General features: G+C 41.0%; 107 protein-coding genes and 1 other annotated feature. Of the genes, 98 read left to right on the forward strand and 9 right to left on the reverse strand.

What is annotated here, in order from left to right:
• Positions 1-3,377: hypothetical protein (locus tag T501_RS21805; RefSeq protein ID WP_044914658.1), on the forward strand; the 3,377-nt coding region annotated here is incomplete at its 5' end.
• A 258-nt stretch (positions 3,378-3,635) separates the two neighbouring features.
• Positions 3,636-5,180, forward strand: coding sequence for a CAP domain-containing protein (locus T501_RS10055; RefSeq protein ID WP_026511410.1), 1,545 nt, complete (start codon positions 3,636-3,638; stop codon positions 5,178-5,180).
• A gap of 125 nt (positions 5,181-5,305) precedes the next feature.
• Here the strand turns inward: T501_RS10055 and T501_RS10060 are convergent, their stop codons facing one another.
• Positions 5,306-7,186 (reverse strand): PilZ domain-containing protein, encoded by a 1,881-nt coding sequence (locus T501_RS10060; RefSeq protein ID WP_044914659.1) that lies wholly within the window; start codon positions 7,184-7,186, stop codon positions 5,306-5,308.
• A 291-nt stretch (positions 7,187-7,477) separates the two neighbouring features.
• On the opposite strand from T501_RS10060, the gene T501_RS20205 reads away from it, so the two are divergent.
• From T501_RS20205 to T501_RS10215, 32 genes are all read left to right on the forward strand, one after another.
• Positions 7,478-8,590, forward strand: coding sequence for a hypothetical protein (locus T501_RS20205; protein WP_049945898.1), 1,113 nt, complete (start codon positions 7,478-7,480; stop codon positions 8,588-8,590).
• 113 nt (positions 8,591-8,703) lie between these two features.
• Positions 8,704-11,469: a hypothetical protein gene (locus T501_RS10070; protein ID WP_044914660.1), complete on the forward strand. Its 2,766-nt coding sequence runs from the start codon at positions 8,704-8,706 to the stop codon at positions 11,467-11,469.
• 296 nt (positions 11,470-11,765) lie between these two features.
• Positions 11,766-13,118: a type I glutamate--ammonia ligase gene (glnA, locus tag T501_RS10075; protein WP_044914661.1), complete on the forward strand. Its 1,353-nt coding sequence runs from the start codon at positions 11,766-11,768 to the stop codon at positions 13,116-13,118.
• An 18-nt stretch (positions 13,119-13,136) separates the two neighbouring features.
• Positions 13,137-13,688: an ANTAR domain-containing response regulator gene (locus tag T501_RS10080; RefSeq protein ID WP_026511414.1), complete on the forward strand. Its 552-nt coding sequence runs from the start codon at positions 13,137-13,139 to the stop codon at positions 13,686-13,688.
• Between the two features lie 287 nt (positions 13,689-13,975).
• On the forward strand, positions 13,976-14,485 hold the full coding sequence (locus tag T501_RS10085) for an acyl-CoA thioesterase (RefSeq protein ID WP_044914662.1): 510 nt from the start codon (positions 13,976-13,978) through the stop codon (positions 14,483-14,485).
• 267 nt (positions 14,486-14,752) lie between these two features.
• Positions 14,753-15,412, forward strand: coding sequence for an HD-GYP domain-containing protein (locus T501_RS10090; protein WP_049945899.1), 660 nt, complete (start codon positions 14,753-14,755; stop codon positions 15,410-15,412).
• 289 nt (positions 15,413-15,701) lie between these two features.
• Positions 15,702-16,628 (forward strand): phosphate butyryltransferase, encoded by a 927-nt coding sequence (gene ptb / locus T501_RS10095; protein WP_026511416.1) that lies wholly within the window; start codon positions 15,702-15,704, stop codon positions 16,626-16,628.
• Positions 16,629-16,743: 115 nt separating this feature from the next.
• Complete coding sequence (gene buk / locus T501_RS10100; protein ID WP_026511417.1) at positions 16,744-17,811, forward strand: butyrate kinase; 1,068 nt, start codon at positions 16,744-16,746, stop codon at positions 17,809-17,811.
• 116 nt (positions 17,812-17,927) lie between these two features.
• Positions 17,928-19,532, forward strand: coding sequence for a response regulator (locus tag T501_RS10105; protein ID WP_044914663.1), 1,605 nt, complete (start codon positions 17,928-17,930; stop codon positions 19,530-19,532).
• Positions 19,532-20,872, forward strand: a complete 1,341-nt coding sequence (locus T501_RS10110) for a sensor histidine kinase (protein WP_242845513.1) — start codon at positions 19,532-19,534, stop codon at positions 20,870-20,872. Before T501_RS10105 ends, T501_RS10110 begins: the two co-directional genes overlap by 1 nt.
• Before the next feature lie 143 nt (positions 20,873-21,015).
• Positions 21,016-22,134, forward strand: coding sequence for an ABC transporter substrate-binding protein (locus T501_RS10115; protein ID WP_044914665.1), 1,119 nt, complete (start codon positions 21,016-21,018; stop codon positions 22,132-22,134).
• A 183-nt stretch (positions 22,135-22,317) separates the two neighbouring features.
• Complete coding sequence (locus T501_RS10120) at positions 22,318-23,826, forward strand: sugar ABC transporter ATP-binding protein (protein WP_330377039.1); 1,509 nt, start codon at positions 22,318-22,320, stop codon at positions 23,824-23,826.
• Positions 23,827-23,829: 3 nt separating this feature from the next.
• The gene (locus T501_RS10125) at positions 23,830-24,918 is read left to right on the forward strand and encodes an ABC transporter permease (RefSeq protein ID WP_044914666.1); all 1,089 of its coding nucleotides are present in this window, start codon (positions 23,830-23,832) and stop codon (positions 24,916-24,918) included.
• Complete coding sequence (locus tag T501_RS10130; RefSeq protein ID WP_026511422.1) at positions 24,919-25,959, forward strand: ABC transporter permease subunit; 1,041 nt, start codon at positions 24,919-24,921, stop codon at positions 25,957-25,959. It begins immediately after the preceding gene.
• 13 nt (positions 25,960-25,972) lie between these two features.
• Entirely contained in the window at positions 25,973-27,010 is a 1,038-nt protein-coding gene (locus tag T501_RS10135) for an ABC transporter substrate-binding protein (protein ID WP_026511423.1), read from the forward strand.
• A 134-nt stretch (positions 27,011-27,144) separates the two neighbouring features.
• Positions 27,145-29,712: a preprotein translocase subunit SecA gene (gene secA, locus T501_RS10140; protein WP_026511424.1), complete on the forward strand. Its 2,568-nt coding sequence runs from the start codon at positions 27,145-27,147 to the stop codon at positions 29,710-29,712.
• 114 nt (positions 29,713-29,826) lie between these two features.
• Positions 29,827-30,969 carry a peptide chain release factor 2 gene (gene prfB / locus T501_RS10145; RefSeq protein ID WP_044914667.1) on the forward strand — a complete coding sequence of 381 codons (1,143 nt, stop codon included), beginning with the start codon at positions 29,827-29,829 and terminating at the stop codon, positions 30,967-30,969.
• 117 nt (positions 30,970-31,086) lie between these two features.
• Positions 31,087-31,217: a sequence feature (ribosomal protein L10 leader region), on the forward strand.
• Between the two features lie 23 nt (positions 31,218-31,240).
• On the forward strand, positions 31,241-31,816 hold the full coding sequence (gene rplJ, locus T501_RS10150) for a 50S ribosomal protein L10 (RefSeq protein WP_026511426.1): 576 nt from the start codon (positions 31,241-31,243) through the stop codon (positions 31,814-31,816).
• A gap of 50 nt (positions 31,817-31,866) precedes the next feature.
• Positions 31,867-32,241, forward strand: coding sequence for a 50S ribosomal protein L7/L12 (rplL, locus tag T501_RS10155; RefSeq protein ID WP_026511427.1), 375 nt, complete (start codon positions 31,867-31,869; stop codon positions 32,239-32,241).
• Between the two features lie 327 nt (positions 32,242-32,568).
• Complete coding sequence (gene rpoB, locus T501_RS10160) at positions 32,569-36,429, forward strand: DNA-directed RNA polymerase subunit beta (protein ID WP_044914710.1); 3,861 nt, start codon at positions 32,569-32,571, stop codon at positions 36,427-36,429.
• A gap of 68 nt (positions 36,430-36,497) precedes the next feature.
• Positions 36,498-40,190, forward strand: coding sequence for a DNA-directed RNA polymerase subunit beta' (gene rpoC / locus T501_RS10165; RefSeq protein WP_044914712.1), 3,693 nt, complete (start codon positions 36,498-36,500; stop codon positions 40,188-40,190).
• Positions 40,191-40,445: 255 nt separating this feature from the next.
• Positions 40,446-40,865, forward strand: coding sequence for a 30S ribosomal protein S12 (gene rpsL / locus T501_RS10170; protein ID WP_026493590.1), 420 nt, complete (start codon positions 40,446-40,448; stop codon positions 40,863-40,865).
• Between the two features lie 172 nt (positions 40,866-41,037).
• Positions 41,038-41,508 carry a 30S ribosomal protein S7 gene (gene rpsG / locus T501_RS10175; RefSeq protein WP_022760818.1) on the forward strand — a complete coding sequence of 157 codons (471 nt, stop codon included), beginning with the start codon at positions 41,038-41,040 and terminating at the stop codon, positions 41,506-41,508.
• Between the two features lie 53 nt (positions 41,509-41,561).
• Positions 41,562-43,679: an elongation factor G gene (gene fusA / locus T501_RS10180; protein ID WP_026511430.1), complete on the forward strand. Its 2,118-nt coding sequence runs from the start codon at positions 41,562-41,564 to the stop codon at positions 43,677-43,679.
• A 173-nt stretch (positions 43,680-43,852) separates the two neighbouring features.
• On the forward strand, positions 43,853-45,043 hold the full coding sequence (gene tuf, locus T501_RS10185) for an elongation factor Tu (RefSeq protein WP_026511431.1): 1,191 nt from the start codon (positions 43,853-43,855) through the stop codon (positions 45,041-45,043).
• A 588-nt stretch (positions 45,044-45,631) separates the two neighbouring features.
• On the forward strand, positions 45,632-45,778 hold the full coding sequence (locus T501_RS21285) for a hypothetical protein (RefSeq protein WP_155831519.1): 147 nt from the start codon (positions 45,632-45,634) through the stop codon (positions 45,776-45,778).
• Between the two features lie 258 nt (positions 45,779-46,036).
• On the forward strand, positions 46,037-47,104 hold the full coding sequence (locus T501_RS10190; RefSeq protein ID WP_026511433.1) for a DUF6077 domain-containing protein: 1,068 nt from the start codon (positions 46,037-46,039) through the stop codon (positions 47,102-47,104).
• A 186-nt stretch (positions 47,105-47,290) separates the two neighbouring features.
• Positions 47,291-48,145: a hypothetical protein gene (locus T501_RS10195; protein ID WP_044914668.1), complete on the forward strand. Its 855-nt coding sequence runs from the start codon at positions 47,291-47,293 to the stop codon at positions 48,143-48,145.
• Positions 48,146-48,166: 21 nt separating this feature from the next.
• Complete coding sequence (locus T501_RS10200) at positions 48,167-48,391, forward strand: hypothetical protein (protein ID WP_044914669.1); 225 nt, start codon at positions 48,167-48,169, stop codon at positions 48,389-48,391.
• A gap of 471 nt (positions 48,392-48,862) precedes the next feature.
• Positions 48,863-50,128, forward strand: a complete 1,266-nt coding sequence (locus T501_RS10205; protein WP_026511436.1) for an MFS transporter — start codon at positions 48,863-48,865, stop codon at positions 50,126-50,128.
• A 125-nt stretch (positions 50,129-50,253) separates the two neighbouring features.
• Positions 50,254-50,613: an AbgT family transporter gene (locus T501_RS10210; protein ID WP_044914671.1), complete on the forward strand. Its 360-nt coding sequence runs from the start codon at positions 50,254-50,256 to the stop codon at positions 50,611-50,613.
• Positions 50,614-50,625: 12 nt separating this feature from the next.
• Entirely contained in the window at positions 50,626-51,138 is a 513-nt protein-coding gene (locus tag T501_RS10215) for a nitroreductase family protein (protein WP_026511438.1), read from the forward strand.
• Between the two features lie 174 nt (positions 51,139-51,312).
• On the opposite strand, the gene T501_RS10220 is transcribed toward T501_RS10215, so the two are convergent.
• A complete protein-coding gene (locus tag T501_RS10220; RefSeq protein WP_044914673.1) occupies positions 51,313-52,458 on the reverse strand; it encodes an aldo/keto reductase in 1,146 nt (381 codons plus the stop codon).
• Between the two features lie 381 nt (positions 52,459-52,839).
• Here T501_RS10220 and T501_RS10225 point away from each other — a divergent pair, with 381 nt between their 5' ends.
• Complete coding sequence (locus T501_RS10225; protein ID WP_050008248.1) at positions 52,840-54,060, forward strand: SGNH/GDSL hydrolase family protein; 1,221 nt, start codon at positions 52,840-52,842, stop codon at positions 54,058-54,060.
• 169 nt (positions 54,061-54,229) lie between these two features.
• On the opposite strand, the gene T501_RS22135 is transcribed toward T501_RS10225, so the two are convergent.
• The gene (locus T501_RS22135) at positions 54,230-55,087 is read right to left on the reverse strand and encodes a 3'-5' exonuclease family protein (protein WP_242845514.1); all 858 of its coding nucleotides are present in this window, start codon (positions 55,085-55,087) and stop codon (positions 54,230-54,232) included.
• Between the two features lie 137 nt (positions 55,088-55,224).
• Here T501_RS22135 and dtd point away from each other — a divergent pair, with 137 nt between their 5' ends.
• The gene (dtd, locus tag T501_RS10235; protein ID WP_026511442.1) at positions 55,225-55,680 is read left to right on the forward strand and encodes a D-aminoacyl-tRNA deacylase; all 456 of its coding nucleotides are present in this window, start codon (positions 55,225-55,227) and stop codon (positions 55,678-55,680) included.
• 170 nt (positions 55,681-55,850) lie between these two features.
• Here the strand turns inward: dtd and T501_RS10240 are convergent, their stop codons facing one another.
• Complete coding sequence (locus tag T501_RS10240) at positions 55,851-57,452, reverse strand: CTP synthase (protein ID WP_044914675.1); 1,602 nt, start codon at positions 57,450-57,452, stop codon at positions 55,851-55,853.
• A 263-nt stretch (positions 57,453-57,715) separates the two neighbouring features.
• Here T501_RS10240 and T501_RS10245 point away from each other — a divergent pair, with 263 nt between their 5' ends.
• The 6 genes from T501_RS10245 (at position 57,716) to ltrA (ending at position 65,490) form a co-directional block, all read left to right on the forward strand.
• Positions 57,716-58,930 carry an LL-diaminopimelate aminotransferase gene (locus tag T501_RS10245; protein ID WP_044914676.1) on the forward strand — a complete coding sequence of 405 codons (1,215 nt, stop codon included), beginning with the start codon at positions 57,716-57,718 and terminating at the stop codon, positions 58,928-58,930.
• Positions 58,931-58,948: 18 nt separating this feature from the next.
• Positions 58,949-59,749: a YlmH family RNA-binding protein gene (locus T501_RS10250; RefSeq protein WP_044914677.1), complete on the forward strand. Its 801-nt coding sequence runs from the start codon at positions 58,949-58,951 to the stop codon at positions 59,747-59,749.
• 119 nt (positions 59,750-59,868) lie between these two features.
• Positions 59,869-60,990 carry an aldo/keto reductase gene (locus tag T501_RS10255; RefSeq protein WP_044914678.1) on the forward strand — a complete coding sequence of 374 codons (1,122 nt, stop codon included), beginning with the start codon at positions 59,869-59,871 and terminating at the stop codon, positions 60,988-60,990.
• Between the two features lie 325 nt (positions 60,991-61,315).
• Positions 61,316-62,548, forward strand: coding sequence for a bacterial transcriptional activator domain-containing protein (locus T501_RS10260; RefSeq protein WP_044914679.1), 1,233 nt, complete (start codon positions 61,316-61,318; stop codon positions 62,546-62,548).
• 147 nt (positions 62,549-62,695) lie between these two features.
• Positions 62,696-63,550 (forward strand): GTP pyrophosphokinase, encoded by an 855-nt coding sequence (locus tag T501_RS10265; RefSeq protein WP_081675355.1) that lies wholly within the window; start codon positions 62,696-62,698, stop codon positions 63,548-63,550.
• Positions 63,551-64,098: 548 nt separating this feature from the next.
• Positions 64,099-65,490, forward strand: a complete 1,392-nt coding sequence (ltrA, locus tag T501_RS10275) for a group II intron reverse transcriptase/maturase (protein ID WP_044914680.1) — start codon at positions 64,099-64,101, stop codon at positions 65,488-65,490.
• A gap of 193 nt (positions 65,491-65,683) precedes the next feature.
• Here ltrA and T501_RS10280 read toward each other — a convergent pair whose 3' ends face one another.
• Positions 65,684-66,547 (reverse strand): class I SAM-dependent methyltransferase, encoded by an 864-nt coding sequence (locus T501_RS10280; RefSeq protein WP_026511448.1) that lies wholly within the window; start codon positions 66,545-66,547, stop codon positions 65,684-65,686.
• Positions 66,548-67,147: 600 nt separating this feature from the next.
• On the opposite strand from T501_RS10280, the gene rpsJ reads away from it, so the two are divergent.
• The 31 genes from rpsJ to T501_RS10430 all read left to right on the forward strand — a co-directional run bounded on the left by rpsJ (position 67,148) and on the right by T501_RS10430 (position 83,858).
• Positions 67,148-67,459: a 30S ribosomal protein S10 gene (gene rpsJ / locus T501_RS10285; protein ID WP_022761340.1), complete on the forward strand. Its 312-nt coding sequence runs from the start codon at positions 67,148-67,150 to the stop codon at positions 67,457-67,459.
• Positions 67,460-67,603: 144 nt separating this feature from the next.
• Complete coding sequence (gene rplC / locus T501_RS10290) at positions 67,604-68,287, forward strand: 50S ribosomal protein L3 (protein WP_026511449.1); 684 nt, start codon at positions 67,604-67,606, stop codon at positions 68,285-68,287.
• A gap of 26 nt (positions 68,288-68,313) precedes the next feature.
• Positions 68,314-68,937 carry a 50S ribosomal protein L4 gene (gene rplD, locus T501_RS10295; protein ID WP_026511450.1) on the forward strand — a complete coding sequence of 208 codons (624 nt, stop codon included), beginning with the start codon at positions 68,314-68,316 and terminating at the stop codon, positions 68,935-68,937.
• Positions 68,937-69,236 (forward strand): 50S ribosomal protein L23, encoded by a 300-nt coding sequence (rplW, locus tag T501_RS10300; RefSeq protein WP_022761337.1) that lies wholly within the window; start codon positions 68,937-68,939, stop codon positions 69,234-69,236. The genes rplD and rplW overlap by 1 nt, the downstream gene beginning before the upstream one ends.
• 87 nt (positions 69,237-69,323) lie before the next feature.
• Positions 69,324-70,166, forward strand: a complete 843-nt coding sequence (gene rplB, locus T501_RS10305; protein ID WP_026511451.1) for a 50S ribosomal protein L2 — start codon at positions 69,324-69,326, stop codon at positions 70,164-70,166.
• A gap of 109 nt (positions 70,167-70,275) precedes the next feature.
• On the forward strand, positions 70,276-70,563 hold the full coding sequence (rpsS, locus tag T501_RS10310) for a 30S ribosomal protein S19 (RefSeq protein ID WP_026511452.1): 288 nt from the start codon (positions 70,276-70,278) through the stop codon (positions 70,561-70,563).
• A 41-nt stretch (positions 70,564-70,604) separates the two neighbouring features.
• Positions 70,605-70,991, forward strand: a complete 387-nt coding sequence (gene rplV / locus T501_RS10315) for a 50S ribosomal protein L22 (protein ID WP_044914681.1) — start codon at positions 70,605-70,607, stop codon at positions 70,989-70,991.
• A gap of 20 nt (positions 70,992-71,011) precedes the next feature.
• Entirely contained in the window at positions 71,012-71,683 is a 672-nt protein-coding gene (rpsC, locus tag T501_RS10320) for a 30S ribosomal protein S3 (protein ID WP_026511454.1), read from the forward strand.
• Positions 71,683-72,120, forward strand: a complete 438-nt coding sequence (gene rplP, locus T501_RS10325; RefSeq protein ID WP_022761332.1) for a 50S ribosomal protein L16 — start codon at positions 71,683-71,685, stop codon at positions 72,118-72,120. The genes rpsC and rplP overlap by 1 nt, the downstream gene beginning before the upstream one ends.
• Positions 72,110-72,313 carry a 50S ribosomal protein L29 gene (rpmC, locus tag T501_RS10330; RefSeq protein ID WP_022761331.1) on the forward strand — a complete coding sequence of 68 codons (204 nt, stop codon included), beginning with the start codon at positions 72,110-72,112 and terminating at the stop codon, positions 72,311-72,313. The genes rplP and rpmC overlap by 11 nt, the downstream gene beginning before the upstream one ends.
• Before the next feature lie 23 nt (positions 72,314-72,336).
• Entirely contained in the window at positions 72,337-72,591 is a 255-nt protein-coding gene (rpsQ, locus tag T501_RS10335; RefSeq protein ID WP_022761330.1) for a 30S ribosomal protein S17, read from the forward strand.
• Between the two features lie 33 nt (positions 72,592-72,624).
• On the forward strand, positions 72,625-72,993 hold the full coding sequence (rplN, locus tag T501_RS10340; protein ID WP_026493610.1) for a 50S ribosomal protein L14: 369 nt from the start codon (positions 72,625-72,627) through the stop codon (positions 72,991-72,993).
• Positions 72,994-73,004: 11 nt separating this feature from the next.
• Complete coding sequence (gene rplX / locus T501_RS10345) at positions 73,005-73,316, forward strand: 50S ribosomal protein L24 (protein ID WP_026511455.1); 312 nt, start codon at positions 73,005-73,007, stop codon at positions 73,314-73,316.
• A gap of 21 nt (positions 73,317-73,337) precedes the next feature.
• On the forward strand, positions 73,338-73,877 hold the full coding sequence (rplE, locus tag T501_RS10350) for a 50S ribosomal protein L5 (protein WP_022761327.1): 540 nt from the start codon (positions 73,338-73,340) through the stop codon (positions 73,875-73,877).
• 106 nt (positions 73,878-73,983) lie between these two features.
• Positions 73,984-74,169 (forward strand): type Z 30S ribosomal protein S14, encoded by a 186-nt coding sequence (locus T501_RS10355; RefSeq protein WP_022761326.1) that lies wholly within the window; start codon positions 73,984-73,986, stop codon positions 74,167-74,169.
• Between the two features lie 170 nt (positions 74,170-74,339).
• Positions 74,340-74,741 carry a 30S ribosomal protein S8 gene (gene rpsH, locus T501_RS10360; protein ID WP_026511456.1) on the forward strand — a complete coding sequence of 134 codons (402 nt, stop codon included), beginning with the start codon at positions 74,340-74,342 and terminating at the stop codon, positions 74,739-74,741.
• A gap of 15 nt (positions 74,742-74,756) precedes the next feature.
• Positions 74,757-75,296 carry a 50S ribosomal protein L6 gene (gene rplF, locus T501_RS10365; protein ID WP_026511457.1) on the forward strand — a complete coding sequence of 180 codons (540 nt, stop codon included), beginning with the start codon at positions 74,757-74,759 and terminating at the stop codon, positions 75,294-75,296.
• Positions 75,297-75,315: 19 nt separating this feature from the next.
• On the forward strand, positions 75,316-75,684 hold the full coding sequence (gene rplR, locus T501_RS10370; protein WP_026511458.1) for a 50S ribosomal protein L18: 369 nt from the start codon (positions 75,316-75,318) through the stop codon (positions 75,682-75,684).
• Positions 75,685-75,700: 16 nt separating this feature from the next.
• Positions 75,701-76,210: a 30S ribosomal protein S5 gene (gene rpsE / locus T501_RS10375; RefSeq protein WP_026511459.1), complete on the forward strand. Its 510-nt coding sequence runs from the start codon at positions 75,701-75,703 to the stop codon at positions 76,208-76,210.
• Positions 76,211-76,241: 31 nt separating this feature from the next.
• A complete protein-coding gene (gene rpmD, locus T501_RS10380; protein WP_026511460.1) occupies positions 76,242-76,445 on the forward strand; it encodes a 50S ribosomal protein L30 in 204 nt (67 codons plus the stop codon).
• Between the two features lie 15 nt (positions 76,446-76,460).
• A complete protein-coding gene (gene rplO / locus T501_RS10385; protein WP_026511461.1) occupies positions 76,461-76,901 on the forward strand; it encodes a 50S ribosomal protein L15 in 441 nt (146 codons plus the stop codon).
• On the forward strand, positions 76,901-78,217 hold the full coding sequence (gene secY, locus T501_RS10390; protein WP_026511462.1) for a preprotein translocase subunit SecY: 1,317 nt from the start codon (positions 76,901-76,903) through the stop codon (positions 78,215-78,217). Before rplO ends, secY begins: the two co-directional genes overlap by 1 nt.
• A 144-nt stretch (positions 78,218-78,361) precedes the next feature.
• Positions 78,362-79,003, forward strand: a complete 642-nt coding sequence (locus T501_RS10395) for an adenylate kinase (protein WP_026511463.1) — start codon at positions 78,362-78,364, stop codon at positions 79,001-79,003.
• Between the two features lie 18 nt (positions 79,004-79,021).
• Complete coding sequence (gene map / locus T501_RS10400; RefSeq protein WP_044914683.1) at positions 79,022-79,783, forward strand: type I methionyl aminopeptidase; 762 nt, start codon at positions 79,022-79,024, stop codon at positions 79,781-79,783.
• A gap of 32 nt (positions 79,784-79,815) precedes the next feature.
• Positions 79,816-80,034, forward strand: a complete 219-nt coding sequence (infA, locus tag T501_RS10405) for a translation initiation factor IF-1 (protein ID WP_026511465.1) — start codon at positions 79,816-79,818, stop codon at positions 80,032-80,034.
• A 178-nt stretch (positions 80,035-80,212) separates the two neighbouring features.
• Complete coding sequence (rpmJ, locus tag T501_RS20795; protein WP_022754357.1) at positions 80,213-80,326, forward strand: 50S ribosomal protein L36; 114 nt, start codon at positions 80,213-80,215, stop codon at positions 80,324-80,326.
• 193 nt (positions 80,327-80,519) lie between these two features.
• Positions 80,520-80,888 carry a 30S ribosomal protein S13 gene (gene rpsM / locus T501_RS10410; RefSeq protein ID WP_022761315.1) on the forward strand — a complete coding sequence of 123 codons (369 nt, stop codon included), beginning with the start codon at positions 80,520-80,522 and terminating at the stop codon, positions 80,886-80,888.
• A gap of 61 nt (positions 80,889-80,949) precedes the next feature.
• Positions 80,950-81,348, forward strand: coding sequence for a 30S ribosomal protein S11 (gene rpsK / locus T501_RS10415; protein WP_026511466.1), 399 nt, complete (start codon positions 80,950-80,952; stop codon positions 81,346-81,348).
• Between the two features lie 152 nt (positions 81,349-81,500).
• A complete protein-coding gene (gene rpsD, locus T501_RS10420) occupies positions 81,501-82,094 on the forward strand; it encodes a 30S ribosomal protein S4 (protein ID WP_026511467.1) in 594 nt (197 codons plus the stop codon).
• Positions 82,095-82,204: 110 nt separating this feature from the next.
• Positions 82,205-83,167 carry a DNA-directed RNA polymerase subunit alpha gene (locus tag T501_RS10425; RefSeq protein WP_026511468.1) on the forward strand — a complete coding sequence of 321 codons (963 nt, stop codon included), beginning with the start codon at positions 82,205-82,207 and terminating at the stop codon, positions 83,165-83,167.
• A gap of 154 nt (positions 83,168-83,321) precedes the next feature.
• Positions 83,322-83,858, forward strand: coding sequence for a bL17 family ribosomal protein (locus tag T501_RS10430; RefSeq protein ID WP_026511469.1), 537 nt, complete (start codon positions 83,322-83,324; stop codon positions 83,856-83,858).
• A gap of 111 nt (positions 83,859-83,969) precedes the next feature.
• On the opposite strand, the gene T501_RS22880 is transcribed toward T501_RS10430, so the two are convergent.
• Positions 83,970-84,131: a hypothetical protein gene (locus T501_RS22880; RefSeq protein ID WP_155994835.1), complete on the reverse strand. Its 162-nt coding sequence runs from the start codon at positions 84,129-84,131 to the stop codon at positions 83,970-83,972.
• Positions 84,132-84,229: 98 nt separating this feature from the next.
• Between T501_RS22880 and T501_RS10435 the strand changes: the two genes are divergently transcribed.
• From T501_RS10435 to rpsI, 6 genes are all read left to right on the forward strand, one after another.
• Positions 84,230-85,093: an energy-coupling factor transporter ATPase gene (locus T501_RS10435; RefSeq protein ID WP_044914685.1), complete on the forward strand. Its 864-nt coding sequence runs from the start codon at positions 84,230-84,232 to the stop codon at positions 85,091-85,093.
• A 23-nt stretch (positions 85,094-85,116) separates the two neighbouring features.
• Positions 85,117-85,965, forward strand: coding sequence for an energy-coupling factor transporter ATPase (locus tag T501_RS10440; RefSeq protein ID WP_044914686.1), 849 nt, complete (start codon positions 85,117-85,119; stop codon positions 85,963-85,965).
• Positions 85,966-86,005: 40 nt separating this feature from the next.
• Positions 86,006-86,806, forward strand: a complete 801-nt coding sequence (locus tag T501_RS10445; RefSeq protein WP_044914687.1) for an energy-coupling factor transporter transmembrane component T family protein — start codon at positions 86,006-86,008, stop codon at positions 86,804-86,806.
• A gap of 131 nt (positions 86,807-86,937) precedes the next feature.
• Positions 86,938-87,687 (forward strand): tRNA pseudouridine(38-40) synthase TruA, encoded by a 750-nt coding sequence (gene truA, locus T501_RS10450; RefSeq protein ID WP_242845515.1) that lies wholly within the window; start codon positions 86,938-86,940, stop codon positions 87,685-87,687.
• 438 nt (positions 87,688-88,125) lie between these two features.
• The gene (gene rplM / locus T501_RS10455; RefSeq protein ID WP_026512007.1) at positions 88,126-88,554 is read left to right on the forward strand and encodes a 50S ribosomal protein L13; all 429 of its coding nucleotides are present in this window, start codon (positions 88,126-88,128) and stop codon (positions 88,552-88,554) included.
• Positions 88,555-88,574: 20 nt separating this feature from the next.
• Positions 88,575-88,973, forward strand: coding sequence for a 30S ribosomal protein S9 (rpsI, locus tag T501_RS10460; RefSeq protein ID WP_026512006.1), 399 nt, complete (start codon positions 88,575-88,577; stop codon positions 88,971-88,973).
• Positions 88,974-89,217: 244 nt separating this feature from the next.
• Here the strand turns inward: rpsI and T501_RS10465 are convergent, their stop codons facing one another.
• Positions 89,218-90,273, reverse strand: a complete 1,056-nt coding sequence (locus tag T501_RS10465) for a tyrosine-type recombinase/integrase (RefSeq protein WP_044914688.1) — start codon at positions 90,271-90,273, stop codon at positions 89,218-89,220.
• 54 nt (positions 90,274-90,327) lie between these two features.
• Complete coding sequence (locus T501_RS10470; RefSeq protein WP_044914690.1) at positions 90,328-90,852, reverse strand: helix-turn-helix domain-containing protein; 525 nt, start codon at positions 90,850-90,852, stop codon at positions 90,328-90,330.
• Between the two features lie 164 nt (positions 90,853-91,016).
• Between T501_RS10470 and T501_RS10475 the strand changes: the two genes are divergently transcribed.
• The 14 genes from T501_RS10475 to T501_RS10540 all read left to right on the forward strand — a co-directional run bounded on the left by T501_RS10475 (position 91,017) and on the right by T501_RS10540 (position 102,834).
• Positions 91,017-91,253, forward strand: coding sequence for a hypothetical protein (locus T501_RS10475; protein WP_013280038.1), 237 nt, complete (start codon positions 91,017-91,019; stop codon positions 91,251-91,253).
• Positions 91,254-91,382: 129 nt separating this feature from the next.
• On the forward strand, positions 91,383-92,357 hold the full coding sequence (locus T501_RS10480) for an AAA family ATPase (RefSeq protein ID WP_027204528.1): 975 nt from the start codon (positions 91,383-91,385) through the stop codon (positions 92,355-92,357).
• 107 nt (positions 92,358-92,464) lie between these two features.
• Positions 92,465-92,698: a hypothetical protein gene (locus tag T501_RS10485; RefSeq protein ID WP_027204527.1), complete on the forward strand. Its 234-nt coding sequence runs from the start codon at positions 92,465-92,467 to the stop codon at positions 92,696-92,698.
• Between the two features lie 207 nt (positions 92,699-92,905).
• Complete coding sequence (locus T501_RS10490; RefSeq protein ID WP_044914693.1) at positions 92,906-93,985, forward strand: plasmid recombination protein; 1,080 nt, start codon at positions 92,906-92,908, stop codon at positions 93,983-93,985.
• Between the two features lie 178 nt (positions 93,986-94,163).
• A complete protein-coding gene (locus tag T501_RS20800) occupies positions 94,164-95,165 on the forward strand; it encodes a GNAT family N-acetyltransferase (RefSeq protein ID WP_081843114.1) in 1,002 nt (333 codons plus the stop codon).
• 42 nt (positions 95,166-95,207) lie between these two features.
• Complete coding sequence (locus T501_RS10505) at positions 95,208-95,756, forward strand: GNAT family N-acetyltransferase (RefSeq protein WP_044914695.1); 549 nt, start codon at positions 95,208-95,210, stop codon at positions 95,754-95,756.
• 420 nt (positions 95,757-96,176) lie between these two features.
• Positions 96,177-97,952: a methyl-accepting chemotaxis protein gene (locus T501_RS10510; RefSeq protein ID WP_026512005.1), complete on the forward strand. Its 1,776-nt coding sequence runs from the start codon at positions 96,177-96,179 to the stop codon at positions 97,950-97,952.
• Positions 97,953-98,345: 393 nt separating this feature from the next.
• Entirely contained in the window at positions 98,346-98,942 is a 597-nt protein-coding gene (locus T501_RS10515) for an L-2-amino-thiazoline-4-carboxylic acid hydrolase (RefSeq protein ID WP_081675411.1), read from the forward strand.
• Between the two features lie 13 nt (positions 98,943-98,955).
• Positions 98,956-99,204, forward strand: a complete 249-nt coding sequence (locus tag T501_RS10520; protein WP_026512003.1) for a hypothetical protein — start codon at positions 98,956-98,958, stop codon at positions 99,202-99,204.
• Positions 99,205-99,370: 166 nt separating this feature from the next.
• Positions 99,371-99,691 (forward strand): DMT family transporter, encoded by a 321-nt coding sequence (locus T501_RS10525; protein WP_026512002.1) that lies wholly within the window; start codon positions 99,371-99,373, stop codon positions 99,689-99,691.
• Positions 99,692-99,699: 8 nt separating this feature from the next.
• The gene (locus T501_RS22455) at positions 99,700-100,002 is read left to right on the forward strand and encodes a pyridoxamine 5'-phosphate oxidase family protein (RefSeq protein ID WP_304412765.1); all 303 of its coding nucleotides are present in this window, start codon (positions 99,700-99,702) and stop codon (positions 100,000-100,002) included.
• 836 nt (positions 100,003-100,838) lie between these two features.
• Complete coding sequence (locus T501_RS20210) at positions 100,839-101,027, forward strand: hypothetical protein (protein WP_155994836.1); 189 nt, start codon at positions 100,839-100,841, stop codon at positions 101,025-101,027.
• Between the two features lie 20 nt (positions 101,028-101,047).
• The gene (locus T501_RS20215; protein WP_242845516.1) at positions 101,048-101,434 is read left to right on the forward strand and encodes an alpha/beta hydrolase-fold protein; all 387 of its coding nucleotides are present in this window, start codon (positions 101,048-101,050) and stop codon (positions 101,432-101,434) included.
• Positions 101,435-101,484: 50 nt separating this feature from the next.
• On the forward strand, positions 101,485-102,834 hold the full coding sequence (locus tag T501_RS10540) for an MATE family efflux transporter (RefSeq protein ID WP_024865258.1): 1,350 nt from the start codon (positions 101,485-101,487) through the stop codon (positions 102,832-102,834).
• Positions 102,835-102,873: 39 nt separating this feature from the next.
• Here T501_RS10540 and T501_RS10545 read toward each other — a convergent pair whose 3' ends face one another.
• Complete coding sequence (locus tag T501_RS10545) at positions 102,874-103,749, reverse strand: LysR family transcriptional regulator (protein ID WP_044914698.1); 876 nt, start codon at positions 103,747-103,749, stop codon at positions 102,874-102,876.
• A gap of 290 nt (positions 103,750-104,039) precedes the next feature.
• Here T501_RS10545 and T501_RS10550 point away from each other — a divergent pair, with 290 nt between their 5' ends.
• The 5 genes from T501_RS10550 to T501_RS10570 all read left to right on the forward strand — a co-directional run bounded on the left by T501_RS10550 (position 104,040) and on the right by T501_RS10570 (position 107,375).
• Positions 104,040-104,264 carry a hypothetical protein gene (locus T501_RS10550; protein ID WP_026511960.1) on the forward strand — a complete coding sequence of 75 codons (225 nt, stop codon included), beginning with the start codon at positions 104,040-104,042 and terminating at the stop codon, positions 104,262-104,264.
• 15 nt (positions 104,265-104,279) lie between these two features.
• The gene (locus T501_RS10555) at positions 104,280-105,281 is read left to right on the forward strand and encodes an alpha/beta hydrolase (protein WP_026511959.1); all 1,002 of its coding nucleotides are present in this window, start codon (positions 104,280-104,282) and stop codon (positions 105,279-105,281) included.
• Between the two features lie 12 nt (positions 105,282-105,293).
• Positions 105,294-105,836, forward strand: coding sequence for a flavodoxin family protein (locus tag T501_RS10560; RefSeq protein ID WP_044914699.1), 543 nt, complete (start codon positions 105,294-105,296; stop codon positions 105,834-105,836).
• Positions 105,811-106,428, forward strand: a complete 618-nt coding sequence (locus T501_RS10565) for a cyclophilin-like fold protein (protein ID WP_050008251.1) — start codon at positions 105,811-105,813, stop codon at positions 106,426-106,428. Before T501_RS10560 ends, T501_RS10565 begins: the two co-directional genes overlap by 26 nt.
• A gap of 470 nt (positions 106,429-106,898) precedes the next feature.
• Positions 106,899-107,375: a PrsW family glutamic-type intramembrane protease gene (locus tag T501_RS10570; protein WP_044914701.1), complete on the forward strand. Its 477-nt coding sequence runs from the start codon at positions 106,899-106,901 to the stop codon at positions 107,373-107,375.
• Positions 107,376-107,563 lie beyond the last annotated feature (188 nt).

The following is a 107,563-nucleotide window of genomic DNA, read 5'->3' on the forward strand; positions in this document are numbered from 1 at the left end:
CTCGAAAGACAGCAACATATATCGTTAAGTATTACAAGGATGAAATCGATTCTAATGATGAAACCAAGAACTATGTAGGTGAGGGTACTCCTCATACTGCTGAGGTTGGCACACCAATAAGATTAGTTTCTGGTGACCAGGATAGTCAGCTAAATTATAAGAAAAATGCATTAGATAATCCTGATTATTATCTGGATGGTGTACAGCAGGGTGATGTTCCTTACACAATGAAGGAAAGCACATATAAGGAAGACGGAACACCTATCCCGCAGGTTATCAAGGTACTGTATGCTCGAAAGACAGCAACATATATCGTTAAGTATTATAAGGATGAAATCGATCCTAATGATGAAACCAAGAATTATGTAGGTGAGAGTGATGTTTATCCCGCTTATGTCGGAGAAGAAATCAGATTAAGTGAAGGTGATCAAGATGCTCAGCTAAATAATAAGAAGACTCGAGATGCATTAAATGATAATCCTGATTATTATCTTGATGGTGTACAGCAGAATCCTGTTCCTTACGTAATGAAGGAAAGTACTTATAATCAAGATGGAACACCTGTTCCGCAGGTTATCAAGGTACTGTATGCACATAAAACTACTTCTTACAGAATCGAATACTACAAGGGCAAAGAGCTTGATGGTGCAGCACATATTGAAGATGTGCAGGTAACTGATGGTAATGCAGGTGATGTTATTGAAGAAAAGGATATTAATTTAAATGCTAAGAAACCTGCAGGACATAAGAATGGTGAATGGATAGTTCCTACAGTTGATGGGGCAAAGAAACTTGTTTTAGACGTTGATTCAGAAAATAACGTAATAAAAGTTCTTTACAGACCTATAAAGGTAACTGTAAAGATTGAAGGTAAGCAGGTTGTAACCCAGTATAATGGTAAGGAACAATCTACAGATGATGACGATTTTTATAATGAAGAATTTCCAAATGGATATAGGGTTACGGTTGTCCCCGAACAGGGTTATGAGAGTGAGTGTAGTGTCACAGATGGTCAGATCGGACTTGCTGAAGGAGCTAAAGCTGAGGCACATGGAACTGAAGTAAATGATAGCCGCAATAGTGAATATCCTGATTACTATCCTATGAATCTTCATGGAACACCTGTAAATCCAGGTGATCCTGCATGTAGCTTCGTATGTAATAATCCCAATGGAGAGGATGTAACGTTTGAGCTGGTTGAAGACGGATGGCTTAAGATTACACCTGTTGAGGATTGGGTAGTTGTTACTATTCAGGGTAAACAGGTTACAACAACCTATAATGGTGAAGAGCAGAACACCAACATGTTTAATGTGGATGGCTTCGAACCGGGTAAGGGTTACAGAGTGGTATCAATTAAGTATGAAGATGGCAGAGATGTTGTAGGACTTACAGCAGATGATATTGCTCTGGTTGAACCAGGAACTGATATTGCAAAGGGAACTGAAGCAAATACACCTGCGAACATTGAATATCCTGAGCACTATCCTATGAATCTTCGTGGAACACCTGGAACGTCTGATGGATCCGAAGTAAGTGATGGTAATGCAGAAGTTACAGATGGTAATGCAGAAGACCAGACGTGTAGCTTTAAGAATACTAATGACAGGTTCTTAGATGTTAAGTTTGTTGTCGAAGATGGATGGCTTAAGATTAATCCTTCCAACGAGAAGATTGTTGTAACAATTACAGGTAATAATAATACTGTTTACTACAATGGCAAGGAACAGTCAGTAAAGGGGTATACAGTAGATTCCATCACAAAAGACGGAAAGCCGTTTGATAAAATTACAAAAGAAAACATTGTTCTTGTTAAAGAAGGAACAGATGTAGCTAGCGGAACAAATGTTAAGCGTACTGCTACAAAGGCAATTGATAAGTACATGATGAACCTTCATGGAACACCTACAGAAACGGATACAGCCGAATGCAGCTTCAAGTGCATAAACAGTGACTTTAATGATGTAACTTTCATTGTTCATGATGGATATCTTGTGATCAATCCTCTTAAACTGACAGTAAATGTTGTTGGTAACAGAGGTGAAGAAGTCTATGATGGCACTGAGAAGAAGGTAACTGGATATACTCTGAATCTTGATTCAACTGTAAGTGATGGCAATGCAGAAGTCACAGATGGTAATGCAGATGTTTCCGGTGGAAATGCAGGTACAACTCCTGATGCTAGTAAGTTCTTCGATGAGGGCAAAGTAGTATTCACAGGAGAAGCTGTTGCTAAGGGTGTATTACCTGATACTTATCCTATGGGACTTACAAAGGATCAGTTTAGCTATAGCGATGAAAATATTGATGTAGACTTTGTTGTAGTAGATGGACAGCTCATTATCAAAGACAGACCTGAAACTGATAAACTCCATGTGGTAGCTAAGACACCTGACAGGACCGAGATGTTTAGCGGCAAGACATGGGTTGGAACAGACTTCGACTACACAGTTGAGGGATCAGTGATTGTGCTAAATCCTCTTACAAAAGCTCTTAATGCTATAGGAGATGTATTTGGTAAGTTATTTGGACTTAATGCAAATGCAGCGAATACAGGTAAAGAGATAGAGATTAAGGGTAATAAGTACACTGTATCTGGACTTAGAGTTGATGTTACTGCAAGAAATGTAGGTCAGTATGATCTTGTAATTGTAAATGAGGGATTCAAGGTAGTTGACGCTGCAGGAAACGATGTAACAGCTCAGTTTGATGATCCTGAACTTATAAATGGTAAGTTTACGATTACGCCTAAACCGATTGAGCTTAAGTCAGATTCAGCTTCAAAAGTTTATGACGGAACACCTCTTGTAAGCCATCATGCATCAGCAAGTGATTCATGGGGTATAGGAGATGCAGTTACATACAACTTTACAGGATCCCAGACAGATCCCGGGTCAAGTGAGAACAAATTCAATGCAGTTGAGGCAACTGCTCTTACAGACTTTAGAAACTATACAATTACTTATGTATTTGGTACGTTGACCGTTACAGCGTCTTCAGATAGCGAAAATCCTCCTAAGAAGGATGACACGCCGAATGTAACACCTCCTAAGGGTGATGATAATCCGCCGGTAGATAATCCTGAGAAGGAGAACAAGAAAAAGAACAAGAAGACAGATACTCCTCCTACACAGTATGATGACAGTAACAATGACAACAATGATAGTGCTGTAAACAATACTACTCCTGCAGACCAGAGACAGGTTCTCGGAGCAAAGAGAGAGCAGGGTGAACAGCCCGGAGTACTTGGAGCAAGACGCGGAGGTACTGAAGATAATACAAATACTTCAAGAATATTTGTTCTTCTTATCGCTGCAGGCGCAGCTGCTACACTTCTTGCATTAGGAAAAAAACGCAAGAAAAATGATGAGCAGTAAAATGAAACAATTTTATAGCTTTTAAATTCAGATACCCTCGCCGTTTTGCGGCGAGGGTATCTTTTTGCGAAAGCTTCAGAGAGTTTAGGGGAGCTTGCTTACGGAAAAGTGCTCGAAGGATGAAGGAAAATGCTGTAGAATGTAAACTGAGTTTTGATAAATCTTGCTAAATCTATTTTTGTGCAACAAAATAGCTGTAAAAGTTTAAGCTGGACAAAATATCAGCAGGATGTAAAGAAGTTTTATGGAGGATTTTGAATGAAGAAAAGGATTTTTGCAGTAATCTCAGCTGTCACTGCATTGGTTATCGGTTTGTCGCCAATTTCAGGATTAGCTACCAGAGCTGCCAACGATAGCAGGATTAAAATTGATGTCACAGGAACTTATGAACAGACTACGGCCAGGAAAATGCTTGAAGATATCAATGCATTTCGTACCGGAAATGATGCCTGGTATTGGAATGAGAGCAATACGGAAAAGGTACAGTGTAAAGATCTTAAGGCATTGGAATATGATTATGAACTTGAAAAAACTGCAATGCAAAGAGCTATGGAGATAGCAGTTTATTTCAGTCATGAAAGACCTAATGGTACAGACTGTTTTACTGCATTTTCGCCTACTAATGGATTTGTTGGGGAAAATTTAGCCTTTGGATATTTTTCGGCAGAGGAGGCCTTTAAAGGCTGGCAGGAAACGAATAACCCATTTGTGGGGCAGGGACATCGCAGGAGCATGCTTGACCCTTGTTTTACCTGTGTTGCAATAGGACATGTAGTACGTGATGGTGTTGACTATTGGGTTCAGGAATTTCGCTCTGTGAATTTACAAAAAACAGCAACTAATGTCACCAATGCAACCAAAAATGTGAATGTAGAATTTCTTTTATCAAAGCTTAAATACAAAGCGACTCCTTCATCTATTAGAATGAAGTACGGGGATAATTATGATCTGAGTAATGTGAAAGAGTCTTTATATTGTGAAAATGATATAGATTTTCGCAGTGAAAAGCCATCGATTATTACAAAGCCGATTGATAACTTTTCGGTATCGGATAGTAATGTGCTAAAGGTAGACGGAAGTACACTTAAGGGTGTAGCAGCAGGTTCTGCGAACCTGACAGGATTACTTTCAGATAGAACAACGTACAGCATTCCTGTTAATGTCAATGCAGTTTCGCTGTCTGGAGCCACTGTTTCTTCAATAGGATATCAGGAATACACAGGTTCTTCTATTACACCGGCATTTACTGTTACGTTAAACGGTAAGACGCTTGTAGAAAATACAGATTACACCGTCGAATATTCGAATAATGTAAACGAAGGCTATGGGAAAATTACAATTACAGGAAAAGGCAATTATTCCGGAACAAAAACCACAAGCTTTGTGATATTAAAAAAATGCACAACCGGTAATAATTCTCAGGTTATTTTCAGGAATCAGGGCTATAATGATGGATCACAAAGCGGATTTGTAGAAGATGGTAGTGATGAGTCAGATTTAAAAGAAAAGAAGTCTGTAACTGCCACAAAAGTAAAAAGCTTTTCTCTTACTAAAGGTAAGAAATGTCTTACTGTAAAATGGAGCAAGGTATCCGATGTCAGTGGATATGAGATTCAGTATGCTAACTCAAAAAGCATGGATGGAGCAAAGATAAAATCTGCGAAGGTATCAAAGAGTAGCCTTAAAATCAAAAAGCTTAAGTCCGGAAAGAAATACTATGTCAGAATCAGAAGTTATAAAAAGGACGGAGAAGTGAAAGTTTATTCAGCCTGGAGCAAAATTAAAAAGGTAAAGGTAAAATAACCGAGGTACTTATAATACGAGTTACAAGCAAGATTGCGAATGATATTTGAAACTATCATAGAAATATATTAAGGCTGCCGTTCAGTTTAATTCTGATCGACAGCCTTTTGCTTATTTGCTTTTGTTTATTCATTTTTACTGATTCTCTCAAGCTCGATGATATCTGCTATCTGTTCGGGAGAGAGGAAACCATCATTCTGTTTTGGTAAAAACAGGCCTTCATCTATGGCATTTCCACTTTGGTTAAAGTATCCGTCATAGTCATCAGGAAAAGCTCCGGGATTCTTGGATATTTTCTTATTTCCCAAAGATGGTGCCCTATCAGGAAGTGAAGCGTTGCTCTTTGAGAAATCATTGGGTATCGAAGCGCTGGTAGCATGTATGACGCCACTTGCCCTTGATATGCCTGTCTGAACGGGCTGCTCCTCTGAAGCTTTTGGTTTAGTGTTCTTTTGCGCAGCATTTGAAGGGCTGTTATAAGCATCCACAAATCTCATCTGATGACCGCTTGCAGAGGAAGTCATTGAGCTTGCCTGCGGAATGGTATTGGCATTTATGTTGTTATCAGTGAGCTTTGTCTTTTTGCGTGGCTTCGATGAGCTGCCGGATGAACCGATGAGACTCTTAAGCTCATTCACATCACCCACAATTGATGAGATGAAATCAAGTTTCTTCTTAGTCTGCTCGGACGGATTGAAGTCTCTGCCTTCCAGCTCTGCAAGATCTGCAACCTGTCTCTTTGAAGTCTGGGTTGCTTTACCCGGTTGTTTCTTTAAATCATCCAGAGGATTAGCAGGCTTTTTGGGATATAACTTTTTGGCCTTAACCGGGGTTCTGTCCTCGATGGCTGCCAGTTCCTCTTCGTATTGCTGGTCAGGATCCTGACTGTCAAGGGACTTTGTAAGCTCTTTGGGTTCAGGGACATTCATGCCGGGCGTTCTATCTTCGATGAAAGTAACTTCTTCGAGATCCTTCTCTGCAATATAGGAGGGCTGATTTGCCTCATCTTCAATAGGATTCATGTCTGCCACGCGGTTGGCTCTGGCAAGCATGATTTCAGCTTCACTTCGCTCAGGGATAAGATCAGCTGCTTCATCCGGTGACATAAGCTGTGGCTCAAGATTCTCAGGAGCATTTTCTTTTTCAGGAGGAAGCTCCTGGTAAGTCTGCTGTTCCTGATAAGCGAGAGCAGTCTTTTTGGAAGGAAGCTTTTCATATTTGGAAGTTTTCTCCGTATCTGCTTCATCCTTTGAGGAATCATTGAGTTCCCACTTCCCTGAGTATTTATTCTTTTCATAATCTCTGGAAGCAGCAAGCTGAGGCACATAGTTCACAGGAATCTTCTTGCCGGAAGCGATGCCTTCATCAGGAGATTTGGCAGTATCGAGGATGTCGTCGACCTTGATGCCGAGCTTTTCCTTCTTCCTGCTGCGGATGAGAGTTACGAGATCTGCCCCCATGGAATCCAGTGTGCAGCCGATAGCCGGTTGATCGTTCATGGTGAAAATGCGGACTACCGTAGCTTCGCAGGCATAGAAATGGAAATATGCAGGATCATATCTGAAGGAAGCTATGACGTGATCTCCCACCTTAACAGAAGCATCTTTGTCAAGAATGAATGCGATTCCCCTCATGGAAATATCATAAACAAGAGCATTTCTGATGTCCTTGCTCTCACCGATCCTGATAACTCCGAGTCTGTCTATGTCGTAGCGCTCGGCAGCTCTGCGGTTTATGATTTTCCCTTCATCGGTGCATCTTATGAGATGGAACTTCCCATACTTTGTCTCGACAGGACCAATGCGATTAGCTTCGAATTCGTAGGACCTGCCGTCTCTCTTATTTACCGCTATGATCTTAGACAGACCTGAGAAGGTCAGATCCTCGTCAAAGTAGGTAAGGGAGTCAACAAGAAGCCCATCACTGACGCCAACTTCCGCCTTTGTAATAAGGAGAATGCCGTGACCGTTGATGGATGCATGAATTTTTATTTTTGAATCTTTCATTATGTCCTTTAGTTTCATATAAATATTTTATAACAACAAAAATACCTTCGCAATTACTAAAGGAAAACAGTTTTTATCCGATATATAGGTTGAGAATGAGGATGGCGGAGCTATCTTCCTTCGAAGTATTTAGCTGGGCAGACCCGTGATGGGTGTGCTCATTTTTTTTGAGCATGCAAGTCGACTTGGCGAGGCCTTTTCGAGTCTGGTAGAGTTTGCTTGAGCAGAGTACCGGCGAGATATTCCACGAGCTTAGTGCGAGCTTGCTGCAACATTTGGAGGGAAGTGCTTATGAGAATTACAGGCAGTACGGTTAACCTTGTTTCAGAAAGGAAGTATCAGGAAAACTACAGTATCACTAAGGAAAACGGAATAATGGCATCATCTTTAATCGGAGATGGCATCGGGAGCTTTAGAAAGCTTTTGACATCTACAGGAAAAGAGAATGGAGCAATAGAAGAGAAGAACAAAGGGACTAATCCCGGAATAGAACAGGAGGGGGAGAAACCTCTTTTTACAAATTATAATGCTGACGGCGGGTATGCTGTGCAGAATGATTCACCGCTCATGTCCAGAATGTCTGAGATTGAAAACATCAGGATGCAGATTATGGAACGGCTTTTGAACATCATGCAGATTCTTTATGAAGGTATGCCCTCGGGAAGCGGGAAAAGCAGAATGCAGGAATATATGAGGGGCCTTAGCGAAAAAATGAGTGCAGGGTCTTTTCAGTGGATGTCAGTGTCTACCACTACTTATGTCCATACAGTCTCGGAACAGACAGCTTTTTCTGCTCAGGGCATTGCCAGGACGGAAGATGGCAGGGAACTGAATTTTGGTGTGAATGTAACCATGTCGAGGCAGTTTTCAGAGGCTATTGGTGTCATGCATATAAGGCCGGCTCAGCTTATTGATCCACTAGTAATAAATGTAGGAAACGGAATAACAGGAATCTCTGATCAGACCTTTACTTTTGACCTGGATGCTGATGGCACTGAGGATGAGATAAAAAGCCTCGCACCCGGAAGCGGATTCCTTGCTTATGACAAAAATGGTGACGGAATAATAAATGATGGGAATGAGCTTTTTGGAACAAGAAGCGGTGACGGATTTGCAGAGCTTTCAGGATACAATCTTGATGGTAATGACTGGATAGATGAGAATGATGAGATCTATGAAAAATTACGTGTCTGGTGCAGAGATGAAGAGGGGCGTGAGACTCTTATGACTTTGAAGGAAGCCGATGTTGGTGCAATCTATCTTGGGCAGGCAAAGACGGAATTTACTTCTCAGGGAAGTGATTTTATGGTCAATGCACAGTTTAGGGCAAGTGGTGTTTTTCTAAGGGAATCCACAGGACAGGCAGGTACAGTTCAACAGATTGATCTGGCTAAAATGGCGTGACTACGTTTTACTGTTGAACAGTAACCAGTAATGACTATGTTAAAGCAATGTACTAAAGTTGACGGTTTTATGTTAAAATAATTCTAACTATATTTGTTGGGGGAGTATTACTTATGGGGACCAATCATAGAATCCATTTCGGATTCCTTTTTCACGTAAACTTCTATCATGCACACCTTGGGGATACTAACGATGAACGGGGCTTTGGAAGAGATTTATCCAGAATTCGTGAGATCCTGGAGGTTTTAAAAAAGGCTAATAATGACGGTCAGCCGGTGCAGGCGACATGGGATTTTGAAAATGATTATACGCTTGGAAGAATACTTCCATCACTTGGACCTGATGTAATTGACAGCGTCAAGGCGAGAATCAGGGAGAGAGGTGACGAGCTCGTTCTTTCAGGAAGGCATGCGAATCTTTTTGCCGGGATGACAGGAAAAGAACTGGCTTTTTCACTGCATTATAAGTCAAACGAGCTTGGAGAAACTTCAGATGTCCTTCGTGCGGAGGGAGATATTTTCACTCCTGCCATGATTGGAAGATTGAGGAAAGCCGGGATAAACACGGTCCTTCTTGGCAACAGTAATGTCGGACCTAATGCACTTTCAGGTGTTGGGAAGGAGTTTAGAAAGTCTGAGTATGCAACCTATAATCCCGGAACCTACAGGCATGGGAATAATTCTATAAATGTGATTCCTGTCTATACTCCCGCAGACTGGATCGAAGAGGGATCAATGACAAGATTTCTCAATAATCTTCATGCAAAGCAGATTTCAGGTGAGATCGAAGGTGATTTGTTTGTTCTTGCAGGGGCAGATGTAACAAGCCCATGGTGGGAACCTATGGAGATAAGGAGTCTTTTCAGAAAAGCTGCCGGGACTGAGGGACTTGCAGGATTTTTGAGAGCATTAAGAAAGCTTGATTTTGTTTCCTACAACACTCCGAGTGGTTATTTATATGATCATGCTCCTGTGTGCGAGATGTCGTTTTCGGGAGATGTGGGCTGCGGAACCAGCGGAGATCTGTCCAATTACGGAGAACTTCCCTATGACAGACTGATATGGACAAGAATTGAGAGAGCCCGTATGGGAAGTAAGATTTATAACGCAGAGAGGGTTTCAGATTCTCTTGCGGAACGTACAAAGCTTCTTTGTGCTTCAGATTTTGGACCTTTTTCACCGGCACCTGCCAGCGACAGATTTGCACATGCTAACAGGCTTTCAAAGGAAGTTCAGAAGATTGAGAGAAAAGCCATTAATTCAAAAGAGATGTCCATGAGAACAAGTGGGCGCCAGAGGCTTAACAACAGTGCTGCCGGAAAACATGCTTATTCCAGGAGAAAGGATGAAGAGGAGAGGAATTCTTTCATTATCATGAATCCTGCTGGGCAAAAGACTGTAACTTTTCAGCTTGCCATAGACAGTGGCATGTGTCCGAAGGTTTCAACTCTTGTGCTTGAATGTGATGAATGCCAGATAAATGCTTATACGGCAGTTGAGATGAGCAGGGAAAACGGATATGTGAATTCTGTTTTTGTGATCATGAGATTTGCCGAGGCTCAGGGAATCTACAAGATTTATTATCATTTTGACCGCACCGATATTCCAAAGGAACGGCATAAACCGCTTATAGAGCTTACTCCGGAAGATCATCCTGTTTTCCGTGCGGAAGGTGCCATGAAGAGACTTCTTGAGGCTCAGGGGAAATTAAAAAAGGAACCGGAGCCTGTAAAAGAGGAGAATAAAGCCGTGGCTGACCGCATTGCTGCCATGAACAGCGCAAAAAATGCAGGAAAAGGAGCGAGCCTTAACTCAAACGGAGAGAGGGAGAGCTATATTATCACAAGCCCCGGTCAGAAGCTCAAAATCGTTTTAAGCGGTACGGGAACCAGTAAAGGAAAAATCCGGGAGGTCTTCTACGGAGATGAGAGGATAGGTGATGAGCAGTTTTTATCTTCGTTTGTAAAAAGCGGCGGAAGCAGAAGTGAATTTATATGTGAGGATGTGACTGCTGCTGAATTCGCAGGAAAAGGCGATGGGGTGATGATAACCGGATCAGTTCATGCAAACGGTGAAAATGCTCCCGGAAAATATAAAATGCAGATAATTAAGACACCGGCACTTAAGGGTATCGATGGTATATTTATTCAGATGGATGTTACATATCCTGATGTTTCAGGGCATGGAGAGGCGGTGCTTGAGGAGGTTGCACCTTTTGAGATTTCGCCCCAGTATCGCGCCGGAGTCTCTGTCATAAGAAAGAGCTTTACAGGAGATGTGAGTGATTTTCCTGTTTCGGTTTTTGGAAAATCTGTCAGGGGAAATGATAATCTGCAGTCCTTTAACCATCAGCTTACAGCCGGTATAGTTGGAGCAAAGGGCGCTCTTTCGGGATTTCTTCTTGGAATGACGAGATCAGTCCTTGGGGGAATGGCGGTTTGCCCCGGGCGCCTCATGACGGATGGAGAGGGTCAGCACCTTAGTCTTAATCCCTATGGTACTTATGGTATACGTGAAAAAAAGTATCCCTCAAAGAGCGATGGCCTTTTGCAGAAATATGCGGACATGCTGATAAATGATAAGCCGGTCAACACGGCAGCTGCCTACAGCGGAGTAAGAGAAAGATTCTGCATGTGTCTTACAGGCTTTGGCGGCGCAAGACCCACGGAAACACTGGTAGCTGAGCTTTCAGCCTTTTGTGATGGCGCTGTTATCTGTGGTGACGAGACAGGAGTTATTCATCCGTTTGAAGGAGATAACGTTATTTTGCCAAGAGCATTTGCGGATATTCAGGGAGACAGCACAAGGCGCGAGGAGCCTGCTGCAGCCAAGCAGTTAAAGGCAGAGCTTGCCAGGTTTTTAAATCATCGTCGTAAATAGTATTGACGCAGATGGGAATTATTTGATATTGTTAACTAAGGCAAAGGCGCCATCCTGAAGGGAAAGTGTCTTTGCCTTTTTTATTCAATAGGAAATTCCTTCGGATTTCCTATTGAATAAAAAGCGCTCCGCTATGGATGCGACTGGTGCGCAGATGAATTTTGCAAGCTAAAGCTTGCGCGCACCAGCGCGCAAAGAGTCGCGAGCGACTCTTTGTTCTTATAATAATAATTAAAGCTTCGAATAGCTATTGCATAAAATAGTGCTCCGGAATGAGAGTACGGAAAAGAGGAAAAATGGGAAAGCTTACCAAAAAGGATATTTTCAGAATTGTTAATGAAGAAGATGTTGCATTCATAAGACTTCAGTTCTGTGATGTTTTCGGGACTCCGAAAAATATAGCTATAACAACAGGACAGCTTGAAAATGCACTTAATAACGAGTGTATGTTTGACGGTTCTGCTATAGAAGGTTTTACCGGAATGGAGGATGAAACATCTGATACAGCTTTGAGTGAAATGTATCTCTATCCTGATCTCGACAGTTTTCAGATATATCCCTGGAGACCACAGAGCGGTAAAGTTGCAAGAATGTTCTGTGATGTTTATACCGCAGACAGAAAGCCTTTTTCCGGGGATCCAAGAAGTATCCTGAAAAGAGTTCTTGATGAGGCAAAGGATATGGGACTTACTTTTAAAGCTGATCCTGAGCTTGAGTTTTTCCTGTTTGATCTTGATGATGAAGGACAGCCCACTACCGAAACCCATGAAAATGCCGGCTATTTTGATCTGGCACCTGCAGACCAGGGAGAGAATGTAAGACGAGATATTATCATGAACCTTGAGGAACTTGATTTTAATATAACCTCGTCTCACCATGAGATTTCTCCGGCACAGCATGAGATAGACTTTACAGAGGATGATGCCGAGAGGATGGCTGATATGATTATGACCTTCAAGATGGCGGTGAAGACAATCGCAAAGAGACACGGGCTTTATGCGACTTTCATGCCAAAGCCGAAGGAGGGCGTAAACGGCTCTGGTATGCATATCAATATTCTGTGCGAGGATGAGAATGGAAATGATATGTTTTCCGAGGAAGGCAGTCTTACAGATCTTGCAAAGGAATTTATAGCAGGTGTCCTTGATCATATTTGTGGTATGACGCTTGTGACAAACCCTGGTGTTAATTCTTACAAGAGACTTGTTCCAGGGTATGATGCGCCTGTGAATGTTTCATGGTCATCATCTGCAGCCAACAGGAGTGCACTTATAAGGATTCCGTCCATGATAGGGAAAAATGCGAGAATCGAGCTGAGAAATCCCGATGCAACCTGCAATCCTTATCTTGCTATTGCGCTTATTCTGGCAGCAGGTATGGATGGCATAAAACGAGGACTCACACCGCCTGAAGAATTAAAGGTGAATCTGAAAAACAAGACGGATGATGAGCTTAGAAAGACGAAGCTTTCAACTCTTCCCGAAACTCTTGGTGAAGCGATAGAGAGTTATCAGAAGGATGAATTTGTTAAGAAGGTTCTTGGCGATACGGTATATGATATATATCTTGATGCCAAGAGAAAAGAATGGAAGAATTTCCGCACCTGTGTAACACAGTGGGAAATAAGAGAGTATCTTAATAAACAGTAAAAAACGAGGAACCGGTAGTTGCAGAATATTATCTTGGCATTCGCAAAGCAGGAGGATGCGCTGAATTTCAAAAGTATATTGATGCGTGGCGGATTTGAGCCTGCCTATGTATGTCTGACCGGTGCACAGGCCCTTTCAGCAATGGAAAACCTGGGCAACGGTGTGATAATCTGCGGCTATCGCCTTGGAGATATGCTCAGTACGGAACTGTACGAGGAGATGTCTGAGTATTTTAAAATGCTTCTTATCGCCAGTAAATCAAAGGCTGACGATCTTGATTTTTATGGGAAAGACAATATTGTCTATCTTCCTACTCCCCTAAAAAAGGATGACCTTTTTTCAACTGTATCCATGATGATCGAGGGCGTTGCGACAAGACGCAAGAAGGTCAAAGAAAAACGCCGCTTTAGAAGCAGCGAGGATCAGAAAATAATTGACAGTGCAAAGTCACTCCTTATGGAGCGTCACAACATGACCGAGCCTGAAGCGCATAAATATCTGCAGAAGTGCTCAATGGACTCCGGAACCTCCCTCCTTGAAACCGCCGAAATGGTGATAGCACTTAAGTGAGCTCTTAGCGAGGTACTTTCGAGCTTAGAGCTCACTTAGTTCTGGCGAGCGAAGCGAGAGCAGAACTTCCTTGAAAAGCTTAGCGAGGTCTTTTCGAGCTTAGAGCATACATGGTCATTTCGAGCGAAGCGAGAGCAGAACTTCCTTAGAAATTTAGCGAGGTCTTTCGAGCATAGAGTTTACTTAGTTACTTAGTTCTGGCGAGAAAATCCCTCACTAATAATCGCACTCCGCCCATGGAATGTGGTATAATTTTATATATCTTTTGCGGAAAACGGAGGGCGGTTATGAATAACAGAGTTTTTCATGTAGATCATCAGATTGCCAGCAAAAATGTAGATGATTCGGTTACTGAGTGGACCAGGGTTGTCAAGTATGATGAGATCAACGGATATGAGAGATTATTTGGCGGCGAGCTTATGAGCTGGATCGATCAGATAGCAGGAACGGTTGCGCTTAGACATGCGGGTACACCGGTTACCACTGCTGCGATTGATAATATGCAATTCAAGCAGGCCATCAGACTTAACGATATAGTTGTGATACGTGGTCATATCACACACGTTGGACGTACATCAATGGAGGTTCGCGTAGATACTTATGTTGAGGACCTGAGGACTGGCATGAGACATGTTGTAAACAGAGCCTATCTCACTGAGGTATGCATCGATGAAGAGGGTAAACCCACGACCGTACCTTATGGTTTAAATGTGCGCACTGAGGCAGAGAGAGCAGAGTGGCAGGGCGCTGAAAAAAGAATAGAGCTTCGAGCCCAGAGAAGACGTGAAGGTTTTTGATAGTTTTATGAAAATATTTTGGGGCTTTCACTTGGGCACGAAAAAGTGTAAAATGGTTTCCTGCGTATCAAGTATACGCAGGATTTTAATTTAATAGGAATTCCTATGAATTTCCCGTTAAATTAAAAATGCTACTTAACAGAGTCTTTATAATCATGGAGTTTTTTGAGGGAATGAAGCTCTTTTGGTTATGTGATGTAATGGTTATAAAGCTTTTTAAGTGACTGAACTTGTGAGGGAATCATTAATAGAGGGACAGAGGATACAATGGATTATTTTGAAATCAAGTATCATCAGCAGAAAAGGCTGACGGATCAATTGATGCATGCTCTTGCTAGGGTTGCCGATGAAAATGGCAGGTACACTAAAGAGCATTCTGAAAGAGTGGCGCTGTATTCCATGGAAATAGCGCGTCGCATGGGGAAAAGCCGCAAGGAACAGTATGAGATTTATCAGATGGGACTCTTACATGATATAGGTAAGATCGGGGTCCCTGATGCAATCATAGCAAAGCCTGAGGGACTTCAATATGATGAGTATTGTCTCATGAAGAAGCATCCCATGATAGGAGCAAGGATTTTACAGGATATAACAGAGATTCCGGGACTTGCTGTAGGTGCCAGATGGCATCATGAGAGATTTGATGGGACCGGATATCCTGACGGGCTAAAGGGACTTGCAATACCTGAGGAGGCGAGGATCATAGGCGTCGCCGATGCTTATGATGCCATGAGTTCTGAGAGGAATTATTCGGGAGTCATGAAGCAGCAGAAGGTCAGAGAGGAGATCGAACACGGTAAAGGAACGCAGTTTGATCCAGATATAGCTGACATTCTTCTACAGATGATAGATGATGATAAGGATTATGTGATGAATTCAGAGATCCCGACATATATCCTGGAGGAATACTTCGCAAGAATGGAGTAGTCGGGTTACTGTTCAGACAGCTCTGCGCACTTGCTGCGCTGAGCGTGAGAATGTTCTACGTCTTGAATATAGGATTTGCCCCTTTGCCGAGGGCAACTGGAATGGGCAAATCCAGTTGCTGTGAGCACCGTAAGGAGTGAACAGTAACGTAGTCGGATATCAGGTATTTAATGACAGCAGCACTAGTGTTGAAATGTAGGGTGCATCGTGGTAAAATTTTAACGATGTGCCCTACATTTTTTGACACATACTACTAAGAATATGATTTATATAATCAGGAGGTACACTGATGAGTAAGAGTTTCGATGAAATCCTCGCTAAATTGAAGACAGCAAGTACTAAGAAGCTTGCAGTTGCATGTGCGCAGGATGAGCCTGTTCTTGAGGCTGTTAAGGCTGCTAAGGAGCGCGGAATTGCTGATGCGATCCTTGTAGGTGATAAGGATGAGATTGAGAGAATTGCCGGTGAGATGGGCATGGATCTTTCCCAGTTTGAGATCATCGATGAGAAGGATACTGTTGAGGCAGCAACTAAGGCTGTTCAGCTTGTTCACGATGGTAAGGCTGATATTTATATGAAGGGACAGCTTGATTCCAAGACATTCCTCAAGTCAGTTCTGAACAAAGAAGTAGGACTTCGTACAGGTCGTCCACTTTCTCATGTATGTGTATTTGAGATTCCGGGTATTGACCGTCTTCTTTTCCTTACAGACGTTGCTTTCATGCCCTATCCGACTCTTGAAGATAAAAAGGTTATTATTGAATATACAGTAAATGTAGCAAGAGCTTGCGGCGTTGAGTGCCCGAAGGTAGCTCCCCTTGCAGCAGTTGAAGTTGTTAACGATAAGATGCCTGTAACTGTTGAAGCAGCTGAGCTTACACGTCTCAACGAGGCTGGCGAGATCAAGAACTGCATCGTTGACGGACCTCTTTCCATGGACCTTGCAATCGATCCTTCTGCTGCTGAGCACAAGGCAGGTGCTAAGGATCGCAAGATTGTCGGTGATGCTGATATTCTTCTTTTCCCTGACATTCATGCAGGTAACCTTACATATAAGACAATCGTTCGTCTTGCTACTGTTAAGAATGGTAACATCCTTACAGGAACAAAGGCACCGGTTATCCTTACTTCACGTTCTGACTCTGTAGAAGTTAAGCTTAATTCAATCGCTTTAGCTGCTGTTGTTGCAGAGGATCAGAAAAAAGGAATTCTTTAATTATTAGTACAGGAAAAAGTATTTGAGAATCCAAAAAATTGAAACCCTCACAGAGTGTTGTGACTCATAGTTTTTTATAAGGCTATGACACATAGGAGGGGGAATAGGAGAGAAAATGATTAAAAGTTTAATTATAAATCCCGGTTCCACATCAACAAAGCTTGGTATCTTCGAGGATGAGACACTTAAGATGGACGAGACTCTTCGTCATCCCACAGAGGAGATTGTCAAGTATGAGCATATTACAGACCAGCTTGGCTGGAGAAAAGAGCTTATTCTTAATTTCCTTAAAGAGAAGAATGAAGATGTTAAAACATTCAATGTTATCGTAGGACGTGGCGGGCTTGTTAAGCCTATTCCGGGCGGTACATATGAGGTTAATGATGCGCTCCTTAAGGATCTGAAGGAAGGTGTTCAGGGTGAGCATGCAAGTAACCTTGGCGGACTTCTTGCTAAGGAGATTGCTGATGAGATCGGCGTTCCTTCATACATCGTTGATCCTGTTGTTGTAGATGAGCTCTGCGATGAAGCAAGAGTTACAGGACTTCCGGAGATTCCGAGAGTTTCTATTTTCCATGCACTTAATCAGAAGGCAGTTGCCAGAAGATATGCTAAGGAAATCGGCAAGAAGTACGAGGATATCAATCTTGTAGTCGTACATCTTGGCGGCGGTGTTTCTGTCGGCGCTCATAAGAACGGACAGATCATTGACGTATTTAATGCTCTTGATGGTGATGGTGCTATGTCACCTGAGCGTGCAGGCGGTCTTCCTACAGGCGGACTTATCCGTCTTTGCTTCTCAGGTAAATATTCTGAGGCAGAGGTTAGAAAGATGGCAGTTGGTAAGGGCGGCTTTAATGCATGGCTCGGAACCAACGATATGAGAAATGTTATCAAGCTCAGAGATGAAGGTAACGAAAAGGCTAAGCTTGTTATCGATTCATTTATCTTCCAGCTTGCAAAGAATATCGGTTCTATGGCAGCAGTACTTGATGGTAATGTAGATCAGATCATTATCACAGGCGGTATCGCTTATAACCAGCCTCTCATGGACAGACTTACTGAAAAGGTTAAGTTTATCGCACCTGTTACAGTATATCCCGGTGAGGATGAGCTTCTCGCTCTTGCACAGGGTGCACTTCGTGTAATGAACGGCGAAGAAAAGGCTAAGATTTACGAATAAAAATAATCTTTTCATTATAATCAGTTATTAGGAAAAGCGTCAGTTAAGCTGACAAAAGAGGGATTTTGAACCCTTCCGGGCGTTATGCTCGGAAGGGTTTTTAAGAAGGGGAATGTATGAAGGTTTTTCTGGTAGAAGATGAATTTGTCGTGAGGGAAGGCATAAAAAACAATGTAGACTGGGAAGCGCATGGTTATGAGTTTTGCGGAGAAGCAGGGGATGGAGAGGTTGCCTATCCGATGATCCAGAAGCTTCAGCCGGACATTGTTATTACCGATATAAAGATGCCCTTCATGGATGGACTTACTCTTAGCCGTATGGTAAAGGAGCAGTTTCCATGGATAGAGATAATCCTGCTGACGGGGTACGAGGACTTTCAGTTTGCGCAGGAGGCGATTAAGATAGGTGTGTCCTGTTACCTGTCAAAACCGATTAGCGGTGAGAATCTTATCAGAGAGGTGGACAGTCTTGCTGAGAAGATAAATGAAAAGCATCGGGAGCGCGAAGTTAAAAAGCGCTATGAAGAAGAAATGAAGGAACGGACGGAGTATGAGAAGCAGGAGCTTTTTAATGATCTGATTTCCGGCAACAAGGGGCTTTCGGAAATACTTGAAAGTGCCAAGAAGCTTGATGTGGATCTTACTGCAATAAGATTTAATGTGATCCTGTTTAAGGTGTGGTCCACAAGGCATGATGCCTACGAATACTCCCAAAGCGTTGTTGAAATAGAAAAAGGTGTCAGGGATATAGCTGACAAAATGAGTGCGGTTTTCTTTGATCTTGGAGTTGAAGGAGCAGCACTGTTATTCAGAGGGGATGATGATGAGTCCCTTGATAAGAATATTGAAGAGAGCATAAATATGATGAAGTCTCTTTTTGATGACTATCATCATATAAGATATTTTGGCGGAGTGGGGCAGAGCGTCGGAAGAATTTCAGATATTCCCGTCTGCTTTACCTGGGCCAGCAGGGCATTTGCCCATATGTATCTGACTGAGGATAATGGATTTTTGATAGGTTCTGAGGAACAGCTTCAGCCCGGCAAAAATGACGTGGTATTGTCTGAGATAGACCCAAGACATATAGACCGGAAGCTTATCAAGGAGTTTTTGAGAAGAGGAGACCCTTCGGAGACAGAGTTTTTTGTTGAAGAATTTATAAACGGAATGGGGAAGGGTGCCATAAGATCCACACTCCTTAGGCAGTATATCGCCATGGATGTGTATTTTTGTGTGGTAGATTTTCTTGAGAACGAGCTTTTAAAGGATGAGAGACCTGAGAATCCCACGCCGGAGGTTTTGGCGGATGAAGGCAGGACCAGGCAGTATATAGTCAGGATAATCAGCAGGGGAGCGACCTTAAGGGATGATGACTCCAAGGGACATTATCACGATGCGGTAAATCTTGTTATGTCATATATTGAAGAGCATTATACCGAGGATGATCTGTCACTTAATAAGCTTGCGGCTCATGTAAATTTTTCACCAAATCATCTGAGTGCTGTTTTTAGGCAGCAGACGGGACAGCCCTTTATCAAGTATCTTACTGATTATCGTATGAATGCTGCAAAGGACCTTCTTAGAACAACATCGAAAAAGAGTAATGAAATAGGGCTTCTTGTTGGTTATAAGGATCCACACTATTTTTCATATCTCTTCAAAAAGACGCAGGGGATCACGCCGACTCAGTATAGGGGAGGGAATCGCTCGGAGGAGGGCTGATGGCTAGTGAAAAAGTTATGAGCAAAAATGCAAAAAAAGGGCATTCCAAGCTGGCCAACCAGATTCGAATATCCTATCTGATACTGCTCTTACCGGCTATACTTTTTACTGCATACGCTTACTATACTCTTTATATGATCAACGAGCGTTATGATGAGATGCTTGGTTCGGTGGTGACTGCCAGTGAGTTCAGTCTTGATTTTAAAGAGGACTTTGATTACGAAACGTACCTTCTTATTGTTGGTAATGTCAAGCTTGAGAATTCCAAGCTTCCCCAGTATCTGACGGATGCACGCAAGGTTGTGGAAAATCTTGAAGACTTTACAGATGATGCTGACAATAGGGGCAGGCTTGAGAGCGCGGCAAAATATCTGGATAATCTAGAGGCATATCTTCAGAGAATAGAAGAGAACATGAGCTATGAGGACAGGTATGATGACAATATGACTATCTGGGAGAACGATGTTCAGATAGTTACAGCACTTTTACAGGAAACCATAAATGAGTATGTTTACTATGAGAATAAGCAGTTGCAGACAGCCCAGATAGAATCGAGACAGTTCTATATGAACATTGTTAAGATATCTATGGGTATGGTTGCTTTTATAGTTCTTTTTGTCATGCTGATGTCTTTTCTGGGGCCTGTTTTGATCACAAGGCCTATCGAGGAACAGGTTAAGCAGGAACAAAAGCAACTGCGGAAAGCGGAATTTGAGCTGCTGCAGGCTCAGATAAATCCTCACTTTTTATATAACACACTTGATGCCATAGTCTGGTCTGCTGAGGCAGGCAATCAGAAGCAGGTTGTGAGTATGGTGGGGAGTCTGTCCGAGTTTTTCAGAAGCTCCCTCAACAAGGGTAAGGAAATTGTAACGATTCGTGAGGATTTGCAGCATGTAAGAAGTTATCTTGAAATCCAGCAGATTAGATATCAGGATATCCTTACTTATGAGATTAATGTGCCGGAGGAAATCTATAAATATACTATCCCGAAGATAACCATCCAGCCTGTGGTTGAAAATGCTTTGTACCACGGAATCAAAAATAAAAGAGGTGGCGGAAAAATCATAGTAACAGGCGGAGAGCTTGATGATTGTGTGCAGATTACTGTAAAAGACGATGGCATAGGAATGTCAGAGGAAAGGCTTAATGAGATTCGAAAGAGTTTAAAACTCGATAAGCCGGAAAGTGATACCATTTATGGTCTTTATAATATAAATCAGAGAATAAAGCTTTCTTTTGGGGACGAATATGGTATTGGGATAGACTCTACTGAAGGAGTCGGAACCGTGACAAATATCCGTCTGCCGAAAATCTTAACTGAAATCGTAAAAAAATGAAACAGAAATAAAAAAGTGTAAAAAAACCAACTTTAATGCATTTTTTATTCAATGGTTTTTTGAACATGGAAGATTAAAATAGTAATTGTTAAGGGAATGGTTCCCTTAATAATTACTTTTTTTAATTAGGAGGAAAAAAAGTTATGAAGAAAAAGGTATTGTCAGTATTAATGGCATCAGTTATGACACTCAGTCTTGTTGCTTGTGGCGGTGGCGCAAAGCAGGAGACAACTACAGCTACAGAGACACCTGCAGCTGAGGAAACCAAGACAGAGGAAAAGGCTGAGGAGCCTGCAGCTGAGGAACCGGCAGCTGAAGAGACTGCAGAAGAAGAAACTGCAGCTGAGGAAACAGCTGAGGAGACTACAACAGCATCTGGTGACCTTATTAAGGTTGGTATCATTAACAACGATCCTAACGAGTCCGGCTATCGTACAGCAAACGATGCTGACTTAAAGGCAATGTTTACAGAAGCTAACGGCTATGATGCATCCTTCGCTTACAGCTTAAAGAATGATGAGCAGATTGCAGCAGCTCAGACATTCATCCAGGATGAAGTTGACTACCTTCTTCTTTCTGCAGCTGATACAGCAGGCTGGGATTCAGTTCTTCAGGATGCTCAGGCAGCAGGCATAAAGGTTATTCTTTTCGACCGTACAATCGATGCTGATCCCAGTCTCTACGAGGCTTCAATTGTATCTGATATGGCAAAAGAAGGTGAGATGGCAGTTGAGTGGCTTGCAGGCCAGGGGCTTGATGAGTACAACATCATTCACATTCAGGGTGTAATGGGTAGTGCAGCTCAGCAGGGCAGAAGTGGTGCTCTTAGTGATAAGGCAGCAGCTGAAGATAACTGGAATCTCGTAACACAGCAGACAGCTGAATGGAACGCAGAGAAAGCACAGCAGATCGTTCAGTCAGTTATCGATGCAGGCACACCTTTCAACGTAATCTATGCTGAGAACGATGATATGGCTAAGGGTGCAGTTGCAGCACTTGATGCAGCAGGCATCTCACACGGTGTTGGCAAAGACGTAATCGTTATGGGTTATGACTGCAACAAGTGGGCACTTGAAGAGCTCCTTGCTCAGAACTGGAACTATGATGGACAGTGCAATCCTTTCCAGGCTAGCTACATTGATGAGATAATCAAGACTCTTGAGAGCGGACAGACTCCTGCAGAGAAGACAATCATCATGGATGAGAAGGGCTTCGATGCTGAGACAATCACTCAGGATGATGTTGATAAGTATGGTATTTAATTTAGCGATAAAAATATAATAGCCAAGTTTTTAGAGCGGTGCGGAATGTCCGCACCGCTCTTGGTTTAAGCAAAGCACTTGACGAGGAATTATCAAGTCTGGTGTGAGCTGCAAGCCAACTTACAGAGGTTAGTTGAGCTTGATTGAAGGTAGAGCAGAAGAACGAAGGAAAGAGGTAGACCGGTGGAAGAAAACAGAGTGCTGGAAATGCGAGGAATCAACAAAAGCTTTCCGAATATAAAGGCATTACAGAATGTGGATTTTTCACTAAATAAGGGAGAAATTCATGCACTTATGGGGGAAAACGGAGCCGGGAAGTCAACTCTGATCAAGGTTCTCACAGGTGTTTACACAAAGGATGAAGGAACCATCAGTCTTGACGGACATGGAAAAGTTACCATACATTCACCGCAGGATGCACAGAAGTATGGTATCAGCACCGTTTATCAGGAAATTACACTTTGCCCTAATCTTACAGTAGCTGAGAATATGTATATAGGGCGTGGTGATGCCAAACTCACGAATTGGAAGAAGATGAATGAGGATGCAGACAGAATTTTGCAATCTCTTGAAATTCCGGCAAAGGCTAATCAGCAGCTTTCGAATTGCTCTTTGGCAGTTCAGCAGATGGTTGCGATAGCAAGAGCAGTAGATATGGATTGTAAGGTTCTGATTCTGGATGAGCCTACATCATCTCTTGATGAGCAGGAAGTTGAGAAACTGTTTGGTCTCATGAGAGATCTTAAGAGCAGAGGCGTCGGCATCATCTTTGTAACACATTTCCTGGATCAGGTGTATGAGGTATGTGATAAGATAACAGTTTTACGAGATGGAAAGCTTGTAGGAGAGTATGAGATAAAAGATTTGCCGAGGGTTAAGCTGGTTGCGAAAATGCTCGGTAAAGAGATGGATGATCTCTCTGATATCAAGGGAGAGGGTGGAAACTATGAAGGTCCCGACGGAGATGAAAAGGTATTTGAAGCAACCGGTCTTCAGAGTAATGCGGGCATAAAGCCTTTTGATTTCCACATTAAGAAGGGTGAAGTCAACGGATTTACAGGCCTTCTCGGATCAGGAAGAAGTGAGTGCGTAAGAGCAATTTTCGGTGCAGACAGAGTGATTGGCGGTACAGTGAAAATGCACGGTAAGGAAATAAAGATTTCCAATCCGCTTGATGCTATGAAGCATGGTATAGCATATCTTCCTGAAAACAGAAGAGGTGATGGAATCATTGGCGATCTGTCGGTTAAGGAAAATATTGTTCTTGCACTTCAGGTGCTGACGGGATTCATGAAGCCGTTCAGCAAGGCTCAGGTCAATGCCTTTGCAGATGAATACATTAAGAAACTCAATATTAAAACAGCTTCTGCTGAGACTCCTATTAAATCACTCTCAGGTGGTAATCAGCAGAAATGTATTCTTGCAAGATGGCTTTTGATGCATCCTGAATATCTGATCCTTGATGAGCCTACAAGAGGTATCGATGTAGGAACAAAGGTTGATATACAGAAGCTTGTTCTTGAACTTGCCAAGGACGGAATGAGTGTTACATTCATTTCTTCTGAGACTGATGAAATGTTAAGAACATGTTCAAGACTGGTTGTCATGAGAGACAGAAAGGTTGTAGGTGAGCTCACAGGAGAAGACCTTACACAAAATAAGATAATGAGTACGATCGCGGGGGATAAGTAAGATATGAGTAAACAGATGACTAAAAATGAAGGGGGCTTCTTAAGGAAGCTGATGGGTAATCAGTTGTTTATTCCGATTCTGGCACTTTTACTCCTGGCGGTAATAAACCTGATAAATGATCCCGGATTTTTCAAAATAACACTTGGAACTAATAACGCAGGTAATCCGGTTCTGTCGGGTTATCTGATAACAATTCTTGATTACGGCTCAGAGCTTGGAATTCTTGCAATCGGTATGACACTTGTAACTGCTGCTTCCGGCGGACAGGATATTTCAGTTGGTGCAACTATAGCAATCGCAGGATCTGCAATGCTTAGAGTCCTCTGTGGAGGAACCTCAAGACCTACTGAGCTTGCGGCACCTATCTTTGTGGCATTTATTGTTGCATGTATCGTGGGAATGCTTTGCGGTGCGTTTAATGGAATGCTGGTTGCGGTCTTCAAGATTCAGCCTATGATAGCGACTCTGATTCTGTTTACGGCAGGTCGTTCGATAGCAGCCTGGATCAACAATAATGAGCTTCCTATTGTTCCTGATCCTAAATTTTCATATTTTGGAAGCTTTATTCCGGGAATTCCGATTCCGACAACAGTTTTCATAGTTATTGCATGTGTGGTTGTGATCGCTCTTGTGCTTAAGTTCACAACACTTGGTCTGTATACTCAGGCTGTTGGTATAAACGAAGGAGCTTCAAGACTTAATGGTATAAATCCTACATTTATTAAGTTCCTCAGTTTTGTAATTCTTGGACTTTGCGTAGCGGTTGCTGCTTTGATAAAGGTAAGCCGTCTTTCAACCATTAACTATTCAGTTATTGCAAAGGATATAGAGATGGATGCTATCCTTGCGGTAGCCCTTGGCGGAAATTCGCTTTCAGGCGGTAAGTTTAACATGTGGGCATCTATTCTGGGCGCATATGTTATTCAGTTCCTGACAACAACTCTTTACAAATTTAATGTTCAGTCTGATGCACTTGCAGCATATAAGGCAATCGTAGTAATTGTTCTCGTTGTTTTCTCAGCTCCTACAGTCAGAGAATATATGAAACAGCTGGCAAAGAAGGTTGCACCTGCAAAGAAGGAGGTGGCCTGAATGAAAAACGAAAAATCAAAATCCGGCTTCTTTGGGAGAATGAATGACACCAATCTGCTTTTAACAATTACTATTGTGATTTTCTTCCTGATGTACATTGGTGCAATAGTATTTCAGGGCGGAGGATTTACCAAGCCGCAGATGTTTTTCAACATATTAAATGCCAATGCAGCTCTAATAATCACAGCCTGCGGAATGAGCGTTGTAATGATTTCCGGCGGTATCGATATTTCAGTCGGCGGCGTGGTTGCTCTTGTTTCCATGTGCTGCGCTGTATATCTTGACCATCATGATGGAAGTGTATTCGGGTCAATACTTATCGCTCTTGGAATAGGACTTGCCTATGGCCTTGTTCAGGGATTCCTTGTGGCTTATCTGGACATACAGCCATTTATCGTGTCACTTGCAGGAATGTTCTTTGCAAGAGGTATGACAACTATAGTTAACACAGCACCTTTCAACGTGGCAGACGAAGAGTTCACCGCACTTAAGCTTACAAGAATTTTCATACCCGGAATGGGTACAACAAATAAAAAGGGCATATATGTTCCTGCATATGTTGAAATCGGTGTTATAGTTGCACTTCTTGTAGTAATTATCCTGTTTGCAGTGCTTCGCTGGACCAGACTTGGCAGAAATTTCTATGCAGTCGGCGGCAACAAACAGAGTGCATTGATGCTTGGTATTAATGTCAAAAAAACCAAGTTCCTTTCACACCTGATATGTAGTATACTTGCTGGTATTGGCGGTTATGTTTATTTCCTTCATGTTGGCTCAGGTTCAGCCAGTCATGCAATGGGTATGGAAATGAATGCCATCGCATCATCAATCATCGGCGGAACAATGCTGACCGGTGGTGTCGGTAATATTATTGGAACACTTTTCGGAGTGCTCTCTCTTAGTACTATTCAGAATATTGTATCATCAGCCGGACTTGATCAGGCATGGTGGACCGGTATTACAATAGCAGCTATGCTTTGCATATTCCTTCTTATTCAGAGTATAGTAATGGCACAGAAGAAAAAAGCACTTAAGGCATAAGAATGAGGACTATATGAAAAAAATTGCTGTTTTTACAGCTATCACGCTCCTGCTTCCGGTACTTCTCGCCGGCTGCGGGAGCAGTGTCATTAAGGAAGAAAATAAAGTTGAAACCGTGAGCGAAGAGCTTCTGACAGTTGGATTTTCACAGCTTGGTGCAGAGTCTGACTGGCGAAATACCAATACTGTTTCGATGCAGGAGGCGCTGTCTAAGGAGAACGGTTTCAATCTTGTATATAAAAACGGACAGCAGAAGCAGGCAAATCAGATAACGGCTGTTAGGATGTTTATCCAGCAGGGGGTTGATTATATTGTGCTTGCACCTGCCACAGAGACCGGGTGGGACATAGTTCTTGCGGAGGCAAGAGATGCGAATATTCCCGTAATACTTGTGGACAGGAGAGTTGATGTTTCGGATAAAGGGCTTTATTCCTGTTGGGTTGGCTCGGATTTCGAGCTTGAAAGTAAGAAAGTAACGGCATGGCTTAAAGCTTTTTCAGACAGGAGAAATATTTCTCCTGAAAATATACATATAGTAAATATTCAAGGGTCCATAGGATCTACTGCTCAGATCGGACGCACCAGAGGACTTGCCAATGCTGCGAGGGAGTATGGCTGGGATCTTTTAACCGAGGCAAGCGGAGATTTTACGGAAAATAAAGGCAGAGAAGTTATGGCTGCCCTGCTGAAAGGCCATGATAATATCAACGTGGTTTATTGTGAAAACGATAATATGGCAATAGGAGCTATCGATGCGATAGAAAGTGCCGGCAGAAAAGTTGGGCCAAATATTCTTAATGGCGATATCATGGTAGTTTCTTTTGACGGCGTAAATGAACAATCGCTGGATTATTGCAGAGAAGGGAAAATTTCCTGTATAGCAGAGTGCAATCCTTTACACGGACCAAGAGTAAGGGCACTTATTGAAGCACTTCAGGCCGGTGAAACACCTGAAAAATTCAATTATGTGGATGAGCGTATATTCAGCTCTCTCGATATAGTTGATAACATAAGTGTTGATGGGATAACCTACGATGTTGAGGAACCATGAGCTTTGGCAGGGTTGATTATATCCTTGTTATTTGCTAGAATGACATTTGTGATTTTGTCTTTATAGAGTAGGAGGCGAATCAGCTTCCTATTTTTTATGTGCAAAAACGTAATATATTTATGGAGCGATAAGAAATGAGCATTATTGATAAGATCATTGGTACGCATAGTGAGCGTGAGCTTAAGCGCATTCAGGGAACGGTTGATAAGATCGAGAGTCTTCAGCCTGATATGAAGAAGCTTTCTGATGCGGAACTTAAGGCTAAAACCGATGAATTCAAGAAGAGACTTGAGAATGGCGAGACACTTGACGATATCCTTCCTGAGGCATATGCAACTGTCCGTGAGGCAGCTTGCAGAGTGCTTGGAATGGAGCACTTCCGTGTACAGCTTATAGGTGGCGTGATCCTTCATCAGGGTCGTATCGCAGAGATGCGTACCGGTGAAGGTAAGACACTGGTGGCTACACTTCCTTCATACCTTGACGCACTTGCAGGCAAGGGTGTTCACGTGGTAACAGTTAATGATTACCTGGCTAAGCGTGATGCTGAGTGGATGGGTAAGGTACATGAATTCCTGGGCCTGACTGTCGGAGTTGTACTTAACAGCATGACCAGTGAAGAGAGACAGGCTGCATATAACTGCGACATTACTTATGTTACAAACAATGAGCTTGGATTTGATTATCTTCGTGACAATATGGCTATCTACAAGGAACAGTGCGTTCTCAGGGGATTGAATTACGCTATCATCGATGAGATAGACTCAATTCTTATTGACGAAGCCCGCACACCTCTAATTATTTCAGGACAGAGTGATAAGTCTACCAAGCTCTATGAGGCGTGTGATATTCTTGCTAAACAGATGACCAGAGGCGCAGACATGGAAGAGTTTTCCAAGATGGATGCCATCATGGGAATCGAGCAGGAGGAGAGTGGAGACTTCATCGTAAACGAGAAGGACAAGCTTGTGAACCTCACTGCACAGGGTGTTTCTAAGGTCGAGAATTTCTTCAGAATAGATAACCTTGCTGATCCTGAGAATCTGGAGATTCAGCATAATATTATTCTTGCTCTTCGTGCAAATAACCTTATGTTTAAGGATCACGATTATATCGTAAAGGACGATGAAGTACTTATCGTTGATGAATTTACCGGTCGTGTTATGCCCGGACGTCGCTATTCTGACGGCCTTCATCAGGCTATTGAGGCTAAGGAGCATGTTAAGGTTAAGAGAGAGAGTAAGACTCTTGCTACGATCACATTCCAGAACTTCTTCAATAAATTTGAAAAGAAGTGCGGTATGACCGGTACAGCTCTTACTGAGGAAAGAGAATTCCGTGATATCTACGGAATGGACGTTATAGAGATTCCTACAAACAAGCCTGTAATCCGTAAGGATCTTCAGGATGCTGTTTATAAGACCAAGAAGGAAAAGCTTAATGCAGTAGCAGATGCGGTTCAGGCTGCGCATGAAAAAGGACAGCCGGTTCTCGTAGGTACTATCACTATTGAATCTTCAGAGGAAGTTAGTAAGCTTCTTAAGAAGAGAGGTATTCAGCATAATGTCCTGAATGCCAAGTTCCATGAGATGGAAGCTCAGATAGTTGCTGAGGCAGGAAAACACGGTGCTGTTACGATCGCTACTAACATGGCAGGTCGTGGTACTGATATTAAGCTTGATGATGAGGCTGTTGCAGCAGGTGGTCTTAAGATCATCGGTACAGAGCGTCATGAAAGCAGACGTATTGATAATCAGCTCCGCGGACGTTCAGGTCGTCAGGGAGATCCCGGTGAATCTAAATTCTATCTTTCACTTGAGGATAATCTCCTTAGATTGTTTGGATCAGAGAGACTTATCTCAATGTTTAACTCTCTTGGTATTCCTGAAGGTCAGGAGATTGAGCACAAGGCTCTTTCAAAAGCTATCGAGTCAGCTCAGAAGAAGATTGAGGATAACAACTATGGAATCCGTAAGAACCTTCTTGAGTATGACCAGGTTAACAATGAGCAGAGAGAGATCATCTATGATGAGCGCAGACGAGTTCTTAACGGAGACAGCATGCGCGATACTGTTTACAAGATGATCACTGATATAGTAGAGGATTCAGTTGAGACTGTAGTAGGTGAGGTTACTGATTCAGATGAATGGAATCTCTCAGAGCTTAACGAGCTCCTGCTTCCAATAATTCCGCTTAAAAAGATCAATCGCGGACGTATTACCAAGCTCACAAAGAATGGTCTTAAGCAGCAGCTGAAGGAAGAGGCTGTGAAGCTTTACGAGGAGAAGGAGGCTGAGTTCCCTGAACCCGAGACCATCCGTGAGATTGAGCGAGTAATTCTTCTTAAGGTCATCGACAGAAAGTGGATGGACCACATTGATGATATGGATCAGCTTCGTCAGGGCATTGGCCTTCAGGCTTTTGCACAGAGAGATCCTAAGATAGAGTATAAGCTGGCAGGCTTTGAGATGTTCGACGAGATGACACGCAACATCAAAGAGGATACTGTAAGACTTCTGTTCCATGTTCACATCGAAGAGAAGGTTGAGCGTGAACAGGTTGCAAAGGTTACAGGAACCAATAAGGATGACAGTGTTGCCAAGGAACCGACAAAGCGTATGGAGGCAAAGGTTTATCCTAATGATCCCTGCCCTTGCGGAAGTGGTAAGAAGTACAAGAACTGCCATGGCAGAATGCAATAAATAAAGCTCCACTATGGATGCACACTCACACGAGAGAAATATAGTTGCTAAAGCAACCGCGCTCTGCGCGAGAATTTCGCGAGCGGAATTCTAATTTTATGGAAGGATATTAGTATGGTAATTTTAGATCAGATGAAAGTTGAACTCTCTAACCAGCGTAGCACATTAGATGAGGTTACAGGTTCACTTGACCTTGATTCAAAAAAGAAGATGATTGAAGAGTTGTCCCGTGAAATGGAAGAGCCGAACTTCTGGGATGATGCAGAAAAAGCTAACAAGAAGACTAGAAATCTGAAAAACATGCAGGATCTTGTAGCATCTGTAGAAAGTCTTCATAAGCAGTATGATGACATCATGGATCTCATTGATCTTCAGAATGCTGAAGGTGTAGATGATGATGACATGGCTGCTGAGATCAGAGAAGAGCTTGATAACTTTGAGGATACCCTCGAAGAGATAAGAATCAATAATCTTCTCAGCGGAGAGTATGATAACTGCAATGCAATTCTCAGACTGGCAGCAGGCGCAGGTGGTACAGAGGCTTGTGACTGGTGCAACATGCTTTACCGTATGTACACCAGATGGGCTGAGAGAAAAGGCTTCAAGATTGAAGTTCTTGATATTCTTGACGGAGATGAAGCAGGTCTTAAGTATGTTCAGTTCCAGATTGATGGAACAAATGCATACGGACTTCTCAAATCTGAGAAAGGCGTGCACAGACTTGTTCGTATCAGTCCTTTCAATGCTCAGGGTAAGAGACAGACTTCTTTTGTATCACTTGATGTAATGCCTGATATTGAAGATGACCTTGATGTTGAGATCAATCCTGAAGACCTGAGAATTGACACATATCGTTCAAGTGGTGCCGGCGGACAGCATATTAACAAGACTTCATCTGCTATTCGTATCACACACCTTCCTACAAATATAGTAGTAACTTGTCAGAATGAGAGATCTCAGTTCCAGAATAAAGATAAAGCCATGCAGATGCTGAAGGCTAAGCTTTACATGTTAAAGCTTGAAGAGCAGCAGGCCAAGATTGACGGCATTCGTGGTGAGGTTAAGGATATTGCCTGGGGAAATCAGATTCGTTCTTATGTTCTTCAGCCTTACACAATGGTAAACGATACCAGAACCGGTGAGAAAAGTTCAAATGCTGACGGAGTGCTTGATGGAGATCTTGATCCTTTTATCAATGCATATCTTAAGTGGCTCGCTACCGGCGGTAAACCGGTAGGGGATTCCGATGAAGAATAATCCGGTTTGATTCTTGATAGTAGAGAGAAAAAGCGGATTATACGTATTTGTAAAAATTTCGGTTGACAAATTTTTAAAATAATGATTGACATATAATAAAAAATGTGATAACTTATCAAAGGTCGTTATGACCAGCCGAAGACAGTAGGTGTCATTTAAATGACGTAAGCAAAGCGCCTACCGAGGAAAAAGTATTATATGACTTTTACACCTCTTGTCTTTGTGATAAGAGGTTTTTCTTTGGCGGTAAATTCTATAAGGAGGTAAAAAGATGGCAAAGGTTGAATTAAAACAGCCCATAGTAAAAGAGATTTCTGATAAGATTCAGAACGCTCAGGCACTTGTACTTGTAGATCACCGTGGTTTAACTGTTGCTGAGGACACAGAGCTTCGTAAAAAGCTTCGTGCTGAGAACGTCAGCTACAAGGTTTACAAAAATACGATGATGAACTTCGCATTCAAGGGTACAGATTTTGAGCAGCTCGCTGATCTTCTTAACGGACCTAGCGCACTCGCTATTTCTGAGACAGATCCTGCAGCTCCTGCTCGTGTACTTGTTGAGTTTGCAAAGAAAGCAAAGGCTCTTGAGGTCAAAGGTGGTGTGATTGAGGGAAAACTGTATGATGCAGATGCCCTTAAGGAGATCGCTATGATCCCGCCCAAGGATCAGTTGCTTTCCAAGTTGCTTGGTTCTATGCAGTCACCTATCGCAAACTTCGCACGTGTCGTTAAACAGATCGCTGAGAAGAAGGCAGAGGGTGGCGAGGCAGCTCCCGCAGAGGAAGCTCCTGCAGCAGAAACAGCTGAGGCTCCTGCTGAAGAGGCAGCAGCTACAACAGCTGAGTAATTACTATTTTTTAATGAAAATCAACTTATTTTTAATGGAGGTAAATAATAATGGCAAAGTTATCTACAGCAGAGATTATCGATGCAATCAAAGAGTTATCAGTTCTTGAGCTTAACGATCTTGTTAAGGCTTGTGAGGAAGAGTTCGGCGTATCAGCAGCAGCAGGTGTTGTTGTAGCAGCAGCAGGCGGCGCAGCAGCAGCTGAGGAAGAGAAGACTGAGTTCAACGTAGAGCTTACAGAAGTTGGCCCTAACAAGGTTAAGGTTATCAAGGTTGTTCGTGAGATCACAGGTCTTGGACTTAAGGAAGCAAAGGATCTTGTAGATAATGCTCCTAAGATGATCAAGGAAGGCGCTTCTAAGGAAGAGGCTGATGACATCAAGGCTAAGGTTGAGGCTGAAGGCGCTAAGGTTACTCTTAAGTAATCTTGTCTACTTCAAAGTCAAGCATGTAAATAAAAAAGAAAGCTACTTGCAAGTTTACTTGCGAAGTAGCTTTCTTTTTTATTTACATATTTGACGCGAAGCGTCAAATGAGGAATGCGAAGCATTCTGAGTGTGCTTGACTTTGCGAAATTATTAAAAAAATATTAAAAATCAATACTTGACTTTTTGAAAAATTCTGCTTGACGTGAAAAAAAGTTTATTGTAGAATGGATGATGCACTATTGTGGAGTGGTAGGCATTTTGCGCGCTTTTTTAGAATACGCATGCCTGACTACTAAATAAAAAATAAGAACGGGGTGAATGTCAATGGAAAAAAACAGATTGCATCCTATTGGTACTGGTAAGAATGTACGTATGAGTTTCCAGCGCCAGAAGGAAGTCCTGGAGATGCCGAACCTGATCGAAGTTCAGAAGAACTCTTATCAATGGTTCCTTGACGAAGGTCTTAAAGAGGTCTTTGACGATATCTCTCCTATTGAGGATTACAGCGGCAAGCTGAGTCTTGAATTTGTTGATTTCAAGTTATGTCCTGATGAAATCGATAAGAACAAGAATACAATCGAGAAATGTAAAGAGCGAGATGCTACATTTGCAGCACCGCTTAAGGTTATGGTTCGCCTTAACAACAAAGAGAGTGGAGAGATTGCTGAACACGAGATTTTCATGGGCGATCTTCCGCTTATGACAGCAACCGGTACATTTGTAATCAACGGAGCAGAGCGTGTTATCGTCAGCCAGTTGGTACGTTCCCCTGGTATCTATTATGATATAACCCGAGATAAGGTTGGTAAGAAGCTGATCGCATGTACTGTTATACCTAATCGTGGTGCATGGCTCGAGTATGAGACAGATTCCTATGATGTTTTCTATGTAAGAGTAGACAGAACCAGAAAGGTTCCGGTTACTGTACTTATTCGTGCACTTGGAATCGGCTCTAATGAAGAAATTGTTGACCTGTTTGGTGATGAACCCAAGATTCAGGCCAGCTTTTCTAAGGACCCCTCAACAGATTATCAGAGTGGTCTTCTTGAATTATATAAAAAGATTCGTCCCGGCGAGCCTCTTAGCGTAGAGAGCGCAGAGAGCCTTATTAATGCTATGTTCTTCGACGCAAGAAGATATGATCTTGCTAAAGTAGGACGTTATAAGTTTAATAAGAAGCTTCATTTTAAGAACAGAATTAACCGCCAGATTCTTGCTGAGGATGTAATTGATGAGAATACAGGTGAGATGATCGCAGCTGCCGGAACTAAGATTAACCGCCAGCTTGCTACAGATATTCAGAATGCAGGTATTCCTTATGTAATGATTCAGGGTGAAGAGAGAAATATTAAAGTTCTTTCTAATATGATGGTTGATATCACAAGCTTTATTGATTGCAACCCTGAAGAACTCGGAATCAATGAGGATGTTTACTATCCTGTACTCAGAGATATTCTTACAGAGTATGCTGATAAGGATCCTGAAAGTCTTGCTGATGTTATTAAAAAGAACATCAACGAGCTTATTCCTAAGCATGTTACAAAGGAAGATATCTTAGCATCTATTAACTACAATATGCACCTTGAGTATGGCGTTGGTAATGACGATGATATCGATCACCTCGGAAACCGTCGTATCCGTTGCGTGGGTGAACTTTTACAGAACCAGTACAGAATCGGACTTTCAAGACTTGAGCGTGTAGTACGTGAGCGTATGACAACTCATGATGCTGATGAGATTTCAGCTCAGAGTCTTATAAACATTAAACCTGTGCAGGCTGCTGTTAAGGAATTCTTTGGATCTTCACAGCTGTCACAGTTTATGGATCAGAATAACCCTCTTGGTGAGCTTACACATAAGCGTCGTCTTTCAGCACTTGGTCCCGGTGGTTTGTCTCGTGACAGAGCCGGATTCGAGGTTCGAGACGTACACTATACACACTATGGACGTATGTGCCCTATCGAGACTCCTGAAGGTCCTAACATCGGACTTATCAACTCACTTGCAAGCTATGCAAGAGTTAACCAGTATGGTTTCATAGAGGCTCCTTATCGTAAGGTAGACCGTACAGATCCTCAGAATCCTCGTGTAACAGATGAGGTTGAGTATCTTACAGCGGATGAAGAAGATAATTACCATGTAGCTCAGGCTAATACACCTCTTGATGAGAATGGTTATTTCAAGAAGAACAATGCTTCAGGTCGTTACAGAGAAGAGACTTCTGAATATCCGAAGACCATGTTTGAGTACATGGACGTATCACCGAGAATGGTATTCTCAGTTGCTACAGCACTTATTCCTTTCCTTGAGAACGACGATGCTAACCGTGCACTTATGGGATCAAACATGCAGCGTCAGGCAGTGCCGCTTCTTACAACAGAAGCTCCTGCTGTTGGAACAGGTATGGAACGTAAGGCAGCTGTTGACTCAGGTGTCTGCGTAGTGGCAAAGAAAGATGGTGTCGTTGACTTTGTTGATAGTAAACTTATTCAGATGACATATGATGATGGTGAGAAGGAAGAATATCACCTCATTAAGTTCCAGAGAAGTAACCAGAGTAACTGCTATAACCAGAGACCTATCGTGTTCAAGGGCGATCATGTAAAGGCAGGCGATGTAATCGCAGATGGTCCTTCAACTTACATGGGTGAGCTTGGTCTTGGTAAGAACCCTCTTATCGGATTCATGACGTGGGAAGGTTATAACTACGAGGACGCTGTACTTCTTAGTGAGAGATTGGTTCGTGATGATGTATTTACTTCTATTCATATTGAGGAATATGAAGCTGAAGCACGTGAGACAAAGCTCGGGCCTGAAGAAATAACAAGGGATGTACCCGGTGTCGGCGATGAAGCACTTAAGGATCTTGATGATCGGGGAATTATCCGTATTGGTGCTGAGGTTCGTGCAGGTGATATCCTTGTTGGTAAGGTTACTCCTAAGGGAGAAACAGAGCTTACTGCTGAAGAAAGACTTCTTCGTGCAATTTTCGGTGAAAAGGCACGTGAAGTTCGTGATACATCACTTAAGGTTCCTCATGGTGAGTACGGTATCGTAGTTGATGCCAAGGTATTCACAAGAGAAAATGGTGATGAGCTTAGCCCGGGTGTAAACCAGGCAGTTCGTATATATATAGCACAGAAGAGAAAGATCTCAGTCGGCGATAAGATGGCTGGTCGTCATGGTAACAAGGGTGTCGTTTCCCGCGTACTTCCTATAGAGGATATGCCATACCTGCCTAACGGTCGTCCGCTTGATATCGTACTTAATCCTCTGGGCGTGCCTTCTCGTATGAATATCGGACAGGTCCTTGAGATTCACCTTTCACTTGCTGCTAAGGCTCTTGGATTTAATATTGCAACACCTATTTTTGATGGCGCTAACGAGAAAGATATTCAGGCTACTCTTACTATGGCTAACGACTATGTAAATAGTACATGGGAAGAGTTTGAGGAGAAATATAAGGATCTTGTGGATCCTGATATCATGAAGTATTTGTATGATAACAGAGATCACAGAGAGCTTTGGAAGGGTGTACCGATTCATACAGATGGTAAAGTTCAGCTGCGTGATGGTCGTACAGGTATTCCTTTCGATTCACCGACAACAATTGGACACATGCATTACCTTAAGCTCCACCACCTGGTAGATGATAAGATCCATGCCCGTTCAACCGGTCCTTACTCACTGGTTACACAGCAGCCTCTTGGTGGTAAGGCTCAGTTTGGTGGACAGCGTTTCGGAGAAATGGAAGTTTGGGCTCTTGAGGCATATGGCGCAGCTTATACACTTCAGGAGATCCTTACTGTTAAGTCTGATGATGTTGTTGGACGTGTTAAGACTTATGAAGCTATTATCAAGGGCGATAATATACCTGAACCCGGTGTTCCGGAGTCATTCAAGGTTCTTTTGAAGGAACTTCAGTCACTTGGCCTTGATGTAAGAGTACTTCGCGAGGATAACACAGAGGTTGAGATCATGGAGTCAGTAGATTACAGTGATTCTGACTACCGCTATGAGATTGAGGGCGAGGTTAACCGCGATTACGATCGTGAGAATCTTGCTGAAAACGGATATCAGACACAGGCTTTTGATGAAGATGGTGAGCTTGTGACTGAGGATGATGAAGCAGCGCTCGAGGAAGAAGAATTTGATGCTGCTGATGGTCTTGATGACAACTTTTAATATGCGGTAATTAAGTAACTGCAACCATGTAAACAACAGAAAAGAGGTTACGAATGTCTGATTCTACAATGAATAAAGCAATTAACGAAGCTTCAAGTGGAAGAACTTCATCAGCACCGACATATCAGCCGATGACTTTTGATGCAATAAAGATCGGACTTGCTTCTCCTGAGAAAATCAGAGAGTGGTCACACGGAGAAGTTTTAAAGCCTGAGACAATTAACTATCGTACACTTAAACCCGAGAGAGATGGTCTGTTCTGTGAAAAGATTTTTGGACCTACCAAGGATTGGGAATGTCACTGCGGTAAGTATAAGAAGATTCGTTACAGAGGTGTTATCTGTGACCGTTGTGGTGTTGAGGTAACAAAGAGCAGTGTTCGTCGTGAGCGTATGGGTCACATCGAACTTGCAGCACCTGTATCACATATCTGGTATTTCAAGGGTATACCCAGCCGTATGGGTCTTATCCTTGACCTTTCTCCCAGAGTGCTTGAGAAGGTTCTGTATTTCGCTTCATATATAGTGCTTGATCCGGGTGAAACAAATCTCGAATATAAGCAGGTACTCTCTGAGAAAGAGTATCAGGATGCTCGTGAAGAGTGGGCTGGCAGATTCCGTGCCGGAATAGGTGCAGAAGCTGTTAAAGAACTTCTTATGAGCATTGATCTTGAGAAAGAATATCAGGAACTTAAGGAAGGTCTTGATACTTCCAGTGGACAGAAAAAACAGCGTATTATTAAGAGACTTGAGGTTGTTGAGTCTTTCCGTGAGTCAGGAAATGATCCTTCATGGATGATCATGGATTGCATACCGGTTATTCCTCCGGATCTGCGTCCTATGGTTCAGCTTGATGGTGGTCGTTTTGCTACATCAGATCTTAACGATCTGTATCGTCGTATTATTAACCGTAATAACCGTCTTAAGAGACTTCTTGACCTTGGAGCACCGGATATCATCGTTAGAAATGAGAAGCGTATGCTCCAGGAAGCAGTTGATGCTTTGATCGATAACGGTAGACGTGGAAGACCTGTAACAGGTCCCGGCAACCGTGCTCTTAAGTCACTTTCAGACATGCTTAAAGGTAAGGGCGGTCGTTTCCGTCAGAACCTTCTTGGTAAGCGTGTTGACTATTCAGGACGTTCAGTTATCGTCGTTGGTCCTGAGCTTAAGATTTATCAGTGTGGACTTCCTAAGGAAATGGCTATCGAGCTGTTCAAGCCTTTCGTAATGAAAGAACTTGTTTCCAGAGGAATCTCACAGAACATAAAAAATGCTAAGAAGCTTGTTGAGAGACTTGATGAGCAGGTTTGGGACGTTCTTGAGGACGTTATCAAAGAGCACCCTGTAATGCTTAACCGAGCTCCCACACTTCACAGGCTTGGTATTCAGGCATTTGAGCCAATTCTTGTAGAAGGTAAGGCTATTAAGCTTCATCCGCTTGTATGTACACCTTTCAATGCGGACTTCGACGGAGACCAGATGGCTGTACATCTTCCATTGTCAGTTGAAGCTCAGGCAGAGAGCCGTTTCCTTATGCTGGCTCCTAATAACCTTCTTAAGCCTTCTGATGGTGGCCCTGTAAACGTTCCTACGCAGGATATGGTACTTGGTATTTATTATCTTACTCAGGAACGTGAAGGTGCTAAGGGTGAGGGTAAGTTCTTCAAGAGCATTGATGAAGCAATTCTTGCATACGAGAATGACTTCATTACTCTTCAGTCCAAGATCAAAATTCGTGTTTCACGTAAGGATGAGAATGGAGAAGACATTTCAGGAATAGTTGAATCTACATTAGGAAGATTCCTGTTTAATGAGTTTATTCCTCAGGATCTTGGATTTGTAGATCGTTCTGTTCCGGAGAACAAGTTCAATCTTGAGATCGACTTCATGGTTGGTAAGAAACAGCTGAAGAAGATCGTTACAAATATGATTAATACTCACGGTACATTTGCTACCGCTGAGGTACTTGATAAGATCAAGGCAACAGGTTATCACTATTCAACAAGAGCTGCCATGACAGTATCTATCGCAGATATGACAGTGCCTCCGCAGAAGCAGCAGATGCTTGATGAAGCACAGGCAGTAGTTGATGAGATCGCTACAAACTATCGTCGTGGTCTTATGACTGACGAAGAGCGTTATCGTCTTGTAGTTGAGACTTGGATGGATACCGATAAGAAGCTTACTGATGTACTTCTTAAAGGACTTGATAAGTACAACAATATTCACATGATGGCTGATTCCGGTGCCCGTGGTAGTGACCAGCAGATTAAACAGCTGGCAGGTATGCGTGGACTTATGGCTGATACAACAGGTCGTACAATCGAACTTCCTATCAAGTCAAACTTCCGTGAAGGTCTGGACGTACTGGAATACTTCATGTCAGCGCATGGTGCTCGTAAGGGTCTGTCAGATACTGCTCTTCGTACAGCCGATTCCGGATACCTGACTCGTCGAATGGTTGACGTATCACAGGAACTTATTATCCGTGAGCTTGACTGTAGCGAAGGAAAGGCTGTTATTCCTGGAATTACTGTCAAGGAATTCAAAGATGGTAAGGCAATGATCGAGCCTTTAGAGGATCGTATCACAGGAAGATATACATGTGAGGATATCAAGGACAAGGACGGAAACGTTATTGTTAAGAAGAATCACATCATAACACCCAGCCGTGCTAAGAGAATTCTTAGTGAAGGTGTCAACAGTAAGGGTGAAGCTGTAACAGCTGTAAAGATCAGAACAATCCTTACATGCCGTTCACATATTGGTATCTGTGCAAAGTGCTACGGTGCTAACATGGCAACAGGTGAGCCTGTACAGGTCGGTGAGACAGTTGGTATTATCGCTGCCCAGTCAATCGGTGAGCCTGGTACACAGCTTACAATGAGAACCTTCCATACCGGTGGTGTTGCCGGTGGCGATATCACACAGGGTCTTCCCCGTGTTGAGGAGCTTTTCGAAGCAAGAAAGCCGAAGGGACTTGCTATTATTTCAGAACTTGATGGTACAGCAACCATTAAGGATACAAAGAAGAAGCGTGAAGTCATCATCACTAATGATGAGACAGGTGAATCAAAGGCATATCTTATTCCTTACGGTTCACGTATCAAAGTTCTTGACAACCAGCAGGTTGAAGCCGGTGATGAACTTACTGAAGGTAGCGTAAATCCTCATGATCTTCTTAAGATTAAGGGTATTCGTGCAGTTCAGGATTATCTGCTTCGTGAGGTACAGAGAGTTTACCGTTTGCAGGGTGTTGATATCTGCGATAAGCATATCGAAGTTATTGTTCGTCAGATGCTTAAGAAGGTACGTATTGAGGAAAGCGGAGATACAAACTTCCTTCCCGGAACACTTGTTGACGTACTTGATTTCGAAGATGATAATGAGAGACTTATCGGAGAGGGTAAGAAGCCCGCTGAAGGTAAGCAGGTAATTCTTGGTATTACCAAGGCTGCACTTGCTACTAATTCATTCCTTTCAGCTGCTTCCTTCCAGGAGACAACTAAGGTTCTTACCGATGCTGCTATTAAGGGTAAGGTAGATCCATTGATCGGTCTTAAGGAAAATGTTATTATCGGTAAGCTGATTCCTGCTGGTACAGGTATGAAGCGTTATCGCAACACAGCGCTTAATACTGATGCAAACTTTAAGGATCTTGATAAGCTGATCCTTAAGAAGAATCTTGATGATGACGATTTTATCGGTGATTTCGACACAGAAGCTGATGAAGTAGTTGTTGCAGATGATGAGGAATAAGACTTTTTAAAAAGCTCTGAAGATTTTATAATTTTGAAAGCCTAATTATGAAAAGTTCATAAAATAGTACAATTTTACTTTGATTGTGCTTGACAAGGCAAATTTATATATTTATACTATGAAAATGTGCGACAAGCGAGAGGGGAACTATGCCCCTTTCGCTTGAAGTATGTGTTGATTCTCAGATAGTTTCTATGTCAGAGAGCTGTCTGTTTATCATATATTGTTTTACTACTAAAATAGGAGGTAAAAGGAATGCCAACATTTAACCAGTTAGTTCGTAAAGGTCGTCAGACTTCTGAGAAGAAGTCAACAGCTCCTGCGCTTCAGAAAGGATTCAATTCCCTTCACAAGAAGGCTATTGACACTGCTTCACCGCAGAAGAGAGGCGTATGTACTGCTGTTAAGACAGCTACACCTAAGAAGCCTAACTCAGCTCTTAGAAAGATCGCCAGAGTACGTCTTTCTAACGGTATCGAGGTAACAAGCTATATTCCTGGTGAAGGCCACAACCTTCAGGAGCACAGCGTTGTTCTCATCCGTGGCGGAAGAGTAAAGGATCTGCCTGGTACAAGATATCACATTATCCGTGGAACTCTTGATACAGCAGGTGTTGCAGACCGTAAGCAGGCTCGCTCCAAGTACGGCGCAAAGAGACCTAAGGCTGCAAAGTAATTTAAGTAACTATCATAACAAGATCTAATTTTTTTAATAGTGTTGGTGTTTCTTCTATTCACATATATAGAGTATAAATACCGCACGTACACTAAAATTAGTGAGTACCTATGATCTATAGTAAACAGATGAAGACTGACACTCATCTGCGATTCTAAAGGAGGGAAGAACCGTGCCGCGTAAAGGACATATTGTAAAACGTGACGTATTAGCGGATCCTTTATACGATAACAAGGTTGTAACAAAGCTTATCAACACAGTTATGCTTGATGGTAAGAAGGGTGTTGCACAGAAGATCGTATATGGTGCATTCGCACAGGTAGAGGAGAAGGCTGGAAAGCCTGCTCTTGAAGTATTCGAGGGTGCTATGAATAACATCATGCCCGCTCTTGAGGTAAAGGCTAGACGTATCGGTGGTGCTACATATCAGGTACCTATTGAGGTTCGTCCGGATAGACGTCAGGCTCTTGCACTTCGCTGGCTTGTAACATTTTCTCGTAACAGAGGCGAGAAGACCATGGTTGACAGACTTGCATCTGAGATTCTTGATGCATTTAACAACACTGGTGCATCTGTAAAGAGAAAAGAAGATATGCACAAGATGGCAGAAGCAAACAAGGCATTCTCACACTACAGATTCTAATTTTTTTAAGATCTGGTGTAGAAAGCGTTTATTATTATTAGGAGGATAAACCTTTGGCTGAAAGACAATACCCATTGGAGAGAACCAGAAACATTGGTATTATGGCTCATATTGATGCCGGTAAGACAACTCTTACAGAGCGTATTCTTTACTATACCGGTGTTAACTATAAGATTGGTGAGACTTACGAAGGTACTGCTACCATGGACTGGATGGAACAGGAGCAGGAAAGAGGTATCACTATCACATCTGCAGCTACAACATGCCATTGGACACTTCAGGAAAACGGAAAGGTTAAGCCTGGTGCACAGGAACATCGTATCAACATTATCGATACTCCCGGCCACGTTGACTTTACCGTTGAGGTTGAGCGTTCACTTCGTGTACTTGATGGCGCAGTAGGCGTATTCAGTGCTAAAGAAGGCGTTGAGCCTCAGTCTGAGAACGTTTGGCGTCAGGCTGATGGATTTAATGTTCCTCGTATGGCATTCATCAACAAGATGGATATCATCGGAGCAAACTATTTCGGAGCTGTTGAGCAGATCAGAAATAGACTTAAGAAAAATGCAATTATGATTGAGATCCCGATCGGAGCTGAGGATCAGTTCCAGGGTGTTATTGATCTTTTTGAGATGCAGGCTTACATCTATAATGATGATAAGGGCGAAGATGTAACAATCGGAGAGATCCCTGCTGATCTTAAGGATGATGCAGAGCTTTATCGTAGTGAGCTCGTAGAGAAGATCTGCGATCTCGATGAAGATCTTATGATGAAGTACCTTGAAGGCGAAGAGCCTACAAAGGAAGAGCTTAAGGCTGCACTTCGTAAGGCTACTTGCGAGTGCAAGGCATTCCCTGTTTGCTGTGGTTCTGCTCACAGAAACAGAGGTATCCAGAAGCTCATCGATGCTATTATCGAATTCATGCCTTCACCTATTGATATCCCTGCTTGTAAGGGAACAGATATGGATGGCAATGAGATTGAAGTTCCTTCAACTGATGATGGCCCGTTTGCAGCACTTGCATTCAAGATTGTCAGCGATCCTTTCGTAGGAAAGCTTGCATTCTTCCGTGTATATCGTGGTACTGCAAATTCAGGTTCTTATGTACTTAACAGTACTAAGGATACAAAGGAACGTCTTGGACGTATCCTTCAGATGCACGCTAATAAGCGTTCTGACCTTGATAAGGTTTATTCAGGTGATATCGCTGCAGCTGTTGGTCTTAAGAACACAACTACAGGTGATACACTCTGTGATGAGAAGAACCCCGTAATCCTTGAGTCTATGGAGTTCCCAGATCCCGTTATCGAGCTTGCTATCGAGCCTAAGACTAAGGCTGGTCAGCAGAAGCTTGATGAAGCTCTTCAGAAGCTTGCAGAAGAGGATCCTACATTCAGAGCACACACAAATCCTGAGACAGGTCAGACTATCATCGCTGGTATGGGTGAGCTTCACCTTGATATCATCGTTGACAGACTTCTTAGAGAGTATAAAGTAGAAGCTAACGTAGGTGCACCTCAGGTTGCATATAGAGAAGCTCTTACAAATGCATGCGATATCGAAAGTAAGTATGCTAAGCAGTCCGGTGGACGTGGTCAGTATGGTCACTGTAAAGTTCGTTTCGAACCTATGGATGCTAACGGAGAGAATCTCTATCAGTTTGATAGCGAAGTTGTTGGTGGTTCTATTCCTAAGGAATATATCCAGCCTATCAGCGAAGGTATCGAAGAAGCTATGAAGGCAGGCTCTCTTGGTGGATTCCCTGTTGTAGGCGTACACGCTACAGTTTATGACGGATCTTATCATGAAGTCGATTCTTCAGAAATGGCATTCCATATTGCCGGATCTATGGCATTTAAGGATGCTATGGCAAAGGGAGGAATGGTTCTCCTTGAGCCCATAATGAAGGTTGAGGTTACAATGCCTGAAGAGTACATGGGTGATGTTATCGGTGACGTTAACTCACGTCGTGGACAGGTTGAAGGTATGGATGACCTTGGCGGTGGAAAGATTGTTAGAGCACATGTTCCGCTTGCTGAGATGTTCGGATATGCTACAGACCTTCGTTCAAGAACTCAGGGTCGTGGTAACTACTCAATGTTCTTTGAAAAGTATGCTCCTGTTCCGAAGAACATTCAGGAAAAAGTTCTTTCTAACAAGAACGCATAAATAATTAAAATAAATGGGGCCTAGGGTTTTTCATTGAAAAATGAGTCTCAAAGCCCCTATTTATACTATTTTAGGCTTGATTTAAAGCTTAAATTTTAATATAATCGATATAGTCGGTTATTATGAGAAAAGAATGTTAATGTAACATTTTTATTTAAGGAGGATATTTTAAAATGGCTAAAGCTAAGTTTGACAGAAGCAAACCGCACGTAAACATTGGTACAATCGGACACGTTGACCATGGTAAGACAACTCTTACAGCAGCTATTACAACTGTTCTTGCTGACAGAGGATTCAGCCCTGCTGTTGCTTTCGATCAGATCGATAAAGCACCCGAAGAGAAAGAGCGTGGAATAACAATTAACTCTGCTCACATCGAGTATGAGACAGCTAACAGACACTATGCACACGTTGACTGCCCTGGCCACGCTGACTATGTAAAGAACATGATCACTGGTGCAGCTCAGATGGATGGTTCTATCCTTGTTGTTGCTGCTACTGATGGTGTTATGGCTCAGACAAGAGAGCACGTTCTTCTTGCTCGTCAGGTTGGTGTTCCTTACATCATCGTATTCATGAATAAGTGTGATATGGTTGATGATCCTGAACTTCTTGACCTCGTTGAGATGGAGATCAGAGACCTTCTTACAGAGTATGAGTTCCCTGGAGATGATATTCCGATCATCCGTGGTTCAGCTCTTAAGGCTCTTGAGGATCCTAAGTCTGAGTGGGGCGATAAGGTTATGGAACTTATGGATACAGTTGATTCATACATCCCTGAACCTACTCGTGAGACAGATAAGCCTTTCCTTATGCCTGTTGAGGACGTATTCACAATCACAGGTCGTGGAACAGTTGCTACAGGTCGTGTAGAGAGAGGTCACCTCAACCTTAACGACGAAATCGAAATCGTTGGTATCAAGGAAGAGACAGCTAAGTCTGTATGTACTGGTATCGAGATGTTCCGTAAGACAATGGATTACTGCGAAGCTGGTGACAACGTTGGTCTTCTTCTTCGTGGTGTTGACCGTGATGGTATCCAGAGAGGTCAGTGTATCACAAAGCCCGGCACAGTAACTTGCCACAAGAAGTTCACTGCTGAGGTTTACGTTCTTACAAAGGATGAAGGTGGACGTCATACTCCTTTCTTCAACAACTACAGACCTCAGTTCTACTTCAGAACAACTGACGTTACAGGTGTTTGCAACCTTCCTGAAGGTACAGAAATGTGCATGCCTGGTGACCACGTAACAATGAGTATCGAGCTTATCCACCCCATCGCTATGGAGCAGGGTCTTAAGTTCGCTATCCGTGAAGGTGGTAGAACAGTTGGTTCAGGCCGTGTTGCTACAATCGTTGAGTAATCTTCACGCTAGCTTTGAGCTAAGCGCATAAAAGCCAATATAAACAGCCCGTCGTGCTTGCACGAATCGGGCTGTTTTTTATTGGCTTTTTAGGCATTCAGCGAATGCCGTGACCGAGATGGAGCGTAAGCGGAATCGAGGTTGCGCTTAGTGGATTTATGCAGCTTCCAGAGTATCTCTGAAAGCTGTTTTTTTGTATACAATCTAGCCGAAAATGACCTTTGGCTCTAAAAATATGGATAAATTCAGAGTCAAGCGAAAGTATTTCAAAATTCATATGTCGAGCTCGAACAAATGGATTTTGGAATACTTTCATTTGGCGGATATCTGCCAACGAGAAAACGATTTCGTTTCCGAGTCTTGACTCTGATTATATTCAGTATTTATGCTCTTTTATAAAGAGGGGCGGTGCCAAAATGGAGACATGAAAATAGTATAAATCTATTATTCTTGTGCTTGTTTTTCAATAATGATGATGGTAATCTTCTCTTAAGAAGAGAGCGAAAGCTTTCTGGGCTGGTCGAAAGACCCGGGTCCACCTATTGGCGGGTAAGACACCCGCTTTTCTCATGCAATAAAGGGAGGGGTATGAAGGAATTAAGTATATTTGTAGACGAATCTAGAGATTTTGGTGAATACGGTCCCCATTCTCCGTTTTATATAATATCAATGGTAATGCATGACCAAGTAGTTGATATCACTGATGATCTAGCTAAACTTGAAGCGCAGATGTAGTATTTAGGATTGCCGCATCATTGTGTGCATGCAGGACCAATAATTCGATCTGAGTATGAGTATAAAGAGTATACCGTAGAGAATAAAAGGAAAATTTTAAAAAATTTGATGATTTTCAGCAGGCTGATATAATTATTTCGTGGGGAGTTGCATTAGGGAAGGTATGAAAAGAAGAAACGTTATTGTGGGATTTCAATCTGTCATGTGCGTTTTGTCTGCATGTGCTTTTTCAAAAAATACAACTAAAGGAATGTAATAATGTTAATGACAATATGGTCTATACTCAGACTTGTAATTTTTATGTTCACAGTACCTATGTGCATAGGACAACTGTTCAAATTTATTTTGAAAAAAGAACTTAGAACTCCGGGGATTACTTTCTTACTTGGATTTTTTGTCTACTCAGGGATTATTCAGATAATATCCATCTTATGTATTATGACAATTGCGAGTAAGCCTCATGCTTTTGAAACTTGTTTCAAATGGAGTCTTTTTGTGGTACTGCTTTTTTCTGTAGCAGGTATTTTCAGATTTGATAAGACTATGTTTAAAAAGCCTGATATAAAGGGACTTAGTATAGATACCAAGATCTTTTATGGAATATTCTTTGCACTTGTAGTGTTCCAAATGGTAATGGCGATTGTAACCAGAATATTTGACGGAGACAATTCGTATTATGTCACTCAGTCTGTAATCGCACAAAAAATGGGAGCAATGTATACTGTAGATCCTAATAAAGGCGGAAGCATTATGCTTGATGGGAGGCATGCGCTTGCGGCTATTCCAATGTGGATAGCGTTTATTGCAAAAGCTGCAACTGTACATTCTACAATCGTTGCGTATACTGCTTGGCCGATTCTGATCATTCCGTTGGCATATTTTATTTATCACGAGATAGCTAAAGTGCTGTTTGCGGATAATATCGCGTTGAGACCGATTTTCATGATCATTGTCAATATGCTTATGATCTTTGGAAATATATCGATCTATACTCCGGCGACATTCTTTCTGATGAGAACCTGGCAGGGAAAGTCCATGCTTACAAGTATTGCTTTTCCAACTATCCTGTTGATTTTTTTATGGATGTTTAAGGAAACGGGCGGAGAAGGAAATCTTTCGCTACGAGCTTCTTTCTGGGGACTGTTGGCAATGGTGAACATGTTTTCAGGAATGTGTTCAGAAATGGGAGTTGTGTTCGGGGCTGGACTTGTTATGTTGCTAACACTTGTTCTACTGTATTCATCAAAGCGAGTGACAGTTCTTTTAGGAGCATTTTGCTGTCTTATTCCAAATATTATTTATGTTGTGCTATATAAGCTTATGTGAGGAGGAACCATCATGACGAAGTCATGATTCGGAATGGTTCCGACCGATAGGGCAGGATTACGAAGTAATCGTGCCAATACACAAAGAGGAGGAACCATCATGACGAAGTCATGATTTGGAATGGCTCCGGCGACTTGGCAGGATTACGAAATAATCCTGCTGATACTTATTTTACGAGGATGATATATGTACGGGATTTTTAGAGAATGCCTAGTCGATCTTCAGAGATATGGTGGACTGGGAAACGGAAGTTTCTGGATAATTTTTTGGCTTCTTTTATTGATATCATCGTTTTATCTTATAGTAAAAGAATCTGATGTAAGAAAGAAAATTATATTTGGAGTAATGCCGTTTGTGGTAGTTGCTGGGTTTCTTTTCCCTGTAACAAAGAAGCTGTATGTGAAAGCCTCTGGAATTGAAAATGCCAATACATATTACAGAATTTTATGGATCATCCCAATGTATGTAACTATTGCTTACGCATTTACCAAGTTTATTGGTAGCCTTAATAGCACTGTAAAAAAGCGTATTGCAGTTGGTGTTGTAGCTGTGGTTATTGCAGTCACGGGTTCATGTGTATATTTAAATAAACATGTATATATGGCGGAAAATATGTATCATCTGCCACAAAATGTTATAGATATATGTGACAGGATAAAACCAACAGAGGATGAAGGTACAGTAAGAGCTGCGTTTACTCCGGAACTGGTCTACTTTGTAAGGCAATATGCTCCCAATATATTGATGCCTTACGGAAGAGATTATGTTGATCATAATTATTACGCTGGAGTTCTCAAATTGATGAATGAAGAAGGAGAAATGGAAACCCAAGAGCTTTTGTATTATACAAGAGTGGATCTGGACAGATATATAATTCTTCCTACGGATAGAAAACTGGATGAAGACATAACACTTTTTGATGTGAAGCTCGCCTGCACTATAGACGGATATAATATCTATGAAGATATCCTGATAAGTGAGAACAGGGAAAAAGAAAGAGAACATTACGTCAATGCTAGAATAGACGTGTATGGAGAATAAATCAGATCAGTTACTTAATGATTGGAATCCTGGGATCTTGAGCAGATGATATCTGCAGATGAAATAATCAGTGTTTATTCAATATCCGAAGAAGAGGCAAAAGAAACTGAGAATCTCCTTAACAGTCTATTCTGTTCTGCAAATGTTGACTGGCAGCTATACTACGTGGTCTTAGAGGAAGCACAGGCTTATCTCGATGATATGCAGGAATTATTCTTCATAATAATGATTATCTGCAACAAATGATGCGATTGAAGGCAACTTTTTGTATGGATATAATGGAATATGAGATGTCACGTAAAGTCAAGGCTTCCGAGAGTTTTCTCTGGAGCCTTTTCTACATGTTTATAAATTTTGATATTGTAATGTGAGATACGGTATGCTAGCATAAAGCAAGCAGCGAATTCACAAGGGAGAGACAATGAGCATTTGATAATTTGATTTAAGAACACTTACATTATGAACAGAGCATGTGTCTGGAGCTATTCAAGCAAGGGGAACATGCTGTTATAAGCGTGTATGAAGATGATATACGCTTTTGATTTTGTCTAGAGAGAAGCTTTAGGCGTATTTTTTGTGTACTCTTAAATTAGATTATCGAGCATTTTCTTTGCCTGTTTTATATAGGAATTGATTAGTATGAGTCTATTTTTGTGTACACAAGAATAGACTTTTTTATTTGTGCAAAGCAACTTGATATTATTACCGGAGGAAGATATGGAAAAAGATAACAATACTAATTCAAATCCCTTGTGGACCAGGGATTTTACAATAATCACACTTGGAAGTGTGGTATCTATGTTTGGAAATGGTATGGCAGGATTTGCCATGAGTCTGATGGTACTTGATTATACCGGATCTACGATGCTGTATGCGATATATCTGTCAATGTATACGATTCCGCAGCTGATAATGCCAATTATATCCGGCGCAATACTGGACAGATTTTCAAGAAAAAAGATGATATATACATTGGACTATGCGATGTCAGTGATATACATTATTGTAGCTATAGCTATCTGGAGAGGACTGTTTAACTTTCCATTGTTTGCAGTTATGACATTTTTACTTGGGTGCATCAGCAGCATATATATGGTGGCCTATGACAGTTTTTATCCACTTCTTATAACAAAGGGCAATTATTCAAAGGCCTATTCCATAGCAAGTGTTCTTGAGACCTTGTCGCAGTTTATGGTGCCCCTTGCGACATTTTTCTACAATCTTGTGGGAATTGCTCCGCTTATGATTGTAAACGGCATAAGCTTTTTTATTGCTGCATCATTGGAAATGCAGATACAGACTGAAGAGAAATATATAGAAAAACAAAGAGCCGAAATTACAGATCAGAATCTGGGGAAAATAGCCAGAGTTTTAACTGATATAAGAGAGGGATTTAAATATCTTATTTCTGAAAAAGGGCTGAGGGCTATAGCGATCTATTTCCTTTTTAGTGCCATGGCAGGAGGTGCCATGAATGTTATAGGGCTTCCGTATTTTAAGAGTAACTATAATTACGGAGAGTATATATTCATCGCAGTATTCGGCATGAGCTTTGTGGGAAGAGCAGTAGGAGGATTATATCACTACAGGCACAGGTTACCTGCAAGATATAAATATTCAATTGCGCTTTTTGTCTATGTAATGATTGGTATATTTGAAGGAGCTTTCCTGTATCTGCCATTTTATATAGCGATGCTACTAAGCTTTATGGTTGGAATCCTGGGTGTTACCAGCTATACCATCAGAATATCATCTACTCAGAGCTATGTTCCTGATGAAAAGAAGGGAAGATTCAATGGAGCTTTTCAGGTACTTAGCACATCCGGAGCCTTGGTGGCAGAGCTCTCAGCAGGTGCACTTAGCATGTTCATGGGACAAAGGGAAATAGTTCTTTTATTTGAGGTTTTGGGAGTTGCTGCGGCGCTGATACTTATTGGCGGAAATAAAAAGTATGTGGAGAAGATTTATAACAGAAATATGTAATAGCAAATTTTTTTTCCAAGGCTCGTAGTAGCTATTATAATAATATATGTAGTTATTTAGTCGTGTGACCGAAAAGTAATACTCTTTATATCGATAAAAATAAAATATTGATGAGGAGAATTTGCATGGAAAAAAAGGAAGCCAAAAGAGATAACATACTTCTTAAGATTGAGAAGTTTTGCGATAAGTTGCCACAACCGGCTATTTTATTCATGGTGTTCTTTGTGATTACAGCTGTTTTTTCATTGCTTTTCTCGGTATTCAATGTAAAGGTTATCAATCCGACCTCAATGGAGGAAATTTATGTCAGAAATTTTTTCACCAAAGAGGGGATGTATTGGCTTTTGGAAAACATGATAACTAACTTCATCTCGTTTCCGCCTCTTGGAATTGTGCTTGTCATGTCTGTGGCAGTTGGCTTTTGTGAGGAATCAGGGCTAAAAAATATAATGAGAATCTTGTCAGTAATTGTACGGAAATTTTGAAAGGAGATCTAAATGGAGTTTAGTGAAGTAGTAAAGGATAGATATTCCTGTAAGAAATATGATGGTAGAAAAGTTGATAAGGACAGCCTTCAGAAGATTCTGGAAGCGGGAAGGGTAGCACCTACAGCCAAGAATCTGCAGGAACAGCGCATTTATGTAATTGAGTCAGAGGAGGCTCTGGCAAAGATTGACAGTGCAACAGCTTGCAGATATGGTGCTTCAACTGTGGTTGCAGTAGCTTTTGATAAGAATAATGTTTTCACTTATCCGGGCGGAAAAAGAGATTCCGGAATTGAAGATGCTACAATCGTAGCAACACATATGATTCTTGCAGCATATAATGAAGGTGTTGATAGCTGCTGGATCAATTTATTTGATCCTGATAAGCTGGCTGAGGCGCTTGGACTTCCTGAAAATGAGGAAATCCTTATGTTGATGGATCTTGGCTATGCAGCTGGAGGGGCAGGTCCTTTGGAAAACCACTCAAGAAGAAAAGAGCTTTCTGAGACAGTTAGCTATCTGTAAAAATAATAGTAAATTAAAAGGAACATATAACCTTTACATTGAGGATATATGTTCCTTTTTTTTACAGAGTCCTTAGCAAGGTTTTTACAAGCCTGATATGCTAATACCCTATTTCTTTAAATACTTTATCCATGAAACATATCTTTCTTATGCAAAACCTCTTTAGCGTCTTGTCTATTTTCCAAACTGCTGAGCAACCAGCTCAAGATTTTTCCTAATGGGAAGATGCTGAGGACATATGTTCTCGCACTTGCCACATTTTATGCAATCGCTCGCTTTACCGTAAACCTCTGTAAGTCTGTTATAGTATCCAGCCTGGGGAGTGAAGCCTTTTCCTGCATACTCCTGCTTTTCAAGATTATATAGTGAGAAATACTTCGGTATCGGTATGTTTTTAGGGCATCCATCAACGCAGTATGCACAAGCTGTGCAGGGTATAGCTATACTTGAGTTGATGATTTCGGTTGCCTTGTCTATTATCTCAAGTTCTTCAGGATTAAGTGGCACAAAGTCCTTCATGTATCCGGTATTATCCCGCATCATATCCATATTGCCCATTCCGGAAAGAACCATCTTAACACCCGGCTGACTTGCGGCGAATCTGATTGCCCAGGATGCTACTGATCTGTCAGGAGCATAACTCTTAAATAATTGCTCTACCTCAGGAACTACATTTGCAAGTGTTCCGCCCTTTACAGGCTCCATGACAACGACAGGCTTGCCATGCTTTTCACAGACTTCGTAACACTTCTTTGACTGAATGGCCTCACTGTTCCAGTCGAGATAATTTAACTGAAGCTGTACGAACTCGACTTCGGGATGCTCTGTGAGAATCCTGTCAAGAAGATCGGCTCTGTCATGATAAGAAAATCCCATATGTTTTACATAGCCTGCCTTCTTCTTATCTGATAGCCACTCGAAACATCCAAGTTTTGTATATTTTTTATAATGATCTTCACCGAGATCATGAAGAAGATAATAGTCAAAATAATCGGTTCTTGTCTTTTTCATCTGGGTTTCGAATATCTTTTCCATTTCATCTTCGTTATTGAAAAAGCCGCCATGAAGCTTGGTCGCAAGGGTGAAGGTGTCTCTCTTATGCCTGCTGGTAAGAGCTTCGCCGACAGCATCCTCGCTTTTAAATCCGCAGTACATCCATGCGGTATCAAAATATGTAAAGCCCTGATCGATGAAATAATCCACCATTTCCTTAGTGGTTTCGATATCTATGTTACCGAATTCTGAAGTTGTAGAGATTTCAGGTAATCTCATCAAACCAAAACCCAACTTCTTTGGTGAATCTGAAAAAGCAAAATCCATAGCGTAATACCTCCTTAGAACACACTGTATTTTCAGAAGAAATATGATATCTGCAGATTCTCGAATTCTAGAGAAAATTCAGGAATCTGTGTAATAATAGTCTACAAAAAATTGATAAAGAATTTCAATAGAGTTTTTGCTTCTAAAAATGAAATTTTCTTAAATAATTTCCATGTATGACATGGTGTTTTGATAGTGTGAAATAACCCTTTTTATTTTTGAGAAAAAACAGGAATCTTTCCTGTTTTGTACCGGAATTATTAAAAGGATTGCTGAATTAAAGAAATAAAAAACAGTTAGCAGCCTTTACATTAAAGCGTAAAATCAGTAATCTTGATAGGGGTATAGCATATAGTAGATGCATTAGCTATAGCAAGATTTATGGGTGCAATGATGACTGTTAATCAGGCTGGAATTTGGCCCTGCTATTTAAAGAAACGATATACTAAGGAAGGTGGTTATATGTTAAAAGAATACAGAGTCAGTGAAATAAATGATATTAAAGTGCATGGGAGAACGACTAAAAACAGGAATCCTCTGACACTTTTCTGGACGGCTTCAGGCGTAGAGTTTAATTCCAAGGCCTGCGAAGTAAGGCTTAAATACACAGCGGATTATGATCAGTTTGAGCCTTGGATAGATGTAATAATAAACGGTGTCAGATATCAGAAGAGACCATTGGAGAAGGGAACACATGAAATTACTATCTGGAGAAGTAATGAGAATCGAAATGGTGTAGAAGTTCCGGTAAGGAATATTAAGATTCTCCGCGATACACCTGCGATGCCCGGAGATGCAAAAACTTTGGTGCAGATAGAAAGCATATTATCTGATGGTACATTTGAAAAAGTCGATGAGCCTAAGATGCGACTGGAATTTATAGGGGACAGCATAACTTCAGGCGAGGGGTGCATGGGACCTTTGCAGGAGCAGGATTGGAACAGCTCATGTTTTGACTGTGTAGATCATTATGCATATATTACAGCAAAAAGGCTGAATGCCGATTATCAGGTATTTAGTCAGAGCGGATGGGGAATTTCCTGGTCCTGGTATGGAAACCACAATGAGAATATGCCTGCTCATTATGGCAAGATCTGTTCATTGTTGCCTGATGGAAAGTTTAGAGAATATGGCGCTTTTGATGACAATAATTTTGAGAGCTTCAAGGCGGATGCAATCATTGTTAATCTCGGAACGAATGATGTAGGAGCTTTTTCTGTTGAGGGACATGATTCAGCAGCTGCCATGAATTTTGAAAATAAACATGTTTTAACTTCAGAGGGATTTATACCGGAGGAAGACGAAGCTTTTCTTAAAGGTGCTGTGGTTGATTTTCTTGCTACACTCAGGGAGAAAAATCCTGATGCCAAGCTTATATGGGCTTATGGAATGCTTGCTGCAGGCAGCAGGGAGCTCACTTTGCAGATGAGTTCGCTACTTGAAAATGCGGTAAAGACATATTCTGAAGAAACAGGTGATAAGAACGTATTTTATCTGAGCCTTCCTGAAACACAGGATGACGGATTTGGATCAAGAAGCCATCCGGGACTAACGTCGCATGAAAATGCAGCAGTTACCATCTCGGAATTCTTAAGAAATTAACCATTTATGCGCTTTTTATACCTGTAAGTAGAAAAATCAGTGTATAAATGAATAAACTTTGCAAGTCTATTATAATCTGAGATTAACTATATAATGTGTTAATGCATTATGAAATAAAGATAAAATAATATTAAAATCTATATAGGCGGCTTTTGTCAGGATTCTGGTATTATAGTTTTGCACATTCGTAAGAAGAAATATCATGCCTTAATAACTCCATGATTTTTAGTTCATCCATCGCATCCATTACGGCATTGTGAGTTTCACGATAGCTATAGTCACTGCTTAGCATCTGCAGGATGCTTTCAACTGAATATCCGCGTTTTAATCTGCCGCTTTTACATACTTCTGCATCAGCAGGGATAGCATGATTGAACTGACGGTAGGCAGCAAGTCTCATTATATCAAACCATTTAAAGTCATGAAGCTCTTTAAGATGTCCATGGTCGAATTTGGCATTATATGCAAAGATGTGCTTTGTATTGTTGGACGTAAGGTAATCACAGATATCTCTCATGGCAGCCTCCCTTGAAGTGACTGTTTGAGGAATACTTTTTACTATCCTTAGGACATCGGAATACATGCCACCCTTCTTATACTCAGGATCGATGATGTAATATTTTGCACCAACACATTTGTAGGTATCCATATCTGCCAGAACGATTCCGACTGACATTACCTCATTGTTCCAATTTGTTTCAGTGTCGATGACTGCTATTTTATTATCAGGATTATGACGGGAAATTGTGCGTTTAAGAGAAATAACAGTCTCTGCATGTTCAGTATTAGAGACTGCCTTCTTTGTTTCTGGATGCACAGTCTTTTTCTGAGTATCATACTTGGTGTCAGGGTGTTCGGATTTCTTATAGGTATCATACTTGGGGTCAGAATGTCCGGTTTTCTTCTGAACCTCATGTTTAGTATCAGAATGTCCGTTTTTTGTATGAACATCTGTTTTAGTGTCCGGGATATTGGACTTGGTATTTTTTATCATATCTAAAAAATCAAGGGATTTGTTGTAACTCATATTTTTCTCCAATTTAATTAGTAAACCAATTATAATAAATAGAAGTTGAAACATGCAACTTTGGAATAAGTGAATTAATGTGCTGATTTTTTCAGATCATCAACATGTCAGTTCGTAGTCAATATAAGGAGATAAAAATGAGAGCAGTTGTAACAAGAGTTTTGTCAGCGTCAGTAACAATAGAGGGGAAGAAAGTAGCTGATATAGATAAAGGTTTTTTGGTATTACTTGGGGTTCATGTCAGTGATACAGAGCAGGAGGCGAAGAAAATTGCTGACAGGATATGTGGACTGAGAGTATTTGAGGATGAAAATGGAAAGATGAATATCAATCCCAAGGATGCAGGGGCGAAGCTTCTTATTGTCAGTCAGTTTACCCTTTATGCAGATTGCAAATCCAGACGCCCGGGATTTACTGATGCAGCAAGGCCTGAAGTTTCCAATCCGTTGTATGAGCTGGTGGTAGCTGAGTGCAGGCAGCAGGGATTTGAAGTTCAGACAGGAGAATTTGGGGCTGATATGAAAGTTGAGTCAGTCAATGATGGACCGGTCACGATCATTCTTGATACGGATGAACTTTCTTCAAAAAAATAAAAATCAAATCTATATAATGGAAAACTCAAAAATACCCACTAAGCTTCAGGAAAAATTGTATTTCCTGGCTTAGTGGGTGTTTTATTGTTAACGACATCAGGAATTGCCTGATGTCGTTTGCAGCACCGGATTTTGGTCACTTAAAGTGGCGTATTTCCATATTGGTGGAGTTATTTGTAGTCTCTTGCTGCCTTTATGAAGCCTGCAAAGAGAGGATGCGGATTATTGGGACGTGACTTAAATTCAGGATGAGCCTGTGTTGCAATGAAAAAGGAATTAACAGGATATTCGATCATTTCAACAATTCTGTTATCAGGAGATAATCCGCACAAGCGCAGACCGTTTTCTTTTAACGCATCACGGAAATCGTTGTTCACTTCATAGCGGTGACGATGACGCTCTGTGATGTTTTCTGATCCATACAGTGAGAAGGCAAGTGTGTCTTTCTCAAGGGTGCAGGGATATGAGCCAAGCCTAAGAGTGCCGCCTAAGTCCTCGCCTGTTGTATGATCCGGTAAAAGCGCGATAAGCGGATGTGTAGTACCGGGATTAAACTCAATTGAATGAGCATCTTCATAGCCTATAACATTTCTTGCAAATTCGATTATTGTAAGCTGCATACCAAGGCAGATTCCAAGGAATGGAATATTATTTTCCCTTGCATATTGTATGGAGGTGATCATGCCTTCGATTCCGCGATCGCCAAAACCGCCGGGAACAATCACTCCCTGCACGTCTGACAGTATTTCTGAAACATTATCTTTTGTTACGGTTTCGGAATCAATCCATTTGATCTTAACTTCTCTTTTTGCTGCGATACCGCCATGTTTAAGCGCTTCAACTACGCTCAGATAAGCATCGTGGAGCTGGGTGTATTTTCCTACCAGTGCTATGGTCACAGATTCTTTTAGAGAATATAAAGTGTCAACCATGTTTTGCCAGTCGTCGAGCTTTGGTGAAGGGCAGTCAAGGCTAAGGCATTCAAGAGTAACCTCAGCAAGCTGTTCTTTTTCCATTGCAAGCGGTGCTTCATACAGGTATTTAAGATCAAGATTGTTTAACACATTTTTGCTCGGAACATTGCAGAAAAGAGAAATCTTTTCCTTGGTCTCCTTATCAAGTTCGACCTCGCTTCTGCAGACGATAACATCCGGAGATAAGCCCATGCCCTGCAAGGTCTTTACTGCTGATTGAGTTGGCTTTGTCTTGATTTCCTGTGAACAGCGAAGATATGGGATAAGAGAAACCAGAATGATCATTGCATTCTCATGTCCTACATCATGCTGAAACTGTCTGATTGCCTCAAGGAAGGGCTGAGATTCAATATCACCCACTGTTCCTCCGACTTCAATGATTGCGATGTGAGTGCTGTCATCCTCATAATTCCTGTAGAAACGATCCTTTATCTCATTGGTAATGTGGGGTATAACCTGGACAGTATGTCCGCCATAATCACCGCGGCGCTCTTTGTGTAATACTGACCAGTATATTTTGCCGGTCGTAACATTCGAGTTTTTATCAAGACTTTCATCTATGAATCGCTCGTAATGTCCAAGATCCAGATCGGTTTCCGTGCCGTCTTCAGTTACAAAAACCTCACCATGCTGAATGGGATTCATTGTTCCCGGATCCATGTTTATATATGGGTCAAATTTCTGCATGGTCACTTTGTAGCCACGGGCCTTCAAAAGTCTTCCAAGCGACGCTGCCGTAATTCCCTTTCCTAATCCTGAAACTACACCGCCCATAACGAAAACATATTTTACCGACATAAAGCCTCCTATTCATAAAAATAAAACAGGCGCCAAAACAGTGAGAGTTACCCTACTGTTTTGGCGCCATTGCCATTACCTATCTATGTTAAATACTTTTATTTAGCATGTCAATATGTTTTATATGATTAAGCGAAAAGTAGCTTGACACATAATTACAGGCAGTTGTAAATTAAATCATAAGGCAAAGGCGTCTTGGATTATTCCATGACGCCTTTTTTCTTTAATTAAGAAGCAAAACCATGGAAGGAGTATAACGAAAAATGGCACGAATAAATTACAATTATCTAAAGCTTCCCGGAAGTTATCTGTTTTCCACAATAGGGAAAAAGGTAAGTGAGTTCTCAGAGAAGAATCCTGATAAAGAGATTATAAGACTTGGAATCGGCGATGTAACACAGCCTCTTGCACCGGCAATAGTTGATGCGCTCCATAATGCAGTGGATGAGATGGGCAATTCTGACACCTTCAAAGGATACGCTCCGGATCTTGGATATGATTTTTTAAGAAATATCATCTCAGAGAAGGATTTTAAGGATAGAGGGTGTGATATAGATCTTGATGAAATTTTCGTGTCAGACGGTGCCAAGAGCGACTGCGGAAATATCCAGGAAATATTTGGCCTTGATAACAAAATTGCCGTTTGTGACCCTGTTTATCCGGTTTATGTTGATTCCAATGTAATGGCAGGAAGAACAGGTGAATATATGCCTGAAATAGAGCGCTTCAAGGATGTTATTTATATGAAGTGTACTAAGGAAAATGATTTTACGCCTGACATACCTGATGAGATTCCTGATCTTATTTATTTGTGTTTTCCCAATAACCCCACAGGTGCAGTAATGAAAAAGGATAAGCTTCAGGAGTGGGTAGACTTTGCTAACAGAAATGATTCGATCATTCTTTATGACGCAGCATATGAGGCATTTATTTCTGAGGATGATGTGCCTCACAGTATTTATGAATGTGAAGGTGCTAAGGACTGCGCAATAGAATTCAGATCTTTTTCCAAAACTGCCGGATTTACAGGATTGAGACTTGGGTATACAGTAATACCGAAAGAACTATCTACGGGCGGCGAGAAATTGTGGCCTCTTTGGGCAAGAAGACATGGAACCAAGTATAACGGCGCTCCTTACATTGTTCAAAGAGCAGGTGAAGCTGCCTATTCTGATGAAGGAAGGAAACAGATCAGAGCGCAGATACAATATTATAAGGAAAATGCATCAATAATCTCGGAAGGATTAAAGCGCGCCGGATATGAGATATATGGCGGAGTGAATGCGCCTTATATCTGGATGAAGACGCCTGATGATATGACAAGCTGGGAGTTCTTTGATTACCTGCTTGAAAAAGTAAATGTGGTTGGAACTCCGGGATCAGGATTTGGTCCGTCAGGTGAGCATTACTTCAGACTTACTGCATTTGGCAGCAGAGAAAACACCTTAAGAGCGATTGAGCGTTTTGGTAATCTGTGATTCTGTTTAAGGTAATTTATGGAAATTGATAAGGTTTTATTTGGCAGGATAAAGGATCTTGCCAGAAGAGCTTTTGAGAATAGTTATGTCACACATACGGATTTTTTATCACTATCTGAGATATATGATGTAAAGAGCGCATGTGCTGCAAATGGACTTGTGACAGGGGAAAATCAGATAGACGGAGTAGACTATTGCATATATGGAGGCACATCAGAGCCTGAGAGGGCTGTGATGTGTTTCCTTCCATCATATCTGGATGAGGAGAACTTTTTACAGGCAGAAGCGGTACAGTCAGATGTCATCAGCTGCATACTGATAGAACCCGTAAACAAAAGATTTGCAGATGAACTTACACACCGTGATTTTCTTGGTGCTCTTATGAATCTTGGGATAGAGAGAAACAGGATAGGAGATATCAGGACTGATCAGACTAAAGCATTCGTCTTTGTAATGAATGATGTCGCTGATCTTATATGCAATGAGCTTTTCAGGGTTAAGCATACTACGGTGAGATGTAAAAAGGTTAAAGCTACAGAGTGTGATATAGTTCCTGAGTACCAGGAAATAGAAGGAACTGTTTCATCTGAGAGATTGGATGCTGTTCTGGCGCTTGTTTATAAGCTTAGCAGAAGTAAAGCGCATGACCTTGTTGAAACCGAGTCTGTATTTGTTGACGGAAAGACTGCCTATAGCGCCGGCTATGACCTCAAACCAGGAGCAAGAGTTTCTGTCAGAGGATATGGAAAATTCGTCTATGACGGAGTGCAGAAGGAGACCAGAAAAGGAAGACTATCGATAAAATTAAAAAAATATTAAGTATATACTTGTTCAGATATTTGCCAAGATGGTTTATAATATCAATAATTTGGCATATGCCAATTATATTGGCATAAATATGAATGCTCTAAATGCTATATTTCAGGAGGTTTTTTCTTATGGCAGATTGGTTTGGCAAGGATGTATTTAAATTAGGATTTGGTTTGATGCGTCTTCCCAAAAATGCTGATGGAAGCATGGATATTCCGCATATTTCAAAGATGGTGGATGAGTTTATAGAGGCTGGTGGAACATATTTTGATACCGCATATGTATATGATGATGGTAAGAGTGAAGAGGCCTTTAAGTTGGCTGTGGCAGACAGATATCCCAGAGAAAGCTACACAGTTTGTACAAAGCTTAATGCACGTGTTGCAAAGGATGAAGAGAGCGCTAAACAGCAGCTATTCACAAGCTTAGAGCGTACCGGAGCAGGATATTTTGATTATTATCTTCTTCATGCGCTTGCAAGAAACAATATCAGTTATTATGATGATTATCATCTTTGGGATTTTGTTCTTGAACAGAAGGAGAAAGGACTCATTAAGAATTGGGGTTTCTCTTTCCATGATGATCCTGAGTTTTTGGATGAACTGCTCACAAAGCACCCGGAGGTGGATTTTATACAGCTTCAGATAAATTATGCTGATATGGAGAATCCATCAGTTCAGTCTCGTGCATGCTACGAGGTTGCAAGAAAACACGGTAAATCCATCACTGTTATGGAGCCTGTAAAGGGTGGAGCTTTGGCGAATCCTATCCCTCAGGTTACTGAGTTATTCAAGAAAGTTAATCCAGATCTTTCACCTGCCAGCTGGGCAATACGTTATGTAGCAGGTATGGAAGGAATAATCACAGTTCTGTCCGGAATGAGCAACATTGAACAGATGAGAGATAATCTCAGCTACATGAGGAATTTCAAGCCTCTTGATGAGACAGAGCAGGATACAGTTAAAAAGGTTGTAGAGGCTATGAATGCAGTGGACAACATTAAATGTACTTCATGTCATTATTGCGTTGAAGGCTGTCCTATGCAGATTCCGATTCCTGATATTTTCAATGCAAGGAATCAGCAGCTTATTTACAATAACACAGAAGGTGCCAAGTGGAATTATGCAAACGCCACCAGAGATAAAGGACTTGCTTCTGCATGTGTTCAGTGTGGACAGTGTGAAGGCGCATGTCCTCAGCACTTGCCTATTATTTCACTTTTGCAGGATTGTGCCGCTAATCTGGAATAATTCAGAAAAGGCCTGACTGTATACAGGCAAATAAGAGATTAGTCAGTTATGGAATCCCGGATTTCTAAGGAAAGCGGGATTCCTTTCTTTTGAGCAGAGCACTTGACGAGGTATTATCGAGTTTAGTGGAGCTTGCTTAAGCAGAACACTTGGAGAGATTATCTCCTTTGAAAATTTGTAATAATTGCTTAATATATGATTATAGACATGATATAATAAATTTCGGCTAAAGATATGATTCTCTAGCCAGAATACTACTTCAGAAGGGGTTTAAGTATCACGGGTCATGGGGAGACCATAACGGACTTTATGATACGAGAGGGATATGAAAAAGACCAAACTTGACATCAAAACATTAGGTGGCTTCGAAATAATCTGTAATGATAAGGGAATCACATTGGGAAGAAACCGGGCTTCTAAGTATATTCAGCTTGTCGCCAGAGTTTTTACTGCAGGAAGCGAAGGTGTCAGTAAAGAGGATCTTCAGGATGATATTTATTCTGAGGATCTCAATGTAAAAAGTAATCTGAATAACAGTATGAACAACCTCATCTATCAGTTCAGGAAGGTTGCTGAGAAAGCCGGCATTCCTGGAGGGAATGTAGTGGCATTTTCTGATGGTGTCTATAAGGCAGCGCCTGAAGTCGATGCAGTGACGGATACTGTTGAATTTGTCAGATACATAAATGCTGCCAGGAATGCTTCAGACTATGAGGAAAAAGCTGAGAATTATCAAAAAGCTTTTGACTTATATAAAGGTGACTTTTTACCTGAATTAAATGATTTGTACTGGATATCTAAAAAGAGCGAGGACTTAAGAACGCTTTACGAAGAGTGCGTTGATTTCCTTGCTGATTTCTATAAATCCAAGAAGAATTATGTGAAGATGGCGAGAGTTTTTCATAATGCATCAGTTATCGATCCTGACTGCGAGTGGCAGGTTGGAGAGATTAACGCATATAGGCATATGAAGGATTACAAGAAAGCATATATTCTTTATGAAGAGATGATAAGGTACTATGCAGAGGAACTTGGAATCACACCCACCGAGAATATGCAGAGATGCTATCAGAAGCTACAGGATGCAGCTTTCTCCGGAACTGATGGTGAAGAAGGCGATGTGGCAGCAGAGAATTCACTTAAAAATGGACTTCTCGGAGAGGATGAGGGCGGACCTTATGAGTGCCTTTTCCCTGAAATGAGCGCTTCATACCATATACTAAGCAGAAATATGGAGAGGCATGGATTAACTGTATTTCTGCTTCTTCTTACAATAGCTGACTATGAAGGAAAAGAGATCAGACAGGAAGAGAAGGCCGAGAGACGAATGGAGACTTTGAAGGATGCCATAAATGAGACTCTCAGGCATGGGGATGCTTTTTGTAAGTATTCCAGAACCCAGTATCTCGTATTGCTTACCGGAACCGGAGTAGAGGAGTGCATGCTTGTACACAGAAGATTGCAGGACAGACTTAAAGTGCTTGCAGGCCCCAGAGCTTCACTTAATTATCGTATAATATCATATGCAGATATGACTGCAGAATCTGCAGGGGAATAAAAAAGGAAAGTTTTTTTCGAAATAATTATAATATAATGTAGCTTTACTATTAACATTATAAAAGCTTTAGACTTAATTCATAAATAATTGAATGTAAGTGATATAATTATTATTGAGGGGGCATAATAGTAATTCGGAGGAATGCCCATGGCTATTGGGAATCTAGACTTAACTTCGCTCGACAGGACTCTGATGACCAATGAGCAGAAGTCACTACTGAACGTTAATAATGTATCACAGAAGGAAGTTGAGCAACTGCTTATCATGAGAGGGCAGGTGCAGGAATTCCAGATGATGATGATGAAGTATGATTGTGCTTTATCAGAAGTGAGAACTAAGCTTGAGGTCCTTAATAAAGAGTTTTCACTGAAAAACAATCGAAATCCTTTTGAGAGTATAAAAAGCAGAATAAAGACACCGGTAAGTATATATGAAAAATTGAATCGCAAAGGGATACCTTTTTCGATAGAGAATATTGAGAGCAATATTTCTGATATCGCAGGCTGTAGAGCGATTTGTTCTTTTGTTGATGATATTTATATGCTTGCCGATTGCTTGAAAAAGCAGGATGACGTTAATGTCCTTGTTGAAAAAGATTATATTTCCACTCCAAAAGAGAGCGGCTACAGAAGCTTGCATCTTATAATTGAAACCCCTATCTTTCTTACAGATGTTAAGGAAATGATAAAGGTCGAAGTTCAGTTTAGAACCATTGCAATGGATTTTTGGGCTAGCCTGGAACATAAGATGAAGTATAAGAAAGATATTGAAAACGCACAGCTCATTTCTGAAGATCTGAAATTCAGCGCAGATCTTATAAATCAGCTAGACAGAAGAATGCAACAGATTCGCGAGAGAATAGATGCAGGTGATGGAAAGCCGTACGTTATGACTCCGACTGAGGAGGAGGAGAGGGCTGACTGTGAGACAATGGAGATTATAAGACGTGAGATCCGTGCTGAACAGAATGCTATGCTCAGAAGGAAAAGTAATCAAAACTAAATATTAAAAACTTCGCTATGAATGTGATAAAAAACGAAAGGGGCAAAAGAAAATTTTGTCCCTTTCGTTTTTTTAGTGCGCCTAGCGGCGCACGTTTCTAACGGGTTTAAGTCCCGAATCCGCCCGGTAGTGGGAAGGATATAGCCGAAAGCAAGGGTGTCCGCCGCGAGACGGAATCTGAAGGAAGCTGGATGTGGGGAACATACTAACCCACGGGCAAATCTCCGGTCTGACGTACAGAAATCTCATACGAGGTTATGCATGAGGGTAAGGCTGCTATACAAGTCGAAGCCCAATAACTACACGGAATCATGCATGATAAATGAGGCAGATGGATGGAGAGGAAGAAACGTGTGGTACCTAGGGAGGTCTGCGCGAAACGCCCTGAAAGGAGCAACCACCGTACAAGGAAACGAGGCGGTGCTGAACACGCAGAAATCAGCAGAGGTCATAGTAGGGATATGGACATGGAAACATGGACATGCTAACCGAAGGACCGAAATCAGTAGGAGTCTTAAGTATGACCGAGAAAGGAGGAATGACCGTTAATGGCAGAAAACATTGATAATGGCTGTTCGCAAAGAGATAGTGCGGAACACAAAGGGTATGCGAAAGCGCTTAGGTCATTCAATCGGATATGGAAAGAAAGAGACAGTGCACAGCCGAAGCTCTTGGAAGCGATACTATATAAGGACAACTTTAACAGAGCGTATAAAAGAGTTAAGGCAAACAAGGGAGCGCCAGGTATTGATGGTATGACCATTAAAGAGGCACTTCCGTACCTTAAGGAACATCAACAGGAGTTAACTGACCGCATATACCGCGGCAAGTATACCCCATCGCCAGTCAGGCGAGTTGAGATTCCAAAACCAGATGGTGGTGTGCGCAAGCTTGGCATACCTACCGTGATAGACCGAACACTCCAACAGGCAATAACTCAACAGTTAGTGCCCATCTATGAACCATTGTTTGCGGACGGAAGCTACGGCTATCGTCCAAATAGAAGCGCAAAGGATGCTATACAGAAAGTAAAGGAATACGCAGAACAAGGCTACACTTTCGCGGTAGTCTTGGACCTATCTAAGTATTTCGATACCTTGAATCATGAAATTCTTATCAATCTCCTCAGAAGGAATGTGAAGGATGAACGTGTAGTTCAACTAATAAAGCGCTATCTGAAAAGTGGGGTAATGGAAAACGGAGTGGTCATTGATACAGAGGAAGGTTCACCGCAAGGTGGAAATCTATCTCCGCTTCTTGCGAATATCTACCTCAATGAGTTCGACCAAGAGTTTCTGAAAAGAGGTGTGCCCTGCATAAGATATGCAGATGACATCGTTCTTCTTGCGAAAAGCAAAAGAGCATCAGAGAGACTCTTGGAAAGCAGTACTAAATATCTCGAAGAGAAACTGAAGCTAACGGTTAATCGGGAGAAAAGTCGTACTGTAAGCGTGTTTGCAATCCGAAATTTTAAATTCCTTGGCTTTGCATTGGGAAGGAACGGAAATGGCATTTATGTCAGAGTTCATCCAAAGTCATGGAAGAAGTTTAAGTCTAAGCTGAAAGACTTATCTTCCCGTAAGTCTGTACAGTCCATCAAGCCAAGCCTAGAGAAAATCAAGGTGTATGCTAGAGGATGGCTTAACTACTATGGAATAGCCAGCATGAAGAACAACATAGATGACATTAATAAGTGGCTCTATCACAGAATACGCATGTGCATATGGAAACAGTGGAAACTTCCCAAGACAAAGAAGAGGAATCTTATTAAACTGGGGATACCTGAATACTATGCACATATCACAGCCAACAGCCGTAGAGGCTATTGGTTTGTGTCTGGTATGGGTGCGGTTAACCGTGCCTTATCAAAAGAAAGACTGATAAACAGTGGCTTTTATGATTTAGCCACAGCCTATCAGTCTGTGCACGTCAACTATTGAAAGCGCCGTATACCGAACGGTACGTACGGTGCTGTGAGAGGACGGCGGTTAGTCACCGCCTCCTACTCGATTATCTGAGCAGAGTACTTAGCACAGCTCTTTTCGAACTTAGTGCCAGCCATGCAAATCCGCTTGGTATGGTGCTTTAGAGGCTGGTGGAGCTTGGTGTAAATACTGCGTACTCAAAATTTGTTTATAGAGCTGTCCATCTTCCACTTGCTCCGCAAGGAAGAACCAGTCCGTTTGATGAAACAGGAAGCCCTACTTCATCTGCTTCTACCGTGCCTTTATGAAGCGGATCGATAGCCGAGTGTATCATATAAGAAAGAACTGCAGGCTGTAATCCTGTGGTGTATGAATTAATAAGGAAGAATAAAGGCTTGTCTGAAAGCAACTGAACACTTCTTAATATAAGATCATATACACAGTCTTCAATTTTCCATATTTCTCCCTTGGGACCTCTTCCGTAGGAAGGAGGATCCATGATGATGCCATCATAATGATTACCGCGTCTGATCTCACGATCAACAAATTTTCCACAATCGTCAACAAGATATCTGATGGGAGCTTCTGCAAGACCGGAGGAAGCGGCATTTTCTTTTGCCCATGCAACCATACCTTTGGCTGCATCAACGTGTGTAACGGAAGCACCTGCTTTGGCAGCGGATACGGTAGCTCCGCCGGTATATGCAAAAAGATTAAGCACCTTGATCGGACGGTCTGCATTTTTTATCAGCTCAGAGAACCAGTCCCAATTGGCAGCCTGTTCAGGGAACAATCCTGTATGTTTAAAACTGAATGGCTTTAAATGAAAGGTGAGTTCCTTATAATTAATTGTCCATTCCTCTGGAAGGGATCTGAAGTCCCATTCTCCGCCGCCCTTGTTACTTCTCTGGTAACGTGCATTCCATTTCTTCCATCCCATATGCTTTTTGGGAGTCTTCCAAATTACCTGAGGATCGGGCCTTACAAGCATGTAATCACCCCAGCGTTCAAGCTTTTCTCCATCAGAGGTATCTATAACCTGATAATCTTTCCAGTTATTTGCAATCCACATAAATACTCCTTATAATAATAAATGTTGTTATTTGGATTGGTGTACATTAATAAATAGTAGTTATATAGTCATTCGGGATTTATAAAAACCGTTGACATAAATGAGTAAATGACCCATAACAACATAATAAATAATATCATGAAAATCTTCTATATATTATAGAAGAAACATTTACACATTTTATCCGAAAATGCATAAAATGCTAGTGTATGCATAAAATAGATTAAAATAAATCAAGCCTAAATGGCTAAAATTGCCTATTTTTATTAAAAAGTGATTAATTTTGAAAATTATGCTTGCATGAAATGAAAAAATGATATATAGTAATCCATGCTGTGACATGATAGCTGTGAAGCGTGAGGTTGCTGTCTTATCCAGTGAGACAGGTTTTCCGTGGAGCGAATGTCAAGGGACCAATTGGTCTGACAATCTGACGACAAGTCACTGTACAAACAAAATGTCTGCGAAGCTATGCTAGCAGAAACGACGTGTGAAAACAGGGTTTTTAGAAATTTGAATCCATGACACACACGGGAGAGTGTACAGTCACCGCTTGTCGTACTTATCTAATTAAAGTGCGAAAAGGAGGCGACTTTTTTTATGGCAAATCAGGTAATGAGAATTACTCTTAAGGCGTATGATCATCAGCTCGTAGATGCTTCTGCAAAGAAGATCATCGAAACAGTTAAGAAGAACGGATCTCAGGTCAGCGGACCTGTACCGCTTCCTACAAAGAAGGAAGTAGTAACAATCCTTCGTGCTGTACATAAGTACAAGGATTCCAGAGAGCAGTTCGAGCAGAGAACACATAAGAGACTGATCGATATCATCACACCTACACCTAAGACAGTTGAGGCTCTTCAGAGATTAGAGATGCCTGCAGGTGTAAACATCAATATCAAGATGAAATAATTCATCGGTAACTAATGTAAACCTCTACTAGTATGATGCGAGGCGTATGATGCCGTGAAAACTGGAGAATTGCAAAATGGCAATTAAAGCGACATTACGAATGAAACAAGCATCCGCTGTAGATGTAATAAGGAGGTAAATACAATGAAGAAGGCTATCTTAGCTACGAAGATCGGTATGACACAGATCTTCAACGAAGACGGTTCACTTGTTCCTGTAACTGTTTTACAGGCAGGCCCCTGTGTAGTAACACAGATCAAGACCGTTGAAAATGATGGTTACAGTGCAGTTCAGGTTGGCTATGTTGATAAGAAAGAAAAGATCATCAACAGAGACAAGAACGGCAAAAAGACTATCGTACATGCACATGGTGTAAACAAGGCTCAGCAGGGTCACTTCAAGAAGGCAGGCGTATCCTGCAAGAGATTTGTTCGCGAGTTCAAATTCGAGAATGCTTCTGAATATGAGCTTGGAAGTGAGATTAAGGCAGACATCTTCGCTGCTGGCGACAAGATTGATGCTACTGCAACATCCAAGGGTAAGGGATTCCAGGGTGCTATCAAGAAGAATGGTCAGCACAGAGGACCCATGGCTCATGGTTCTAAGTTCCACCGTCATCAGGGTTCTAACGGATCCAGTTCCGATCCGAGCCGTGTATTCAAGGGAAAAGGAATGCCTGGTCACATGGGATGCGTTAAGGTAACAGTTCAGAATCTTGAGGTTGTTCGTGTAGATGCTGAGAAGAATCTGATCCTTGTAAAGGGCGCAGTACCTGGACCGAAGAAGGGACTTGTAACAATCAAGGAAACCACAAAGGTTGAGGCATAACTTTTCACGAAAGGAGGAACATACAGATGGCTAACGTATCTGTTTACAATATGGAAGGCAAAGAAGTTGGCAGCATCGAGCTTAATGATGCCATCTTCGGAGTTGAAGTTAATGAACATCTCGTACACATGGCAGTTATCCAGCAACTTGCTAATAATCGCCAGGGTACTCAGAAGGCAAAGACACGTTCCGAAGTTAGCGGAGGTGGTCGCAAGCCTTGGAGACAGAAGGGAACCGGTCATGCAAGACAGGGTTCAACAAGATCTCCTCAGTGGACAGGCGGCGGTGTAGTATTCGCTCCCGTTCCGAGAGATTACTCTTTCAAAATGAACCAGAAAGAGAAGAGAGCAGCTCTTAAGTCTGCACTCACAGACAAGGTTCAGACAGGTAAGCTTGTTGTTCTTGATGAGCTTAAGTTTGATGAGTTCAAGACAAAGAAATTTGCTGAGGTAATGACTAACCTTAAGGCTACTCGCAAGGCACTTGTTGTTGTTGCTGAGAATGACGAGAAGGTTGTTAAGTCAGCTAAGAACCTTGCAGAGGTTAAGACAACTCTTACAAATACAATCAATGTTTACGATATCGTAAACGCTCAGACACTCGTTCTTACTAAGGACGCAGTTGCAAAAATCGAGGAGGTGTATGCATAATGGCAGCTTTACAGTATTATGATGTAATCCTTGAGCCTGTACTTACAGAGAAGAGCATGAATGCCATGGGCGAAAAGAAATACACTTTCTTCGTTCATCCTGAAGCAAACAAGACTCAGATAAAGGAAGCAGTTGAGAAGATGTTCGATGGCGCTAAGGTTTCCAAGGTTAACACTCTTAATGCAAATGGTAAGCTTAAGAGACGTGGAATGACTTATGGCAGAACTGCTAAGATTAAGAAGGCTATCGTACAGCTCACTGCAGATAGTAAGGATATCGAGATATTCCAGGGACTTTGATAATAACTAATTGACTATATGCACAGGATCTTAACAAAGTCCGGATCCAGGTTTTAAACCGTGCATGATAATAAAAAGGAGATAATCATGGGAATTAAGAAATACGGCCCATATACACCGTCCAGAAGAAACATGACAGGTTCTGATTTCTCAGAGATCACAAAGAGCACTCCTGAGAAGAGCCTCCTTGTTTCTAAGAATTCAAAGGCTGGACGTAATAACCAGGGTAAGATTACAGTTAGACATCGCGGTGGCGGCGGAAGAAGAAAGTACAGAATTATCGATTTCAAGCGTTCAAAAGATGAGTGCACAGCAAAGGTTATCGGTATCGAGTACGATCCTAACAGAACAGCTAACATCGCACTGCTTGAGTATGAGGATGGCACAAAGGCATACATTCTTGCACCTCAGGGTCTTAAGGATGGCATGACAATCATGAATGGTCCTGATGCCGAAGTTCGTATCGGTAACTGCCTCCCTCTTGCTAACATCCCTGTTGGTGAAAGCATTCACAACATTGAGCTTTATCCTGGAAGAGGCGGTCAGCTTGTTCGTTCAGCTGGTAACTCTGCTCAGCTCATGGCTAAAGAAGGAAAGTATGCAACACTTCGTCTTCCTTCAGGCGAAATGAGACTTGTTCCAATCGAGTGTCGTGCAACAATCGGTACAGTTGGTAACATTGATCATAACCTTATCAATATCGGTAAAGCTGGTCGTAAGCGTCACATGGGTATCCGCCCTACAGTTCGTGGATCAGTTATGAACCCGAATGATCACCCGCATGGTGGTGGTGAGGGTAGAGCACCTATCGGTCGTCCCGGTCCGTGCACACCTTGGGGTAAGCCTGCTCTTGGTTACAAGACACGTAAGAAGAAAAAGGCTTCTAACAAGATGATCATCAGAAGAAGAGATGGTAAGGCTATCAAATAATTGATGCCGGTTGATAAAGGATGAACAAATCACTTGACTGGATTTAGCGGTCTTGTGATTTCATCCGACAGTAAGAAAACGTATTGACATATACGAGAGGAGAATGACAATGTCTAGATCACTTAAAAAGGGACCTTTCGCAGATGCAAGTTTGCTTAAGAAGATCGATGCAATGAATGCTGAGAATCAGAAGCAGATTGTTAAGACATGGTCCCGTCGTTCCACGATTTTCCCTTCCTTCGTTGGACACACAATCGCTGTTCATGACGGAAGAAAGCATATTCCGGTATATGTAACGGAAGATATGGTTGGTCACAAACTTGGTGAGTTTGTTCCTACAAGAACCTACAGAGGTCACGCAGGCAACTCTCCTGAGAAGAAGGGTGGAGTTCGCTAAGTTCTTGTGACTTGGTTCAACATTGAAAGGAGGTTAAATCTATGGCAACAGCACATAGATCTCAAGTTAAAAGAGAGAGAAATGCTCAGAAGGATACAAGACCTTCAGCTAAATTATCTTACGCAAGAATCCCTGTTCAGAAGGCATGCTTCGTAATGGATGCTATCAGGGGTAAGGACGTTGAGACAGCACTTGCTATCCTGGAGTACAATCCAAGATACGCTTCCAGCGTTATTTATAAGTTACTTAATTCTGCAATTGCAAATGCTGAAAATAACAACGGCATGAACAGAGCAAATCTGTACATTGCAGAGTGCAATGCAAGCAATGGCCCGATTATGAAGAGAATTCAGCCTAGAGCTCAGGGTAGAGCATACAGAATTCAGAAGAGATTAAGCCATTTGACTTTAATTCTGGATGAGAGATAAGAAAGGAGAAAGTAAGTTCAATGGGACAGAAAGTTAATCCTCATGGCCTCAGAGTCGGCATCATTGCAGATTGGGATTCCAAGTGGTATGCAGAGAATGACGAGTTTGCAGACAATCTTGTTGAAGATTACAAAATCAGAAAGTTTCTGAAGAAGAAGCTTTACGCTGCAGGTATCTCAAAGATCGAGATCGAGAGAGCATCTGATCGCGTTAAGGTAATCGTTTATACAGCAAAGCCCGGTTTCGTAATTGGTAAGGGTGGCGCAGAGATCGAAGTTACTAAGAAGGAGCTTTCAAAGCTTACAGATAAGAAGGTTCTTGTTGATATTAAAGAAATCAAGAAGCCCGATAAGGACGCTCAGCTTGTTGCTGAAAACATTGCTCAGCAGCTTGAGAATCGTGTATCTTTCCGTCGTGCTATGAAGTCATGCATGAGCAGAACAATGAAGACAGATGCACAGGGTATCAAGGCTTGCTGCAGTGGTCGTCTTGGTGGTGCTGATATCGCTCGTAGCGAATTCTACAGCGAGGGTACAATCCCGCTTCAGACACTTAGAGCAGATATTGATTATGGTTTTGCTGAGGCAGATACAACCTATGGTAAGGTTGGTGTAAAGGTATGGATCTATAAGGGTGAAGTACTTCCGACTAAAGCATCCGAGAATTCAGATAAGGAAGGGAGCGATAAATAATGTTAATGCCGAAGAGAGTAAAGCATCGTAAGCAGTTCCGCGGTTCTATGGCTGGTAAGGCTACACGCGGCAACACAATCGCATACGGTGAGTATGGAATAGTAGCGCTTGAGCCCTGCTGGATTCGTTCAAATCAGATCGAGGCAGCCCGTGTCGCTATGACTCGTTTCATCAAGCGTGGTGGTCAGGTTTGGATCAAGATTTTCCCTGACAAGCCTGTTACAGCGAAGCCTGCTGAAACTCGTATGGGTTCCGGTAAGGGTTCTGTAGATTACTGGGTAGCAGTTGTTAAGCCTGGACGTGTAATGTTTGAAATCGGCGGAGTCGATGAAGAAGTTGCAAGAGAAGCACTTCGTCTTGCAACACACAAACTTCCTTGCAAGTGCAAGATCGTTTCAAAGGCTGATTTGGAAGGCGGTGCATCCAATGAAAACTAATAAGTATGTAGAAGAGCTGAAAGCTAAGTCTGCTGAGGAACTCAGCCAGGAGCTTGTATCAGCTAAAAAGGAACTTTTTAATCTGAGATTCCAGAACGCAACTAACCAGCTGGATAACACAGCAAGAATTAAAGAGGTTAGAAAGAATATTGCTAGAATTCAGACTGTGATTACACAGAAAGCAGCACAGTAATGGAATCCTGAAAGGAGTATATCGTGGAAAGAAATTTAAGAAAAACGCGTGTTGGTAAAGTAACAAGCGATAAGATGGATAAGACCATCGTTGTTTCCATCGAAGATCATGTAAAGCACCCTCTTTACAAGAAGATCGTAAAAAGAACCTATAAGCTGAAGGCTCATGATGAGAACAATGAGTGCCATATAGGTGATACAGTCAAGGTTATGGAAACAAGACCGATCTCTAAAGACAAGAGATGGAGACTGGTTCAGATTATTGAGCGTGCTAAGTAATTAGCTGATAGTTGATTATAAAGGAGAAATAACATGATTCAGCAGGAAAGCAGACTTAGAGTTGCTGATAACACTGGTGCAAAAGAACTTTTGACAATTCGTGTTATGGGCGGTTCTACAAGAAGATATGCGAGAATCGGCGATGTAGTTGTTGCTTCGGTCAAAGAAGCAACACCAGGCGGCGTTGTAAAGAAGGGTGATGTCGTTAAGGCAGTTGTAGTACGTACTGTTAAGGAGACTCGCCGTAAGGATGGTTCTTACATCCGTTTCGATGAGAACGCTGCAGTTATCATCAACGATGAAGGTAACCCGAAGGGAACTCGTATTTTTGGACCCGTTGCAAGAGAGCTTCGTGATAAGAAGTACATGAAGATTCTTTCTCTCGCTCCGGAAGTATTATAAGGAGGCACCGAATGTCTACAAGTAAGATTAAAAAGGGCGATACCGTTAAGGTTATTGCTGGTAAGAGCAAAGATAAAGAAGGCAAGGTACTCTCCGTTGACACAAAGAATGGTAAGGTAGTAGTTGAGGGTGCTAACATGGTTACAAAGCACACAAAGCCCTCTGCATCTAACCCCAACGGTGGTATCATTCAGCAGGAAGCTCCCATGGACATCTCCAACGTTATGTATGTTCATAAGGGAAAGGCAACACGTGTTGGTTTCAAGGTTGAGGATGGTAAGAAGGTCCGCATCGCAAAATCAACTGGTGATGTCATTGACTGATAGGAAAGGAGGTAAGGAGCTTTGAGTAGATATAAGGATTTATATAAAGATGAGATCGTGAGCGCTATGACAAAGAAGTTCGGTTACAAGAACGTTATGGAAGTTCCGAAGCTCGATAAGATTGTAATTAACATGGCTGTAGGTGAAGCAAAAGAGAATGCAAAAGTTCTTGAGAACGCTGCAAACGATATGCAGATCATCTCTGGCCAGAAGCCTGTTTATACAAAGGCTAAGAAGTCAATCGCTAACTTCAAGATTAGAGAAGGTATGCCGATTGGTTGTAAAGTAACTCTTCGTGGTGAGAAGATGTACGAGTTTATGGATCGTCTCGTAAACCTTGCACTTCCTCGTGTCCGCGACTTCCGTGGTGTTAACCCTAACGCATTTGATGGTAGAGGTAACTACGCTCTTGGTATCAAAGAGCAGCTTATCTTCCCTGAAATCGAGTATGATAAGGTTGACAAGACAAGAGGTATGGATATCATCTTCACAACAACTGCCAAGACAGATGAAGAGGCTCGTGAGCTTTTAACACTCTTCAACATGCCTTTCGCTAAGTAATTAAGGATGAGCAAATCACCAGATAAGGAATTTTCTAATCCGGTGAATGACATACAAACTGTTTGAACAGTTTTTCGGTTTGAAAAATATAGGAGGAATCGAACACATGGCTAAATTATCCATGAAGGTAAAGCAGCAGATGAAACCCAAGTTTTCTACACGAGCATACAACCGTTGCAGAATTTGCGGTCGTCCTCATGCTTATCTTAGAAAATACGGAATCTGCAGAATTTGTTTCCGTGAGTTAGCTTACAAGGGCGAAATCCCGGGTGTACGTAAGGCTAGTTGGTAATTGTAATCACTTAGCGAGGTGCTGTCTAGCTTAGCAGGCTATTTATAGCGAGCTAAGCGAGTGCAGAACTTCCTTGTGAAATATATTTATACATTGCGGCTTCGTGTCTCTGTGCAGACGGGCACAGTAAGGCGAAGCAATAATAGAAAATTAAGGAGGCTTTTTCAAAAATGGCAATGAATGATCCTATTGCAGATATGCTTACAAGAATTCGTAATGCTAACACTGCAAAACATGATACTGTTGACGTACCCTCTTCAAAGATGAAGCTTGCTATCGCAAACATTCTTCTTGATGAAGGTTATATTAAGAAATTTGACGTTGTTGAAGAGAATGGTTTCAAGAATCTTCATATAACACTTAAGTACGGTGCTGACAGAAATGATAAGGTTATCACTGGATTAAAGAGAATTTCAAAGCCTGGTCTTCGTGTATACGCAGGTAGAGATGAACTTCCGAGAGTACTTGGTGGTCTTGGTATCGCTATCATTTCTACAAACCAGGGTGTTGTAACTGATAAAAAAGCAAGAGAGCTTCAGGTTGGTGGTGAAGTTCTTGCATTTGTATGGTAAATTGGAGGTACGGGCATGTCACGAATTGGAAAAATGCCAATCGCGGTTCCTGCTGGTGTAACAGTAGAAGTCGCAGAAAATAATAAGGTGACTGTTAAGGGTCCTAAGGGCACTCTTGAGAGAGTCTTTCCTGCAGAGATGCAGTTCGAGCAAAAAGATGGTCAGATCGAAGTAAAGAGACCTGACGATCAGAAGAAAACCAGAGCGCTTCACGGACTTTCAAGAAGTCTTCTGAACAACATGGTTGTTGGTGTTACAGATGGCTATGAGAAGAAGCTTGAAGTTAATGGTGTAGGTTACAGAGCAGCAAAGAGCGGCAAGAAACTCACCTTAACCCTTGGATATTCACATCCTGTTGAACTTGACGATCCTGAAGGAATCGAGACAGTTGTAGAAGGAAATGCTATAATCGTTAAGGGTATAGATAAAGAAAAGGTTGGCCAGCATGCAGCAATCATCAGAGAGAAGAGAGCTCCTGAGCCGTATAAGGGCAAGGGAATCAAGTACGCTGATGAAGTTATTCGCCGCAAGGTTGGTAAGACCGGTAAGAAGTAAGAGATAAGGAGAGTTTAAAATGGTTAGTAAAGAATCCAGACAGAAAAGTCGCGAAAAGAAGCATCTGAGAATTCGCAATCGTTTCAGCGGCACTGCTGAAAGACCGCGTCTTGCAGTTTTCAGAAGTAATAATCATATGTATGCTCAGGTTATCGATGATGTTGCCGGTAAGACACTCGTTTCTGCTTCCACACTTGAGAAGGACATTAAGTCTGCTCTGAAGGTTACAGATAATGTTGAAGCCGCTGCATATATTGGTGATGTTGTTGCTAAGAGAGCAATGGAAAAGGGAATCAAGGCTGTTGTTTTCGACAGAGGCGGTTACATCTACCATGGTAAGGTAGCAGCACTAGCTGAAGCAGCTAGAAAAGCAGGCTTAGAATTCTAAGGAAGGGAGAAAGATAATGAAGCGTACAATCGTTGATGCAAGTCAGCTTGAATTAACAGATAAAGTCGTTACCATCAAGCGAGTTACAAAGGTTGTTAAAGGTGGACGTAACATGAAGTTTACCGCACTCGTTGTTGTTGGTGACGGAAACGGTCATGTAGGTGTAGGTCTTGGTAAGTCTACTGAAATTCCGGATGCAATCCGTAAGGGTAAGGAGGACGCTACAAAGAACCTCATTACAGTTCCGCTTGATGAGAACAACAGTATTACACATGATTTCATTGGTAAGTTCGGTTCCGCAGAGGTTCTGCTGAAGAGATCTCCAGAAGGTACCGGTATCATCGCAGGTGGTCCTGCCCGTTCAGTATGTGAACTTGCTGGAATCAAGAACATTCGTACAAAGTCTCTTGGTTCAAACAATAAGCAGAATGTAGTTTATGCAACCATAAATGGTCTTGCAAATCTTAAGACACCGGAAGAAGTTGCTAAGAAGCGTGGTAAATCTGTAGAAGAAGTTATCGCTTAATTAAATAGGCAGCTAGTAAAGGAGAAAATCAATGGCAGCTAATAATGAAAGTGGAAAGAAGCTTAAAATCACATTGGTTAAGTCCACTATTGGTGCTGTTCCGAAGCAGGTTGCTACGGTAAAATCAATGGGATTTAAGAAACTTAACAGCAGTGTTGAACTGCCGGACAACGCTTCAACAAGAGGCCAGATCCAGCAGATCAGACACCTTGTTAAGGTTGAAGAACTGAACTAATAAAGGAGGAAAGTCATGGAATTATCTAATTTGAGACCTGCTGAGGGTTCTGTTCAGAATGACAATTTCAGAAGAGGCCGCGGTCATGGCTCAGGAAATGGCAAGACTGCAGGTAAGGGACATAAAGGACAGAAGGCTCGTTCAGGTGCTCCTAGACCCGGATTTGAAGGCGGACAGATGCCTCTTTTCCGTCGTCTTCCTAAAAGGGGATTTAAGAACATTAATTCTAAGAAGATCGTAGCAATAAATGTAAGTTCACTTGAGTGCTTTGAAAATGATAGTGTTGTAGATGTACAGGCACTTAAGGATAAAGGCATCATCAAGCATGAGTATGATGGCGTAAAGATACTTGGAAACGGTGAATTTACCAAAAAGCTTACGGTTAAGGTAAATGCATATAGTGCATCTGCTAAGGAGAAAATCGAAGCTCTTGGGGGAACGGCAGAGGTGATTTGATGTTCACAACCATTAAGAATGCATTCAAAATCAAAGATATAAGATTAAAATTACTGTTCACATTTGCTATGCTTTTAGTGATCAGACTTGGGTCAGCAATACCTGTACCTGGAATGAACGTAACAGTATTCCAGCAATGGTTTGCAGAGTTATCAGAAAATAATGCCTTTGGTTTTATGGATCGATTTACAGGTGGATCTTTTGAGAATATGTCAATTTTGGCACTCAATATAACACCTTATATCACATCTTCCATTATTATACAGCTTCTCACGATTGCTATTCCTAAGTTCGAGGAATGGCAGCGTGATGGAGAAGATGGAAGAAAGAAGCTTGCAGCTCTTACAAGATATATTACTGTTGCACTGGCTCTTATCGAGTCTGTTGCAATGGCAATAGGTTTCTACAGAAGTAATTTCCTTATAGAGAAGTCTCCTCTGTATGTAATTGAGATTGTTGCAGCTCTTACCGCCGGCAGTGCATTCCTTATGTGGATCGGAGAGCGTATTACAGATAATGGAGTAGGAAATGGTATTTCTATCGTTCTTACAATAAACATTATCTCAAGAATGCCTTCCGATTTAAGTAGCCTGTTTACACAGTTCGTTACAGGCAAAAATATTGCCAGGGGGGTAGTATCGGTAATAATTATTGTAGCAGTTATTGTTGCAATGGTAGTTATGGTTGTTCTTCTGAACGGCGCAGAACGTAGAATACCGGTACAGTATGCAAAAAAGATTCAGGGGAGAAAAACATATGGTGGAAACCATTCAGAGATTCCGCTTAAGGTTAACACCGCAGGTGTTATGCCTATAATCTTTGCGATGTCTCTTTTCCAGTTCCCGATTATAATTAGTCAGCTTGTTGGCTATAAGGGAACAGGAGCTTGGAGCGAGATTCTTAAATACCTGAATCAAAGCTATTGGTGTGATACTTCCAATTTGAAGTATTCAATTGGACTTGTTGTATATGTATTATTGCTTATTTTCTTTGCATATTTCTATACATCTATCACATTTAATCCGTTAGAAATTGCGGATAATATGAAGAAACAAGGTGGATTTATTCCAGGTATTCGTCCCGGAAAGCCCACCAGTGATTATTTAACAAACATTCTGAATTACATCATCTTTATTGGAGCTATTGGTTTAACAATAATCGGTGTACTTCCAATATTCTTTAATGGTGTATTCGGAGCAAACGTATCATTCGGTGGTACGAGCCTTATCATTGTTGTAAGTGTTATTCTTGAAACGGTGAAACAGATTGAATCACAGATGTTGGTACGTAATTATAAAGGTTTTTTAGATGATTAAAGCATAAGAGGTTTAGGAGTATATCTATAGGTATACTCCCTAACCTCTTCTTGTGCATATTGAAATATTTTTCTATAGAATTAAAAATTGATTTTATAAAAAAATGTAATTTGACTTAGTTAATATAAAGGAGAGTTTCTGGGTATGAAAATAATTATGTTAGGAGCACCTGGTGCAGGTAAAGGTACACAGGCAAAGATGATAGCTGATAAGTATAAGGTTCCTCATATTTCTACAGGTGATATTTTTAGAGCAAATATTAAGAATGGAACTGAGCTCGGTAAAAAGGCTAAAGAGTATATGGATCAGGGACAGCTTGTTCCGGATGAACTTACTGTTGAGATACTTTTAGATAGAGTAGCACAGGAAGATTGCAAGAACGGATATGTTCTTGATGGATTTCCGCGTACAATTCCTCAGGCTGATGTTCTTGATAAGGAACTTACAAAGCTTGGCGATAAGGTTGATTATGCTATAAATGTTGATGTACCGGATGAAAATATTATCCGAAGAATGTCAGGAAGAAGAGCATGCTTAAAATGTGGTGCTACATATCATATTGAACATATTCCTCCGAAGACAGAAGGTATTTGTGATACATGTGGTAGTGAATTGGTACAGAGAGATGATGATAAGCCTGAGACAGTTAAGAATCGTCTTAATGTTTACCATGAGCAGACACAGCCTCTTATTGATTACTATACTAAGAAAAATATACTTAAGACTGTTGATGGTACAAAGGATATGCAGGAAGTCTTCAATGAGATCACAGGTATTCTCGGTTAACCAATGAGGTAATGAGTAATGCCGGTTACAATTAAGTCAGAAGAAGAATTGAACCTCATGAGAAAGGCAGGCGAATTGCTTGCACAGGTTCATGAAGAAATGCATGATGTGATCAGGCCGGGGATTTCCACGCTGGAAATTGATCGAATTGGAGAAGAAGCCATCAGGAAACGAGGCGGAATTCCAAACTGTAAGGATTATGAGGGTTACCCTGCTTCAGTATGTGTTTCTGTGAATGACGAAGTTGTTCACGGGATACCAAAAGAAGATACTATTTTGAAAGAAGGAGATATTGTCTCTTTAGATACGGGGCTTATATATAAGGGATATCATTCCGATGCTGCGCGTACGTGGGGAGTTGGCAATATATCCGAACAGGCACAAAAGCTCATAGATGTTACCGAAAAAAGTTTCTTCGAAGGCATAAAATATGCTAAAGCAGGTAACAGACTTTATGATATTTCCAAGGCGATAGATGCCTTTATAAAGCCCTATGGCTATGGGATAGTCAGAGAATTGACAGGACATGGAATAGGGACGGAGTTACATGAAGAACCTTACATTCCGAATTACAGACAGTTTTTAAAAAGAGGAATAAAGCTTGAAGCCGGAATGACTCTGTGTGTTGAACCAATGATAACTATGGGAAAGCGTAAAATTGCATTCCTGGATGATGAGTGGACAGTTGTTACACTTGATGGATCATTGGCAGCTCATTATGAGAACACAATAGCGATAACTCCCTCGGGAGAACCCGAGATACTGACAATCATTAAATGAACCATAAGAATTAAAGAAATGAGGTTAAATAAATGTCTAAAGCAGATGTAATTGAAATTGAAGGAAAAGTAATAGAGAAGCTTCCAAATACAATGTTCAGAGTAGAGCTTGAAAATGGTCATGTAGTTCTTGCTCACATTAGTGGTAAGCTTAGACAGAATTTTATTCGTATTCTTCCCGGTGATAAGGTTACTCTTGAGTTATCGCCTTATGATTTATCAAAAGGAAGAATTATTTGGAGAGATAAGTAATTGTTTGATTCTCTTCATGATGGTGTACTACTTAGTTCTGGCAAAATAAATGAAATAAAAAATTATTTATATTTATAGTTGTAATATTTCAATATATATGTTATTATTGAATGCGGTCGTTTTTAAAGGGGTATAAGTATGCCCTTTTGTACGCATGTATACCAGAAAGGAGTTACAAATGAAAGTTAGGTCTTCTGTTAAGCCTATGTGCGAAAAGTGCAAGGTTATTAAGAGAAAAGGCGTTATTCGTGTAATTTGCGAAAACCCTAAGCACAAACAGAGACAGGGCTGATTCGAGTCATTTTGACATTACTTTTTGATACCAATGTGTATTGGAAAGATCGGATTTAGTACTGTCCGATTGGGCTGATGATTGCCCCAATCAAACAAGTAACCATAAAGGAAATTCATATTTCCTGAAAACAACATTGTTTTGCTTGATTATATGCGAAACATCAATTTTATTTAATGGAGGAATTTTAAAAATGGCTCGTATTGCAGGTGTAGACTTACCTAGAGATAAGCGAGTTGAGATTGGTCTCACATATATCTATGGTATTGGTAGAACAAGCTCAAACAAAATACTTGCTGCTGCAAATGTAAATCCCGACACACGTGTTCGTGATCTTACAGATGATGAAGTAAAGAAAATTGCTGAGATAATCGGTAATGATTATGATGTAGAAGGTGATCTTAGAAGAGAAATCGCTATGAATATCAAGCGTCTTTCAGAGATTGGATGCTACAGAGGAATTCGTCACAGAAGAGGACTTCCTGTTCGTGGTCAAAGAACAAAGACTAATGCAAGAACAAGAAAAGGTCCTAAGAGAACAATCGCTAATAAGAAGAAGTAATTCTCTTATTAAATACAGTAACTTAAGAATTATTCATAGGAAGAAAGTAGGTTAGTTTAAAATGGCAAATCAGAAATCTAGTGCTTCTAAAGCAAAGAAGCGTGTCAAGAAAAACGTTGAACACGGACAGGCACACATTCAGTCATCTTTCAATAACACAATCGTTACATTGACAGATGCTGCAGGTAATGCTCTTAGCTGGGCAAGTGCAGGCGGTCTTGGTTTTAAAGGTTCAAGGAAATCTACTCCTTATGCTGCACAGATGGCTGCAGAGACAGCAACAAAGGCTGCACTTATTCATGGCCTTAAGACTGTTGATGTCTTTGTAAAGGGACCGGGTTCAGGAAGAGAAGCTGCTATCAGAGCTCTTGCTGCAAGTGGTCTTACTGTTACCAGTATTACGGATGTAACACCTGTACCTCATAACGGATGCCGCCCGCCCAAGCGCCGCAGAGTATAATCCTATTTTGCTTTTTCATCAGAGCCTGCGTTTTACGTTTGGCTCTGTTGGAATATATAGATACTATTAATTTTTAACTCGTTGGAAGAAGGTGCGGTTTATCGTGCTGTAAACAACAGTCAGGATTTTCCTGAACAAGAAAGGAGCCAATAATGGCAGTAAACAGAGTTCCAGTACTTAAAAGATGCAGATCACTTGATTTGGATCCCACATTCCTTGGATATGACAAGAAGTCCAAGAGAACAAACAGCAGAGCAAACAAGAAGATGAGCGAGTATGGACTTCAGCTCCGTGAGAAGCAGAAGGCTAAGTTCATCTATGGCGTACTTGAGAAGCCTTTCCGTAACTACTACGACAAGGCAGATCGTCAGAAGGGTCAGACTGGTGAAAACCTTATGGTTCTTCTTGAGCGCAGACTTGATAACGTAGTTTTCCGTATGGGCTTTGCAAGAACAAGAAGAGAAGCTAGACAGATTGTTCTTCACAAGTTCATAACAATAAATGGTAAGGTTGTAAATATTCCTTCATATCTCATCAAAGCTGGTGATGTAATCGAAGTTAAGGAAGCAGCTAGAAATATCCAGAGATTTAAGGATATTGCTGAGATTACTTCAGGCAGAATCGTTCCTGAGTGGCTTGATGTAAATAAGGAAAACCTTAGCGGAACAGTTAAAGAATTCCCTTCAAGAGATGTAATCGACGTTCCTGTTGATGAAATGTTGATCGTCGAGTTGTATTCTAAGTAATTTGAAATAATTCAGAACCAAAATGAAGTATTTCAAAAATGCATTAGTCTCAAACATGCAGACGAATGTATTTTAGTAATTACAATAATAACTATAAGGAGGGTATGTCAGTGTTTGATTTTGAAAGACCAAATATTGAAGTTGCTGAAATTTCAGAAGACAAGAAGTACGGCAGATTCGTTGTAGAGCCTCTCGAGAGAGGTTATGGTATTACCCTGGGTAACTCACTTAGAAGGATTATGCTATCTTCTTTGCCTGGAGCAGCAGTAAGTCAGGTCAAAATCGAAGGTGTACTGCATGAGTTCAGTTCTATTCCCGGCGTAAAGGAAGATGTAACTGAGATCATAATGAATATCAAGAATCTTGCAATTCGCAATAATTCTGAAACAAACGAGCCTAAGACAGCATACATTGAGTTTACAGGTGAAGGTGTTGTTACAGCTGCTGATATTCAGGTTGATCAGGATATCGAAATAACAAATCCCGATCAGGTTATTGCAACACTGTCCGGTAAAGATGCAAAGCTCTACATGGAGCTTACAATTACTAAGGGCAGAGGATATGTAAGCTCTGATAAGAACAAGCTTGCAGATCTTCCTATCGGTGTGATTGCAGTTGATTCTATCTATACACCTGTAGAACGTGTAAATGTCAGTGTTGAAAATACACGTGTAGGTCAGGTTACTGACTATGATAAGCTGACACTTGATGTTCATACAAACGGAACACTTGCTCCCGATGAGGCTGTTAGCCTTGCAGCTAAGGTTCTTAGTGAGCATCTGAGCCTCTTCATTGATCTATCTGAGAATGCCAAGACTGCAGAAGTTATGGTTGAGAAGGCAGATGATGATAAGGTTAAGGTTCTGGAGATGAGCATTGATGAACTTGAACTTAGTGTTCGTTCATTCAACTGTCTCAAGAGAGCTGGAATCAATACCGTTGAGGAACTTACAAATAAGACTCCTGACGATATGATGAAAGTACGTAATCTTGGACGTAAGTCACTTGAAGAAGTACTTGCAAAGCTTGATGAACTTGGACTTGCACTTAGGACAGGTGAAGACCAGAACTAAAGTTACAATATGTATTCGTCGGTGGTAATTCCAACGTGTTCACAGACGGATTCTCATAGGTTAATACACAACATATCAGAAGTAAATCCAAAGAGTATTTTGATATGCACCAGTGCAGAGGGAACTCTGCAATTGAGAAAGGAAGTAAATTATTATGGCAATGTACAGAAAATTAGGCAAAGCAACAAAGCCTAGAAGAGCGTTACTTAGAAACCAGGCAACAATGCTTCTCTACAATGGTAAGATTGTTACTACTGAGGCTAGAGCTAAGGAAGTAAAGAAGATCGTTGAGCCCATTATCGCACTTGCAGCTAAGGAAAAGGATAATTACGAGACTGTAACAGTTGATGCGAAGGTTGCTCGTAAAGACAAGGATGGCAAGCGCGTTAAGGAAGTTAAGGATGGTAAGAAGGTAACAGTTTATGATACTGTTCAGAAAGAGATCAAGAAGGATAAGCCTTCACGTATGCACGCTAGAAGACAGATTCTCAAGACTCTTTATCCTGTAACAGAGGTTCCGAAGGAAGCAGCTGGCAGAAAGAAGAACACAAAGCAGATCGACCTTGTTGATAAGCTTTTCACAGAGTATGGTCCTAAGTATGCTAACCGTAACGGTGGTTACACAAGAATCGTTAAGATTGGTCAGCGTAAGGGCGATGCAGCTATGATGGTTGTTCTTGAGCTTGTTTAATTAAAGCCAATAAATTATTAAAGAGCGGTCAATTGACCGCTCTTTTTGCATATTTTTGTAATGATTTCACATGAAATAAACACTTTGGATTGCAATCGTTCAGAATGCAAATCAGTCTGAAGAATTATTATTATCTTCACCATAAGCTATTTCAGGATACTTATTGGCATATTCAGTAAGTGTTTCACTGCCACTAAGAGTTCTGGCTAAAATGGAACATATGATTATTGTAGCTAATAGAATTATTATCGGTTTAATATATTTTTCAAACATGTAGTTATCATAGCATATATTTGCTTGTTTTTCATAAATTCATATAATAAAATAGTTAAGATGTACTTAAAATACCTATTTTACGATAACGAGGGACTATGCGTTCAGATAAAATGCTCCAAGCGGAGAAACTGACATTTGAATATATTAGAAGAGATGAAGAAGGAAATGTTGAAGGAATAAAGACTGCTGTTAATGATGTGAGTCTTGAAGTCAAACATGGAGAATTTATCTCTATTCTTGGTCATAATGGTTCGGGAAAATCTACATTAGCCAAGCATTTTAATGCATTATTGTTTCCAACAGAAGGAACAGTGTGGGTAGACGGAATGAATACAGTTGAGAGTTCTAATATCTGGAATATCCGACAAGAAGCAGGGATGGTATTTCAGAATCCTGATAATCAGATAATAGGACAGATAGTAGAGGAAGATGTTGGATTTGGACCGGAAAACATGGGAGTTCCTACAGAAGAAATATGGGAAAGGGTCGAAGAGAGTCTTAAAACCGTAGGAATGTATGAATTCAGAAAAAACTCTCCAAATCATCTTTCAGGTGGACAGAAACAAAGGGTATCTATCGCAGGCGTTATAGCGATGCATCCCAAATGCATAATATTTGATGAACCTACAGCAATGTTGGATCCTAATGGTAGGAAGGATGTAATACGTGCTGCAAGAGCACTTAATGAAGTGGAAAATATTACTATCATACTTATTACTCATTATATGGAGGAAGTAATATATTCTGACCGAGTATTCGTAATGGATAAAGGTCATATTACTATGCAGGGAACACCGAGGGAGATTTTTTCTCAGGTTGATAAGCTCAAAGAGCTAAGGTTGGGAGTTCCGCAGGTTACATTACTTGCTCATGAATTACAAAAGAGAGGATTACCATTACCGGATGGTATTCTTGATAGGAAAGAACTAATAGAAGCTATAAAAGCATTACGTTATTGATAATGCTTTTTGATGGGAGTAGCATGGCAATAATACTTGATCATGTAAATTACATATATAATCCGGATACAGCAATGTCCAGAGCAGCACTAAAGGATGTATGTTTACAAATTCCGGATGGAGAATTTATTGGCCTGATAGGGCATACAGGCTCAGGAAAATCAACTTTAGTACAACATCTTAACGGACTTATGAAGCCAACATCCGGTTCAGTATATTTTGATGGAAAAGATATCAATGATCCTGAATATGATAGAAAAAGCTTACGTGCAAAAGTTGGTTTAGTGTTTCAATATCCTGAGCATCAACTGTTTGAGGTGAACTGTTTTCAGGATGTATGCTTTGGACCGAAGAATTTAGGGCTGCCTCAGAAGGAAGTTGAGTTAAGAGCTTACGATGCACTAAAAAAGGTTGGATTTCCAGATGAGTCTTTCTATCAGTCACCTTTTGATCTATCCGGAGGACAAAAGCGCAGAGTCGCTATAGCCGGTGTTTTGGCTATGAAACCGGAGGTGTTGATTCTTGACGAACCTACTGCCGGCCTTGATCCTAAAGGAAGAGACGAAATATTGGATTTGATTTCATCACTTCATCAAAACATGGGGATAACTGTCATATTAGTTTCCCATAGTATGGAGGATGTGGCTAATTATGTTGACAGAATCATAGTAATGAATAGAGGAGAGGCAATGTACGACGGCTCTCCGAAAGAAGTATTTTCACATTACAAAGAACTGGAAGCGATTGGACTTGCAGCACCGCAGGTTACATACGTTATGGAGGAATTGAAAAAAGAGGGATTCCCGGTTAACACTGATGCTACGACTATTGAAGAAGCAGCGGATGAAATTATGAGAGTGCTGAGAAGATAAATTCGATTTTACTAAATATAAAAATTAGGAACATATTATAATGCTTAGAGATATAACCTTGGGACAATATTATCAAACGGAGTCAGTACTGCATAAACTGGATCCGAGAGTAAAAATAACAGCTACACTTGTTTATATTGTATCCTTGTTTGTAGTGGATAATTTCATAGGTTATGCAATAGCTGCGGCTTTTTTGATAATGACAGTGATGCTATCCAACGTGCCTGTTAAATTTATTTTTAAAGGCATGAAGGCCATATTTTTTCTGTTACTGATAACTATGACCTTCAATTTATTATTAACACCGGGTGAGCCGATTGTTAAGTTCTGGATATTATCAATAACAAAAGAAGGTATAAAGATTGCTGCAATGATGGGCATAAGGCTTGTGTTTTTGATTACAGGATCATCAATAATGACCCTTACAACAACGCCCAATCAGCTTACAGACGGATTAGAAAAGCTTATGAATCCGTTAAAAGTATTTCATGTACCTGTTCATGAAATATCAATGATGATGTCGATAGCACTCAGGTTTATTCCGATTCTTATGGAAGAAACCGATAAAATAATGAAGGCTCAGATGGCAAGAGGAGCTGATTTTGAGAGTGGTTCTGTAATTCAGAGGGCAAAAAGTCTGATTCCGTTACTTGTTCCGCTTTTTATATCTGCGTTCAGAAGAGCGAGTGATCTGGCTATGGCTATGGAAGCCAGATGTTATCGTGGTGGCGAGGGCAGAACAAAGATGAAGCCGCTTATCTATCATAAGAACGATTTCATAGCATATGCGATTATTGTGGCATATCTGATAATAATGATTGTGATAGGTATACTGTTTTAATGTCTGTTGTATCATCAGGATTTTCAGATGATTCACAGATAAATCGTTAACAGACAATTTAGCAGGTTAAGAGCTAGAATTGGTATTGTGCATGTTTAGATGAATGAATATCTGATCATAAGGGAGCATTTTTGAAAAATATAATGATTACTGTTGCTTATGATGGCGCGAACTATCATGGATTTGCGTTTCAGGAAAATGTAGCAACAATAGAAGGAACAATTAAAAATGCCATAGACAATCTTACGGGAGAAGACAGTGAGATAATTGGAGCCAGCAGAACAGATGCGGGAGTCCATGCTTATGGGAATATCGTAGTATTTAAAACAGAATCGTCAATACCGGCAGTCAGTTTTGCTGCTGCATTAAACAGTAAACTACCTGACGATATAAGGATTATGAAGTCCGAAGAAGTACCATTGGATTTTCATCCCAGAAAATGCGTATCCGAAAAGACCTATGAGTACAGGATTTTAAACACTAAGACACTTATACCTACAAAAAGACTGTATACCTGCCACTGTAGCTATGACCTTGATGAAAAGCTTATGCATGAGGCAGCACAGTTTTTGGTAGGAGAGCATGATTTTTCAAGCTTTTGCAGTGCGGGATCCCAGGCACTTAGTCATGTCAGAAATATTATATCCTGTGATGTATCAAGGCATGGGGATGAAGTAGTAATAAGAATAATCGGCAATGGCTTTTTATACAATATGGTTCGGATAATTGCCGGGACACTAATGGATATAGGTCGTGGAAAAGGGGTTCCATCAGATATAAAAGATATAATTGATGCAAGGGACAGGGCAGCAGCAGGACCTACAGCACCTCCGCAAGGACTTTTTCTTATAAAATACAATTTCCTGCAGGTCTGGTCATAAGTGGGGTACCGTTTGAGGTGGATTCCTTATGACTCTTTTGAACGAAGGATTCTTGTGGGTGATTTCCGTTTTACCCACAATAAGTCATCATTAGTTAATATCAATGCAATTCACCGGGGGAAGTGAGATGCACTCAAATAAGATAACCACATTTATATATGGCAGGCTCAATGATTTGAGAATTAGATTAGAATGCTAAAAGTTAAGAAAATATTGACTTTGGAAAGTAAAATTTGCTAATTTAATTTCTGATTTTTCGGTCAGGTTAGTGGTTGACAAAATTGAAATAATGAGCATATAATATATGACTGTGTGACGATAATCGCTGAAGTTATCCCGGTAAGTAACGAAGCGTGCATCTATATATAGCGAATGAATCAGGTGAAGGGTTCATCGCACCAGATATTCAACTGTTAACTGGTTATGGAGGTAATTAGAATGAACACATATATGCCTAATGCTTCTTCTGTTGAGAAGAAATGGTATGTTGTAGACGCAACAGATATGACTCTCGGTCGCCTTGCTTCTAATGTAGCAAATGTTCTTAGAGGAAAGAATAAGCCGATTTATACACCTAACATTGATACAGGTGATTATGTAATCGTTATCAATGCAGATAAGATTAAAGTTTCAGGTAAGAAAATGGATCAGAAGATGTATTGGCATCACACTGACTATGTTGGACACCACAAGGAGTTCACACTTCGTCAGATGATGGAAAATCATCCTGAGCGTGTAATCGAGCATGCTGTAAAGGGAATGCTTCCTAAGGGTTCTCTTGGAAGACAGATGTACACAAAGCTTCATGTATACGCTGGTCCTGAGCACGATCATGCAGCTCAGAAACCCGAAGTACTTACATTCTAATCTGAAAGGAGAATTGAAAAATGGCTAAATCAGCAAGTTTCTATGGCACAGGTAGAAGAAAGAAATCTATCGCCAGAGTTTATCTTACACCCGGTAAGGGCAATATCACTATCAATAAGAGAAGCATCGACGAGTATCTTGGTCTTGAGACACTTAAGGTTATCGTTCGTCAGCCCCTTGTACTGACAGATACACTTGATAAGTTCGATGTTAACGTAACAGTTCGCGGTGGCGGTACTACAGGTCAGGCTGGTGCTATCCGTCATGGTATCTCAAGAGCACTTCTTCAGGCTGATTCTGATGAGTACAGACCTGCTCTTAAGAAGGCTGGATACCTTACACGTGATCCTAGAATGAAGGAGAGAAAGAAGTACGGTCTCAAAAAGGCTCGTCGCGCTCCTCAGTTCTCAAAGAGATAATCTTTCGAGATTCAAAAAGAATTTACAAACCTCAGAAACTCAGTGTTTCTGGGGTTTTTCTTTTATCTATAATTGTATTCAGTTGTGGTGAAACGCAGAAAATTTTGTACCGTAAACAGCGAGTAAACAGCAGGTAGACAGCAAAATTCTCAAGCCTTAGATTTTGTTTGAGTAGAGTACTTAGCGAGGTACTATCGAGCTTAGTACGAACCATACAAGTTCACTTGACAAGGTTTTTTCGAGTCTAGTGAAGCTTGTTAATTGCTTCTACCAGAGACTGGATATCAAGGTGTGTGTACACTTTCTCTGTCAGAGACATCGCTCCGGAGTGTCCTACGATTTTCTTGATCATTGTAGGATCCACATGAGCTTCCGCCAGCATTGATATGCAGGTGTGCCTAGTATCATGAGGATTGTGCTCCATACCAAGGTTTTCTATTAGTGGTGTCCAGTAGCTGTCTTTATAGTTCCTGTAAGTGAATTTTTTGTTGTCATCTGTGTGAAGAAGGTATTTACAGTCAGAGGATTCATACCAGGCTTTGTAGAATGGTAGAACCTTATCTGCTATAGGAACCTTTCTGATACCATTTTCAGTCTTACTTAGTATCACATCGAAATACTGTTCTTCAAGATGAACATTTTTCTTTTCCAAATCCAGTAGTTCAGATATTCTACAGCCGTTGTAAATCAGCATCAGTACTGTCTGGTAGAACGGATCATCCTTGAGTTCCCATAGCCTGTCAATCTCAGCTTTTGAAAAGATATCTCTCTCAACCTTATTTGGATTTTTGTCCTTATACTTGAGGATATCTACAAATTCGGAATAGTCCTTGTTACAGATATCGTTCTTAAGGGCGTAATCGTAAAGCTGATTGAATAGGACTTTGATTTTACGGAGTGTTGGATAATTCTTTCCGCAGGTATCAATGACATTCTGAAGCTCTGCCAGCCTTATATCTCTAAAAGTTTTGTTGTAAAGGGTGCCACATACGTTATATGAGGCTGTATACCCGTGTACGTTGGATTTAGAGATGGCAGGATACTTTGCTTCAGACCAGGCATTATATACGTCTGTGAATGTCATTTTGGCTGCTTTTGTATCAAATGGATTCTGATGATAATCTGATAGCATTTGCAAGCCTTCCTGCTTGGTTTCAGCATATCCTATGACATTGTACGTCTGCTTTTTGGTACCTTTTTCCGGATCAATGGTCCATCCGGTGGTTACTCTTACCATATAGGGCTTTCTGCGTTTCCCGGACATTTTCATAACACTTCCATATCCGTTTGGTAATTTCAAATAATATCGACCTCCTTTGATGCTCAGGTAATTTATGAAAAAGGGGATAGTCCCTTAATCACCTTTCTTATTGGGCAATGCTACATTTGCGTAGTATGCTAGTTCTGTTTCAAACCAGTGATTAAATCTATCTTCATTTGATAGGCCTTGTTCAAGGCTTTCTCGTTCATCTGCGTATCTTTCCAGAAAAAGGCAGAGATCTGCGTTGTTTTCTGCTATTTCATCGTTTCCCATGAATTTAAGGCTACAGCTCCACTCTTCAGTTTTGGGCGGACGATTTACGTCTATATTGAAGTGAAGACCTGCTTTTTTATTTAATTCGTTTAGAACATAGAGGACATCTGAGAGAGTATCTAAAGTGATGTTCTTCTTCTGATATCCAATAAGTTCAGCAGGAGAGATATTAAGAATATTTGCTATCTCATTCAGTACACCTATTGAAGGCTCTATTTCACCGCTTTCATATTTCTGTACTGTACGCATGGTTTTACCTAGTCTGTTAGCCAGTTCAGTTTGACTGAGGTGCTGAGCTTTTCTGGCTTCTTTAATTCTATTTCCTATATCAGATCCATTATTCATTGTACTGACCTCCTTGTGTGAATTGTAACACGTAGTAACACGAATTACAAGAGCGTATTACGAATTGAAAATACATATTTATTGTTGACAAATGAATTATGAAGACGTATTATCAAAATACGAACTGATAATTCGTATATTTAAGAGAAGGGAGGTGAAAAAGTATGGAAGACAAAAAGTTATATGTAGAACTGCCAAGATTTACCGGTAGAAATGTTCCTATAACCGAGGTCGCTGAGGCAATGCACAAGGATGCACAGTTCGTAAGAATTGGAATCCAGCAGGGGATATTCAAATTTGGATATGCCATGAAGAAAGAGAATTCCAGTGAATACAACTACTATTGTCCAGACAGAAAGGTGTGGGAAGAGATTGGATACTTTAGTCCAGAAGCAGTCTAAAAAGAAAAAACTCTCTTGCTGGTAACAAGAGAGTAAATGAAAAGCCGGAGCTTTTGTAAATTCGATTAAATAAAGTATAGCAAGGGTTCCGGCCAAGTTCAACAAAAAAGTAAGATTGGAGGAATCTAAATGGAAACAAGCAAACCAGAATTAAAGCTTATCCAGATGTCAGATGTAGAAGCTGAAGAAGTTTCCTGGCTATGGTATCCGTTTATACCATATGGAAAGCTTACCATCATTCAGGGAGATCCCGGAGATGGAAAAACAACTTTTGTACTAAATGCAGCAGCAAAGTTATCAAAAGGAATTTCGTTAGATACAGGGCTGCAGAGTGAAGAACCTATAAACATCATATATCAGACAGCAGAAGACGGACTGGCTGATACAGTAAAGCCAAGACTTGAAGGAGCCGGGGCTGATTGTTCAAAGATCCATGTGATAGATGAGAGTGATAAATCGCTATCAATGGTAGATGAAAGAGTTGAGCAGGCAATCATAAGGACCAATGCTAAACTCTTGATTCTGGATCCTCTACAGGCATATCTCGGAGGTGGAATGGATATGAACAGAGCGAATGAAGCTAGGGATATGACTAAGAAATTAGGAGCTCTGGCAGAGAAATACAAATGTGCAATCATCCTTATCGGACACATGAACAAAGCTTCCGGAAACAAGGCAGCCTATCGAGGAATGGGATCAATAGACTTCTACGCAGTAGCAAGAAGTGTCCTGCTGGTAGGAAGGATAGAAGGAGAATCGGAACTAAGAGCAATAGTTCAAATAAAGAACAATCTGGCAGCATTCGGACATTCCAAGGCCTTCAGATTATCAGAAGCGGGATTTGAGTGGATTGGAGATTATGAAATAACTGCAGACGAAGTCCTCGGAGGAATCGCACCGAAAGCCAATAAGCAGGAAAGGGCAATAGCACTTCTAAGGGAACTGTCAGAAGATCATAACATGCTCCCAAGCAACGAGATAGTAGAACTGGCTAAAGAAGAGGATATATCAAAAAGAACTCTGGAGATAGCCAAAAATGAACTTGGGATAAAAGCCAGGAGGATCAACAATACCTGGTACTGGATATTGAAAGAAAACGAATAATATCCAAGAACGCAACAATGCAAGGTGTCTGAAAATACAATCTTAAGATTGTAAGGTTGTAAAAAGGAAAACACACTGCATTGTTGCGGACTAGAAGAAAGGAAGAAATGAAAAACGTACAGATATCACAAGAATTATTTATAAGGCTGATAAGATTATTGGTCTTTGAGTTCGATGAAGACACTGATCTAATCAAAAAAGAACTAGAAGACAAGATGGAAAAACTAGCAAGGCATGAAATCTATTCAAAGTTCAAGACAGCACCTACTGAAGAGGAGAAAGAAAAAGCTCGTCAGGACTACCTCGATATGGTGGGGATGCACAAGGATTTTAGATGGTGATTTCCTTTGATGGATTGAACGGGAGCGTGACACACTCCTGTAATAATCAGCCAAGGAATGAATGGTTTGACAGGCGGGCGGAGCGAGCTTCCCCATAACGTGTCGTTATTGGTAACCCCCTATGGATAATGACATTACACATCATTATCCGGGGGCTCTCCGAGGGGCCTGCCGGCGGCAAAAAAATATTACGAAAGGAGTTTGTTTATGATAACAGTAACATTTCACATCTCATGTAAGAAACATTCGCTCACCAAAACAAGAGATGTAGTATCGGTGAGCAAGCATAATCTTCGATTATTTCAAAGTGAAGAGTATAACGAAGAAATGATCGAAGTGGAAGTCGGGAGTGAAGTAAATATTCTCGACGATGTAAAAGAAATTTACGAAAGGGAATTCTCCGAAGCTCTTGCGGAATACAACAAAGATAAGAGAAGCGACAGACAGATTTCGGACTATCTGGAGTATGTATCCGAAAGCAAAAAGAACGATGTGGCTACAGAAGTAATTCTCCAAGTAGGAGATAAGGAATTCTGGGCAGATAAGACGAGAGAACAGTGGAATGCAATGAAGCCACTCTTGAGGGAACAGCTTGAATATGTAAAAGAGATAGTTCCGGAATTCAAAATTGCTTCGGCAGTAACACACTTGGATGAGGATTCACCTCATATGCACGTAGTAGGAGTTCCGGTAGCAACAGGATACAAACGAGGACTAAGCAAACAGGTGGCAAAAACAAAAGTGTTTGATCAGGAGAGACTAGAAAAAATACAAGATCTAATGCACGATTTTGTAGAGCATCAGATGAAAGACCACCCGGAGATCTTTGGAAATGAAACCTTAAAGCCAAAGGAAAAAGGAAGGAATAGCGACTTCTCAAAAGAATTCTACTTAAGGCTAAAGCAGCAAGAATATGAAAAGCTGGAAGATAAGTGCCAGGAGAAAGAGACACAGATCGAAGCTTTGGATGATACAGCTAAAGAAATAAAGCAGGATATAGAAAGCAAAGTCGACCAATATGTGGACTCAGTAGTGAATTCGGAAATGAAGAAGGAATTCATGAGATACGCAACACTTGAAAATCCCAAGACTACACTGGGTAAAATAGTCTCAAAAGCCTTCAAAACATTCAAGGAGTGGTGGGACAAGACCAAGAAGCCTGAGATAGCTGAAAAGGCTAAAACAAGCATTTTGCAAAAGCTAAGAGAAAGCCAGGCGATAGTTGATCAGAGGAAGGAGCAGCAAAGTCCAAATCTTAATAGGAATAATCTAAGACCTGAGAGATGAATAGCTGATAGTGCAATAGGCAGGGGCGTGAAAACGCCCTTGTTTTATGCACATAATATTGAACAGGATGGTAGATATAGGTATAATTACAAACAGTTGCTACAAAGAAAAAATTTAAGTATTTCTGAATAGATTATTGCGGAATAATGTACAATGATAGCTTCTTTATGGAGGAAAAATGAAGGCAGAACAGTTATGGACAGAATATTGCTCCAAAAAAGGAATAGATATAAATACCCCTTATGAAGCGTGGAGCTTTGGCGAAGATGAAGAAGGAGATGACCTTCTCCGACTAGTCCTTGCGGGAAAGAAGTTTGGCACAGCTAGTCTCTATGATGCATACGAAGCAGAAGATGCTCTTGATGAGCTTCCTAAGGCAGGTGATTACAGCGTTTTGTTAAATAGTAAGAATGAAGCTGTATGCGTTATAAAAAACTACGATGTATACATAAGAAAGTTTAATGAAGTGCCTCCTTATCACGCATATTCTGAAGGAGAGGGTGATAGATCCCTTAAATACTGGAGAGAGGTGCATAAGGAGTTTTTTGAAGAAGAAGCGAAGGAAGACGGAATTGAATTTACGGAAGAATCCAGAGTTGTATGCGAGAAGTTTTCTCTTGAATATACTTTGGGAAAGGAAACTACCGCTGACGACGAACTTCTTTTTATAGAACCTTCAATGTTTTTTGCAGACGAAATCACAGCTTATAGGCAGGAAATGCTGGATGTGGATTCAAGTTTTGATGGATGCTTTTCTATGAAAAGAATGCCTGATCCAAAGGAATATGTAGACTATTGTATAGGCTGGGCGAATCCGAGCAGAGTTGCAGATGAACATGGTGCCTGGGGCAATGTCATTATGGTATTTAGAAAATCCGATATGAAAATGGTAGGTTGTATGCAGGTTCACAACGTTTTAACCCAGCGTATGAAAGACTTCACAGGCCATGTTGGCTATTCTGTTAGGCCATCAGAAAGGGAAAAAGGATATGCTAAAAGAATGCTTGCAAAGTCTCTTGATTTTTTAACGGCTTTTGGATTTAAGGAAGTATACGTTAGTTGTGTGCCAACGAATATTGCAAGCAAGAAGACTATTTTGGCTAATGGTGGAGAATATATTGAGACAAAATACCTGGAGTGCGATAATGTAAATCTTGAACGGTATAGAATTTGCATATAATAGAAATTGTATTGCAGTATAAATTGTGAGGAGATATAGAAAATGGTATTTGGAGAAATATCTATTAAGGACAAGCTTGGGAGAACAATCATACTAAGAAATGCTAGACCAGAGGATGCCGATGATTTGATCAAGTATTTGAAGGTAACAAGCGCAGAAACTCCTTATCTAATCAGGGAACCTGAAGAAATCACGATAACAAAAGAGAATGAAGAAAAGTTCCTGCAAGCAAAAATAGATGCAGAACGCGAACTAATGCTTATTGCCTTAATCGATGGGAGGCATATAGGAAATTGTTCTCTTATGAGCATTGCACCATACAAAAGATATAGGCATAGATGCGATGTTGCAATAGCTCTTTATAAAGAATACTGTGGCTGCGGAATAGGAACGGCTATGCTTCAAACGGTTTTGAATGTGGCAAAGGAAGTAGGCTATGAACAGGCTGAACTGGAAGTAATGGTCGAGAATAAAAATGCAATTGCTGTATATGAAAAAATGGGATTTGAAAAATATGGGATTTTTCCTGACAACATGAAATATGCAGACGGGTCTTACATGGATGCGTGTTGGATGATGAAAAAGCTTTGACCGTTATCCCAACGCATGGCTCGATGCGAATTATCTCGGAAGATAATCTTACAAAAGACAGACAAAGATTTAATGAGAAGAAAATAAAATCAGAGTATTATTGATCGCAGTTATTAAAGTTGCCACCAGCCGCATACAGTAGCCCTGAGCTTTCTAGCGTACGCAGCAGGTAAACAGCAACTTGCCCTAGAAATGTCCAAAACAAGGCACTTAAGGCAGTGAAAAAGTTCTCAAAGAGATAATCGATCTGCTATTGCAGATTTCAAAAGACTCGGTACAATGTACCGGGTCTTTTTGTGTTGTGTTTTTATGCATTTTTTATTTAATTTTTATTAAAAAAATATTAAACGTAAAACAGCGCATTATTTAGCTGTATAATGCATATAGGTGGATATTTATTATTTTGAAAGGAGTGTCGCTATGTCAAGGACAACTGAAAACAAGAAGAATAAGGTCAGTTTTTTCAAATCTATTCCGGTTCAGATTTTGTTCTTTAACATTCTGATGCTGGTAGTATTTAATGTGGTCAGCTACGTTGTAAATGATGGTATATCATCAATGTCTGACAGCGCTCAGGGCATCATTGCAGGAGTGACTGGGCTGGTTCATAAAGAGGGAACAGTTAAGGAAGATCTGGCTAGGATTGACGGAACTATTCAGAGTGCGCTGGGACTTTGGACATATTACACAGATGCCGATAAAGAGCGAATCGGAAGTGAGCTTAAATCCTATGAGACCGAAGTGACCACTTTGATAAAAGAGATCGGCGATGAGCTTGCCATGTATGGTGATCCAAACGCAACGACGCAGCTTGATGCTTCGGCAAAAGCTCTTATTGGGAACGTCGATGAAGTGTTTAATATAATGATGACAACCGGAGATGGGCTTGCTGCATCTCAGATACTCACCGGAGATTATATGACCAACATGGAAGGCGTTAAGTCAGGCATGGCTACTCTCGATGCATCTATTGATTCTCTTCGGGAAAATGTTGTCGGATATATGGCACAGTCAAGAAGCAAGATAACAGTCATGAATGTGATTGGAATGGCAGTATTTATCGTATGTCTTCTCTTGAACTTATATGTATCATTCGTTCTGATTACAAAAGTTATCATTAAGATTTCCGATTCTGTTCAGGGAATCATAAACGATATAAACGATGGAAAAGGCGACCTGACAGCAAGAATAAATGTTAAGACAGGAAACGAGCTTGTATTTATCAGAGACGGTGTAAATGAGTTCATCGAAACACTCCAGGGTGTAATGAAGGATGTTAAGAACGGAACACTTATCCTTACAGATTCTGCAGATAAGATGACCTCACAGATCGCACTGGCTAACGACAATATCACAAATACATCCGCTGCTCTTGAGGAGCTCTCAGCAAGTATGGACAATGTATCAACTACAGCTTCTCAGATCAAGGAACAGCTTAATGATGTAAGAGATGCGGTTGAGAGCATCAATGAAGAGGTTGCTTCAGGAAAAGAGCGCGCAGGCGAGATCCAGAAGGAAGCAGATACCATCAAAAACGAGGCAATGCAGAAGAAAGAGAATACAGGTGCCAGAGTTGAGGCACTCAGTAAGACCCTTGATGAGTCAGTAAAAGAAAGTGAACAGGTTAATCAGATCGGCGAACTTACCAAGGTTATCCTTGATATTGCATCCCAGACAAACCTTCTTGCACTTAATGCCAGCATTGAGGCTGCCAGAGCAGGTGAAGCCGGCAAGGGCTTTGCGGTAGTTGCGCAGGAGATCAGTGCACTTGCCGATAACAGCAGACAGACAGCCGGAAATATTCAGACTATAAGTGAGAATGTGACAAAGGCTGTTCAGGAGCTTTCGAATAATGCCATCGAGGTTGTAGATTTTATCAACAATACTGTTATTGCCGATTATGAAGCCTTTGTTGAGACAGGAGAGAAATACGAGAGTACAGCAGAGATAATGAATGAAATTCTTGAAGGCTTTACTGAGAAGGCAGACTCTCTTGATAACACAATGCACAGCATGGCAGACTCAATTCTTACAATCACCGATTCCGTTGAAGAGTCCACACAGGCCATCAGCCTTTCAGCTTCCAACTCTACGGAGATTGTGGGAGAAATTCAAGAAATCGGAGAGGCCATGGATAATAACAATCAGGTTACGAACAAACTTAGCGACAGTACAAAGAAGTTTATAAACGTATAATACTATTTAATAGTTTTTTGTGAGGAGGAAAAGGCTAGGACAAGTCTCTTACAAAAGCTTAGAGAGAACCAGGCAATCGTAGATCAGAGGAAGGAAAAGCAAGGTCCGAATCTCAAAAGGAATAATCTCAGTCCGTAGAGATGAATACTATGGTAGCAGTAGGCAGGGGCGTGAAAACGCCCTTGTTTTAGTTGGGTAAAGGATATCCGAATCCGGCAATCATCCAGGGGATAATTGATTACCTGAAGCAATAATATGGACGAATTCCTAAAAATGAAAAAAACCTGACATATGAGATACGATAAAGTAGAATACCATGTTGTTGACGGAAGAATGCCCTGCGTGATCGCAGTGATACAGAAATGATCACGTGTATCGGAAAATGGTGAGATTATGAACAAGAAATATATACCAAGGAAAATGATCTCTCGAAGTCGGTTCAGAGACCTATATAAAGAATGGGACGAGGAGGACCGGGCTCTTTTGATAGATAATATGAATGTCCTTCTTTTCGAGAACTCTCAATATACAGATTCCAAGAACTACGGGTTTTTGTGTAATCTTCTTACATCCCTTGCTATCGTTCAAGTGCTTGAAAGTAAGGGCATGCCGAGAAAAGAGGCTGAACAGTATGCAGCCGATGCTATGTATAAGTTCATAGAACCGCAGATCAAGTCTATGAAAAAGCTGGCGAGCAATGGCTGGTTTGTGCGTTTTCTCAAGCTTACTATGCCAATGAAGTTTAGGAATACACTTGGATATGGATGGGATGTTGAGTTCCCGAAGTGCGGTAGGGATGAGTTTTCTATGATAACGCATAAGTGCATTTTCCATCAGATATTCGAAAAATATGGTATGCCTGAGATGACTGCGATATTCTGCAAGATTGATGATATTTTATACAGTGATCTGCCCCGTGCGGATTTTTTATATTCACAGCAGATAGGGAACGGCGGGACTATGTGCGATTATACGTTCAGAAGAAAATAACTTTCAGTATGGCATGCTTAAAACTGTCATAGACAGATTTCTTCTAAAGTGGCAGGACCTGGGAGGACACGATGTGCATCTTATTATTACCGGTCATGATGGAAAAAAAGGTTTGGAACTTGTAGAATTGGAGCTTAAGACGATTTTTGTCCATCTTGGAAATACTGTAAAGAAAACAATATGGGGAGAAAGCGTCTGGCAAAAGAAGTATATCCGATATAATGAATCGGTGGCAGAAGAGGATTATCTGAAAATCCAGTAAGTATGGATATTGGTAGATTGACATAACCCGAATTATTAAGTAACATCAGAACAGTTGAATTAAAAAGACGCCCATTGCTACCGAGTAGTGGGATAAACGTCATTCCTTTACCGTTAGGTCTTAGCAGGTAGGGGATTGGCGTATTTTATTATATGGAGGTTTTCTAATGAAATGGATCTATCTGTTTATTGCAGGAGCTCTTGAAATAACATGGGCGGTAACAATGAAAATGTCTAACGGATTTTCTGTGCTTATCCCATCAATTATTACCGGTGTGGGATATATAGCCAGTGCTGTGTTTTTGTCGATCGCACTTAGGCAGCTTCCTTTGGGAACAGCTTATGCTATGTGGACAGGCATGGGAATCGTGGGTACTACGCTGCTTGGGATTTTTCTTTTTAATGAGAAATTGTCAGTTCCACAGGTTATATGTGTTATTTTAATTGTAGTTGGAATTGCAGGATTAAAAATATTAGCAAAGGATTGAGGTGTACTATGTTTAGAAAGATGAGAAGATTTAAGCAACAGATTACAGATGAACAGTGCATTGAGGTGCTGAAAAATTCAAAGAGAGGAGTCCTGTCCCTGATTGGCGAGGATGGTTATCCGTATGGCTTACCGATTAACCAGTGGTATTGTGAAGAGGATGGGAAAATCTATTTTCATGGGGCTAAGGAAGGTCACAAGATTGATGCAATTAAGGCTTGTGATAAAGTCAGCTTTTGCACCTGGGATGAAGGCTATCGGAAAGACGACGATTGGGCTTTAAATATTAACAGCGTAATTGTATTTGGCTGAATCAAGCTGGTTGAGGATGAGGATACTGCAATAAAAATCTGTACCAATCTCACAAAAAAGTTCACGGATGATGAAGAGTATTTACAAAAGGAATTGAAAAATGCTCTGCCGAGAGTACAGTGCCTTGAACTCATTCCTGAGCATATGACAGGGAAGCTGGTTAATGAATCATAAATAATAGAGTGGAGTAATCATCAATGCTGATGTAAGGCGTGTAGACCATATGGTTTATACGTCTTTTTCTTTTGTCTGAAGGTACAACGTCATCGTACTTTTTCCTCCATAAGTCCAATCTTTGGCAATAGAAGCAAAGGCAACTTATAAAGTATTATTTTGATCGCAGTTATTCAAGTTGCCACCAGCCGCATACAGTAGCCCTGAGTTTTCTACCGTACGCAGCAGGTAAACAGCAACTCGCCTTAGGAATGCCTAAAACAAGGCATTTAAGGCAGTGAAAAAGTTCTCAAAGAGATAATCGTTTCTCTATACGAGATTACAAAGCATTATACAAGAGAGTCATCCGATTGGATGGCTCATTTTTATGTTTAATAATAGAGAAACACTGATTTTATGGGATTTTCAGTGGGTTTGTAGAGGGGATAAAACTAAATGAGAGGGAGAATTTTTATATCCTTCCAAACAGTAGGTAGATTTGAAACTAACAAAAAATAATTTAAAATTACTATAACATTTGAAAAGATTTACACATTTTTACACGCGGAAAAAGGGGTGTAAAAATGAATAATGAAATGGAACTTAATGGAGATGCAAAATGATAGTTGAAGGAAAGCATATCTATATATGGTGAAAAGGGGAAAGCTGCGCCACTCATAGTCATGAATACATTTCAGGGCAATGGAAGTGATGTTTATAGCGCGCTTTGTACTATGACGGAAAAAGAGCTGAATCTTGCTGTTATAAGTGATATCAACTGGAATGAGGAGATGTCCCCCTGGGAATGTGCTCCTTTGTATAAAAATGATAGCCCCTACACAGGAGGGGCAGATAATATCTTGATAAGCTGACTGGAAGCATAATCCCTGCTATAAAAGCTGAGCTTGGTGCAGAGCCTGAATATACGGCTATTGCAGGCTATTCACTTGGAGGATTGTTCGCTATTTACAGCTTGTACAGGAATGATGTGTTCTCAAGAGCAGTAAGTGCATCCGGATCTATGTGGTATCCTTCATTTTTAGAATATGCAGAAAAAAATAATTTTGGTAAAATGCCTTCAAGAGTATATTTTTCCCTTGGCGATAGAGAGGCACTCACTCGCAACGCGCTTCTTAGCACAGTTGAAGATAAGACCGGAAAAGTTTATGATCAATACAAGAATAAGGGCATAGAAACTACGTTTGAAATGAATCCCGGAAATCATTTCAAAGATGCGGATCTGTGTCTTGCAAAGGGAATAGCCTTGATACTTAAATGATCTTAACTATTAAATAATTAACATCAAGAGAAAGACCAAAGAGAGCGGCCATGACAAATACAGAACAGACCACACAAAATATGACCTCAGGAAACAGTATGAAACAGATCATACTGTTCTTTTTGCCCTTATTATGGGGAAATCTTTTCCAACAACTATATAGTCTTGTGGATAGCATTATAGTTGGCAAGGGAATCTCGGATCAGGCGCTGGCTGCTGTTGGGGCAACCGGGACACTTAACTTCCTTATACTTGGATTTGTTGTGGGGATGACCAGAGGATTTGGCATAACCTTTGCCCAGAGCTTTGGAAAAAACGATATGGCTATGCTGAATGCATACATCAGAGCAGCCAAGAAGCTCAGTATCACGTTTGGAATAGCCTTTACTGTTGTATGCGTTTCTTTGCTCAATAAGATGCTGACGTTCTTGAACACTCCTGAAGATATCTTTGACGATTCGTATAGATATTTTGCTGTGATCTTATTGGGAATTGTAGTGACGGTTATGAATAACCTTGAGATTACAATTCTCCAGTCAATGGGAGATTCCAGAACGCCCCTCACTGCTATGATCTGTTCATCACTCGTGAACATCATGCTTGATATTATTTTCATAATGGCCTTTGGCACAGGAGTTGTCGGAGCAGCAGTGGCAACAGTGGTTTCTCAGTTTGTATCATACCTTTTGTGCCTTAAAAAGCTTAGAACCATCGATTTTATGAGTCTGGGAAAAGACACGTCAGAAATAGCAGATGAAAAGAATATATTGGTTGAACTGATGAAAATAGGACTTCCTGTGGCACTTATGAATTCGGTCACAGCTGCAGGGGCCATGGTTTTGCAGTACTTCGTAAATCTTATGGGAAGCGCATATGTGGCAGCCTATTCAGCCTGCATGAAATTTGCATCACTCTTTGAGCAGTTCGGAATGTCCGTAGGTCTTTCCATGATGACCTTTGTGGGGCAAAATAAGGGCGCTGGCAAATATGACAGGATACGCACAGGAGTAAGACAGGGCCTGATGCTCTCTACACTTGTGAATGTGCCTATATCGCTCCTTATGATATTTGTGCCCGGAAGCCTGGCAAGGATGCTGCTGACTGACAACATGATAATCGGTTATTGTACCGATTTCATGCCAATCATGGGAATAAGCTTTTTTGCCCTGGGCTGGCTTTTTGTATACAGATACTCTGTTCAGGGGTTGGGCAATACCTTTATACCAATGCTCTCAGGCGGGCTCGAAGTCATTATGAGACTGATCTTTGGCTTTTTGGTAGGAAGGAACGGATTTAAGGGAATTGCCATTTCTGAAGTATCTGCATGGATAGGCGCTTTTCTGATGCTCATGGTGACATACTATTGTTTAATTGGCAAAAGAACTAAAGCAATAGCATAATGGTCCCTGGGGACGGGGTTAGCAGTCCCAAAAGATGGGTTATAACACTAGAACTTTTAGGTGCGATAAAAATCTTTCTGCTATAGGTGTAAATGCCTGATAGCGGTTCCATGCGAAATATATTTTGTTTTCAAGCTTAGGAGACAACGGTCTGAATGCAAGGCCGTTGTTTTTTGATGTATCAATAAGGTGATCATAGGTGAGAAGATACCCAAGACCTTCCATTGTGAAAATAGAGCCATTGTAGGAAAGACGGAAAGAACCTTCAAGCTGTAGTTCTGAAAATCTGCTCCCGGCCCATTTCTTTATATCTCCGTTCCAAGCCTGATCTGAGCAGAAAAGAGGTAATCCTATCAGGTCATCCAAACGAATGGATTCCTTTTTTGCCAGAGGGTCATTTTCAGGAATGATAAGTCCCCAGGTATCAGCCTGTGGAAATTCTATATATTCATATTTTCTGATGTCTGGCTGCTCAACCAGAACAACAAAATCAAGAAGCCCTTTTTCTGTTTTTTCAGATAGCTGCTCTGTATCACCACTTGTGATGTGATAATGGAGATTGGGATAGCTTTCTTTAAAGGTCTTGATTGCTCTTGCAAGGAATCTTAGCTGATAAGATTCTGCAAGTCCGAGGTAAAGATTGCCTCCGCTTATGTCATCAAGTGAAACAAATTCCTGCTCGATTTTATCAGCCATGCTCACAAGATCTTCTGCACGGCTTCTGAGAAGAATTCCTTCTTCTGTCAGCTTTATACTGAAACTGTGCCTTGTAAATAGCTTCTTACCCAATTCTTCTTCCAATGATTTTAATTGTTTGGATAGAGTTGGCTGAGTCACATGCAGTATCTCAGCGGCTCTGCTCATGTTTTCTTCTCTTGCTACAGCTAAAAAATATCTTAAAGTCCTGATTTCCATGGTGATTCCTTTCCTGAGCAGTGCACTCGAAATGCTACGCAGTGCAGTACTCGAAATGCTGCGCATTTCTCGTTCTTCGGCATTCGCCGAATACCAATATTTACAAAAATATGCACTTATGTGAGCAAGCTCCCAAGTGCATATTTTATAAATATTGCTGCACTGCTCATTGCTGTATGATATGCCAAAATGGAATAATATGATATTCATTATAACTATTAGCAAAAAATCTTACAAGCTCATACAATAGAATTGTAAGTGAAATATTTACATGGAAATGAGGAATACTCATGGATAAAGAATATCTAAAGCAAAGCCTTTCAGATGCGGGATGCTGTAATGAGGCAACAGACACTATCCTGGAAAGATTTGAGTCAGGCAGTATCGATGAAATGGTAAGGCTTCTGAAAAAAGAAAGATGCCGTGCCATGGACGAGTACCACGAAAGTGGGAGAAAAGTTGACTGCATGGATTTTATGCTAAGAAAAATCGAAAACGAAATGAAGCAGAGATAACGGAGGTATCAAATGATGATAAGAACAGAAGAACTTAATTTAGTAACAGAGTGGGATAAGACCTTTCCAAAGAGTGAGAAGGTGGAACACAGCAAGGTGACATTTGTAAATCGCTACGGGATAACCCTTGCAGCGGATATGTATGTGCCAAAGGATACAGATGGCAAGCTTCCGGCTATTGCAGTATCAGGACCTTTCGGAGCTGTTAAGGAGCAGTGTTCAGGATTATACGCTCAGACTATGGCAGAAAGAGGATTTCTTACAATAGCCTTCGATCCCTCTTTTACAGGAGAGTCAGGCGGCAATGTAAGATATATGGCATCACCTGATATCAATACAGAGGATTTTATGGCTGCAGTTGATTTTCTTTCACTTAATGAAAAGGTAGATCCGGAAAGAATAGGAATCATAGGAATCTGCGGATGGGGCGGAATGGCTATCAATACAGCTGCTCTTGACACAAGAATCAAAGCTACAGCTGCAATGACCATGTATGACATGACAAGAGTTAATGCAAAAGGTTACTTTGATGCCGATGACAGTGAAGAAAAGAGATATGAAGCGAAAAAGGCTTTGTGCGCTCAGCGTCTTGAAGATTTAAAGAATGGAGAATATAAGCGCGCGGGAGGTGTTGTAGATCCTCTACCTGCAGATGCACCTTTCTTTGTAAAAGACTATTTTGATTACTACAAAACTGATCGCGGATATCATGCCCGTTCCCTTAATTCCAATGATGGATGGAATGTGATAGGCTGTGAATCCTTCGTGAATCAGCCAATCCTTAAATACAGCAATGAAATCAGAAGTGCAGTGCTTCTTGTACATGGCGAGAAGGCGCACTCCTGCTACTTCAGTAAAGACGCTTACGCCGACATGATAAAGGACAGCAAATATGCTGATAATAAAGAACTGATGATCATTCCAGATGCAGTTCATACAGATCTGTATGATGGAGGAGATAAGGATTATATTCCGTTTGATAAACTTGAGAGCTTCTTTAATGAATATCTTAAATAAGGAAAGATGACAATGAGTAAGGTTTTGATAATAAAGACAAGTCTTAGAGCAAAGAGCAATTCTGATATTTTGGCAGATAAAGTATCTGATGGAGCAAAAGCTGCGGGACATGATGTGGAAGTCATCAGCCTCAAGGACAAAACAGTTGGATTCTGCAAAGGATGCCTTGCATGCCAAAAGACGCAGAAGTGCGTGATAAATGATGATGCTGTAGAGATTGCGAAAAAAGTAAAGAATGCAGATACGCTTGTATTTGCGACCCCTATCTACTATTACGAGATGAGCGGACAGATGAAGACTCTCCTTGACAGACTTAATCCGCTTTATCCTTCTGACTATAGATTTCGTAATGTCTATATGCTTTCGACTGCTGCTGAAGATGAGACATTTGTTCCTGAGGAAGCTGTCAGTGGTCTGAATGGTTGGGTAGAGTGTTTTGAGAAAGCTTCATTTAAAGGTTCACTGTTCTGTGGCGGAATAAATGACATGGGTGAAGCAGAAGGCAAAGAAGAGGAAAAGCAGGAAGCTTATGAGTTTGGAAAATCTCTTTTGTAAGAATACAGGTAAAACGCTTACAGCATTATGTGTGATGGCTGTAAACCTCTTTACTGGATGTGGATATAATGAGAATGCACAGGTTCACTCGAAGGTTGATTTTGTTCAAGACAATTATGTAGAAACAATACAGTCACAGGTTAAAGCTGATGCTAAAACGAACAGTAATACGGCAACGGAAGATCACTTAAAGGATGAAGAAGACGTAATTACTAATGATGAAAGGTCGACGGAAAATATGCTTAAGCTTTTTATAAATGATGAAGAGATACAGGTAATCTGGGAAGAAAATGAATCAGTAGAAGCTCTGAAGAATCTGGCTGAAGATAAACCTATCATCATTGATATGTCTATGTATGGCGACTTTGAGCAGGTTGGCTCTATTGGTCAGTCTATTCCAAGGAATGATAAGCAGATGACTACAAGTGCCGGGGACATTGTTTTGTATTCAGGTAATCAGCTGGTAGTGTTTTACGGTTCAAATAGCTGGGCTTATACAAAGCTCGGGCATATTGAAAATACATCTGCGGAAGAAATGAAAAAAAGGCTTGGTTCCGGGGACGTTAACGTAACAATAAGTATTACTGAATAAGCTTATGAGAAGTGAGGCAATATGATTGAAAAAAATGTCACCAGCCGCATGCAGTAGCACTGAGCTTCCTTGCGTACGCAGCAGGTAAACAGCAACTCGCCATAGGAATGCCACAAACACAGCACTTAGGACATTGAAAGAGTTCTCAAAGAGATGAGAATATCTGCTATTGCAGGTTTCAGAAGACTCGGTACATTGTACTGGGTCTTTTTTATTCAATACGAGGAAATTCCTTCGGATTTCCTATTGAATAAAAAGCGCTCCGCTAAGGATGCGACTGGTGCGCAGATGAGTTTTGCAAGCTAAAGCTTGCGCGCACCAGCGCGCAAAGAGTCGCGAGCGACTCTTTGTTCTATCTATGCATTATTTATGGATTTTTAAGACTATCGCAAGACGGAATGCTGTAAAATTTTAAGAGGTATATAAAGCCTCGACGGAGTTAAGATAAGAAAAGAGGAGGAGAATTATTCATGGACGCAAAAACAATTATTATTTCAATTATTGCCGCATTACTTGCCTTTGTTATCTGTGGATTTATCTATCAGCGAATGATCAAAAGGGAAGTTCCGGAGCCTATAGGAAAACTACAGGCAATTCTGCCGGTTGTTTTGGGATGTATTTGCGTACCGATTTCCGCCGGTTCCGGGATTGGGTTATTGGCCGTATTAAGAATCATCGGGATAGAGGGTGCAAAAATGCAGGCACTATCGGCATCTTTCTTTACAGCATTTTTTATGGCTGGTGGTGTGGAGGAATTGTTTAAGTTTCTTGCAATCATCATAACGCTGGTTGCTCTGAAAAATAAGGTACGCAATGTTTATGAGTATATCCTCCTGGGAGCAGCGGTTGGCTTTGGCTTTACGTTTGTAGAGGACTTTACTTTTGGAGACTCGATTATTGTGTTACTAATCAGAACCAATGTCATTTACTTTAGCAGATTTTCGTAAATAACGAAGATCTGCTTTTTTCTTACCCCTAACAAAAATTATTATGAAAAATAGTTGACAAGCCGTTCAAAATGCGCGGCCACACTCGTTACTGATGCTGTTTAGAGGTAACGAGTGCGGCCCTTGTAGTGAAGGCATAAACGTTACTTTCACTACAAGGAGGCACTTATATGAAACATTCTGACGCA

It is taken from the genome of Butyrivibrio sp. WCE2006 (assembly GCF_000701985.1).
In the GTDB taxonomy this organism is placed as follows: Bacteria; Bacillota; Clostridia; order Lachnospirales; family Lachnospiraceae; genus Butyrivibrio.

Excerpts from the sequence above, each read along its gene's own strand:
- T501_RS10055 (WP_026511410.1), top strand. The coding sequence starts at position 3,636 with ATGAAGAAAAGGATTTTTGCAGTAATCTCAGCTGTCACTGCATTGGTT.
- T501_RS10060 (WP_044914659.1), bottom strand. The coding sequence starts at position 7,186 with ATGAAAGATTCAAAAATAAAAATTCATGCATCCATCAACGGTCACGGC.
- T501_RS20205 (WP_049945898.1), top strand. The coding sequence starts at position 7,478 with ATGAGAATTACAGGCAGTACGGTTAACCTTGTTTCAGAAAGGAAGTAT.
- T501_RS10070 (WP_044914660.1), top strand. The coding sequence starts at position 8,704 with ATGGGGACCAATCATAGAATCCATTTCGGATTCCTTTTTCACGTAAAC.
- glnA (WP_044914661.1), top strand. The coding sequence starts at position 11,766 with ATGGGAAAGCTTACCAAAAAGGATATTTTCAGAATTGTTAATGAAGAA.
- T501_RS10085 (WP_044914662.1), top strand. The coding sequence starts at position 13,976 with ATGAATAACAGAGTTTTTCATGTAGATCATCAGATTGCCAGCAAAAAT.
- T501_RS10090 (WP_049945899.1), top strand. The coding sequence starts at position 14,753 with ATGGATTATTTTGAAATCAAGTATCATCAGCAGAAAAGGCTGACGGAT.
- ptb (WP_026511416.1), top strand. The coding sequence starts at position 15,702 with ATGAGTAAGAGTTTCGATGAAATCCTCGCTAAATTGAAGACAGCAAGT.
- buk (WP_026511417.1), top strand. The coding sequence starts at position 16,744 with ATGATTAAAAGTTTAATTATAAATCCCGGTTCCACATCAACAAAGCTT.
- T501_RS10105 (WP_044914663.1), top strand. The coding sequence starts at position 17,928 with ATGAAGGTTTTTCTGGTAGAAGATGAATTTGTCGTGAGGGAAGGCATA.
- T501_RS10110 (WP_242845513.1), top strand. The coding sequence starts at position 19,532 with ATGGCTAGTGAAAAAGTTATGAGCAAAAATGCAAAAAAAGGGCATTCC.
- T501_RS10115 (WP_044914665.1), top strand. The coding sequence starts at position 21,016 with ATGAAGAAAAAGGTATTGTCAGTATTAATGGCATCAGTTATGACACTC.
- T501_RS10125 (WP_044914666.1), top strand. The coding sequence starts at position 23,830 with ATGAGTAAACAGATGACTAAAAATGAAGGGGGCTTCTTAAGGAAGCTG.
- T501_RS10130 (WP_026511422.1), top strand. The coding sequence starts at position 24,919 with ATGAAAAACGAAAAATCAAAATCCGGCTTCTTTGGGAGAATGAATGAC.
- T501_RS10135 (WP_026511423.1), top strand. The coding sequence starts at position 25,973 with ATGAAAAAAATTGCTGTTTTTACAGCTATCACGCTCCTGCTTCCGGTA.
- secA (WP_026511424.1), top strand. The coding sequence starts at position 27,145 with ATGAGCATTATTGATAAGATCATTGGTACGCATAGTGAGCGTGAGCTT.
- prfB (WP_044914667.1), top strand. The coding sequence starts at position 29,827 with ATGGTAATTTTAGATCAGATGAAAGTTGAACTCTCTAACCAGCGTAGC.
- rplJ (WP_026511426.1), top strand. The coding sequence starts at position 31,241 with ATGGCAAAGGTTGAATTAAAACAGCCCATAGTAAAAGAGATTTCTGAT.
- rplL (WP_026511427.1), top strand. The coding sequence starts at position 31,867 with ATGGCAAAGTTATCTACAGCAGAGATTATCGATGCAATCAAAGAGTTA.
- rpoB (WP_044914710.1), top strand. The coding sequence starts at position 32,569 with ATGGAAAAAAACAGATTGCATCCTATTGGTACTGGTAAGAATGTACGT.
- rpoC (WP_044914712.1), top strand. The coding sequence starts at position 36,498 with ATGAATAAAGCAATTAACGAAGCTTCAAGTGGAAGAACTTCATCAGCA.
- rpsL (WP_026493590.1), top strand. The coding sequence starts at position 40,446 with ATGCCAACATTTAACCAGTTAGTTCGTAAAGGTCGTCAGACTTCTGAG.
- tuf (WP_026511431.1), top strand. The coding sequence starts at position 43,853 with ATGGCTAAAGCTAAGTTTGACAGAAGCAAACCGCACGTAAACATTGGT.
- T501_RS21285 (WP_155831519.1), top strand. The coding sequence starts at position 45,632 with ATGAAGGAATTAAGTATATTTGTAGACGAATCTAGAGATTTTGGTGAA.
- T501_RS10190 (WP_026511433.1), top strand. The coding sequence starts at position 46,037 with ATGTTAATGACAATATGGTCTATACTCAGACTTGTAATTTTTATGTTC.
- T501_RS10195 (WP_044914668.1), top strand. The coding sequence starts at position 47,291 with ATGTACGGGATTTTTAGAGAATGCCTAGTCGATCTTCAGAGATATGGT.
- T501_RS10205 (WP_026511436.1), top strand. The coding sequence starts at position 48,863 with ATGGAAAAAGATAACAATACTAATTCAAATCCCTTGTGGACCAGGGAT.
- T501_RS10210 (WP_044914671.1), top strand. The coding sequence starts at position 50,254 with ATGGAAAAAAAGGAAGCCAAAAGAGATAACATACTTCTTAAGATTGAG.
- T501_RS10215 (WP_026511438.1), top strand. The coding sequence starts at position 50,626 with ATGGAGTTTAGTGAAGTAGTAAAGGATAGATATTCCTGTAAGAAATAT.
- T501_RS10220 (WP_044914673.1), bottom strand. The coding sequence starts at position 52,458 with ATGGATTTTGCTTTTTCAGATTCACCAAAGAAGTTGGGTTTTGGTTTG.
- T501_RS10225 (WP_050008248.1), top strand. The coding sequence starts at position 52,840 with ATGGGTGCAATGATGACTGTTAATCAGGCTGGAATTTGGCCCTGCTAT.
- T501_RS22135 (WP_242845514.1), bottom strand. The coding sequence starts at position 55,087 with ATGAGTTACAACAAATCCCTTGATTTTTTAGATATGATAAAAAATACC.
- dtd (WP_026511442.1), top strand. The coding sequence starts at position 55,225 with ATGAGAGCAGTTGTAACAAGAGTTTTGTCAGCGTCAGTAACAATAGAG.
- T501_RS10240 (WP_044914675.1), bottom strand. The coding sequence starts at position 57,452 with ATGTCGGTAAAATATGTTTTCGTTATGGGCGGTGTAGTTTCAGGATTA.
- T501_RS10245 (WP_044914676.1), top strand. The coding sequence starts at position 57,716 with ATGGCACGAATAAATTACAATTATCTAAAGCTTCCCGGAAGTTATCTG.
- T501_RS10250 (WP_044914677.1), top strand. The coding sequence starts at position 58,949 with ATGGAAATTGATAAGGTTTTATTTGGCAGGATAAAGGATCTTGCCAGA.
- T501_RS10255 (WP_044914678.1), top strand. The coding sequence starts at position 59,869 with ATGGCAGATTGGTTTGGCAAGGATGTATTTAAATTAGGATTTGGTTTG.
- T501_RS10260 (WP_044914679.1), top strand. The coding sequence starts at position 61,316 with ATGAAAAAGACCAAACTTGACATCAAAACATTAGGTGGCTTCGAAATA.
- T501_RS10265 (WP_081675355.1), top strand. The coding sequence starts at position 62,696 with ATGGCTATTGGGAATCTAGACTTAACTTCGCTCGACAGGACTCTGATG.
- ltrA (WP_044914680.1), top strand. The coding sequence starts at position 64,099 with ATGGCAGAAAACATTGATAATGGCTGTTCGCAAAGAGATAGTGCGGAA.
- T501_RS10280 (WP_026511448.1), bottom strand. The coding sequence starts at position 66,547 with ATGTGGATTGCAAATAACTGGAAAGATTATCAGGTTATAGATACCTCT.
- rpsJ (WP_022761340.1), top strand. The coding sequence starts at position 67,148 with ATGGCAAATCAGGTAATGAGAATTACTCTTAAGGCGTATGATCATCAG.
- rplC (WP_026511449.1), top strand. The coding sequence starts at position 67,604 with ATGAAGAAGGCTATCTTAGCTACGAAGATCGGTATGACACAGATCTTC.
- rplD (WP_026511450.1), top strand. The coding sequence starts at position 68,314 with ATGGCTAACGTATCTGTTTACAATATGGAAGGCAAAGAAGTTGGCAGC.
- rplW (WP_022761337.1), top strand. The coding sequence starts at position 68,937 with ATGGCAGCTTTACAGTATTATGATGTAATCCTTGAGCCTGTACTTACA.
- rplB (WP_026511451.1), top strand. The coding sequence starts at position 69,324 with ATGGGAATTAAGAAATACGGCCCATATACACCGTCCAGAAGAAACATG.
- rpsS (WP_026511452.1), top strand. The coding sequence starts at position 70,276 with ATGTCTAGATCACTTAAAAAGGGACCTTTCGCAGATGCAAGTTTGCTT.
- rplV (WP_044914681.1), top strand. The coding sequence starts at position 70,605 with ATGGCAACAGCACATAGATCTCAAGTTAAAAGAGAGAGAAATGCTCAG.
- rpsC (WP_026511454.1), top strand. The coding sequence starts at position 71,012 with ATGGGACAGAAAGTTAATCCTCATGGCCTCAGAGTCGGCATCATTGCA.
- rplP (WP_022761332.1), top strand. The coding sequence starts at position 71,683 with ATGTTAATGCCGAAGAGAGTAAAGCATCGTAAGCAGTTCCGCGGTTCT.
- rpmC (WP_022761331.1), top strand. The coding sequence starts at position 72,110 with ATGAAAACTAATAAGTATGTAGAAGAGCTGAAAGCTAAGTCTGCTGAG.
- rplN (WP_026493610.1), top strand. The coding sequence starts at position 72,625 with ATGATTCAGCAGGAAAGCAGACTTAGAGTTGCTGATAACACTGGTGCA.
- rplX (WP_026511455.1), top strand. The coding sequence starts at position 73,005 with ATGTCTACAAGTAAGATTAAAAAGGGCGATACCGTTAAGGTTATTGCT.
- T501_RS10355 (WP_022761326.1), top strand. The coding sequence starts at position 73,984 with ATGGCTAAATTATCCATGAAGGTAAAGCAGCAGATGAAACCCAAGTTT.
- rpsH (WP_026511456.1), top strand. The coding sequence starts at position 74,340 with ATGGCAATGAATGATCCTATTGCAGATATGCTTACAAGAATTCGTAAT.
- rplF (WP_026511457.1), top strand. The coding sequence starts at position 74,757 with ATGTCACGAATTGGAAAAATGCCAATCGCGGTTCCTGCTGGTGTAACA.
- rplR (WP_026511458.1), top strand. The coding sequence starts at position 75,316 with ATGGTTAGTAAAGAATCCAGACAGAAAAGTCGCGAAAAGAAGCATCTG.
- rpsE (WP_026511459.1), top strand. The coding sequence starts at position 75,701 with ATGAAGCGTACAATCGTTGATGCAAGTCAGCTTGAATTAACAGATAAA.
- rpmD (WP_026511460.1), top strand. The coding sequence starts at position 76,242 with ATGGCAGCTAATAATGAAAGTGGAAAGAAGCTTAAAATCACATTGGTT.
- rplO (WP_026511461.1), top strand. The coding sequence starts at position 76,461 with ATGGAATTATCTAATTTGAGACCTGCTGAGGGTTCTGTTCAGAATGAC.
- secY (WP_026511462.1), top strand. The coding sequence starts at position 76,901 with ATGTTCACAACCATTAAGAATGCATTCAAAATCAAAGATATAAGATTA.
- T501_RS10395 (WP_026511463.1), top strand. The coding sequence starts at position 78,362 with ATGAAAATAATTATGTTAGGAGCACCTGGTGCAGGTAAAGGTACACAG.
- map (WP_044914683.1), top strand. The coding sequence starts at position 79,022 with ATGCCGGTTACAATTAAGTCAGAAGAAGAATTGAACCTCATGAGAAAG.
- infA (WP_026511465.1), top strand. The coding sequence starts at position 79,816 with ATGTCTAAAGCAGATGTAATTGAAATTGAAGGAAAAGTAATAGAGAAG.
- rpmJ (WP_022754357.1), top strand. The coding sequence starts at position 80,213 with ATGAAAGTTAGGTCTTCTGTTAAGCCTATGTGCGAAAAGTGCAAGGTT.
- rpsM (WP_022761315.1), top strand. The coding sequence starts at position 80,520 with ATGGCTCGTATTGCAGGTGTAGACTTACCTAGAGATAAGCGAGTTGAG.
- rpsK (WP_026511466.1), top strand. The coding sequence starts at position 80,950 with ATGGCAAATCAGAAATCTAGTGCTTCTAAAGCAAAGAAGCGTGTCAAG.
- rpsD (WP_026511467.1), top strand. The coding sequence starts at position 81,501 with ATGGCAGTAAACAGAGTTCCAGTACTTAAAAGATGCAGATCACTTGAT.
- T501_RS10430 (WP_026511469.1), top strand. The coding sequence starts at position 83,322 with ATGGCAATGTACAGAAAATTAGGCAAAGCAACAAAGCCTAGAAGAGCG.
- T501_RS22880 (WP_155994835.1), bottom strand. The coding sequence starts at position 84,131 with ATGTTTGAAAAATATATTAAACCGATAATAATTCTATTAGCTACAATA.
- T501_RS10435 (WP_044914685.1), top strand. The coding sequence starts at position 84,230 with ATGCGTTCAGATAAAATGCTCCAAGCGGAGAAACTGACATTTGAATAT.
- T501_RS10440 (WP_044914686.1), top strand. The coding sequence starts at position 85,117 with ATGGCAATAATACTTGATCATGTAAATTACATATATAATCCGGATACA.
- T501_RS10445 (WP_044914687.1), top strand. The coding sequence starts at position 86,006 with ATGCTTAGAGATATAACCTTGGGACAATATTATCAAACGGAGTCAGTA.
- rplM (WP_026512007.1), top strand. The coding sequence starts at position 88,126 with ATGAACACATATATGCCTAATGCTTCTTCTGTTGAGAAGAAATGGTAT.
- rpsI (WP_026512006.1), top strand. The coding sequence starts at position 88,575 with ATGGCTAAATCAGCAAGTTTCTATGGCACAGGTAGAAGAAAGAAATCT.
- T501_RS10470 (WP_044914690.1), bottom strand. The coding sequence starts at position 90,852 with ATGAATAATGGATCTGATATAGGAAATAGAATTAAAGAAGCCAGAAAA.
- T501_RS10475 (WP_013280038.1), top strand. The coding sequence starts at position 91,017 with ATGGAAGACAAAAAGTTATATGTAGAACTGCCAAGATTTACCGGTAGA.
- T501_RS10480 (WP_027204528.1), top strand. The coding sequence starts at position 91,383 with ATGGAAACAAGCAAACCAGAATTAAAGCTTATCCAGATGTCAGATGTA.
- T501_RS10485 (WP_027204527.1), top strand. The coding sequence starts at position 92,465 with ATGAAAAACGTACAGATATCACAAGAATTATTTATAAGGCTGATAAGA.
- T501_RS10490 (WP_044914693.1), top strand. The coding sequence starts at position 92,906 with ATGATAACAGTAACATTTCACATCTCATGTAAGAAACATTCGCTCACC.
- T501_RS20800 (WP_081843114.1), top strand. The coding sequence starts at position 94,164 with ATGAAGGCAGAACAGTTATGGACAGAATATTGCTCCAAAAAAGGAATA.
- T501_RS10505 (WP_044914695.1), top strand. The coding sequence starts at position 95,208 with ATGGTATTTGGAGAAATATCTATTAAGGACAAGCTTGGGAGAACAATC.
- T501_RS10510 (WP_026512005.1), top strand. The coding sequence starts at position 96,177 with ATGTCAAGGACAACTGAAAACAAGAAGAATAAGGTCAGTTTTTTCAAA.
- T501_RS10515 (WP_081675411.1), top strand. The coding sequence starts at position 98,346 with ATGAACAAGAAATATATACCAAGGAAAATGATCTCTCGAAGTCGGTTC.
- T501_RS10520 (WP_026512003.1), top strand. The coding sequence starts at position 98,956 with ATGCTTAAAACTGTCATAGACAGATTTCTTCTAAAGTGGCAGGACCTG.
- T501_RS10525 (WP_026512002.1), top strand. The coding sequence starts at position 99,371 with ATGAAATGGATCTATCTGTTTATTGCAGGAGCTCTTGAAATAACATGG.
- T501_RS22455 (WP_304412765.1), top strand. The coding sequence starts at position 99,700 with ATGTTTAGAAAGATGAGAAGATTTAAGCAACAGATTACAGATGAACAG.
- T501_RS20210 (WP_155994836.1), top strand. The coding sequence starts at position 100,839 with ATGAATACATTTCAGGGCAATGGAAGTGATGTTTATAGCGCGCTTTGT.
- T501_RS10540 (WP_024865258.1), top strand. The coding sequence starts at position 101,485 with ATGACAAATACAGAACAGACCACACAAAATATGACCTCAGGAAACAGT.
- T501_RS10545 (WP_044914698.1), bottom strand. The coding sequence starts at position 103,749 with ATGGAAATCAGGACTTTAAGATATTTTTTAGCTGTAGCAAGAGAAGAA.
- T501_RS10550 (WP_026511960.1), top strand. The coding sequence starts at position 104,040 with ATGGATAAAGAATATCTAAAGCAAAGCCTTTCAGATGCGGGATGCTGT.
- T501_RS10555 (WP_026511959.1), top strand. The coding sequence starts at position 104,280 with ATGATAAGAACAGAAGAACTTAATTTAGTAACAGAGTGGGATAAGACC.
- T501_RS10560 (WP_044914699.1), top strand. The coding sequence starts at position 105,294 with ATGAGTAAGGTTTTGATAATAAAGACAAGTCTTAGAGCAAAGAGCAAT.
- T501_RS10565 (WP_050008251.1), top strand. The coding sequence starts at position 105,811 with ATGAGTTTGGAAAATCTCTTTTGTAAGAATACAGGTAAAACGCTTACA.
- T501_RS10570 (WP_044914701.1), top strand. The coding sequence starts at position 106,899 with ATGGACGCAAAAACAATTATTATTTCAATTATTGCCGCATTACTTGCC.